We start from the raw sequence: 115,343 nt of genomic DNA on the forward strand, positions 1-115,343 counted from the left end.
CCCCAGGGATCGTAAGTCAGCTGCTGCAGCACCTGTTTGGCTTGCGAGGTTACCGCCACGGTGGAGCCTAAGCCATCGCCATGCAGGTAGTGCACGGTTTCAGTGTTGTTGCTGCGCCGGATCACCTGGGCATTGCCGACCCGAAATTTGTGCTCGATGACGCCGCCTGGCAGTTGCACCCGCTCGTACAGGCCAGCTAGCAGCAGGCTGTCGGTCACTTCCCCGCCGCGTACATCGCGCTGGCGATACAGCTCGCGGTTTGGCCCATACCAGAACTCGGTCTGGTCGCTGCCCTGGGTGATACGGCTTGGCTTATTAAAAGCAGTGTAGATAAAGCTGTGTTTGCCATCCGAAGTCACATTGCCATTGTTGTCGTAGCTGAAGTTGTAATAGCGGGTACCGGTATGGTTGCTATGTTGCCAAATGCCGGTCAGGCGGTGATGAATGCTGCTGTGGTATTGATAAAAACCGGTACCCTCTTTGTGGATAAAGCCGCCGCGATGATTGTACGTATACTGCTGCGACATCCGCATGCTGGCCGGCAGGCTGTTGTACTGGCTGCTGTTGCCCAGGTTACTGATGGTGCGCTGCTTTAACCGGTGGTAGGCGTCGTACTCAAATACTTCTTTAAAGTTCGACTGATGGGCAATGCCAAATTTTTGCGTGCGTTCTTTGGTATTGCCAACCCGATCGTACTGGTAATCGGCACTGTACAGTAAGTTGTTATCCAGCTGTACGGCGCTATGTTCCAGCCAACCACTGGCATCGTTCCACAGACGGTTTTCACGCGCACCGTTAGCATACTGGGTGGTACTCACCTGGCCACGACTCGTAAAGTGGGTGTGGTGCTGATACACCCGGCCGCTTTGTTTATCTACCCATTTAACCGGGCTGCCATGAGCGTACTCGGTGCGCACGGTCAGTGCTGGCGTGCTGCCACTGATGGCCGGGTAATCCAGCTCTTCCAGCCGGTTACTGCTATCGTAACGGTAGCCAAAGCGATGCGTTTGCCCCAAGGTTTGAATCGTTTTATCTTGCAGTCGCGCCCGGCTGTTGTAACTGTATTCCTCTTGATACACCGGAGTGCTGGTGGTACTGCAAGCCACCGAGCTGCTAAAGCTGCGTACCCGGGTTAACTGACCGCGGTTAAAGTTGGCAGCCGAGGTGCCATAAACCCAACAGGTGGTGCCGGATGGATCCTGCCGCCGCACTTGCCGCCCGGCAGTGTCGTACTCCCATAAGCTAACCTGCCCTTTGGCATCGGTTTGCGACAGCAATTCACCAAAAGCATTGCTGCTGTAGGTCCAGGTCCCGGTATCCTGATCGATGGTTCTGGTTTTACGGCCATAGGGATCATAGCTGATGGTTTGACGATCGGATCTGGCACCACCGGTCGGGTTCAAGGTACTGGTGGTGAGCACCTGACCATAGGCATTGTAACTGAACTGCACATAGTTATTTTCAGCATCCCTGCTTTGCACGGTCTGGCCCAGGTAATTCTGCACCACCCGACGCTGCTTTCCCTCGGGATCAGTATAGTGGGTCTGATAACCCTGATAATTGATCTGCTCAGTGCCACCACTGGCCAGAATGGTTTGCTGCAAGCGGCCAAAATTATCGTAACTGTGCTCATTAAAATACAGCGAAAGCTGACCCTTAGCGGGTACATACTCACGTGCTAATTGTCCACGATTGTTGTAGATCAAGCGCACCAACGACCAACTGCCATCCGGTAGTTGTGTCTGCTGCTCAACCTGGCGACCAAACCTATCCAGCCACTGTCGCTGCTCAGGCAGGCCAGCACCATGACTACGGATGCGCATATAAGCATTTGGTACCGCTGAGCAATCAATGGCGCTACAAAAATGCTGCTCTGTGTTGCGTGCTACCCAACTATCATTTGTACCATGCCCTTTGCTTTCGCGTCTGGTTTCTTGCCCCAGCGCATTGAAATGCACGATGCTGATTTGGTTATTGGCATCCAGACTGCGTAACGACACAACTCGTCCTGTCACTGAGCCTGGAGCCAGTTCATTGTAGCGGTAGGTGGTTCGAAGCCCAGCAACATCGGTCTGTGCCGCAACAAAACGCATACGCCCATCGTACTCAGTGGTTTGGCTGCGGGTTTGCTGCTGGCTGCCACTGGCATCAATGCCAGCAGTTACATCCACTTTGGTAATAAGCCCGGCTGCATTGTAGTGATACTGAGTACTGTGTTTGTACTTGTTGTCATTTGGCGATAACACCTCGGTTTCCAGCATCAAATCCGTATTGTAGGTAAAAGCACTACGCCGGCTGATATCGCTGGTCACGCTGCCGGCCTCATACAAACGTTTACGCACCACACTCAGCGTTAAGCGACCATAGCGTTCATACAAAGTGCTGTGATTAAAGGTATTGGTGGTATCGGTACGCAGGTAGTTCTGGTTATTAGCAGGATCATACTGCCACACTACAGAGCTGGTCAGATTACCATGTGCATCGTGATTAAAGGTGCTCACCACACGGCTTAGCGCATGCAGGGTACCGCCTGTACCAATTTGATTGGCAAGCTCTTCGCTTTGCGACACATATATATGTCGCCCACCCGATGCAGCGCTGCGATTCTGTACCTGGTTGCTGGCCTGGCTGAGCAACTGGCTGCCATGCAATTGAGTCGTTACTTTGGGGATACCGGTAAAGGGCCATAGCTGATGGTACTGGGTTTCAGTGACGACACCGCTTTGTTCATCGGTACTACGCAGTACTTCAAACCCCAGCATGCCACGGCCTTTTTTATGCAGCAACAAACCGCCGTACTGATAACGCACAGCCAACCAATGACTCGGCTGCACCTGGGTACGAACCCGCGACACCAGCGCCATACCCGCTCGCGGTGACACATAATCACTGTGCGGTTCATTATTACCACCTCGCTGCGAGGAATCCTGACGGAAATACACCTGCGTGTTGGTCATCGGCTGATAAGTCACTTCGGTTTGCACCCCAAAGCTGTCGTGAAAAGTGCGGATCACGTGCTCCTCAATACCCGGCCGACTGGCACGAAATATTTTCCAGCCACTGTCGTTGGTGGCGGTGAGCACATCCAGTTTGCCATCGCCATCGACATCAGCGAACTGGACGGTAGCACCCGCATCGAAACTGTATTCACCACGCTTTTCAAAAATCACTTGTTCATGCGTCAGGCTAGGACGGGATAAATAAATTGCCCAGCGGTTGTCAGCAATCGGGAGTAAAATGTCAGTGCGACCATCTTGATTCAAATCCAGAAAGTAAGCCAGATGCACCCGGTTATTTGCTGTGTTAAAGCCTGTACTTCTGGCGGTCATAAATTGTGAGCCATTCGATAACCGGTAATACCAGAGGGTGCCAATGCGATACAATAAGTCTGTATAACCATCCCCGTTTAAATCGACCGCGCGTAAATCCCGCATATTATCGGCATTACCAAGATTCTGCGTTTCCGCAAACTGGCTGCCATTGAAGGTGAAAAGCTTCCACTCTCTGGTTTCTAACCACTGATGGCCCTCATACAAGCATTCGCCTTGTTCAAAGCCAAACACAGAACATTGGCCTCGGGTCACTTGCACAATCAAATCGGTTTTACCATCGCCATTGACATCCAGCATGGCTCCGGAGCGTAGATCCGCAGAATGACTGACAAAGCCTTGGCCCGGGATAAAAGAGTCGCCACCAACATTACCTAAATTCGTGTTATGAAGAAAACCAAGATGCTGACCATGACTATTCACTCCCCGATTCTGGTACATCTCGAAACGGCCATTGCGAATAAATACAATGTCTTCCAGGCCATCGCCATCCACATCGGCGACATAGACCTGTCCTTCCAGGCCATGGGCGGTCAGCCCGGTATTGATAAGCTTGTATTGATGGGTGATGGTCACAGGCTCGCAGTGCCGATGTCCACCACCATTCGGTTCACACACCAGATGAGTAGACGTGGATGGCTCCAGTGCCATAAGGTGCCACGGCTGGCTGGCGCCATTGGCCACCAAGAGTGCCCGCTGGCCGTTGCCATAATAATCAATGGTCTGCATAAACTGCCGTTTATCGACACCAACTGTAGCCAAGGATTGTTCATTGCTGTAGCTGTAACTGCTGTTGCCACGCCGAAGCCGCCAACTGCCACTACGCACATACACCATATCGGCAAAACCATCACCATCCATATCGAGCAGTTGCTGATAAGTCCGATCGACCGAGCTACCTCGCAGCACTGAGCTGGTTAAAAAGGGCTGAAAGTTCTCGGTTACCGGCTCCTGCCAGCAGTAGGTGGGAACGCCCGGCTCAGACACACAACGCTCAACGCTACTGGTCAACTTCGCCGGAGGGCGTTGCCAATCAAATTGCAGCGGAGCAAAACAGGCGGTACTGCCGCTGTCGGCGCACTCTTGCAGCGACAGCAGGTAATTTTTCTCTTCCAGCACATTGGAAGCAAAGTAATTCAAACGATACTGGCGGAACCAGCTGCCATCTACCTTCACATCAATTCGTGTCAATAACTTGCTTAACAGCACCTTTTGACCGGCATACCAGCCACTGCTGATTTTTGGATTGTTTTCATACTGAAAGGACACTTCGGCAAAAGGAGCCTGACCCGGCCGACCGGTATATTGAATGGCAGTCAGGTATTGCTCGCCGCGCGCTACGTCTTTGTGGTAACGGTACAGAATATAATTGCCTTTGACATCGCGGATGGCTTTCAGTGCCCAGTGCCTGACCACAGCACTGTTGCTGGCAGATTCCAGCACCGCATCTATCGATGTTTCTGTGCTACCGCCATAGCGCTGCAGCGATAAGGCCAAAGAGCGCCCCATACTGTCCTGGCCACTGATTGCAGCGACATCACCATAATAATGAATTTCACCGGATTTGGTTTCTACAGTAAACGCTCTGGGGCTTTGGCTGCTGCCGCCATGCGCCCGGGTAATGGAGAACTGATCAATTTCAGTGTGGTAGCTGGCCGCACTCCAGTACTGGTTGTCACTGCGACCGGCATCACTGGCACGGCCATCGGTAACAAGACGCTGACCATTTAAACACAGTCGGTCAGCCTGGCTTAAACTGATAGCATGTTGCTGGTTATCTTGCGCCAGATTCTTGGGGCAACGGCTAATGACGGACGGCCCGCTCAACTGCCAGCCACGACCAAGATATCCATCCCCCCCTTGACTGCTGTAATGCAGGGCAAGCTCAGGTTGCACACCTGCAATACCCTCAGGCAACGCCAAAGGAATGTGGTAAGTTGCCGCACCAGACTCATCGACCCGGAATTGCCCTGCCGTATGACCGACCAACAGGTTGGCCGTGCTACTACTCATCAGCTCCATGCCATCAGATGTCCAGCCATTGAGTTTATCTGAACCCAGTTTCTGAGTGTCATCAACCCATGCCGCGTCTTCCAAATCTGTCTGCAACAACTGGATGTGCGCCTCCGCCTGATGACCATCGGCAAACAGCAGTAGCCAGGGTATGTCTTGCGAAGGGCCAGGCACAATCTGCTCTAATCCAAGTGCACTGAATTGATCAAGCAGCAATTCACTGCTGTCAAACCCAGTCAGCATCTCGGCGCGCCAGAACTCTCCATCCCAAAAGAAACGCCACCAAACTCCTTCCTGTGCCGAAGGCATCAGCCCCATAGATGCTTGCCCGGTTGGAAACCAAACGGGCGGTTCCTGCCAGTAGATAGCCCCTGAAGCATCAACGTAGAAGTGGTTTGACTGCGCACTAGCAGCCCCCCCTGCAGACAGCCACAAGCAGCCCAGCAAAAAAACTACGCCCAAATAGCTAACAAGACTCCGATGACCTACTTTCATCACAGCACTCCTTTGCCCCTCACGTGTTAACGTCTTGGCAGCAACTCAATCGCACTAATGGTGCACTCAGGGTTTTGCGGGTCAAATTCCAGACGGATCTGTTGTTGATTCATCAAAGCGGTCAATAACAACGCATGTGCCTGCGGCAGCATGGCTGAGTCCTGCAATTGAGCAAACTTCTGCTCAACCAGCAAACAATTGAGCTGACGGCTGTCTTGAACCGGCAGAGCCACAAGTAGTTGTTTCGATTCAAGACGAAGACTATGGATGATATCACTGGCCTGTCCGGAACAGCTCAACCCCTGACACTGCGCCTGAGCACTGAAACCAATGAAAAATAATAACGCAACAATTAATTTACGCATACACACCTCCATTTGATATTTCACCAGATGCTATCAGAAGGTAAATAAAAATAAACTGAAATAATTTAATCGTCAGGATGAATTATTTTACTGATCGCAATAGAATCGCTTGGTTTCAGACTTTAGCTTCATGCCAGAAGAACAAACCTGCGTAAAAATAAATCAATGTAAAGAAAAGACATGCCAATCGACAAGGCTCGAAAGGCATAACGACGAATAGAAACAGATGGTGTCAGGTAAAAACAACGCAGTGAACAAAACGAACGTTACGGTGAGAAGTGTTTTAATATTCAAAGCGCAACAACTTGCCGCAAGCCAATTGCTGGCCTGCGGTTGTCGGCAGTTTACTCCGCCATTAAGGCATCAGTCTTAGCAGCACAGATAAAGTCATTTTTATGCAAACCTTTGATGGAGTGCGACCACCAGGTCACAGTCAGTTTGCCCCACTCCAGCAATAAGGCTGGATGATGGCCTTCTTCTTCCGCCATTTCTGCCACTTTGCTATGAAAAGCCCAGGCGGCTTTGAAGTTTTTGAACTTGTATTGACGCTCCAGTTGCAAAATACCGTCACGAACGACTGGGGTCCAATCCGGGATTTGTCGCATCAATACCGGCAATTCGTCATCGGATACTCGGGGTGCATCGGCGCGGCATGCCTCGCACTTCATGGTGGTTAACTCTGACATCGATTCCTCTCTAACTTGCTTGTTTTTGTTTAGGCGGAAATTTAGGCGCATGCAAACCCAGCTGCTTGGCCTGCTGCACCAGCGACATCATGTCCAGGTGCGCAATATCAAACAGATCGTTGATTTGGCTGATGGTAAAGTAAATCGGCTGCATGATATCAATGCGGTAGGGTGTTCTTAATACATCCACCGCATCAAAAGGTTTGCGCTCTGGTTTTTCCGATTCCAACGCATAAATGGTTTCGCCCGGCGAGGATAAAATACCGCCACCGTAGATGCGCAAGCCATCTTTGGTTTGCAGCAAACCAAACTCAATGGTGAACCAGTACAGGCGAGCCAGGTAGACCCGATCTTCTTTGCTGGCAGCCAGGCCAATTTTGCCATAGGCATGGGTAAATTCGGCAAAAGCTGGGTTGGTCAGCATGGCACAATGACCAAAGATTTCGTGGAAAATATCCGGCTCTTGCAGATAATCGAACTCTTCACGCGAGCGAATAAAGGTCGCGACCGGAAAACGCTTGTTCGCCAGCAGCTCAAAAAAACGATCAAAGCTGATCAGCGCTGGCACTTCGGCACATTCCCAGCCGGTGCTTTCACGCAGTACTTTGCTCACTTCTTCCAGTTGCGGAATGCGATCCGTCGGCAGTTGCAGCCGTTCCAATCCAGCCATAAACTCATCGCAGGCTTTACCTTCTATGCAGCTAAGCTGACGTGTGATCAGTTCATGCCAGATTTGATTTTCTTCGTCCGACCAGGCAATAACACCATGCTCGTCGGACTGCCTCGATACATAGTTGCTTGACTTACTCATAGATACCCTGTTGCTTGTATTCTGATTTGGGACCAGCCCTTGTAGCTGTGACCGATACTAGTCGAAATGGGTTCGGCTGTTAATCAGGCCTGCACAACTTTGCCTGCAGCAAGCCGTAAAGAATACATTACAACAGGTGGCTGCTCTGCGGCCTGATATCAGGCCGAACGAGCTTGCTGCGACTGCATAGCAGCCAGCGCCTGCGCCAGATCAGCGACAATATCTTCCACCTGCTCCAGCCCTACCGATACCCGGATCAGACCATCGCTGATACCGGCCATAGCTCGCTCTTCCGCGGTGTATGGGCTATGCGTCATCGAAGCCGGATGCTGAATGAGTGACTCGGCATCGCCAAGGCTGACGGCCAGGCTGAGCAGCTGGCATTGGTTGATAAAATAGCGACCATCTTCCAGGCTGCCATGCAGCTCAAACGCCAGCACACCACCTGCGGCTTTCATCTGTGTGCCAAGAAAACGATGGCCCGGATGCTCAGGCAAGCCTGGGTAATAGACGGTCGCAATCGCCGGATGCTGCTGTAAAAACTCCGCCACCCGCTGCGCATTCTGACAATGGCGCTCCATCCGCACCGCCAGGGTTTTCATGCCACGAATGATCAGCCAGGCATCGTGCGGACTGATGGTGCCGCCAATGTCTTTTAAAGTGGTCATTTTGATTTGATGGATCAAGGCGCTGCTGCCCACCACCAAGCCGGCCACCACATCGCCATGGCCATTGAGGTACTTGGTCGCACTGTGGATCACAATATCGATGCCAAACTCGGCCGGGCGCTGCAGTAAGGGCGTTAAAAACGTATTGTCTATCACCGATAGCAAACCATGCTTGCGGGCAAAATCACCCAAAAAAGCCAGATCCAACACCACCAAATTGGGGTTAATTGGAGTTTCAGCAAACAACAGCTTGGTATTGGGCCGAAGTGCCGCCTGCACCGCAGCATGATCGGTCATATCGACAAAACTGACCTCGATGCCATAACGGGCAAACTGATGGCTAAACAAGGCGAAACTACAGCCATAGACCGCCTTGCTACAGATCATATGATCGCCTTGTTGCAAAAAAGTCAGGGTAGCGGCAGACACCGCAGCCATGCCAGTAGCAGTAGCGGCACCATCCTCCATACCTTCCAGCGCGGCAATTTTCAGTTCAAGCTCGCGGGTGGTAGGATTACCCAGTCGGGTGTAGATATAGCCGGCTTCTTCGCCAGCAAAGCGGGCAGCGCCCTGCTCGGCACTGTCAAAAATAAAGGTAGAGCTTTGATACAGTGGGGTAGCTAAGCTGCCATGTTCATTGCGTGTTTTGCCTGCATGAATGCATAAAGTGGCAGGGGATTTAAAAGCGCTGTGCATACAATCCGTTCGTTATTCTGCTAAGGGATGAATGCACTACAGATAGCAGAATTTTAAACGATTGGAAGCAAGCCAGACGGCTTGCTGTCCGGATGACCAGGCAAGCCTATGGCGAAGTGTCAACCAAAGTTCACAAGTTGTTGAACTCTCGGTTTAGTTGAAAGGTGCTCGAGGTCACATGACGTTCAATGTCGCGCAGCCGCAGCTCCAGACTGGTAAATTTATGGTTCAGATGCTGCAAGGCTTGCTTTGGAGGTTCACCCTTTTGCCAAACCTGGGTTTTTACCTCGACACTGTCTTCATCTCTGCCCTGCTCAATGCTGCCATGGCTGGCCTCGTACTTGGATTTCTTTTCCAGCACCACCCAAGCAGCAAAATAAAGCACCAGCACAAAGCTACCCATACCAAGAAATAAAGCAGCCAGGGTAATGATTCGTACCAGCCAGTTTTCAATGCCAAAGTAATCGGCGACACCGGCACAGACCCCTGCGATTTTGCCATTGCGATCATCGCGCAGCAGCGGTTTACGTGACTTAGTCATGACGTTGTCTCCAGCGTGGACTTTCGGCATCTAAAATCGCCTCCAGCGTTTTAATACGCTCAGCCATCTTATCGGCTTTACGTGCCAGCTCATTGAGCTGGCCAAGCTCCTGATCGGTCAGTCCCTGACCAATCTTGTTTTTGCTACGGTAGTGCATAATCACCCATAGCGGTGCCACAAAGATCATAAATAAGATCATAGGCACAAAAATCATTTCTTGGATTCCCATAGCTGGCTCCTGGTCTGCTTGGTCCGCTTAATCTGCTTTGCTGTCTTTTTTGCTGACAACTTTCGCTTTTAATGCTGCCAGCTCATTGTCAATTTTATCCTGCGCGGCTAACTCAGCAAACTCATCTTTCAGGGTTTTCTTACCCAGATCGTACGATTCGACCTGTGCCTCCATCGAATCAATTTTCTGCTCATAGCGCTCAAACTTATGCATCGCATCGTTCAACTTTTCGCTATGGAGTGTCTTTTTCACATCCAAGCGACTGGCCACGGTTTTTTGCCGCATCAGCATCGACTTCTGCCGCGCTTTGGCATCCGCCAGCTTTTCCTGCAATTGCGCAACTTCATGCTGCAGTTTGTTGATGTGCTCATCCAGATGTGCAATATCAGTTTCCACCGCATTGACTTGCTCAGCGGCTTTTTCCCGCTCGACCAGAGCGGCGCGGGCTAAATCTTCCCGCTCTTTTGATAATGCCAGCTCGGCTTTACTCTGCCAGTCCGTGACTTCATCGTTCAGGCGATTCAGCGCACGTTGCAGATCTTTTTTCTCGGCAATGGTCTTGGCAGAGGAAGAGCGCACCTCTACCAGGGTGTCTTCCATCTCCTGAATAATTAGCCGTACCATTTTTTCCGGATCTTCGGCTTTATCCAGCAGTGAATTCAAATTTGAGTTGATAATGTCTGTAAAGCGACTGAAAATACCCATCTTAGTTACCTCTTCAATTGGTCGGGATACAACAGAGTACATTCACATTCCTTGCCAACTTTTCCAGAGCTATTAGCCATTGAATTTATTACATAAATAAATAAAGCAGAAAGAACTATGGCTAGGCACTATAATGAAATACACTACTATTTGGTCATTTTCACTAAAGTTACCCGATGAGCAGAACACAACAACAAGATAATCTGATCGGCCAGTCCAATAGCTTTCTGACCGTGCTGGAGCAAGTCTCGCAAGCCGCACCGCTGAACAAGCCGGTGCTTATTATTGGCGAACGGGGTACCGGCAAAGAACTGATAGCTGCCCGCTTGCACTTTTTATCACAACGCTGGGATCAAAACTACCTGACACTGAACTGTGCTGCCCTGAACGAAAACCTGCTGGAAAGTGAGTTGTTCGGTCATGAAGCAGGGGCATTTACTGGCGCCAGCAAGCGACATGAAGGCCGCTTTGAGCGAGCCAACGGTGGGACTTTATTTTTGGATGAACTAGCCAACACCCCAAGTCTGGTGCAGGAAAAACTTCTGCGGGTGATTGAATACGGCGAATTTGAGCGGGTCGGTGGTAGCCGCTCGGTGAAAGTGGATGTGCGGCTGATTTGCGCCACCAACGAAGACTTACCAGCCCTGGCTGAACAAGGCGAATTTCGCGCCGATTTGTTAGATCGGCTGGCTTTTGATGTCATTACCTTGCCGCCGATGCGCGAGCGGCGTGAAGATATTCTGCTGCTGGCTGAACACTTTGCCATCAATATGGCACGCGAACTGGAATTCGAACTGTTCAGTGGCTTCAGTGACAAAGCCAAAAGAACCTTGCTGGATTACCACTGGCCGGGCAATGTGCGGGAACTGAAAAATGTGGTGGAACGCAGTGTCTATCGCACCAACAACCCTTATGTACCGGTGCATGACATCCTACTTGATCCCTTTGAATCACCATTTCGACCAAAACAACGGGTAAAAACACGGGATCGGCAGAGCAGTGCTGCAACTGAGCCAGCAGAGAAGCCGGTGACCAGTGAATCCTCCGCGAAAATTAACAGCCCTGGCCAGATAGCGCACGAACTTCCTCAGATCCACCCAGAACAGCCGCTGGACTTTAAAACGGTCTCACAACAGTTTGAAATTAATCTGCTAAAGCAGGCGCTTACAGCCTGCCAGTTCAACCAGAAAAAAACTGCCGAATGCCTGGGGTTAACCTACCATCAGTTACGTGGCTATATGAAAAAATACCAGTTACTGGACAGCCAACAGGACTCACATGTTGAAGCCATTGATTAGCCGTAGCTTACCACCGGCCCTGCTGGCTTTGTTGCTGGCAGCTTGCCAGCCAGATATGCCAGCCGAAGTCCGCTCAGGGTTGGTGTATTGCAGCGAAGGCTCACCAGAGAGTTTTAATCCGCAGTTGGTGACCTCCGGCACCACCATTGATGCTACCAGCCGGCAGCTATTCGATCGTTTGCTGGATATCAATCCGGACACTGGTGAATTCAGACCAGCGCTGGCAACCCACTGGGAAATCCGCGAAGATGGCCTGAGCTACACCTTTTATCTGCGACCAGGTGTGCAATTTCATCAAACCGACTATTTTAGCCCAAGCCGGCCACTGACCTCTGCCGATGTACGTTTTAGCTTCGAACGAATCATGCTGACAGAGCATCCCTTTCATGCTGTTAGCGGAGGCGATTACCCTTATTTTCAGACCGTAGACTGGGCCAATCGTGTTGTTCGTATCGCCACTCCGACAGACGAGCAGGTGGTCTTTTACCTGCGTCAGCGCGATAGCTCTTTCTTATCCAACCTGGCTACCGATTTTGCCGTGATCCATTCTGCCGAATACGCGCAACAGTTGGTAGAGCAAAACCAACGTCAGCGGCTGGATACGCACCCCATTGGTACTGGTCCTTTTAAGTTTCGCGAATACCGTAAAGATGTATTTATTCGCTACTACCGTCACGGCAGCTATTGGGGAGAGCCAAGCCAGCTGGAACAGTTGGTCATCGATATAGAGCCCAATAACGCCAAGCGCATGGCTCGCCTGCTAACCCATGAGTGTGACATCATTGCTTACCCTCGGATGGCGGAGCTTGAACTTATCAGCAAGCGCGACGATGTGCGAGTACAGCAGCAAACCAGTATGAATGTTGGCTTCTGGGCTTTTAACACCAGCAAGGAGCCATTCAATAACAGCAAAGTTCGCCGGGCATTGTCCATGGCCATTAATCGTGACGCTATCCTGCAAGCGGTGTACTTTAATCAAGCAGAAGCAGCAACCTCTTTATTGCCCCCAACCTCCTGGGGCCACAACCCTACCCTTCTGCCCGTACCATACAATCCCGAAGCAGCCAGATCCTTGCTGGCAGAGGCAGGCTATCCTTATGGTTTTAATATGACCATCTGGGCCATGCCTATCCAGCGATTATACAACCCAAATGCCACCCGGATGGCTGAAATGATGCAGGCCGATCTGGCGCGGATTGGAGTGCGTGCCAGTATTGTTACTCTGGAATGGAATGCCTTTCGCCGCCAACTCAGGCAAGGAGAACATGACTCTGTATTGCTGGGCTGGAATGCTGACAACACCGATCCAGATAACTTCTTTCGGCCACTAGTTAGCTGCAACGGCGTAGACAGTGGCACCAATCGAGCACTCTGGTGCGATCCAGCCTTTGATGCATTGATAGCGCAAGCACTGCTCACTGACAATCAAACCATTCGTCGTAGCTATTATTGGGCAGCTCAACAGTATCTGGCTGAACATCTGCCCCTACTGCCTCTGGCCCATGCTAAACGTTTTCAAGCTGTGAATCACCGGGTTGAAGGCGTTGGCATTAACCCTTATGGCGGCATTGATCTTTCGACGGCTTTTAAGCGGCCGGATAAGGACACGCCATGATCTGGCATTATCTGGTCCGACGATTATTCCTGCTGTCTTTCGTATTCTTTGCTCTGACCTGCTTTGCTTTTAGTTTAGGGCATTTGTTTCCTGGCGATCCGCTGGTGAACTTCAGTGGTATCAGCCAGCCGGATGATGAACTGCTGCCGATTCTGGTGCAACAGTATCAGCTGGATAATGGTTATTTGCAGCAATACATCGCTTTTTTACAGCGCATTTTGCAAGGAGATTGGGGCCTGTCACTGGCCAGCCAGCAGCCGGTACTGTACGAACTTTCGCAGGTATTCCCTGCCACACTGGAATTGGTTGCTTATGCCTTGCTGATCTCATTTGTTCTAGGCGTACCACTTGGATTATTGGCAGCGATTAAAGCCAGTCACTGGTCTGGTCGGGTCATTTCAACCATCGCCCTGCTCGGCTACTCTTTGCCTATTTTTTGGTGGGCCCTGTTGATGATCATGCTGTTCAGTATTGGTCTGGGTTGGTTTCCGACTTCAGGCCGTATCAGTGTGCTGTATGAAATCCCTTCTGTAACCGGTTTTATGCTGCCGGACATTTTGCTATCAGGCCAAACATACTGGCAAGCTGCATTACAGGATGCCATCCGTCACTTGTGGCTGCCGGCTTTTGTGTTAGCGACCTACCCGACTACGGTAATGATCCGCTTTACCCGCGATGCCATGCTGAATGTATGGCAACAAAGCTACATCAAAACCGCACGAGCCAAAGGATTAAGCCGTAGCCAGGTACTTTATCGTCACGGTTTACGCAACGCCATGTTGCCAGTAATGCGTCAACTTGGCCTGCAGTTTAGTACCCTGGTGACACTGGCAATGATTTCTGAATTGATTTTTTCCTGGCCAGGCATTGGTCTCTGGTTGCTCGATAGCATCAGTCAACGCAACTACCCGGCCATCCAGGGAGGACTGCTGGTGATTTCCAGCCTGGTGATCCTGGTCAATATCCTGATGGACGTGTTGCATACCCTGTTTAATCCACTGGCAAGGAAACAAGCCAATGGCTAAATTTCAATGGCTTTATCATAAAACAGAGCATGGACCACTTAGTCAGCTTTGGGTCAGTTTCCGTCAACAGCACTCGGCAGTCATTGGCTTGATGCTATTTGGCTTCTTTACCCTGATTGCCCTGTTTGGCCCAGTGCTCACACCTTATGATCCTTACTTGCAAAATCCGGATGCCTTGCTTTTACCGCCGTCTTGGGATGATATGGGGGATGTACGCTACTTACTGGGTACCGATGACTTAGGCCGGGATCAGCTCTCACGCCTGATCAAAGGAGCCAGTTACACCTTCGGTATTGCATTGATCACAGCACTGGGCGCCATGCTCCTTGGCCTTTTGCTTGGTGTGCTTGCCGGTATGAGCAAAGGCTTTCGTGCCAGCGCTTTCAACCATGTGTTGGACTTGGCTCTGACCATCCCTTCGTTGTTATTAGCCATCATTATTGTGGCTATTCTTGGACCGGGTCTTATCAACACGATCTGGGCCATTATGCTGGCTTTGCTGCCACAGTTTGTGCACGGTGTACGCAACACCATTTTACAACAGCTGGAGCAGGAGTATGTCATTGCTTACCGTCTGGATGGCGCCAACAACTGGCAGATTTTACGTTACGTTATTTTTCCCAATACCTGGGAACAACTGACGGTCTTGTTCAGTATGGCGTTATCCACCGCTATACTGGATATAGCAGCACTGGGATTTTTAGGTCTGGGAGCACAGGCACCTGCTGCAGAATGGGGCCTGATGGTGGCTGATGCGCTGGATCTGATTTACCTATCCCCCTGGAGTATTGCCTTGCCTGGTTTACTGATTTTTATTGCGGTGCTCAGCGTCAATCTGGTATCTGATGGTTTGAGAACCGCAGTACGCAAACGGCAGGAAAACTGATGTTACTACTCGATATCCGCAATCTGACACTTGAGCTGGAAACCAGCCAAGGCTTGATACGAGCCGTGGACAGAGTGAGCCTGAGTTTGCGCGAAGGAGAAATCCGTGGCTTGGTCGGTGAATCTGGTTCGGGTAAAAGCCTGATTGCCAAGGCCATCGTCGGTGTGCTTAATCAACGCTGGCGCATCAAAGCTGATCGATTCCACTGGTGTGGAGTCGACTTGCTGCAGCTCCCGTACGATCAACAGCGAAAAATCATCGGCCGTGACATTGCCATGATCTATCAGGAGCCGAGCAAATGCCTTGATCCAACGGCTCTCATTGCTGAGCAACTGCATGAGTCTATCCCCAATCAGCTGTTAAAAGGTGGCTGGTGGAATCGCGCCAGGGAAAAGCGTAAGAAAGCTATTGCCTTACTGCATAAGGTCGGTATCAAAGAGCACCAATCGGTGCTGGAAAGCTATCCCTATCAGTTGTCGGAAGGGGTTTGCCAGAAAGTGATGATTGCCATGGCCATCGCCAAAAACCCGAAGCTGCTCATTGCTGATGAGCCCACCACTGCGCTTGAGGCTTCGACTCAGGCGCAACTATTTCGCCTGATTAGCAGTCTGAATCAACTCAAAGGCATGTCCGTCTTACTAATCAGCAATGAACTGGACAGTATTGCCCGCTATACCCATCATTTATCGGTACTGTACTGTGGCCAGTTGGTCGAATCCGGTGAAACCGCCAAGTTGTTGGCGCAACCTTTCCATCCGTACACCAATGCACTGATTAAAAGTGTACCAGAATTTCAACCTGAACTAGCGCCGAAAAGTCAGCTCTATGCACTGCCCGGCAGCATCCCGACCTTGCAACATTTGCCAGTTGGGTGTCGGCTTGGACCTCGCTGCCCCAATGCAAGAAAGGAGTGTGTGCATACGCCAGCACTGGAGCGAAAGCAGCACCACTTTTTCAGCTGTCACTTCCCATTGCAGTACAAGGAGCCACAATGAGTCAGCTACTGGAGGTGGTGAACCTGTGCAAACACTATCGAAAACAACTTGGTCTTTTCCGCCAAACCACAATTCAGGCTCTGGATCAGGTTAGCTTTTCGTTAGATGCAGCACAAACCCTGGCCGTGGTCGGCGAAACAGGCTCTGGCAAAAGCACCCTTGCCAAAGTGCTGGTTGGCATTGAGCAACCGGATGAGGGAGAAATCCGACTGGCAGGTAAAGCCGTGACTTTAACCCACTACCGCAAGTACAACCATGTGATCCGTTATATGTTTCAGGATGCTGAGCGGGCTCTGAACCCTTCTCAAAAGGTGGGTAGTATGCTGGACGATGTACTTCGTTTCAGCACCGTGCTGGATGAGACTCAGCGCCAACAGAAAATTCTGCAAAGTCTGCAGCAAGTCGGGCTGATGGATGAACACATCAACTTTTATCCGCACATGTTTTCCGCCGGACAGCAACAACGGGTAGCATTAGCCAGAGCTTTAATCCTTGATCCCAAAATTTTGATTCTGGATGAAGCCCTGACGGTTCTGGACCCAACCCTGCGGGCGCAAATCGTTAACCTGTTGCTGGAGCTGCAGCAACAAAAGGGTTTGTCGTATTTATTAATCAGTAAAAATCTGCGGTTGGTGCGACATATCAGCGATCATTGTTTGGTGATGCAACACGGGCAAGTAGTGGAAGCCGGGGCCACAGAGCAATTATTAGAGCAGCCTCATCACCCCCATACTCGTAAGCTGATGGGGCTGAGTTAACCATCGATAGTAAGCAAAACACCCATCCAACCAATAAAAAACCCCGCATCTTAGTACGGGGTTTGTTTTGATAACAGTACGCTTAGAATGCCTCTTCCGGCATCTCCAGGCGAGGCCGCTTAATTTTGGCTTCAGCCTTTAATGCCGCCAACATAGCCTCATAGGCTTGCTGGGCATGCTGGTTGGCAAAACGCTCCAAATCTTCAGCATCTGGCTGTTCAGTCACTTCGATATCTCGAACAGCAGTGATTGCAACTAAGGCCATATCGCCACTCATTAGCTCGGCCAGATCAGCGCTCACGGGCTGTGCATCGCTTGGCCGAGGCAAGGCAAAGGCTTTGGCACGAATTTCTGCATCCAGGCTACCACCAAAACGCGCAGTATTGCTAGCCAGCTGAGGCTCTAGACCAGCTGCCGCTGCCGCCGCTGCAAAATCACCATCTCGCTTAAACTGCGCCAAGATCTGATCCGCTTGCTGACGTGCCAGCTCAGAGCTTTGCTGACGGCGCAAAGAGGCGGTTACCTGCTCACGAACTTCTTCCAGCGACTGAGTGCGTGCCGGCTGGTGTTCAGTAACACGAGCCACCACTAAATGTTGAGCTCCGACTTCGAGTGGTTCGCTGTTTAAACCTTCGCCAATAAAGCGTAAGTTAAACAAACGCTGTAGTACCTGAGGGTGATTTAAAGGCGCAGCGGCTTGCTGACGAGAGAACAGTGCTTGACTACGAAGCGGCAACTGAGTCACGTCAGCAGCTTCCTGCAAGTTATCTGGCACATCAAAGCTGACATCTGCCAACAACTGCTGAACTTCAAAGAAACGATCGTAGGCACGTTCCTGCTGCAAAGCCTGAGTAATCTCCGACTTTACTTCCGCAAAGTCACGCAGCGTTGACGGCTCAAAGCGATGCAATTGCAGAATGTGGTAACCAAAGCTGGTCTGCACCACAGCACTTAGCTCACCCGCTTCAGTCAGCGCAAAAGCGGCTTCTTCAAAAGCAGCTTCCATATCACCACGGTTTAACCAGGGCAGTACGCCACCTTCGGCGGCAGAAAAAGTATCGTCCGACTCACGGGCTGCCACTTCGGCAAAGTCTGCTCCGGCTTTTAGCTCCGCCAACACTTGTTCAGCTTTCACTTTAATATCAGCATTGCTGCTCATGCTTTCAAACAAAATATGAGCGACCTGACGACGTTCCTCGGTGCTATATAATGCCTGATTGGCATTGTAAAAAGCACGAGCATCGGCCTCAGTCACCATGATATCTTTGGCAATCTGCTCAATCGAAAGCTCGATGTACTCCACCGCAATTTTTTCTTCGGTTTCATAGCGCGCCAGATTGTCGTAGTAATATTGTTCAAGCATCGCTTCGGTCAGTTCTACCCGATCAGCGAAATTTTCCGCCGCAAACTTAATATATTGGATATCGCGACTTTGCTGTTGCAACGTCATCAAGCGCTGCAACTCGTTTGGAGTGGCAAATTCCGACAGGATCAAACCACGAATCAGCTGCTGCCGTACCATTTGGTCGCGCAACATATCACGGAACTCAGCGGTCTGTAGTCCAGCCTGGCGCAATAACGCCAGATAACGATCATTGTTAAAGACACCACCAACCTGAAACTCTGGCATAGAGCGGATTAAATCGCGTACAGCATCGTCGCTGACACGCAACCCCAGCTGCCTGGCATATTGTTTCTGCAAGGTTTCGTCAATTAGCCGCTCCAGTACATCAGCTCGAAAACCAGCCATATATGCAGGATCCGATGCCAGCATTTCAAACATGTCACCAAACTGCTGCTCCATACGGGCACGCTCGTTTTGATAGGCCTGCTCCAGGGCTGCACGGGTGACCCCTTCACCATTTACTTCAGCTGCTGGCGTCTCCTTGGTCGAACCAAGATAACCACCAACCCCGGCCAGGGCAAACGTCAGGATCACCAAACCAAGAATGATCTTGGCGGTTAGTCCTTGTGAACCTTCTCTGATTTTCTCTAACATCGTGCCTTTATCTCTGTTTGCAACGCATGAACTATGCCATGTAGCTATGTCATGATCATGAAGCTACGTCATAAAAAAAGCGCATCTTAACAGATGCGCCTTTCTGATTGAAGCCTTGGCGAAGCAGTTACCGACTGAACCTGGGTTCTTCGCGACCATCTCATTGGCAATGATAGCGAACAGTCTGCTGCCTGGCTGAGTTACCCGGCGCGCCGGGCAACGCTCATTCTTAGTTGACAGCGTCTTTTAACGCTTTGCCAGGCTTGAATGAAGGAATTTTTGCTGAAGCGATCTGGATGGTAGCACCGGTTTGTGGGTTACGGCCGGTACGGGCAGCACGCTCACGAACAGAGTAAGTACCAAAACCAACCAGAGCAACAGAATCGCCTTCTTTCAGTGCATCAGTCACTGCACCGATAAATGCATCCAGAGCACGGCCAGCATCCGCTTTAGACAATTCAGCACCAGCAGCAATTTTGTCGATAAGTTGAGACTTGTTCACAATATCATCCCCTTCAATTGTTATTTTTTTCAACAACTACACGTATTGATGTTGTAATTACGCGCTCTTGTTATAACAAGCATTCAGAGCGCTTGCAAGCAGAAGAGAGCTTCATACAACTTTTTTTCCACTTTGAGCCCAGCCCTTATCTGATAAGGGCTGGAGAACTTTCCCTAAGTTAGCACAGCCATAGAGAATGAAAAGCCTTTAATGGGCATTTTTTTCTATTTTTGCACTTTTTGCTGCTTTTTTTGGCAAGATCTCAGGCTGGAAGCGGCTAAGAGGCTCTTGCAATGCCAGTTCCAGCACCTCATCAATCCATTTTACCGCTTTAATTTCCAGGTCTGCTTTGACGTTTTCAGGGATTTCTTTTAAGTCACGTAAGTTATCGTGCGGGATCAACACCCGTTTAATGCCTCCACGATGCGCAGCCAGTAACTTTTCTTTTAAGCCACCAATCGGCAGCACTTCACCACGCAGTGTAATTTCACCAGTCATGGCCACATCCGCCCGAACCGGGTTACCGGTTAAACTGGAAACCAGTGCCGTTACCATGCCAATACCAGCGCTAGGACCATCTTTTGGTGTTGCCCCTTCTGGCACATGCACATGAATATCGCGGGTTTCGTAGAAGTCATCGTTGATACGCAGTAATTCTGCCCGGCTACGCACCACCGTCATTGCTGCCTGAATCGATTCCTTCATCACATCCCCCAGTGAGCCGGTAAAGGTCAGCTTGCCTTTACCTACCACTGCCGCCGCCTCGATGGTCAATAAGTCACCACCCACTTCGGTCCAGGCCAGGCCGGTGACCTGACCAATGCGGTTGTTGTCTTCCGCTTTACCGTAATCAAAACGTTGCACGCCCAGATAGCTTTCCAGGTTCGCCTGCTCAATGACCACGGTTTTCGTATCTTTATTCAGTAGAATTTCTTTTACCGCTTTACGACACAATTTGGAAATTTCACGTTCCAGGCTACGCACACCGGCTTCGCGGGTGTAATACCGAATAATGCCAATGATGGCATCATCTTTGATGACAATTTCATCCGGCTTTAAGCCATTGCGTCCAATTTGCTTACTAATCAAATGCTGCTTGGCGATGTTCAGCTTTTCATCTTCGGTGTAACCCGATAAGCGAATCACTTCCATCCGATCCAGCAAAGGCGCTGGAATATTCAGACTGTTCGAAGTAGCGACAAACATCACATCCGACAAATCGTAATCGACTTCCAGGTAATGATCGCTAAAACTGGTATTTTGCTCCGGGTCTAGCACCTCCAGTAAAGCAGCAGCCGGATCACCACGAAAATCCGATGCCATCTTGTCGATTTCGTCCAGCAAGAACAACGGATTCCGCACGCCAACTTTGGCCATTTTCTGAATAATTTTGCCTGGCATCGAGCCAATATAAGTTCGGCGATGGCCACGAATTTCGGCTTCATCACGAACCCCACCTAATGCCATCCGCACGTATTTACGCCCAGTTGCTTTAGCAATCGACTGCCCTAACGAGGTTTTACCAACTCCAGGCGGGCCTACCAGGCAAAGAATTGGGCCTTTTAGTTTATTGACGCGCTGCTGCACCGCTAAATACTCGATGATGCGCTCTTTCACTTTCTCCAGACCATAATGATCCGAGTTAAGGATTTTTTCAGCACCGGCCAGATCTTTTTTCACCTTACTGCGGGTTTTCCATGGCACATTACTCAGCCAATCGATGTAACTGCGCACCACCGTGGCTTCAGCCGACATGGGCGACATCATCTTCAACTTTTGCAGCTCGGCTTTGGCTTTATCAGCCGCTTCGGCCGGCATTTTGGCCTGTGCAATCTTATTGCTCAGTGCTTCGAACTCATCTGGCGCATCTTCCAGCTCACCCAGTTCTTTCTGGATAGCTTTCATTTGCTCATTCAGATAGTACTCGCGCTGGCTTTTCTCCATCTGTTTTTTTACACGGCTACGAATACGACGTTCGACCTGCAAGATGTCAATCTCGCTTTCCATCATCGCCATTAAAAATTCAAGCCGCTCAGTGACATCGCTGATTTCCAGCACCTTTTGTTTGTCTTCGACTTTGAGCGGCATATGCGCGGCCATGGTATCGGCAAGCCGTGCGGCATCTTCGATGCCGCTCAGGGCCGTCAGAACTTCCGGTGGGATCTTTTTATTCAGTTTGATGTAGCCTTCAAACTGGTTGATGGCAGAGCGCAGAAAGACTTCCTGCTCTCGGCTATCAACTTCCAGCGAAGCAATCATTTCGATGTCTGCTGCGAAGCTGTGCTCTGTTTCCGTAAACTCGAGCAAACGGGCACGCTGACTGCCCTCCACCAGGACTTTGACGGTGCCATCCGGTAATTTAAGCAGCTGCAAAATAGTCGCGACTGTGCCGATTTCGTAAAGATCTTCAGCTTTAGGATCATCCTGGCTGGCATCTTTTTGTGCCACCAAAAAGATTTGCTTGTCGTTGTCCATGGCGGCATCCAGGCACTTGATGGATTTCGCCCGACCGACAAACAAGGGGATCACCATATGCGGGTACACCACCACATCGCGCAGAGCCAACACCGGCATATGACGACGTTCAATCTGTTGTTCAGTCATTTTTCACTCTCGAGTAAGTTGCATGCAGCTGCAAAAGGATATGGTATCTATATGAGGCCGGTTTTCAGAACTTCAATTGCTTGCTGCCGATTTCCTGCATCTGCATGGGTCAAGCCAGAAAAACTCGGGCAGCTGCCAGCTGCCCGATGAGGATCTAATGCGATTCTGCGACCGCAGGATCTTTACGTTGGTAAATCAGTATAGGATCGGACTCACCGCGAATAACGGTATCGTCAATGACCACCTTGCTGACATCTTCCATCGATGGCAATTCGTACATGGTATCGAGCAGTACCCCTTCCACAATGGAACGTAAGCCACGAGCACCGGTTTTCCGCTCCATCGCTTTTTGCGCAATGGCTTTTAGAGCGTCCTCACGAAACTCCAACTCTACCCCTTCCATATCGAACAAGGAGGCAAACTGCTTGACCAAAGCATTCTTAGGAAGGCTAAGAATCTGTACCAAGGCTTCTGCATCCAGCTCAGTCAGAGTAGCAACCACTGGCAAGCGACCGATGAACTCAGGAATAAGGCCGTACTTCACCAGATCTTCCGGCTCAACATCTTTAAATGACTCGGTCAGACTGCGGCTACTTTCTTTGCTTTTCACTTCAGCGCCAAAACCAATGCCTGCCCCTTTGGCAGAGCGCTGCTCAATCACTTTATCAAGACCGGCAAAAGCACCGCCACAGATAAACAGAATTTTTGAGGTGTCCACCTGCAAAAACTCCTGCTGAGGATGCTTACGGCCACCCTGAGGTGGTACCGAAGCAACGGTACCTTCAATCAGCTTCAACAGGGCTTGCTGCACCCCTTCCCCCGATACATCACGAGTAATGGATGGGTTGTCGGACTTACGTGAAATCTTGTCGATTTCATCAATGTAAACAATACCGCGCTGAGCTTTTTCGACGTCGTAATCGCACTTTTGCAACAGCTTCTGGATGATGTTCTCGACATCCTCACCGACATAACCGGCTTCGGTTAAAGTGGTGGCATCAGCCATGGTAAAAGGTACATCCAACAAACGGGCCAGGGTTTCTGCCAACAGCGTTTTGCCGCTACCTGTTGGACCAATCAGCAAAATATTGCTTTTACCCAGTTCAACATCCGGCTTATTGCCAGCATTACGCAGCCGCTTATAATGGTTGTATACCGCTACAGCCAGTACTTTTTTGGCATGTTCCTGCCCAATCACGTAATCATCGAGGTGATGGCGGATTTCATGCGGGGTTGGTAGCTTATCGGCTTCACGCTTTGGCGAGATATCCTTGATTTCTTCACGGATAATGTCGTTGCATAAATCAACACACTCGTCGCAGATATAGACCTGCGGCCCAGCGATCAGCTTGCGCACCTCATGCTGTGACTTGCCACAAAAGGAGCAGTACAACAATTTACCGCCTTTGTCACCGTCAGTGCGGTTATCAGCCATGTAACTTCCTCTTCCACTTCGCCCCCAATAACACATTGAGTGCTTTGTATCTTAATACCATAGCAAAAATTTGCCGTTATTTCGCGTCCCGCTGTGTCAAAATTGCATCCACCAGGCCATATTCTTTTGCCATATCGGCGGTTAAGAAGTTATCGCGCTCAGTGTCATGGCAAATTTTTTCATAACTCTGGCCGGTATGCTCTGCCAGTAAACGGTTCAATCGTTCCTTTATACTTAAGATCTCACGGGCATGGATCTCAATATCGGTAGCCTGGCCCTGAAAACCGCCCAACGGCTGATGGATCATCACTCGGGCATTCGGTAGGCAGTAACGTTTGCCTTTGGCACCACCGGATAGAAGGAAAGCGCCCATGCTAGCAGCCTGCCCCATACAAACGGTGGCTACATCCGGCTTGATAAACTGCATAGTATCATAAATCGACATGCCGGCAGTAACGACACCACCCGGCGAGTTGATATAAATGTAGATGTCTTTTTCCGGATTCTCGGACTCTAAAAACAGTAATTGAGCACAAATCAGGTTGGCCATGTGATCTTCCACCGGCCCGGTCAGAAAAATGACACGCTCTTTCAGTAAGCGGGAATAGATATCGAAAGAACGCTCGCCTTTGGCGGTTTGTTCAATCACGATAGGAACTAAGGCGTTGATTAAATCCTGATGTGAAGTGCTGTGTAACGACATAGATGATTTCCTGATGACTGGCGCTGAGACGCCTGAAAATAAAATGGCCCGAACAAAACTGTCCGAGCCATTAAAACTGCGTTACCAACAGAAGTCAATCTTAGTTGACCTTGCCGGCTTAGTTGGCAGCCTGTTGTGGATTCATGATCTCATCAAACTTCGCAGAAGCTTCTGTGACAGTCGCTTTGCTTAGCACCAACTCGATGGCCTGATCTTCCAGTGCAACATTGCGCATGCTTTGCAGCAGCTCCTGATTGCTGTTGTAGTACTGAACTACTTCCTGCGGATCTTCGTAGGCAGAAGCCACATCGGCAATCAGTTCCTGAACGCGGCTGTCGTCCACTTTCAGCTCGTTGGTTTTAATGATTTCACCCAGCAACAAACCTACTTTAACCCGATCTTTCGCCTGCTCTTCGAACAGAGACGCTGGCAGCTCAGGCAGTTGCTTTGGATCCATATTCTGACCAAAACGCTGCATCGCTTGCTTGCGCAATACGTCTACTTCGCCAGCAACCAGTGACTTAGGAACTTCCACTTCGTTGTTGGCCAGTAAGCCTTTGATCACCTGATCTTTTACTTTGCCACGGACCGTTTGCTTCAGCTCACGCTCCATGTTCTTGCGCACTTCAGCTTTTAGCGCATCCACAGTGGCTTCAGCTAGGCCGAACAGGGCGGCAAACTCATCATTCAGTTCAGGCAGTACCTGCTTCTCAACTTTCTTTACAGTCACTGCGAAGCTGGCTGCTTTGCCTTTCAGGTTTTCAGCGTGATAATCTTCAGGGAAAGTTACTTCCAGCGTGGTTTCTTCAGCGGCTTTCTTGCCAATCAGGCCTTCTTCAAAACCTGGAATCATGCGACCCTGGCCCAGCTCCAATGTGAAGTCGCTGGCTTTGCCGCCTTCAAATTCTTCGCCATCAATGCTGCCAACAAAATCCATGACAATACGATCGTTCTTGGCTGCTTTGCCTTTTTTCTCGGCCCAGGTAGCGTGTTGCTTACGCAGGGTTTCCAGCATTTTATCCAGATCTTTATCTGTAATTTCCACCACTGGCTTGCTGACTTCAATTTTGTCCAGCGCCTGAACTTCTACCTCTGGGTAGACTTCGAAAGTGGCAGCAAACTGCAAATCTTTACCTTCTTCCAGTGCCTGAGGGGCAAAGGTTGGTGAGCCTGCAGGAGTGATTTTCTGCTCAATAATAGCTTCGTAGAAGCTGCGCTGCATTTGCTCGGAAGCAACTTCCTGCAATACTGCCTGGCCATAACGCTTTTGGATGATAGATACAGGCGCTTTACCTGGACGGAAGCCGTCGATGCGCTGGCGCTTAGCCAGATCACGCAAACGGTTTTTAACTTCAGACTGAATCGCATCAGCCGGCACAGTAATAGTTAAACGGCGCTCTAAACCCTGAGTGGTTTCCACAGAAACTTGCATCTTGTTACCTCAAAATCAAATTCAGGCGCTTGATGTCACGCCGAAAAAAATCGAGTCTGATTCTCGCCTGAGCCGCAGCTCAACAGACTTGTAGTTGAATAGGACGCGGCATTATAGCGAGCGAAAAACAGCAAGTCGAGCCCCCTGCCCCAGTTTCGTCATTTGCCGCTATTTTCATCGCGCTCAGACAGCAGTAAGCCGCCCACAGGCGGCTTACTTGTCCCAGGAAATCTAACCGTTTTTAACGCGTCTGGCCCTGGCCGGTGACCACAAAGCGTTCTGTGGTCAGGGCTTCTAAGCCCATAGGGCCGTAGGCATGCAGCTTACTGGTCGAGATGCCGATTTCAGCACCAAGGCCAAGTTCACCGCCATCGGAGAAACGTGATGAGGCATTGTGCATCACCACAGCTGCATCCACCTGATTGATAAAGGTATCGGCACTGGCCTGATCCTGGGTGCAGATTACCTCGGTATGGTAACTGCCAAACTGATCGATGTGTGCCATGGCAGCATCCAGGTCATCCACCAGCCGGATGGCGATTTCCGGTGCCAGGTATTCCTGACCAAAATCGCCTGCAGCAATAGGCTCGGCACTGTCAAAGTAACTGATGCTGCGCTCACAGGCATGCACTTTTACCTGATGGGCGCGCAAAGCATCAGCCACCATGGGCAGAAAATCGGCCGCCTGATGTTTATTGACCAACAAGCATTCTAAGGCATTGCACACACCAGGACGCTGCACTTTACCGTTTAACAACAACTCCAGCGCCATATTCAGATCAGCGCTTTGATCCACGTAAAGATGGCATACGCCTTTAAAGTGCTGGATCACCGGTACCCGACTGTTGTCAGTGACAAAACGAATCAAGCCTTCACCACCGCGCGGGATCACCAAGTCGATGAACTGATCCTGCTGAATCAAATCCAGCATCAACTGGCGATCCGGGTCTGGCACTATAGTAATCACATCTTCCGGCAACTTATGCTCAGCAAGAGCCTGGTGCATGGCCTTAGCAATGGCCAGGCTGGTCTGAATGGCTTCACGACCACAGCGCAGAATCACGGCATTGCCGGATTTAAAACACAAAGCACCGGCATCGGCAGTGACATTGGGCCTTGCTTCGTAAATCATGCAAATCACACCCAGTGGAATACGGCGTTTTTCAATGCGTATGCCATTGGGGCGCTCTTCAATAAAGCGTTTGCTACCCACCGGATCAGGCAAATGAATAATCTGTTCGATGGCGGCTGCCATCGCATCAATGCGCTCTGGGGTTAAGGTCAGGCGATCCAGCATGGCAGCGCTGGTTTGGTTGGTTCTGGCCGTTTCCAGCTCAGCTGCATTGGCCGCTAAAATAGCCGGAGTAGCCGATCGAATGGCGTTAGCCATGCTTTGCAACACGTAATTCTTTTGCTCCGTTGATAAATGCGCAACGGCTTTGGCTGCTTTGGCAGCCTGAGCGGCAAGAGTCGCCGCCCTAGTTCCCAAACTAAGGGTACTCATAATCTCTCCAATAATGTCATTTCATCACGGTGAATCACTTCGTAGGTGCTGCCTGGCAGGATATCCCCCAGGTGCTCTGCGATTTCACTCGTCTGTTGACCTTTGATGCTAAATAGTTCACGGGCGCTGTAGCGGCTGACGCCTTTGGCAATGGATACTTTACCACTGCCACAACGAACAATCACCGCATCACCAGGTTCAAATTCACCCTGCACATGCACAATGCCACTGCACAGCAAGGAAGCCCCCTGATGGCGCAGCGCTTTCATGCAGCCATCATCCACCCAGATCTCACCTTTGGCCCGCAGAGTATGACGTACCCAGTGCTTTTTACCGGACATCGGATCTTTATGACCATGAAAAATGGTGCCCGGATTAAAGCCATCCAGCAAACGGGTAAAAGTATCCTGCTGGTGACCATCAACGATCAGGGTATCAACGCCGTGGGTGGTGGCTTTTTCAGCCGCCTGCACCTTGGTCCGCATGCCGCCAGTGCCTACGCTCGAGCTGGCACCGCCGGCCAGGCTGTAAATGCGCTCATCAATGGTCCGTACTTCCGGGATCAGCTGTGCTGATGGATCCTTATTAGGATCGGCGGTAAAAAGCCCGGTAATGTCCGAACAAATGATCAGCGCATCCGCATTTGCAACGGTGGCGACCATAGCAGCCAGATTATCGTTGTCACCCACTTTGATTTCTTCGGTGGCAATGGTGTCGTTTTCGTTGACGATCGGCAACACCTGATGATCCAGCAAACGTCGTAAGGTATTGCGTACATTGACATGACGAACCCGATCACTGAGATCACCGTGCGTCAACAGTACCTGAGCACAAGGAAAATCAAAACAATTGGACCAGAAATTCATCATCTGGTTTTGGCCAACCGCAGCCATGGCTCGTTTTAGAGCAATGGGAACCCGATGGTGATTGAAATTAAAATGATGCCTGCCTGCAGCAACACTGCCTGATGAAACCAGGATCACCTCGATATCGCGATCACGACATTGACGGATGAAATCAGCGATGGGGCCTAGATATTTTTCACTGCAACCGGCCTGGGGATCGGGGGCAATTAATGCACTGCCGACTTTAAGCACTATCCTGCGCCAGGATGGGTTCAACATAGCTCCTCCGTTTTTAAAACCGCGGCTATGATAGCAAATTTTGTAACTCGGCACCACCGGCTTTCAGAAAGCCCTTAGCGAATAAGCATTATAAACTAAAGAAATATCCATATTAAACAGATATTTATTCAGAGACACCCATTAAGCGCTTGTTTTTTAGCCAAGAACACAGCATTTTCCGCTTAATTATTCTGTAATAAAATTACAAAAAACCGCAGCATCCTGGCTGCGGTTTTTTGGGTAATGGCAGCGCTCAAACGCGGCTGAAAGACGTGTGAAGAGAGCAAAGCAGTTCAGAGTACCAGGCTGCGCTGCTCCGACAGCCCCATCGACAACAACAGTGGGCTTTGTTGCTGGCGCGCACTGAAATCGGCTTTGCTGCCAAGCCCCTGCCAGTTCAGCCGGATTAAGCTTTGCGCTACAGCGCCTCCTAAGCTGCTGCCTGGACCAAGCAGGATCAACACATCAGGTGCAAACTCTTTGACCGCCACTTCAATCGCCAGACTAAAGTCATAACAGCCCTGCACCTGACGATCCAGCGTGTAGTGCTTTAGCGCCGCCGCCTCGGTAGCAAAAGGCTGCCAAATTCGGCCACAGCCATCAATCAGTGGCAGCTCTGGGCGCGCGAAAGCACTGGCAGGAATTGCTGCCATGGCTTTACTGGCTGCATCAGCCATCAATGGAGAGTGAAAGGCGGCGTGGCCAGGTAACAGCAGCGGAAAACGTTCATCCACCCTGGGTAAACGACGAAGCACGGCTTGCATCGCCGCCTCGCTGCCAGCCAGCACCGCATAGCCACCAAAACGAATGGACTCAAACAGCTCACCGGCATAATCGGCCAACAGCACATCCACCAGAGCTATTTTGTCTGCATCGGGTTGCCAGTCGCTGTTGACCAGTGGATAGATGCACTGACCTCCAGCTGCCCCTGCTGTGAGTTTTGCCATCTGGCAGACATACTGCATCGCAGCAGCCGGATGCCAGACACCGGCACAGCCAAGGGCCGTATACCACCCCATCGAATTGCCGGTGATAGCCACCACGTCAAACTCAGCCTGATTGATGCTCTGATAATCCAGCAGGCCGGCACTGAAAATAAGACCAGCAGCGTTTTCTGCTTGTTGATGCACGCGACTGGCATAGTGGCCGGCGCCATCCAGCTCTCGAATGCCGGCCAGGCCAAGTTCAGCGCGTACTTTATCCAGTTCGGTTAGTAAAGCGGTTTTATCGCCATGCAAGCGACCAATGCTGCCAAGCTCCGGCTTGTTGTAACTGCCCCGCCCCGGGCAGACCACCACAGCGGTTTTTTTCATGCTCTGCGCTCCTGTGGTTGTGCTTCGGTGCTTCTGTTTGCATCCGCCATGCTTCGTACCCGGGCGATGATCTGCTCTTTCGATGGCAACACCTGATAGGCAGCGGCGCCAAGCGGAATAAAGCTGTCTTCGGCCGTGATGCGCTCAAGCTGAAACTGTCCGGGCCGGGCTTCATGCAACAAGGTGACCAGCTCTTCACTGACCGAGCCACGGCGACGGCATTCATCGACAATCAGTAACGTGCGACAAGGCCCGATGGCACTCAAGATAGCATCCAGCTGCAGGGGGATGAGGCAGCGTAAATCCAGCAAACGCAGCCTATAGCCCTGGTCGCGTAACTCCAGTTCTGCCTGACGCGACAGATAGTAGCCATTGCCGTAGCTAAGAATGCATAGCTCCTGGCCATCACCAAATACCGCAGGCTCGCCCAAAGCGGGCAACGGCGTCTCAGGACTGGGGTAATTACGCACCCAAAGACCATCGCCGGCCTGCAGCAAATCCCGCGTCATATAAAGCGCTATAGGCTCCAAAAACACCACCAGTCGTTTTTGCTCATGCGCCAGCCGCGCAGCCTGGCGTAGCAATAAGGCCGCATCTTCACCATTGGACGGGCAAAGTAAGATTAAGCCTGGTATATCGCGAAACACCGCAAAAGAGTTGTCGTTATGAAAATGACCACCAAAGCCCTTCTGATAAGCCAGGCCAGCAATCCGGATCACCATGCCGTTGTGGTACTGGCCATTGGAGAAAAACGGCAGGGTAGCCGCTTCGCCACGAATTTGATCCTCGGCATTGTGCACATAGGCCAGAAACTGGATTTCCGGCATGGCTACGAAGCCCTGTTGCGCCAGCCCTATGGCCAGTCCAAGGATGCTTTGCTCATCCAATAGGGTGTTGATCACACGGTTGTAGCCAAAGGCATGCACCAGATGCTGGGTGACATTATAGACCCCGCCTTTTTTGGCGATGTCTTCACCGCACAGCACTAGCTCGGGGTACTGCGCCATCAGATCGTGCAGACACCAGTTCAGCAGCTTGGCCAAATGTTGTGGCTTGCCCTGGTTGTGTTTATCAAACGCAAACAACTCCGCACGGGCAGCCGCATCCGGCAGCGTGGGCAATGGCTTTTCAGGCCGCTGTGGCGCGATGGAAGCCATCACTCCGGCAGCTGACGTCAGTTTAGGCCGGCTGCTGGCCTGTTCGGCAATGCGCTCAATACGCTGATCCAGCGCCTGCACCCAGCGGCCCAGTTCAGTCGGGCTCATCCAACCCTGCTCAAGAATTTGAGCGGTGCTAAACAGCAAAGGGTCCAGCTCCAGCTCGTCGGCAATACGCTCTTTCTTGCGATAGGCCACTTCGGCATCAGAGCCGGCATGGCCAAACAACCGCACTGTGGCCAAATGCAGCACCGCTGGTTTGCGGTAACGTCGAACATAATCGGCAGCCTGACGCGCCACCTGATAGGTACCGGCCAGATCGCGGCCATCGGCATGAAAATACGTCAGACCTGGTCGGTTGTTCAGGTTTTGCTGCACCCAACCGGTTGGGGTTGGCGTGGAAATACCCAGCCCATTGTCTTCGCAGACAAAGAGCACAGGTACAGGTACCTGCTGAAAAGCAGCCCAACAAGCGGCATTCAGTGCCCCCTGCGTGGTAGAGTGATTAAGTGAAGCATCGCCAAAGCTGCAGTAAGCAATGCTGTCATCCGGCCAGCTGCCGTTATGCTGCAAACGCCTGGACAGCGCTATGGCAAAAGCCGTCCCAACCGCCTTGGGTAAATGCGACGCTATGGTACTGGTTTGCGGCGGTATATTCAGTGCCAGGCTGCCCAGCACTTTATGCCGGCCGCCGGAGATGGGATCCTCGGCCGACGCGGCGAACGACAACAACATATCGTACAACGGGGTTTGCCCTTCAACCTGCTTGCTGCGCTGGATAAAAAAAGCGCCACTGCGGTAGTGCAAAAAAGCCGGATCAGTCGGCCGGAGGGCTGCAGCAACCGCCGCATTGGCTTCGTGACCACTGCTACCAATGGTGTAAAAGCTCTGCCCACTGGCTTGCATCAGCCGCGAGCGTAAATCCAGCAAGCGGCTTTGCAACTGACTTTCGAACAATTGAAACAGCAGGGCCGGGGCAAGCTCGCCCTGGCTTACGGCGACTTCGGGTAATTGATGGTGCAAAATACGCTGCAGATAGGCCTGCAGCCAGGGATGTTGTGAACTGGCCATCGGAACTCCTGTTTGGGTCTTACCGGGGTCGCAGCCCCGAAGCGCTGTTAGCCAAAGGCCTGCAAACCGGTCTGAGCACGGCCCAGGATCAGCGCATGCACATCGTGGGTGCCTTCGTAGGTATTGACCGCTTCCAGGTTCATGACATGGCGGATCACATGGTATTCATCGGCAATGCCGTTACCACCGTGCATATCACGGGCCTGGCGGGCTATCTCCAGCGCCTTGCCACAAGAATTGCGCTTTATAAGCGAAATGGTCTCAGGTGCCAGGCTGCCGGCATCCATTAGACGGCCGGCCTGCAGGCAGCCCAGCAACCCCAGGCTAATATCAGTTTGCATATCGGCCAGTTTTTTCTGCACCAGTTGGGTGGCTGCCAGCGGCCGGTTGAACTGGGTGCGATCCAGGGTGTACTGCCTGGCGGCGTGCCAGCAGAACTCGGCTGCGCCGAGCGCACCCCAGGCGATGCCGTAGCGGGCTTTATTCAGACAACCAAAGGGGCCTTTTAGGCCACTGACATTGGGCAGTAGCGCTTCTTCGGTTACTTCCACCTGATCCATCACGATTTCGCCGGTGATGGAGGCACGCAAGGAGAACTTGCCTTCAATTTTGGGCGCGCTCAGGCCCTTTAAGCCTTTCTCCAGCACAAAGCCTCGAATTTCACCATCCAGCTTGGCCCAGACCACAAACACATCGGCAATCGGCGAGTTGGTGATCCACATCTTGCTGCCATTGAGCAGATAACCGCCGTCAATTCTCTTGGCCGTAGTGCGCATGCTGGCCGGATCCGAGCCGGCATCCGGTTCGGTCAGGCCAAAACAGCCCACCCATTCGCCGGTAGCAAGTTTGGGCAGGTATTTTGTACGCTGAGCTTCGGTGCCATAAGCATGAATGGGGTGCATCACCAACGAAGATTGCACACTCATGGCACTGCGGTAACCGCTATCAATCCGCTCCACTTCGCGGGCAACCAGGCCATAGCACACATGATTCACACCAGCACAACCGTATTCTTCCGGCAAGGTAGCACCCAGCAAGCCAAGCTCACCCAATTCCGTCATAATGGCGCGATCAAACTGCTCGTTGCGGTTGGCCAGCAAAATGCGCGGCATCAGCCGCTCCTGGCAATACTGATGCGCGCTGTCGCGGATCATCCGCTCTTCTTCGGTTAGCATGTCAGATAAATGAAACGGGTCTTGCCAGTTGAATGGGGCTCTGCTCATGGTGTGTTTTCCTTAAAAAACAGATCGGTTACTGGCCAGATTAGCCAGCCTTGATGTAAAGTTAAAATATATTAATTCTGTATCCGGTATAGATTTAAACTATGGATATACGCCATCTGAAGTATTTTGTCGCTGTGTACGAGCAAGGCAGCGTCAGCGCGGCTTCACGCCAATGCTTTGTTGCCCAGCCGTCGCTGTCATCCGCTATTCGCCAGTTAGAGCAGCAACTGAATGTCACTTTGTTTCTGCGCCAGCCCAAAGGGGTTACCCCAACCGAGGATGGGGAGCGGCTCTATGGCCACGCCTGTCGGCTACTCGGTCAGTTCCAGGCGCTACAACGCTCTTTTACCGAACCTGTCGATAAAATTCGTTTTCGGCTTGGGTTGATACGGGCGCTAGGCGTAGAGCGGATGAGTGATTTGCTACGCCAGTTCAGCCTGCAATTACCCGGCCTGGAGTTGCAGCTGGTGGAGCCGGATGAGCCTTGCGATGCCCGTATTATCAGCCCGGAGCTGTTAAAAAGTGGCGAGCAATTTCAGCCGATGTACCATGATCACTTTCAGCTGGCGTTGCCGGCAGGACAGCCGTTGGCGTTAAAGCAGCGTATCAGTTTGCAGGATTTTGCCGGACTGGCCCTGATTAAACGCACCCCGTGTGAAGCCTGGCAAAAACTGTATCCGGAGTTGGTACGCCAAGGCATCAAACCCGATATCCGGGCCGATATTCATACCATTGAGTATGCGCTGGGTTTGGTGTCGGCAGGTGTTGCCTGTGCTTTGGTGCCGGATTTTGAGCAATTGCGCCAGCGCCAGGACCTGGTGCTGCGCCCCATTGCCATGGCCGGGCTGGAGCGGCGGATTGGGCTGGCCTACAGCCCGGTGCAGGCCAGTGGTTTGGCGCTGGAGACGTTATTACGACTCTGCCAAAAGCTCGCAGTTCCCTAACTCTGAGCTCGGATCAGGCTAGGCTGGACGGACTTTCTCCGGAAACCTGACACGCCCGGACGGCGTGTCAAGAGCGCCCAGGGATGGGTTCACAGCGTGTTCCGGAAAAAGATCCGCCAGCCTGGCCGTGCTACGAAGCACATAGCAAGCAAGAATAACTAATAATTTGAATGATAGAAAAAGAGAGGGAAATGGTCGGTGATGCAGGATTTGAACCTGCGACCCGTTAGGATGAACAGTACCCAAACCAAGTGAATAAACGTTGAGGGGAAATGGTCGGTGATGCAGGATTTGAACCTGCGACCCCTTGGACCCAAACCAAGTGCGCTACCAAGCTGCGCCAATCACCGACATTTCAGAACGAGTTGGGGTGGATGATGGGGCTCGAACCCACGACAACCGGAATCACAATCCGGGGCTCTACCAACTGAGCTACAACCACCACAATGTAAAACTTGTTTTGCACCCAAATGGCGCGCCCGATAGGATTCGAACCTATGACCCACGGCTTAGAAGGCCGTTGCTCTATCCAACTGAGCTACGGGCGCACATGTCAAACGCCTACGCGGGAGAATATAGTGGTCCGGTGATGCAGGATTTGAACCTGTGACCCTTAGGATCAAGAGTACCCAAACCAAGTGCACTACCACCACGTTAAAATTGGTCGGTGATGCAGGATTTGAACCTGCGACCCCTTGGACCCAAACCAAGTGCGCTACCAAGCTGCGCCAATCACCGACTTTGCTGCATCGCTGCAACGGGGCGGAATATTAACGCCCGGACAAGGTATCGTCAAACCTTTTTTTAGTCCGCCCCCCCCGATTGCTGCTTATTTATACCAAGCGGCGGATAAAAGCCAAATCAGCAGTTTGGCCTTTACGTGTATAGCTATCTGCTGGATCAGCGGCAAGTATCTGGTCATCCGCCGGTGGGTATGAGAAAATAACAGCATTCACTTATGCTGAGAGAAGTTATGACCGCCCAGTTGATCGATGGTAAAGCCGTCGCCCAGTCGATAAAAACCAAAGTTGCCGCTAAAGTCCAAAAACGTCTGCAGCAAGGAAAACGAGCCCCTGGCCTGGCCGTTGTTCTGGTAGGCCAGGATCCGGCATCGCAAGTTTATGTGGGTAGCAAACGCAAAAGCTGTGACGAAGTTGGTTTTCGTTCCTTTTCCTACGACTTACCAGCTGACAGTTCCGAGCAACAACTGCTGGATTTGATTGATCAACTGAACCTGGACCCGGACGTGGATGGCATCCTGGTGCAGTTGCCGCTGCCAGCTGGTCTGGATGCGTCGGTGATTTTAGAGCGCATTCATCCACATAAAGACGTGGATGGTTTTCACCCTTACAATATCGGCCGACTAGCCCAGCGCATGCCAGCACTGCGTCCCTGCACGCCCAAAGGCATCATTGCCCTGCTGGAAAGCACCGGTCAGAACATTAAAGGTTTGCATGCAGTAGTGGTCGGCGCTTCCAATATTGTCGGGCGGCCAATGGGGCTGGAGCTGCTGTTGGCTGGCTGTACCACCACCATCTGTCATCGCTTTACCCGTGACTTGGAATACCATGTACGCCAGGCCGAACTGCTGGTTGTTGCCGTGGGTAAGCCCGATTTTATTCCTGGTAACTGGATCAAGCCAGGTGCCCTGGTGATTGATGTCGGCATCAACCGGCTGCCGTCCGGTAAACTGGTAGGGGATGTTGGCTTTGCCGCAGCTGCAGAGCGTGCTGCTTATATCACCCCGGTACCAGGTGGTGTTGGCCCTATGACGGTCGCTTGTCTGATTGAAAACACGCTGGAAGCCTGCGAGCGCTATCACGACCAGTCTTAAGGCTTAGAAAAAACCGCAGTAGTTGCTGCGGTTTTTTTTGCTAAGCGACTGTTGGTGTTAACTCAGCCGGCTAAAGCGCTGTACCAAATCTTTCAAATCATGGGCGGTATCCTGCAAGCGGAACACACTGTCTGCCGCTTGCTGCCCCTTACCAGTACTGTCTTGAGCCAACTCGGAGATACTGACCACCTGACGATTAATATCATCGGCCACATGCGCCTGCTGCTCCACGGCAGTGGCCATTTGCATCGCCATAGCCGCAATGCTGTTAATGGCCTGACTGATACCATCCAGCATTTTTTCAGCATCGCCAACCATAGCGACCCCTTTATCCGCATCACCTTTCCCCGCCTCTGCTACCTGTACAGCGGCCTCCGCCTTGCGGGTCAGCTCGGTGATAATGCCATGAATGTCCTTGGTCGACTCGGTAGTACGTGCTGCCAGTTGCCGCACTTCATCCGCTACCACGGCAAAACCACGACCTTGCTCACCAGCCCGCGCTGCCTCAATAGCCGCATTGAGTGCCAGCAAGTTGGTCTGATCAGCAATTTGCTCAATGATCTGAGCCGCTTTGGCGATGCTGCTGGTTTGTGCCGCCAATTCCTGCACAGAACTGCTGATTTGATTAACCGACTGCTGCAAATGCACAATGGCACCGCGGGTATCGCCGGCAATTTGCAAACCGGATTGCGCCAACTTATCGGCATCATCCGCCTGGGAAGCGGTTTCCTGCACATGCACGGACACTTCAGCAATGGTGGTGGTCATTTCATTCATCGCCGTCGCCACCTGTTCGGTTTCCTGCTGCTGACGCCCAATCTGTTCAATCGCTTGCTCTGAGGTGGTTTTGGCATCGCTGGAAAAGTTAAAGACCCGCTCAGCAGCATCTTCAATCCGGGTCAGTACGGTATTTAAGTGCGCCTGCTCAGCCAGGATCGCCACTTCAAAAGATGCTTCTACGCCCTGACTATCACTGTAGGACTGCATGGCCAGAGGATCACGAAAGGCCGACGGTAACAACGCATCCAGCCGGCTAAGTCGCGCTTGGCATTGCCACTGCGCAATGGCGTAAACCAGCACGGTAGTCAGTGCCAGAGAGAGCGCCGCAGCACCAACGCCAAACAGCTGCCAACTGCCAAGCGCCAGCGCCAAAGCCGCAGCAGGTGCCCAACTAAGCTCTGCCCAACGCTTGGCACGCGATAACAAAGGATTGGTGGCCTTGCCTTCCCGAATACGCTGATACAAGGCTTCGGCCCTTGCTACATCCTCGCGGCTTGGGCATACCCGCACCGACTCGTAACCAATGACTTTGCCGCCCTGATGCACTGGTGTGACATAGGCATTTACCCAATAGTAATCGCCATTCTTACAACGGTTTTTCACCAGTCCCATCCAGGGTTTGCCACGTTTTAGATAAGACCACATGCTCTCATAGGCGGCAGGTGGCATATCCGGGTGGCGCACAATGTTATGTGGCTGACCAATCAGCTCTTCACGGCTAAAGCCACTGACGGCGACAAACGCATCGTTACAGAATGTGATCATGCCTTTGGTATCGGTGGCAGAAATAAGCTTCTGCTCTTTAGGATAGATCTTTTCCCGTTGGGTTACCGGCTGGTTATTACGCATGCCACTCCCTTAATCTAAGCTTGAATTTATTGTTCGAGATCAAAAGTATACCACTTATTGGGTATTTTGCTGCTACACACACAACTTTAGTTTAGCTAAAACGAAACAAGCCACCAGTGGCACTGGTGGCTTGTATAAGAAATGACAGACAAAAAGGGGAAAAGCCTGGCCGTAAATTCGCTTAACTGCGTCGCCAACTGGTAACGCCGTTTTTATCCTCCAGCACGATACCCATGGCGTTAAGTTTATCGCGAGCCGCATCGGCAGCCGCCCAGTTTTTCTCTGCCCGGGCCTGATTGCGCTCGGCAATCAAAGCTTCGATCTCTGCCACATCATCTTGCGACTGGCCTGCGGTACCGCCACGTAAGAATGCTTCAGCATCCCCCTGCAAAATACCCAAAACACCACCTAACATATGCAGCAGACTGGCCAGTTGGCGCGCTTTGTCCACATCGCTGTCTTTACAACGATTGGCTTCACGCGCCAGTTCAAACAGTACCGGCAAGGCTTCTGGGGTATTAAAGTCATCGTCCATGGCGTGCTGAAAACGCTCTACATACTGAAAACTCAGTTCATCACTCAGCTCGACTTCTTCCGCCGGCGGCAGCTCGCGCAGCACCGTGTATAAACGGCTCAGTGCCGCATGCGCCTGCTCAAGGTTCTCGGTGCTGTAATTCAGCTGGCTGCGGTAATGACTGGACAGCAGGAAATAACGCACCGACTCTGCATTGTAGTTGGCCAGCACTTCACGCACGGTAAAGAAGTTGCCCAAAGACTTGGACATTTTCTCTTTATCTACCTGCACCATACCAGTATGGATCCAGGTGTTGGCGTAGGCGCTGTCATGGGCACAGGTGGACTGGGCAATCTCGTTCTCATGGTGTGGGAACTGTAAATCCGAGCCACCGCCATGAATATCGAAATGCGCACCAAGGTGGCAGGCACTCATGGCCGAACATTCAATGTGCCAGCCTGGCCGGCCCTTGCCCCAGGGCGACTCCCAGCTGGGTTCGCCCGGCTTGGCCGATTTCCATAACACAAAGTCTAGTGGGTCATCTTTGCTGTCGTTGACATCAACCCTGGCTCCGGCTTGCAGCATATCCAGATTCTGTTGGCTCAGCTTGCCATAAGCATCGTACTTGCTAACATCAAACAACACATCCCCATCCTTGCTGACATAAGCATAACCTTTGTCTTGCAGCGTCTGAATGAGTTCAATGATCGGCTGCATATGGCCGGTAACGGTTGGCTCAATATCGGCTGGCAGCAAGCCAAGTGCTTCGAAATCTTCGTGCATGGCCCTGGTAAAACGCGCTGTGAGTGCATCGCAACTTTCGTTGTTCTCGGCCGCCCGTTTGATGATTTTGTCATCCACATCGGTGATATTGCGTACATAAGTCACATCGTAACCGGAAAAACGTAAATAGCGGTTGATCACATCAAAGGCGACATAAGTACGGGCATGACCGATATGACAGTAGTCGTAGATCGTGATACCACAAACATAAAGACCCACTTTGCCTTCGACCAGTGGCTGAAACGTCTCTTTGGTTCGGGTAAGGGTATTGAAGATCTGCACTTAGCACTCCTGCCTGCTCTGTAAACGAAAGCGCTAGTTTAGCATCGGCAGTGCCTGTAGCGCTATGTCACAGCAGGCAAAAAAAAGTTACAATGGATTTTTTCTTTGCAGGAGCAAACCATGGTTCAGTTACATACCAATTATGGCGTGATTACGCTGGAACTCTTCGCCGACAAAGCACCAGCCACCGTAGAAAACTTTTTAAGTTATGTGAAAGACGGTTTTTTTGATGGCACCATTTTTCACCGGGTGATCCCTGGCTTTATGGTTCAGGGCGGCGGCTTTACCAGCGATATGCAGCAAAAGCCAACCAAAGCAGCCATTAAAAACGAAGCCAACAACCAGGTAGCCAATACCATCGGCACCATTGCCATGGCCCGGACTTCGGATCCACATTCAGCCACCTGCCAGTTTTTTATCAATGTAGCAGATAACGACTTCCTGAACTTCCGGGCTGAAAACAGCCAGGGTTGGGGCTACTGTGTCTTTGGTAAAGTCAGTGCCGGCATGGATGTGGTGGATAAAATTACCGCTGTGCAAACGGGTCGCCATGGTCCTCATGCCGATGTGCCGACCGAACCGGTGGTGATTGAGCGCGCCGAGCTGAATGACTAAGCCACACACGCTGTTTATTGCAGACTTGCATTTAAGCGCTGAGCGAGCCGATATCACCAGCGCTTTTCTGCAGTTTCTCAAACAGGATGCCGTTAAAGCTGATGCGCTCTATATTTTGGGCGATTTGTTTGAAGTCTGGATTGGCGATGACAATCCAGAGCCGTTGCTGATCGGGGTAGCCCAGCAGCTGAAACAGTTAAGCCAGCAGGTGCCGGTGTACTTTATTCATGGCAACCGGGATTTCCTGCTGCGTCAGCGCTATGCGAAAAGTGCCGGCATGCAGTTATTACCAGCGCAACAAGTGATTGAACTGTACGGCACCCCTACCCTGATTATGCATGGCGATAGCCTCTGCACTGCAGATATCAAGTACCAGCAGTTTCGTCGCTGGTGGGATCAGCGCTGGTGGCAAAATCTGATGTTGTCGTTACCGCTGTGGTATCGCCAGCGTCTGGCCAAAAAGGCCCGGCGTAAAAGTGCGGCTTATAAAGCCACGCTATCTGGTGATGCTAATCAAATTATGGATGTCACACCAGATGAGGTGGTGCGGGTGATGAATGAGGCGGGTGTTCTCCATCTGATCCACGGCCATACTCACCGGCCTAAGGTGCATCAGGTGCCATTAGCGCAAGGCGCAGGCAAGCGCTATGTGCTGGGTGACTGGTACCAGCAAGCCAGCTATCTGAAAGTCAGTGCCGACGATTGGCAGCTGTATTTTCAGGATCTTTAGGGCATGTCCGTGTAACCACGCTCTTTAAGAGCCTGAACGCCAACTGGCCAACCGTCGGAACTGGCGTCAAGCTTAGTTATAACCAAGAATAGCGGTTGGCTCTAACTCTGGCCGCTCAGTAAAAGGTTTATTACCGGCCAGCAAGGACGGTGCCTTACCAAAGTGGCCACTCGTTGGCTGATACTGATCATTGCTTTGATTAACGTTGCGGGTAGCGTCTTGCGGTTGTTGCAGTGCATTCATGGTGTGTCTCCTTCACCTCTGGCGTATACAAGCATCATAATCCATCGATGCTGAAGCTAAGCTTAATCGACAACTGGTTACTTTTCAAGCGATGAGGTAGTCAGGTACCCCGCTGTGGAAACGAAACTCGGCATCGGGTTGCAGAATGAGTTCTGCTTCAATGGCAGCCAATTGCTGCACCCGCTCATCAATCGGCTCCGGGCTAATGTCGGCTGCCAGCTGCAGATAATCCTGGTAATGACGTGCTTCTGAGCGCAGCAAAGAGATGTAGAAACGCTGTAACTCCCCATCAAGCCGGGGTGCTAAAGCGGCAAAGCGTTCGCAGGAGCGGGCTTCAATCAAGGCACCGATGATTAACTTATCGACCAGCAAGCCAGGATCACGACTACGGACATGGCGCAATAAACCCGAGGCATAACCAGCGGCGCTCAGGGGTTGCATCTCGATGCCTCGCTGGCGGATAAAAGCCAGCACCTGCTCAAAATGGTGCAGCTCTTCTTTGATCAGCCGCACCATCTTCTCCAATACCTGCTGCTGCCAGGGCGCAGTGCCCTTGGCTGTGAGCTGGCCTATCAACGCATTTTTACTCTGGCTGAAGTTACCATCCCCAACTTTGCGATAAACAAAGTCCTCGTAGGGCTTGAGCCAGCTTAGTAAGGCCCGGGCTGACCCATCATCGGTGGCATAACGGCGAATGAGCAAGGCCGCACTCTGTGCGGCTTTTAATTCACAGTGCATATGGTCAATCAGCAATGCCGGTAACTGATCCGGTAAAGCCGCTTGCTCAAGCCAAGCTTGTGGGGTGCGGCAATGCAGAAACTGGTGGATAGGTGCCAGCAAGCCGGCAAGTTCAGCAGTATTCATGGTTACAAAGAAGCTTGGGAAAAGAAGTATTATAGCGATTTTGACCTGGCGCAACCAGCGTTCTGGCCTGCAGACCTGATCCGGATCAAATTTTGTGCAACATGACTTGACGGCCGGACTAAATTTGGCCATAACTGAACTATACCTAAGAGATACTCTGGTATAACCCAATTGGTACAACAGTGCTGATTGTAAAAGACGTAGGCAGTGTGAAGGATAATAATTATGATATTGAACCACCTATGGGGACTGTATGCCCACCCGAAAGAAGAGTGGCATACCATCGACCAGCGCCATGAAAGTTTTCGTTACAGCCTGGCGCATATATTGATTATTGCGCTTATTCCATCCATCTGTGCTTATTACTCAGCCGTGCATATTGGCTGGAGTATTGGCGTGGGTGATACCATTAAACTTACAGCTGATAGCGCTCTGATGCTGTCGGTTGCCATGTATTTTGCTTTAATTGGTGGTGTTTTTGCATTGGCGTTTCTGGCGCACTGGATGGCGCATACCTTTGGCTCTGAACCAACCTACACCCAAACGCTGGAGCTGGCAGCTTACACCTCAACGCCGCTGTTTATGGTTGGTTTTGCCGCCCTGTACCCAGAGTTGTGGTTTGTGATGCTGGTAGGCCTGGCTGGCCTGGCATACTCAGTCTACCTGCTTTATGTGGGCGTGCCTATTCTGATGCATATCCCGGAAGAGCGTGGTTTTATTTACGCCAGCTCGGTAGTAACCTGTGGACTCATTTTACTGGTCTGTGTGCTGACCGGCACCGCCATTTTGTGGAGCTCCGGCTTTGGGCCCGCCTTTACGCACTAGCGAAGCCTCACTGATAAAACAAAAGCCGCAATTGCGGCTTTTGTTTTATTGCGGTGGGTATTAATCCGCCTCGTTGTAGGTTTCTAAATTGGTTGCCATCGCCATGGCGGCATTGCGGTTTTTGGCGCCATCGCTGCGCTGTTGATCCAGCCTGTTCAGGTAATCCTGATCGATGTCATTGGTGACATAAACACCGTCGAATACCGAGGTTTCAAAGCGCTTAATCTCCGGATTCACGGTACGAACAGCAGCAATCAAATCTTCCAGTGATTGGAAGATCAAACCATCAGCGCCAATGTTCTGACAAATGCTGTCGACATCATGACCATGGGCAATCAGCTCATTGGCTGATGGCATATCGATGCCATACACATTGGGGAAACGCACTTCCGGTGCAGCGGAAGCAAAATACACTTTCTTGGCACCGGCATCCCGTGCCATCTCAATAATTTGCTGTGAAGTAGTTCCGCGTACGATGGAATCATCCACCAACAATACATTCTTGCCTTTGAACTCCTGCTGGATGGCATTTAATTTACGGCGCACCGATTTTCTGCGCTCTACCTGGCCAGGCATAATAAAAGTACGGCCGATGTAACGGTTCTTCACAAAACCCTGCCGGTAAGGCAAACCCAGCTCGTGGGCAATTTGCAGTGCAGCGTCATTGCTGGTTTCCGGGATTGGGATCACCACATCAATGTCCAGCTGGCTCCACTCCCGTTTAATTTTTTCGCCCAACTTGGTGCCCATGGCCACCCGTGAGGCATAGACTGAAATATTGTCGATGGTCGAGTCTGGCCGGGCAAAGTAGACATACTCGAAAATACAAGGGCTGTAACCCGGGTTTTCGGCACACTGCTGGGTGAACAGCTCACCATCCTCGGTAATGTAGACGGCTTCGCCTGGATAGACATCACGCATCACCGTAAAGCCATCCGCGTCCAAAGCCACACTTTCAGACGCCACCATATATTCAGTGCCGGCTTCCGTCTCACGCTTACCTATCACTAAAGGACGAATGCCATTAGGATCGCGAAAAGCAACCAGGCCATGACCGATGATCAGTGACACCACGGCATAGCCGCCCCGCACTTTTCGGTGCACGGCGGTAACCGCCTGAAACACATCTTCCGCGGTCAATGACAGCGTATTGTTCTGTTGCAGCTCATGGGCAAAGACATTCAGCAGAATTTCGGAGTCCGAGGTGGTATTGATATGACGCCGCGCCCGTCGGAAAATTTCTTCGGTCAGTTGCTCCGAGTTGGTCAGGTTGCCATTATGCGCCATTGCAATGCCAAAAGGACTGTTGACATAAAACGGCTGAGCTTCGGCGGTACTGGACGAGCCAGCCGTCGGGTAACGGACATGACCAATGCCGATATTGCCTGACAAGCGCAGCATATGGCGGGTATGAAACACATCTTTCACCAGGCCATTCGCTTTACGCAAACGCAGGGTGTTGTTATCCACCGTCACGATGCCAGCGGCATCCTGGCCCCGGTGTTGCAACACCGTCAGGCCATCGTACAGCGCCTGGTTGACCGGATACTTACCAACAATACCAACAATACCACACATGGAATTTTCCTCGCCTCAAACTAATAACCCACGACAAACAGGTATTAGGGCTGTTGCATAAAACTCGAGTGATTCTGCAAATAATCGAAGAACCACTCAATGATAAATCGGAACTCGGGGATCAACATCGAGCTCTGCCACCAATCGGTTTTGCCGGCACCGGTGAAAGCATCTACAAAAAACAACACAGCGCTAACTAACAATACGCCGCGCAAAGCACCAAAAATTAGACCCAGCACCCGATCGGTTCCACTTAAACCAGTGGATTGGACCAATTTGCTGATAAGAAAGTTGACTAAAGCTCCCAGGATCAGGGAGCAGACAAATAGAATGGCGATAGCCAGAGCATTGCGCAGGATTTCATCATCCAGGCTGGTAAAATAAGCGGCCAGATGAGGGTAATAATAACTGGCAATAAAAAAGGCAAGGATCCAGACGATCAAAGAAACCGCTTCTTTGACAAAACCGCGCACCAGACTGATCACTGTTGAAAGCGCGATGATAGCCAGAATGACAAAATCAATCCAAACCATGAAATACCAAAGGATGTCTGATCACGGCGCGCATTCTATCAAAGTCACCGCCCCTTGCCTAATTATTTTCCAGCGGCTGATAGTTGCTGATCACCAGACGATCATCCCGGGCAATAGTCCTGAGCTCTGCTAAACGTTGCTCCAGTGCTTCGCGGCGTAGATCCGGCCCAACGAAAACACTGGTCAACTGCACACCTTGGTTGTTGGTAACCTGACGGGTATAGGTACGAAAGCCAGCATCATTCAAGCGCTTTACCAGCTCTTCGGCATTTTGAACCCGCCCAAAGCTGCCAACCCGCACCGTCCAGGCTCGCTCAGTCAGGAGTTGCGAAGCACTGTCCGCGGTTTCAGGCGAAGAGGTCGCCGGACGTTCAGTGCCAGATTGACTGGCTTGTGTTTCCCCCACCGTGACCTGAGCATACGCTTGCGAAGGCAGTTCCTCATTACCAGTGCTGGCTTCCTCGGCTTTTGCAGCCACTTTGTCCGCATCCGAAGCTTCAATATCGACCCGTGGCTCCGCCAGGGCTTGTTCACGCCGGGCTATCACTGCAGCGCTGTCCAGCAACTGCTGCTCTTGCACCCCCTGAAACTCAGGCCGGGCTGGAATTTGCTCGAAATCATCTTTCAGCACCTGTTTTTCACCATCCAGTAAGTCTGGCAAAAACACCACGGCTGCAATCATCAAAATGCAGGCGCCCAGTAAGCGTTGTTTAAAAGCTCTTGTCATTTCGCCTCCGGTAAATCGGTAGTCAGGCCAAGTACCGCAGACACAGTAACAAATGAGCCGAACACCAGCAATAAATCATCCTGCTGCAACTGCTGCATGATCTGCTCAAAACCGCTGCGAACATCGCCAAACCGACTGATAGAACTGCTGGCAGGTAAAATGTCCTGCAACAGATCCGCAGCGGCGCCACGAGGCCCCGGCAAGCTAACCAAAGCCCAGTGGTCGATCAGGTCAATCAATGCATCCAGCGCGCCGGGCTTTACTTTATCACGCATCATACCGCAAAGCGCCACTAGTCGGCGGTTGCCCGTTTGCAATGATCGCAGTTGCTGTGCCAAGTACTGAATAGATTGAGGGTTGTGAGCCACATCCACCAACACGGACGGATGCTGCTGCAACCATTGCATGCGACCAGCCAGGGTTACGCCTGCCAGCGCCTTTCGAATGCGGGCGGGCTCTTCAGGCAACAAACCGAGTTGCTGCACAGCCATCAGGGCTGTCGCTGCATTTTGCACTGGGATTGACAGTAACGGCAACTCTGTCAGAGTGATAGTATCACTTTGCCAGTTCCAGCCAGTTTGCCCGGCTTGCCAGTGATAATGCTGATCAGCTCTTAGCAGTTGAGTGCCAAGACTGGCAGCGACTTCAAGCACACTGGCAGGCAATTGTTGCTCGGCCACCACCGCCATCCGATTTGTTCGAAATACCCCAGCTTTCTCACGGCCAATGGCTTCCCGGTCTGGACCAAGCCAGTCCTGATGATCCAAATCGATGGTGGTTAAAATACTCAGCTCTGGCTCGACAATATTGGTCGCATCGAGACGCCCACCCAAACCAACTTCAATCAGCGCTACATCCGGCTGGTAGTCTTTGATCAAATAAAAAGCAGCCAAGGTGGTGAACTCAAAATAGGTCAGTTCGATGTCCTGACGCAGCTGCTCGATAAATGCCAAGGCTCTCACCCAATCGGCATCGGTGGCATCCTGCAGGTTAAAACGCAAACGTTCGTTAAACCGAAGTAAATGTGGGGAACTGTAAACAGCAACCGTCAAACCCTGCGCCAGCAGCAATTGCTCCATGCAACGTGCTGTGGTGCCTTTGCCATTGGTGCCGGCAATCAGTACCACCCGGCCAGGTAACTGCTGCAAACCCGCCCGCTCAGCCACCTGACGAACACGCTCCAGGCCAAGTTCAATTTTATGTTGAGGGTGTTGCTGCTCAATAAAGCAAAGCCAATCGTCCAGTGTCTGGCACGATTGGCTGGTAAGGGAGGTTAAGGTGCTCATAGGTCCCTGAGCAGTTGGGTTACTCCTGTTCTGGAGCTGGCAACTGCATAAATTTAGCCACAAGTCGGGCAATTGTATCGCGCATTTCGCGGCGGTCAACAATCATATCAATGGCACCATGATCCAACAGGAACTCACTGCGCTGAAAGCCTTCAGGTAGCTTTTCCCGAACCGTTTGTTCAATGACCCGCGGGCCAGCAAAACCAATTAGCGCCTTTGGTTCGCCAATGTTGATATCTCCCAGCATGGCAAGGCTGGCCGATACTCCACCCATGGTAGGATCCGTCAAGACTGATACATAGGGCAAGCCCTGCTCGCTTAACTTGGCCAAAGCTGCACTGGTTTTGGCCATTTGCATTAAAGACAGCAAAGCTTCCTGCATCCGGGCACCGCCGCTGGCAGAGAAACAGATGTAAGGTACTTTGTGTTCAATCGCATACTCCACGCCTTTAACAAACTTAGCGCCAACCACCGATGCCATTGAGCCGCCCATAAAATTGAATTCAAAGGCTGAGGCAACCACAGGCATGCCTTTGAGCTGACCATGCATCACCAACATGGCATCTTTTTCACCGGTTTCTTTTTGCGCTGCGGTGATACGATCCTTGTAGCGTTTGCTGTCTTTAAACTTCAGCAGATCCTGTGGCTCGAGATCAGCCGCCAGTTCAGTGGCTGTGTTGGTATCGAGAAACATGGTAAGACGATCACGCGCACTGACACGCATATGATGATCACACTTCGGGCAAACGCCAAGCTGCCTGTCCAGATCAGCTTTGTACAAAACGGCATCACAGGCCGTGCATTTGGTCCAGACGCCTTCAGGAATGTTGCGGCGTGCAGAAGTCGAAGTTCGGGGAAGGATCTTTTCTAACCAACTCATATCGATTCCTAATCGGCTTGCGGTGAGCACACCATAAAGCCTTGCTTATTTGGGCTGAAATGCACCGAAATTCTGAAAAACGGTGGCTATTAAAGCATAAAAACGGCGCATGTTAATATAAAAAACTGGTCTTAGTAGTCAGTCCAGTTGCGCTGGCTAAATCCAGTTGTGCTGGTAAAAACAATGGGCCCGGCTCAGTTGCTGGTAACTGAAACTCTGAAGGATAGTCTACCGCGACCAGATACAGACCACCAGCTTTGGCTGTAGCCGCTGCTTTGGTTCTATCTTTGCCGGCCAGCAAGTCTGCCAGCCAATGGACTGACTGACGCCCCATACCAACCTCTAACAAAGAGCCGGTGATGTTGCGCACCATATGATGAACAAAGGCATTGGCTTTGATATCCAACACCACATAAGGCCCAAAACGCTGCACATTTAAATGATGGACAAAACGGTTTGGGCTTTTCGACTGGCACTGAATGGCTCGAAAAGCACTAAAATCGTGCTCACCCAGCAAGCACTGGCCGGCCTGATGCATTTTATCTGCGTCCAGTGGCTGGTGGTAATGGCTTAAGCCAGCCTGCAAAATGGCAGGCCGGTATTGCTGGTTCAAAATGATGTAGCGATACCGCCTGGCGGTAGCGGAAAAACGAGCATGGAAGCCATCCGGTACCTGCTTAGCCCAGCGCACAGTGATGCCTGCAGGTAAGTGGCTATTGGTCCCCATGATCCAGCCTTTATCCGATCGTGCTGCGCTGCTATCAAAATGCACAACCTGCCCAGTGGCATGCACGCCTGCATCCGTCCGGCCAGCACACTGGGTCAGAATGCTTTCGTTGGCTACCTTGGACAGGGCTTGTTCCAAGTGCTGCTGCACACTGGCGACTTCCTGCTGGCGTTGCCAGCCATAAAAAGCCGAGCCATCGTATTCAATACCAAGCGCAATCCGCATGCATACCTCATTAAGCCACATAAAAAACCAGGCGCAGCGTTCAACTAGCCTGGTTTTGTATAAAGAGGTATTATACCAACCCGAGTAGCCGCTGCCCAGTAAACGGAGCGACTGATTGCTGAGCGTTGGTTTAATCGGACGCTTTGCCCTGCTGTAACTGCCTGACTTCTTCTTTGATGACGGCCGGTGCGTCTGAGTTCAGCAGTTCTTTAATCACTTGCCCAGCGCTGTCTTGATCATCGATTTCGAGGTAGGCCCGAATCAGATCCAACTGGGCAGCAAATTCACCGTGCTCATCGTTCAAGTCCGCTTGATCAAGCACCTGCTGATAATCATCCAAATCCAGATCTACATTCAAGTCTGTTGCCTTCGCAGAGTCTACTCGCTCATTGGCTTCTGCCAGCAATTGATCAATGTCCTGAAAATCGTCATCGGATACATGACCAGTTTCGCTATCCTGTGAGAGCTCTAGCGACTCACTGCCCTCATCGCCTTGTTCAGACACACGCTCAGCCATGTGTTCCAATTCAGATAACAAGGCATCAAAGTCACTGCCATCATCCTCATCCAACTCCATATCACCACTAAACTGCTCCGCTAGCTCTGTTTCATCCTGCTCCTGCAATAAAGCGTCATCAAAATCGGAGTCCGCGAGTTCGGCTTCGCTGCTCTTTGCTAACACATCCGACTCCGCCATCTCATCCAGATCAAACTCATCGGTCGGTTCAGTCGCATGCACGTCTGCTTCGCTGCCTGTTTCCTTGTCAGCTTCTGACTCAGCATCCAACTCGACTTCGGTGCCAGTTTCCGTGTCAGCTTCAGACTCTACTTCCGGCTCTGCTTCTTTAGCCAGCTCAACATCTTCATCGGTCAGCTCCAGTTCCGGGTAGTCATCAAGCACTGCACTTGGATTCTCGACCGAGCGTGCAGCAGCGGAAGGGGAAATAACAGAATCATCATCCAGATCCGTCAAATTTGGTGTTTCGAGCTCACTGTCATCAATTGCTTCTGCCGGAAAGTCATCTTCCAAATCTGCAAAATCCGTCAGGTACTCTGCCTCAGTTTCAGCCTCGCGCTGCAATTCAACTTCATCTGATTGAATCAGGCCATCATCGGCGTTTGCCAAGGCATCTTCGGACATAGCCAAATCGTTCTCATCGTCACTGAGTGAGTATGACCGTTCATCCTGCTCCGTTTCATCTGCGTGAGTTTCATCACGCAGATCATTCTGTTTGGTATCATCCAATTGTACCGTAGCTATATCTTCAGACGGATTATCGGCTTGCAGCTCTTGTTCTTCGAGCAGTTCATCGAGTTCATCAACGATGGTATTTTCATCATCTTCAGTCAGGCTCTGCGACTCCTCCTCAGCCAAACTTTCCTGCACCAGGCTTTCGGCAAATGCATCCAACTCGGAGCTATCAAAGGATGATTCCGATTCTATCCCATCGTCCGTCAAAGCTTCATCTGCCAGCATCTCATCAGCTTCATCGTCAATCAAAGATGATGGCGTCTGCTCCAGACTCTCCTCAAGAAGATCTGACTCAGACAGCTCAGGCATTGTGACACTGGGTGCTACTTGCTCTGCTGGCTCATCCTCAGGAATATCCAGCTCAATTTCTTCCAGGAGTTCATCATCAAGATCGTCGGTACTGGCTGTTGATGGCTCCATATCATCATCGGCCTCGGCGAAAAGTGAATCCAGATCGGTACCGGACAAGATATTATCGGGATCAAATTCCGCGGCATCGTCTTCGATTTTGTCTGTATCAGGATCAGGTAACGCATCATCATCCAACAAAGCGTCATCATCCAACAAGGTGTCCGCAGGCAGTTCATCATCAAGCAATGCATCATCGCTATCCAGTAAATCATCCGCTGAGCCAATGCTGCTATCATCCAACAATACTTGGTCGTCCAACAAGTCATCACTTAAATCGACCGGACTGTCGTCAACATCTTCATTAAAGGCGTCATCCAGCAAAGAATCATCCAAGCTGAACAATGAATCATCCATATCCATGCTGTCATCAACCGCAGGCAGTGGCGACTGATAGTTGCTGGCTGCTTTAGGCTCGGCAGTAGCCGCTTCTATGGTTTCCTGTGCCCGCTTGCTGCGTCGTTTAATCCAGACAAGTAAACCGAGTAAAATTCCGAGTGCCGGCACCGAGGCTGCCAGCACCCAAACGGCAGGATTGGCGAGTAACTGTTGCCAACCACTATGAGCCTGCTCCTGCTGAATGGCCTGCTGCTCTGCCATCCACTGAGCTTGCAGACGAACCATTTGCTCCAACTCGCGCTGCAGTTCAGCATCCTGAGCCATCTGTGATTTTAGTGCATCCAGCTGCTGCTGTACCGAATCCAGGGTGTTTTTTAATCCCTGGTTTTCCTGCATGATACCTTCCACCAACAACATCGACTCACCAAAGCGATAACGAAGTTGCTGCAATTGTTGTTGCTGCTCCTGCTCCAACCGGGCAACCGTTTCTTGCAATTGCTGACTGACGGCTGGTTGAGCAGCTGCTGGTTGGGCGGTTTCGGTTGTCGCTGGCTGGCTGGCTCTGGCACGTCTGGCCCAGCTCTCGTCATCAGCGGTTGATTTTTGCCGTGCCTGGACCGGATCGACCGCACGGATTTCACGCAATGAAGGAACATCCAGCATAGCGCCGGTACGCAGATGATTGAAGTTGTTGTCTAAAAAAGCCTGCGGGTTTTTCAGGTAAATCGCATACATCACCTGATACATATCAGCCCCATCCGGCCGCACTTGCTGTGCCAAACGCCAGAGCGTATCCGCCGGGGTAATTGGGCCAAGCTGCTGCACCCGGCTTTGCTGATCCAAAGCTCTCGGGCCACGAATAGGGGTACTACCGTCGCTGGCAATGGCCAGCGTCGATAAATTGACAAGACAAATCAGAAAAAAAATTCGCCAGAGCTGCATGTATGTATCCTAATCCAACCGGCTCCTGCCGGGCTTTCGTGGCTGTCTGATGCGTTAAAATCGGCCACTAAGGCATCGATGCCCTTAATCACTGAAAATTCAGACAGAATCTACACGGGGTCTATCTATAATCTATGCAAACAACATTCCATCTCTTCTATAACGGCACTATAAAGCAGAACTTAAATGGCTGCCAGCCAACTGGGAGGTACTGACGAAAAAAAAGCCAACTCGAGGTTGGCTTTTTCATGCAAATGGCTTACAGGTAATCGCGGATAAGGTGCTCCGCAATTTGAATGCTGTTGGTGGCAGCCCCTTTGCGAATATTGTCTGCCACCACCCACAGGTTTAAGCCCAGCTCATGCGAGATATCTTTGCGAACCCGTCCAACAAAAACTTCATCATGGCCAGCTGCATGGCTGACCTGGGTCGGAAAATCTTCATTTTGCTCGAGCAGCACTACCCCCGGAGCATTGGCCAACAGTGCCTTGGCCTGATCGGCATCAATCGGCTGGCGGGTTTCAATATGCACCGCTTCAGCATGACCATAAAAAGCGGGAACCCGAACCGCGGTAGCATTGACAGCAATGCTGTCATCACCAAAGATTTTTTGGGTTTCCCAGTGCATCTTCATTTCTTCTTTGGTGTAGTCGTTATCCAGAAACACATCAATTTGCGGGATCACATTAAACGCGATCTGACGACTGAACTGACCTTTTTCTTCCACCGGACGACCATTCATCAATTGCGCTGTTTCATGCGCCAGAGCTTCCACTGCCTCCTGGCCAGCACCACTGACCGACTGATAGGTTGCCACATTGATACGGCTGATGCCAACAGCATCGTAAATCGGCTTTAAGGCAACGAGCATCTGGATGGTAGAGCAATTCGGATTGGCAATGATGTTACGGTTGCGAAAATCAGCCAGAGCTGCAGCATTCACTTCAGGCACTACCAAGGGAATATCGGCTTCATAACGATAATGTGAGGTATTGTCGATCACCACACAACCGGCATCAGCGGCTTTGGGGGCATAAATAGCTGACACACTGCCGCCTGCGGAAAACAAGCCAATTTGTGCCTGAGTCCAATCAAATTGCTCAACGTCCAGTACGGTGATTTTCTTGCCGCGAAAGTTGACCTTGCTGCCAGCAGAGCGGCTGCTGGCTAATGGGAATAACTGATTGACCGGAAAGTCACGCTGTTCCAGTAGTTCGATTAGGTGCTGACCAACCAGGCCGGTAGCACCCAGCACGGCAACATTGTACTGCTGAGCCATAATATCTGTTCCTCTTCTTGCTATTGCCTAAAGCCAATTTGACACAACCAGTCAGGCACCTGAGTGCCATGCACTGCTATGCTGTTGCATTCTCGCCGGGCCGGATAATGTTTTCTGAGCCAGTCAAACCCTTGCTGATGAATGTGATGACGAAATAATGCATCATCGCGCCGCACATCATATACCAATCTGAATAAACTTTGGACATCTGGAAGCCCAAAATTTTCAGTTATTTGTACCGAGCTGATAGGCGGGAAGGGACAAAAGTCATTCAAGCTATACAAAACAGGGGCTTGCAGCTGCTTACACAGCTGTTGATACAAGTATTCGGTGCCTCTGGCTTTGCCCTCAATACTATGACCGGCGATGTGGGCAGTGGCGATATCCAAATAAGGAAGGAGTGGCAACAAAATAGCCGGCTCCTGCTCCCAGACATCCAGTACCAGCGGACGCTGCCGACCGTTTCTCGCCTCGGCCAGCAATGCCTGATTATCAAAGACTGGCCCACGGCAAGCATTGAGCAAGGCACAACCTGGCTTGAGCTGCTGCAAAGTAGTGGCATTGACCAGGTGATGAGTTGAATAAAGCCCCTGCCTGGTATGCGGCACATGAAAACTAAGCACATCGGCCATAGAAAGAAGTACTTCCAACGGCTGGTGTGGAAAATCCGGTTCACTCTGAGCACGTATCGGATCACACAGCAACACCTTACAGCCAAGCAGCTGCAGCACCTCAGCCAGCGGCTGTCCAATATTACCGACGCCAACAATACCTATCAGCTGATCTGTCAAGGACCACTGGTAGCGCTCAGCCAGACAAAATAAACTGCTCAGGATGTATTCCACCACGGCCCGGGCGTTGCAACCGGGCGCACTGCTAAAGGCAATACCACGCTCCGCCAGATACGCCTGATCCACATGATCTGTGCCTATGGTGGCAGTACCTACAAAGCGTAACTTTCTGGCCTGGGCCAGCAAGTCAGGGGTGACCTTGGTGATAGAGCGGACTAGAAGTACATCGGCATCGGTGAGTTGCTCTGGCTGCAGTTGACGGCCGGCAAATGGCCGGACCTCACCAAAACCGGCAAAGAATTGCCTGGCATAGGGCATATAGTCATCAGCATAAATAATCATCCGAGCTAGCTCCTGCAGTCGCATAAAAAAACCACCGGCCCGCGGTGGTTTTTTCCAAGGTTCACCAGTGGCTATTCTACCCTTGGTAGCGTTTCATCACCAGTGTCGCATTGGTGCCGCCGAAGCCGAAACTATTAGACATAACGCTATTAAGTTCGCGTTTGGTCATTTCAGTGACGATATTTAAACCAGCCGCAGCTTCATCCAGTTGTTCAATATTAATAGAAGGCGCAACAAACTGATGCTTAAGCATCAACAAAGAATAGATAGCCTCATGCACACCAGCCGCCCCCAGCGAATGGCCGGTCATGGCTTTGGTAGCACTGATAGCCGGCGACTGGCCTGCAAAGACTTCCTGTATCGCTGCCAGCTCTTTCACATCACCAACCGGTGTACTGGTACCGTGGGTATTGACATAATCGACAGGGCCATCCAAGTGCTCCATCGCCATCTGCATGCAGCGCACAGCGCCTTCTCCGCTTGGTGCCACCATATCAAAACCGTCTGAGGTAGCACCATAGCCGATAACTTCGGCAATAATAGTGGCACCACGGGCTAACGCATGCTCCAACTCTTCTACCACCACCATACCGCCGCCACCGCTGATGACAAAGCCATCACGATTGGCATCGTAGGTGCGGGATGCTTTTTCCGGCGTCTCGTTGTATTTGGTCGACAAGGCACCCATGGCATCGAATTCCATCGCTAGGGTCCAGTGCAATTCTTCGCCACCACCGGCAAAGACCACATCCTGCTTGCCCAGCTGGATCAACTCGACCGCATGGCCAATGCAGTGTGCACTGGTGGCACAGGCAGAACTGATGGAGTAATTCACGCCTTTGATTTTAAAGGGCGTAGCCAAACAAGCCGAACACGTACTGGACATGGTTTTTGGAACCGCATATGGACCAACCCGCTTCACCCCTTTTTCGCGCAGAATATCAGCCGCTTCTACCTGAGTTTTCGAGGAGGCGCCACCGGAGCCAGCCACCAGGCCGATACGGGGATGTGAAATCTGCTCGGCAGTGAGTCCGGCATCCGCCATGGCTTCTTGCATCGCAATGTAGGCATAAGCGGAGGCATCGGCCATAAAGCGCATGGCTTTGCGATCAATCAGGCTGGATGGATCTATTTTCAGGTTGCCCCAGACTTGTGAACGTAAGCCCAGATCAGCAAACTCCTGCGAAAAAGTAATACCCGAACGCCCTGCCTGCAGCGATTCCAGCACTTCCTGCTGATTGTTGCCTATGCTGGACACAATGCCCATGCCGGTGATAACGGCTCTTTTCATGATTTACTCCTGTTTCGGCACTCGCAGTACCGACCCTGATTGCACTATAATTGCCGGCTATTTTACGAATTTTTGCCGGCCAAGTGGTCCGCTTTCAGCGAACACTTGTACACTGACAGCTATTTTGTCGTCTTGTTGGCAAAACTACAAGTCCATTTTGCCAGGGGTCTGATGAAAGTTGTCCAACACGCCAAAATCCACTTTAATGAACAGGGTACCCCGGTCGCGGATCACTTTGATGATGTCTATTTCTCCAACGATGGGGGTTTGGCAGAAACCGACTATGTGTTTTTAAAGCACAACGGCCTGCCGGAGCGTTGGCCTCATCACCCGGCTGCATTTTTCCATATTGCCGAGACCGGTTTTGGGACTGGTAGCAATTTCCTGTTGGTCTGGTTGCGTTTCCGCCAGTATCGCCAACAGCATCCAACCGCTCGTTGCCAGCGCCTTTATTTCACCAGCTTTGAAAAGTTCCCGCTCAGCCGGGCCGATTTAGTTCAAGCTCTGGCTGCTGTCACTGAGCTTGAGCCACTTGCGCAGGAGCTGCTTGCACAGTACCCGGCTGCCACACCCGGCTGTCATCGGCTGGTGTTTGATCAGGGCGCTGTGATACTGGATCTCTGGTTGGGTGATGTGCTGAACAGCTTGCCGGACCGGGATCCCTCAGTCACAGTCGATGCCTGGTTTTTGGATGGTTTTGCCCCGGGTAAAAACCCGGATATGTGGCAGTCGTCTTTGTTTGAGCAACTGGCCCGGCACAGCCAGGCGGGTACCACAGTCGCCACCTTCACGGCTGCAGGCATGGTCAAACGTGGCTTACTGGAAGCGGGCTTTGAGGTCAAAAAGGTCAAAGGCTTTGGCCGTAAAAGAGAGATGCTAACCGCAACCTGTACTCAAGTGAATACCCGCAGACCTGCCAAGCAAACGGCAAAAGAAGTCACCATTGTTGGGGGAGGCATTGCTGCCATCTGCCTGAGCCTGGCCTTGCTGAGTAAAGGCGCTAAAGTTCGCTTACTATGTGCAGACACGAGTCTGGGGCAAGGTGCTTCCAAAAACCGCCAGGGAGCACTTTATCCAAACCTGCATGCGGAATTGACCGACGTCAGCCTTATCCAGGCCAGTTGCTTTGGCTTTGCCCGCCGGTTCTTCTCGCTTAGCCAGCAACACTTTGAGTTCCCAATGGACTGGTGTGGTGTCTTGCACCAAGCCTGCACTTCACAGTTGCAAAAACGATTGAATAAATTAACGGACTGCTGGCCGGGCGATTTAGTGCAGAGCCTTACAGCCTCAAACGCCAGTAACATAGCAGGCTTGGAACTGCCTTATGCTGCTATTTGGTATCCCAGCGCCGGCTGGTTAAGCCCGCAACAGTTTTGTCTTGCAGCAGCCAGTTACCTGGCGGAGCAACCAGACATGACCATTCATTATCAATGGCCTGTAAAGCAATTGGAGGCTATGCCCGACGGCTGGCGATTGCATGGCTGCACACGACCGCCGCTGGATACGAACACACTGGTGTTGGCACTTGGCCATCAGACCAATGCTTTACTAAACGAAAGCCCACTACCAATTCGCGGCATCCGCGGCCAGGTCAGTTATGTACAGGCAGAGTCACTGCAACCTTTAAAAACGGTGCTTTGTCACAAAGGCTATATCACACCTGCCTGGCAAGGGCTGCAAGCCATTGGTGCAACCTTTGACCGCAACCGCAGTGATGATGAGCTGCTATCAGCTGATGATGACGCCAATTTGGCTCTGGTACAGGATAGCCTGCAGCACCCCTCATGGATGACCTCCGTTACGGTCATCGAATCCAGAGCAGGTGTTCGAGCCACCGTCCCCGATCATCTGCCACTTTATGGCAACTGGCCAATGACTGGTGCGCAGTGTCAGATACTGAGCGGTTTTGGCGCCCGAGGCTTACTATTTGCGCCTTTATTGGCAGAAGCTCTGGCTGCCAGTCTGATGCAGGAGCCAAGTCCCCTGCCATTGAGTTGGCAAAAGCAATTAAAAGCTTGTCGCTATCAGGAGTAAGCCTTTGGTTACCAAAACTTGTGTCTACAGAATATTTGCCGCAAGATAATAGTTACCCACCCGGCAGCAGCGTTGTAGGATGGGCAGTTAATCTTTGCTAGCCTGGTTGGAGGGTCCCTCATGACAGACACCATTCGTCTAATCCTGGCCGAGGATGATGATTTTTTACGGCAGCTACTGCAAATGCAGTGCGAAGCCCATGGCGCTGAGGTCGCGGCTGTTACAAACGGTGAGGAAGCCGTTAGCCTGGCACTTAGTTACGAATACGATGTGCTGTTAATGGATATTCAGATGCCGGTTTGTGATGGTATTCAGGCCATGACCTTGTTGCGGCAACTGGGCTATGATCGCCCTATTTACGCCATGTCTGCCGATAACATCACTGCTGATGGCTTTACCGGAGTGCTACAGAAACCCTTACAAGAAGCCGATTTGCAACAGTTGTTTCAACAACACAGCCCTAAGCCATCGGTTGCATTGGTGATAGCTCCGGAGCTAATGCAGCAATTTCTGCAAAGTCTGCCTCAGTTACAGCAACAATTAGACCACTGCTGCCAGCAACAAAACTGGCCTGAGTTGCAACGACTGAGTCATAAGCTAGCAGGCTCTGCCGGCAGCTTTGGCTATCCAGCAGCCAGTGAAAGAGCCAAACAACTGCAACTAGCCCTTATGCAGCAAGCACCTTCAACAGTCATAGAGCACCACCTAACACAGTTAAATAAACTGCTGCAGGAGGCAATGCATGACTGAGCGTAAAATTTTATTGGTGGATGATGTTGATTACACCCGTCAGTTGCTGCGAAACAACATTATGGCTATTTGCCAAAGCGGTAAGATCCGCAATAAAAATTTCACCTTTTATAATGCTGGCAAGGCCTCGGCGGCGATGGACTTGTTTAGCATGCAGTTGCCGGGCATGGTGTTTCTGGATATTGAACTGCCGGATGCTTCTGGATTAGAGCTGTTAAAGAAATTCAAAAAATTGAAGCCGGACTGCTTCATCGTGATGGTCAGTGGTGTCAGTACCCTGAATAACGTCAAGCAAAGTATAGCGGATGGTGCTGCCAGTTTTATTGCGAAGCCTTTTACCGGCGATAAGATATTAGCAGCCCTTCGTTTGTATGAGCGTTACCTGGCACAATAATGCACACACGAGAAACTAGCGGCTGCAGTGGTCGGGTGGTAAGCTAAAACGAATGTAGCCTGACTTTATTGCCTAAAGCTGTCAGTAAGACCAAAGGCACTGATTAAAAAGGAAAATCCAATGCAAATGTCCGCACCAAAGTTGGCGTTGTCTTGTTTGTTGTTACTCGTTACCGCCGGCGTCCAGGCAGCAGTGAATTTTGAACAATGGCAAACACCGCAGGATGCCAGAGAGTTTGCCAGGCTGGACAACAAACTGCCCGCCGTGCTCAGTTACTTCAGCCAGCAAAGTCAGCAGCAGCTGCAACAGTTTTATCAGCAGCAATTGGGTGAGCCAACCGAGCAACGGCAGCGTTATGGTCAGTTGGAGCTGCACTACGCTCAAACACAACAACGCATTCGGATTATTATCTCCGAGCAACAGCAATGGCGTCAGGTGGATATAATGGTGCTCGCTAACACCCCTTAAGGTCTGTTCATCTGCACCACCACCCGGCGGTTGATGGCCCTGTCTTGTACACGTTGGTTTGGTGCTACATTACGGCGTTGGCCAAAGCCTTCCACTTCGATGCGGTGCTCAGGCAAACCAGCCTCAACAAAAAAACGTTTCACCTTTTCTGCCCGGCGAATGGATAATTGCTCATTCATCCAGCGTCCGCCATAGGTATCAGTATGCCCCTGAATTTGCACCACTTCGATGGCATCATCGTGCTTCAGGTATTCAGCAATCGCTGCCAGGCGGCGCCTGGACTCGCGGGTTAGCTGATCGCCTCCTACTTCGTAACTCAATACAGTAAAAGCAATATCATCGAAACGATACGGCAGTAGCATGGACATACATTGGCTAAACTCGCGGTACACGGTTGGGAATTGCACTGGGTTTAAACTGGCAACGACTTTATTATCTGGTCGATACCAGTCAGAGAAATAAAAGGTGGGCTGATAACCACGTTCCAGTTCATGCAACATGGTCCAGGCAGACTCTTTGGGTAAATCCCCATCAAACTGCTTGAGCAGGCGCATGTTGGTTATAGCTCTGGGCTGCTCTCCAGGCCGCCAACGCGGCGGCAATGACAGCACTTCAGCCAAAGCATAGGCATCCGGTTGTTGCAGCATTTTGAGCTCAAACCAAAGATTCAGCTCTTTGCCGGCCTCACTGTGAAATACTGCCTCACCAAAGCCAGGGATAGGATGACTGATCTCACAGCGTAACGGTGTATTGTGCCTCAGCTGCCACTCGGATTGCTCCAAAGCGGCAGAATATTGCCGGATATAGCTTTGCCCGGCAAAAGCCAGCTGTGTGCATAGCAAAAAAAGCGGGATTGGCAACAAAAACCGCATAAGAGATATCCTAGATGAACATTCTGGGTAAAAACCTAGCAAACACCGTGCCGGGACGAGATCTAAGCCGGATCTTTTGGCATAATAGCACTTTCAGCATAGCAGGCGGGTTCATGGCGCAAACAACTTCTTTACTGGCACAACGTTTTCGGGGCTATTACCCGGTGGTCATTGATATTGAAACCGCCGGCTTCAATGCTTCAACTGATGCACTGCTGGAAATAGCCGCCACCCTGCTTACCATGGATGAGCAAGGCCAGCTAAAGCCATTGGAAACCCTGCACTTTCATGTCGAGCCCTTTGCCGGCGCTAATCTTGAGCCGAGTGCGCTGGCCTTTAATGGCATCGATCCTTATCAGCCACTGCGGGGTGCGGTACCAGAGCGTGAAGCCATTACCGAAATTTGCAAGGCCGTGCGTAAAGCGCAAAAAGCCGCTGGCTGTCAGCGCTCGGTGATCGTTGCGCACAACGCAGCTTTTGATCAGGGTTTTTTTAATGCCGCCTGCGAGCGCATTCACTTAAAACGCAACCCCTTCCACCCTTTTGTTTCCTTTGATACCACCAGTCTTTCAGCACTGGCACTGGGGCAAACTGTGCTGTCAAAAGCCTGCAAACAGGCAGGTATTGATTTTAACAACAAAGAAGCGCACAGCGCTCTGTACGATACCGAGCGTACGGCCGAGCTGTTTTGCCATATCGTCAATCAATGGCAGCAACTAGGCGGCTGGCCTTTGACCAGCGAGATGGTGCAGTCTGAAACAGAGAACTGCGATTAACCGACGTAAAAAAACCGCCGCAGCGGTTTTTTTTTCGTCAAGCCACAGCCTTATTCGCCAGCGGCTTCATCCTGACTGTGCTTGGCAGCAGCTTCCTTGATCAGTGGCTGCAACTCACCACGCTGAAACATTTCCAGAATGATGTCGCAACCGCCAATCAACTCACCTTCCACCCACAGCTGCGGGAAAGTAGGCCAATTAGCATAAGCAGGCAGCTCGGCACGAATATCCGGGTTTTGAAGAATATCCACAAAGGCAAACTGCTCACCACAGCTAATTAATGCTTGGGCAGCCTGAGCAGAAAAGCCACAACTTGGCAGTTTTGGCGAGCCCTTCATGTACAACAGTATTGGGTTTTCAGTTATTTGCTGTTTAATTCTATCCAGAGTTTCCATAGCATATCCTCGTATCTATTCGGAAGTGCGGGCATTGTACCTTGTTCCAGGTGGAAATTCATGGCCTGCCCCTTGTTTTTCGGCGGACTGACCCAATCATGGTAGGCAGTCGTAACAAAACATCTAAGTGCCCTCAATAAGCGACGCGTTAGCGCTTGGCAGGGCCGGTTAAAACTTGAGTATTTTACTCAGGTATTGTAGTCTAAACCGTGCAGACACTATTAACAACGTTGAATGGAGAATAAAATGGCTTTCGAATTACCCGCCTTGCCGTATGCAAAAAATGCACTTGCTCCGCATATTTCAGAAGAAACTCTGGAATACCACTATGGCAAGCATCACAACACCTATGTGGTTAAGCTCAATGGCCTGATTGAAGGTACCGATTTCGCAGGTAAGTCACTTGAAGAGATTGTTCGTACCTCTGAAGGTGGGGTGTTCAATAACGCCGCTCAGGTGTGGAATCATACCTTCTACTGGCACTGCCTAAGCCCGAATGGCGGTGGCGAGCCTACTGGCGCACTGGCTGATGCGATTAATGCCAAATGGGGTTCATTTGCCGACTTTAAAGCTGCGTTTAACGACAAAGCCGTCAACAACTTCGGCTCCAGCTGGACCTGGTTGGTGAAGAAAGCCGATGGCAGCCTGGACATCGTGAACACCAGCAATGCCGATACGCCATTGGCCCATACCGGCCTGACACCAGTTTTAACGGTTGACTTGTGGGAACATGCTTACTACATCGATTACCGCAATGCCCGGCCAACTTACCTGGATGCTTTCTGGGCACTGGTAAACTGGGACTTCGCCAGCAAAAATCTGGCAGCATAAAACTCGCCTGATGAAAAAAACCCGGCACCGATGCCGGGTTTTTTGATCCTTGAACCCGGACGAACGTACAGAAAAGAACACCATCGCTGCTTTTTCAAGTTGAATAAATCCATATTTTTGCGATGAATTCTGAGCGAATTTATTTTTTACTGTCTAACCTTAAAGTAACTGGTACCTATTTTCGTCAGCTGATCGGAGGTGCATATGAGCATTGTTGAGCACTATAAGTCCAGATACGAAGCAACCAAGGAAGAGGAATACAGCATTCAGGAGTTTCTGCAGCTGTGCAAAACCGATAAAAGTTGTTTTGCCAGTGCCGCCGAACGTTTGCTGCTGGCTATTGGTGAACCGGAACTGATTGATACCTCGAATGATCCCAAACTTAGCCGTTTGTTTTCCAATCGGGTGATCAGCCGCTACCCCGCGTTTGCCGACTTTTATGGCATGGAAGATGCCATCGAACAGATTGTCTCCTACTTAAAACATTCGGCTCAGGGACTGGAAGAAAAGAAACAAATTCTGTACCTGCTTGGCCCGGTCGGTGGTGGTAAGTCCTCACTGGCGGAAAAACTAAAATATTTGATGCAACAAGTGCCTATCTACTACCTGAAAGGCTCACCCGTGTACGACCATCCACTGTGCCTGTTCGACGCCGATGAAGACGGCCAGTTGCTGGCAGAAGAATTTGGTATACCACGGCGCTATCTATCCACCATTATGTCGCCCTGGGCCAGTAAACGGCTGCATGAGTTCAATGGCGATATCAGCCAGTTCCGTGTCGTTAAACGCCACCCATCCATTTTGAACCAAATTGCGATAGCCAAAACCGAGCCCGGTGATGAAAACAATCAGGACATTTCCGCTTTGGTCGGTAAAGTCGACATTCGTAAACTCGAGCACTTCGCTCAACACGACCCGGATGCTTACAGCTATTCAGGAGCCTTGTGCCGTGCTAATCAAGGCCTGATGGAATTTGTCGAGATGTTCAAAGCGCCAATCAAGGTGCTGCACCCATTACTTACTGCCACTCAGGAAGGCAACTACAACGGGACAGAAGGCCTGGCCGCCCTGCCGTTTGACGGCATGATTCTGGCCCACAGCAATGAGTCGGAATGGCAGACTTTTAAAAACAACAAAAACAACGAGGCTTTCCTCGATCGGGTCTACATTGTGAAAGTGCCTTATTGCCTGCGGGTATCGGAAGAGCAAAACATTTACCACAAGCTGATCGATAATTCAGAACTGCGTGAAGCTCCGTGCGCCCCAGGGACTTTATCCTCTCTGGCTCAGTTTGTGGTGTTATCACGGTTGAAAGAGCCTGAAAACTCCAGTATCTATTCCAAAATGCGGGTCTATGATGGCGAAAGCCTTAAAGATACCGATCCAAAAGCCAAATCGTATCAGGAGTATCGTGATTATGCCGGTGTCGATGAAGGCATGACCGGCTTGTCGACCCGTTTTGCGTTTAAAATTCTCTCACGGGTGTTCAACTTCGACTCGACCGAAGTAGCTGCAAACCCGGTGCATTTGTTTTATGTACTGGAGCAGCAAATTGAGCGCGAACAGTTTCCGGCTGAAATGTCAGAACGATTGCTGGAACATTTAAAGGGTTATCTAACACCCAAGTATGTTGAGTTCATTGGTAAAGAGATTCAAACCGCTTATCTCGAGTCTTACTCCGAATATGGGCAGAACATCTTTGACCGCTATGTGATCTATGCCGACTTCTGGATCCAGGATCAGGAATACCGCGATCCGGAAACCGGACAATTGTTCGACCGGGCAGCGCTGAATGCCGAGCTGGAAAAAATTGAGAAGCCGGCTGGCATTAGCAACCCCAAAGACTTCCGCAACGAAATCGTCAACTTTGTGCTAAGAGCCAAAGCAAAGAATAATGGCAAAAATCCGGTTTGGACCAGCTACGAAAAACTCCGTACTGTGATTGAGAAGAAAATGTTCTCCAGCACCGAAGAGTTGCTGCCTGTGATTTCGTTCAACGCCAAAACTTCAACCGAAGATCAGAAGAAACATGACGATTTTGTCAATCGCATGATGGAGAAAGGCTATACCCGCAAGCAAGTCCGGTTGTTGTCGGAATGGTATTTGCGGGTGCGTAAATCGCAGTAAAAACGCAACCGGAGGCAGTATGGTGCATTTTATTGATCGACGACTCAATGGCAAGAACAAGAGTGCTGTCAACCGACAGCGCTTCTTGCGGCGCTACAAGCAACAGATCAAAAAGGCCGTTTCCGATGCGATCAGTAAGCGTAGCGTGACCGATATCGACAGTGGGGAAAGCATTAGCATTCCAGGAAAGGACATTACCGAACCGATGTTTCACCATGGCAAAGGGGGCCATCGTGAAATTGTGCATCCGGGCAATGATCAGTTCAGCCCTGGCGATCGCATCAAACGGCCGGATGGAGGGGGCGGCCAGGGCAGTGGCCGCGGTGATGCCAGTGCGGACGGTGAAGGTGAAGATGACTTTGTTTTTTCTATTTCCAAAGATGAGTACCTGGATCTGCTGTTTGAAGATCTGGAATTACCCAATCTGAAAAAAAATCAGCTGGATAAACTGACGCAATACAAACAGGTGCGAGCCGGCTACCGGGCTGAAGGGGTGCCAACCAATATCGATATTGTCCGCTCGCTGCGGGGCTCGCTAGCCCGGCGAATTGCCATGTCGGCTGATAAAAAGCGTGCCTTGAATGAACTGGAAGCGCAGCTAGCGGCTTTGCAGCAAGAGGCCGTTCCCAATCAACGACAACTGATGCAGCTGGAAGAACAGATTACGCATTTAAAGCAACGCATTGCAGCAGTGCCGTACATCGATAGTTTTGACTTACGTTATCGAAACTATCAGAAACGGCCAGAGCCGACCAGTAAGGCCGTGATGTTCTGCTTGATGGATGTATCTGGTTCGATGGATCAGGCCACCAAAGATATGGCAAAGCGCTTTTACATTCTGCTTTATCTGTTCCTTAGCCGCAGTTACAAAAATGTCGAGGTGGTCTACATTCGTCACCACACGCAGGCCAAGGAGGTTGATGAACAAGAGTTCTTCTACTCCCAGGAGACTGGTGGCACCATCGTTTCCAGTGCGCTTAAAATGATGCACGACATTGTACGTGAGCGGTACAACCCGGAAGAGTGGAATATTTACGCCGCTCAAGCCTCGGATGGCGATAACTGGACTGATGATAGCCCGATGTGCCAACAAATTATGCGCAATCACATCCTGCCACTGGTGCGTTATTATGCCTACATTGAAATCAGCACCCGTGCGCATCAAAGCTTGTGGCAACAGTACGAAAGTCTGCTACCGCAATTTGACAATTTTGCCATTCAGTCCATTCGGGAACAGGCCGATATTTACCCGGTATTCCGAGAGCTCTTTAAAAAACAAGCAGCTTAGTTTTTCAGCGGAGGTATATGATGACCAAAGCACAGCGTAAACCAACCCCCTTATCAGATGGGCCGGACTGGACCTTTGAACTGCTGGACGACTATCATCAGCAAATTGCCAGGGTGGCAGCTCATTATGGGCTGGAGACCTACCCCAACCAAATCGAGGTAATAACTGCCGAGCAAATGATGGATGCCTATTCCAGCATAGGTATGCCTCTGGGTTATAATCATTGGTCGTACGGCAAAAAATTTATTCAGACCGAGCAGAATTACAAGCGCGGCTACATGGGGCTGGCCTATGAAATCGTGATCAACTCCAACCCTTGCATTGCTTATCTGATGGAAGAAAACACCATCACCATGCAAGCCCTGGTGATGGCCCATGCCAGCTACGGCCACAACTCCTTCTTCAAAAATAACTATTTATTCAAGACGTGGACCGATGCCTCGTCCATTATAGATTACCTGTTATTTGCCAAAGACTATGTCAATCGCTGTGAAGAAAAGTATGGGATTGCGGAGGTTGAGGAAATCCTGGATTCCTGCCATGCCCTGATGAATTACGGAGTCGATCGCTACAAACGACCACAAAAAATTTCGATGGAAGAAGAGCAAAAACGCCAGGACGAACGTGAAGCTTACCTGCAATCACAGGTGAATGACTTATGGCGGACTATTCCAACCAAACCAGTCACAGAAACCGAGCATAACAAACGCTTTCCTGCCGAGCCGCAAGAGAACATTTTGTATTTTATTGAAAAAAATGCGCCTTTATTAAAGCCATGGCAACGTGAACTGGTGCGGATTGTGCGCAAAATCTCGCAATACTTTTATCCGCAAAAACAGACCCAGGTCATGAACGAAGGCTGGGCCACCTTTTGGCACTACACCATTTTGCAACATCTGTACGATGAAGGTGTGGTAAGCGAGCGCTTTATGATAGAGTTCCTGCATACCCATACCAACGTGGTTGCACAGCCGCCTTACAACAGCCCATATTATTCGGGTATCAATCCTTACGCACTTGGTTTTGCCATGTTTACCGACTTACGTCGTATTTGTGAGCAGCCGACGGCTGAAGATAAAGAATGGTTCCCGGATATCGCTGGTTCAGACTGGCTTGAAACTTTGCACTTTGCCATGCAAAACTTCAAGGACGAGAGCTTTATCAGTCAGTACTTATCACCGAAAGTGATCCGCGACTTTCATCTGTTTGCCATTGTTGATGACAGCAAAGATCCAAGCCTGGAAGTTGCCGCCATTCATAATCAAGAGGGGTATCAGAGTATTCGCCAGATGTTGTCTGCTCAGTACAACTTAAGCCAGCTGGAACCCAATATTCAGGTATACAATGTCGATGTTCGTGGCGATCGGTCGTTAACATTACGCTATATACCGCAGCAAAACATCCCGCTGGAAGAAAAGAGTACAGCAGAAGTCATGAAGCATTTGCACCGATTGTGGGGCTTTCAGGTGAGTCTGGAACAGCAGCAAGACGATGGCGTCATTCGGGAGCTATGCCGCTGCCCTGCTGCGTCATGAGGTTTCAGGCTCTTCAGAGGGCATGCTGCTTGCCAATGTAACACGGTTACGGCCATTCGCTTTCGAAAAATACAAGGCTTTATCGGCTTGCTCTATCCACTGACGATGGTTTTCCATCGATCTGGCTGACTCTGCAATACCGATACTCACCGAGCATTGAATGCTCATCTCATGATGCCGTATCGGTGTTTTTTCCACCGACTTACGCAGCCGCTCAGCAAAATACATGGCCTGCGCTTCGGGCGTATCCACTAAAAGCACAGCAAACTCTTCACCACCATAACGGCCGGCAATGTCGGTTTCACGCAGATTTTTTTTCACCAGCTTGGCAATTTCCCGGATCACTTCATCGCCAGCAGCATGACCATAATCATCGTTAACGCGTTTGAAGTGATCAATGTCGATCATCAATAAGCTACTGACATGTTGATGCCGCTGAATACGCTTGTACTCTTGCACCAAAGTATTTTCCCAACTGCCGCGGTTGTGCAACTGAGTCAAAAAATCAGTTTTCGAAAGCTGATGCAAACGATGATTCATCGACTCCAGCTCCAGCCGGCTGACAGCCACATCGGTGACATCGTAAATAATCAGACACAAGTTCGTCACTTCTCCACGGGTGTTGGTGAGTGGAAAAATAGTACTGTTTTGGTACATGAAATCAGCAGAACCAGTGATAGGACGGTAATTACGAAATTTAAAAATATAAGGGCGCTGCTCCCAGATAGTAAAAGCACGATTTTTTAGTAGTAATACTGGGTCACACTTTCTGCGCAGCCAGTCTTCATCAATTTCCGGAAATAAATCAAATAAGTAACGATCACGCACCTGGCGAGGACTTAAGCCGCTGTGACTTTCCATAAAGCCATTCCAGACCTGGATACGATAATCACAGTTCAGGACCACTAAGCCGACGTCCACGGTTTGAAACATGTCCATCAGCCAGTGGATTTCTGAAACTTCAACCTGTGCATCTGACATAACTAATCTTCCAGTAAGAACGCGACTTTGTGTTTCATTGTTTTCAGGCTGTCCTCGGTAAACAGCAACAACAGATCACACATGATGTTGTAGTTTTCAATGCCGTAACTGATTTCAATCGCTAGAGTTTTGCGCCAGCGACCAGAGTTGGCTTTAATCAGCTCACTGACTGCGGCATGTTGACCAAGCACCACAGGATGCCCCTGGCTAAAACCCATATCCAATTGTTCAGACAACCCTTTTAATACCGAACCTATTAAGATATTAGCAATGTCCATCAGCAGCTCTAACTCGACCTGATGCGTCAATTTGCCGTGGTAATTCATCAGCCGGGCAATGTCTTTAAAACTGGAGTCGGTCAGGATAAGCAGCGCCTCTCCGGATACTCCGCCGCCAATAAAGCCCTGACACACAGCTGAGGTACTGCTTTCATCTTCGACCGACGCCAGTGCCATGTGCAGCTCACTAACTTCGATTAAATTAACATTGGGAATAGGCAGCTTAACAAAAACATTAAGCAAACGAGCCAACAAATCTCCGGCCTGCCCCATCGCCACATTGGTGATTTCCTGAAACACATCTCTTAGTTCAGCATCCACTTCTACCGTCTGCAGTATAGGCTGCGCAGATGCCTTCGCTTCTGGGTTCGACTTGCGCTCTGAAGCCACAGTATCAAGTAAGGCAGCTATCTTGCTGGCATCAACCGGTTTCTTTACAAAATCAACAGCCCCCAATTGCATGACCCGCTCGTAAGCTTCTGGTTGCACATCACCGGAGACCACAATGACCCGAATACTAGATTGTGTTTCTTTTAATGCTGAAAGCACCTGATAGCCATCCAGGATAGGCATATTCAGATCCAAAAAAAGTAGATCAATTGCATTGGTCTTAATTAATTGCAGTGCTTCAGCGCCATGGGCCGCAAAATGGATCGCACTCTGCCAACTCTCTGGCAAACAGCGCGCCATTTGCTTTCTAGCCAGGTTGGAATCATCGCAAATTAGCACCGCAGGGATCATAGGCTGTTCATTTTTATCTGTGTTTGTTTATAGTTTATACGCTCACTCTGTAAATAGCCATCATGAGACAGATGGTTCTGTGTTAGGCTAGCTCTTTACTGCTACGAGGTACCTTGAATGAAAATAACTTTATCTCAATTCTGTACCCTAATTGGTGGCGTCGCACTGAGTAGCGCTGCTTTTAGTATCGATTTAACGGCGCAGCTTCCAACCCGACTCAGTGATATTCGGGCTGGGCAACAGCTGGTAGAACTGCAAGGTCATCCGATTGAGCTTGGTCAGCAAGCACCCGAATTTCGGGTAGTCGACCAACAATTTAAGGCCGTTTCTTTGCAGGACTTTGCCGGAAAACCAGTTTTGATCAGCGTAGTTCCCAGTGTAGATACAGGCACTTGTTCGCTGCAAACCAAGCGTTTTAATGAGGAGGTTTCCAGACTTCCTGCGGACGTGGTGATGCTCACCATCAGCACAGACTTGCCTTTTGCCCAAAGACGCTTTTGTGAACAGGAAGCCGTCGACCAGTTGCAGGTATTATCCGATGCTGTCTGGCGTGATTTTGGCAGCAATTATGGTTTATTGATTAAGGATATGGGTTTGCTCGCTCGAACGGTGCTGTTGATCGATCGTAACGGTGTGATCCGTTATATTCAGCAAGTCAAGTCACTGGCAAACGAACCGGACTATCAAGATGCATTGGATGCCCTGGCAAAAATGCTGGCGGACAGCTAGGCAGTAAAAAGCAACGCCATACAAAAGCAAAAGCGATGCCATAGCATCGCTTTTGCTATCAGACGCTATGGTTTACGCCAGTAAGCTGGTTAACTGTGCAGCGATGGCATCTACCTTCTGAGTTCCATCAAGGTGGTGGTAATTGGTTTTACCAGCATCTGCCGCAGCACGATAGAAATTTACCAAAGGCTTGGTCTGTTCGTGATAAATGGCCAGACGTTTACGAACTGTTTCTTCAGTATCATCAGCACGGATGACCAGCTCTTCACCAGTTTGATCGTCCTTTCCTGCCACTTTAGGCGGATTGTATACCACATGGTAGACTCGACCAGATGCAGGATGAACCCGACGGCCAGCCATCCGTTCAACAATCACATCATCCGGCACATCAAACTCAATCACATGATCAATGGCAATGCCATGTGCATCCATGGCTTCTGCCTGAGGAATCGTCCGTGGGAAGCCGTCCAGCAAAAAACCTTTCGCACAATCCGGTTCTGCAATGCGCTCTTTCACCAGGCCAATAATGATATCATCCGACACCAACTGCCCGGCATCCATCACTTGCTTGGCTGCCAAACCCAGTTCAGTCCCTGCTTTGATAGCTGCACGCAGCATATCCCCCGTTGAAATTTGCGGGATGCCAAACTTGTTCATCAGAAACTGAGCCTGAGTCCCCTTTCCGGCACCTGGGGCACCCAACAAAATAATCCGCATACAACACCCTCATGTGTTCTAAATTTTTCAAATATGGACGGTCCGGATCTTTACACAATGATGGCATTGAAACAAGAATTTTGTCCGCATCAAACAGGTTGCAGCGGTGATCTCAGTCTTTAGTATAAGCGTTTGCCCAACCTGTGGCTGCACCCTATAAAAAAACACCAGCTGCTTAGCTGGTGTTTTTATCAAGGTGCATAGACTTTAGTCGCGCCTTGCAGAAATGCTGCTTTTACTTTGTTAACGACAGCAACAGCTTGTTCAGCCGGCCTACAAAGGTAGCCGGATTCTTCAAGCTGCCCCGCTCTGCCAGCAAAGCCTGTTCAAGCAGGACTTCCGCCCACTCTTTGAAACGACTTTCATCCTGCTCATCAGCGATGTGCTTCACCAGCTCATGCTCTGGGTTTATTTCAAAAATCGGTTTTACTTCCGGCACTTTTTGACCAACCGACTCCATCAGCTTCATCATTTGCGTGCTCATATCGAACTCGTCGGTTACCACGCAAGCCGGGCTGTCGGTTAAACGATGACTGACTTTAACTTCTTTCACCTGCTCACCCAAAGCTGCTTTAAAGCGATCAACCGTGCTGGCAAAGGCTTCTTCCGATTGCTTTTGCGCTGCTTTATCGGCTTCATCATCCAATTTGGATAAATCCAGTCCCCCTTTGGCGACTGAACGGAACTTCTTCTGTTCAAACTCAGTAAGATGCTGCATCAACCACTCATCGATGCGATCCGATAGCAACAAAACTTCGATGCCTTTCTTGCGGAAAACTTCCAGGTGCGGGCTGTGCTTGGCCGCTGCATAGTTATCAGCCACCAGGAAATAGATCTCTTCCTGACCTTCTTTCATTCGTCCCAGGTAGTCGCTGAGGGAAACATTCTGGCTGCTATCGTCATTGTGGGTAGAGGCGAAGCGTAATAGAGCAGCAATTTTCTCTTTGTTGGCAAAGTCTTCCGCCGGGCCTTCTTTCAGCACCTGACCAAACTCAGTCCAAAATTGCTGGTATTGCTCAACATCTTTCGCCAGTTTTTCCAGCATCTTCAGCGCCCGACTGGTACAACCTTTACGCAATGCCTGAGTGGCTTTGGTATCTTGCAGAATTTCGCGCGAGACGTTCAGCGGCAAATCGTTGGAATCGAGCAAGCCTTTGAAAAAACGGAGATAGCTCGGCATAAACTCTTCAGCATCGTCCATGATAAAGACGCGCTGCACATACAACTTTAAACCATGGCGAGCTTCGCGGTTCCATAAATCAAAGGGCGCTTTTTTCGGAATATACAGCAAGCTGGTATAGTTATTAGTACCTTCCACCTTATTGTGACTCCAGCTCATGGGCTCGGTCCAGTCATGAGAGATATGCTTATAGAATTCTTGGTACTCTTCGTCGCTGATGTCCGATTTATCGCGAGTCCAGAGCGCTGTGGCTTTGTTAATCGCTTGCCACTGTCCAGGTACTGCCGGAATAGTCTCTTCGTCGGTTTCACCCTTTTGCTCTGGCTGTTCATCCTGCCACATTTCAACCGGGATGCTGATGTGATCGGAGTACTTGGTAATGACAGACTGCACGCGGTATTTTTCCAGGAACTCTTCTTCACCTTCGCGCAGATGCAAAATAATATCGGTACCACGCCCCTCTTTTTTACATGACGCCAGGCTGTACTCCCCTTCACCAGCCGACTCCCATTCCACCGCTTGATCAGCAGCTGCACCGGCTTTTAAGCTACGAACCGTGACTTTGTCTGCCACGATAAAAGCGGAATAAAAACCGACGCCAAATTGACCAATCAGCGTGGCATCTTTGCTCTGATCGCCGGATAATTGCGAGAAAAACTCTTTGGTACCGGACTTGGCAATGGTGCCCAGGTTGTCTTTTACTTCCTGCTCGGTCATACCGATGCCGTTGTCGCTGATGGTCAGAGTTTTCGCCTCTTTATCCATACTGATACGAACCCGCAACTCGCCATCATCGCCATACAAACCAGGCTCGGATAAAGCCAGAAAACGCAACTTATCCGCAGCATCGGATGCGTTGGATACCAGCTCACGCAGAAAAATTTCTTTATTGGAATACAGCGAGTGGATCATCAGGTGAAGTAACTGCTTTACCTCGGCCTGAAAGCCATGCGTTTGCTTATTTGCGGTCTCAGCCATAGCAACAAAATCCTCTTTAATGATGTAATGAATAGATACTGCTTGCCGCAGCCAGCGCCATGCCAGCAAGCGTTAAGCAATGCCGGACCAGCCGGCGTTAGGATGTTGTTTATATGGGGAGGAAAGCTGAGAATTTCAAGCGTTAGAAACGTTTTCGGCCACTAAAGGCATGAGACAAAGTCGAGCCATCCAGATATTCCAGCTCACCACCAACTGGCACACCCTGCGCCAAACGGGACACACTGATCTGCTGCCGATGACACAATTCAGCAATATAGTAAGCCGTTGCCTCCCCCTCCATGGTAGGGTTGGTCGCGAGAATAACTTCTTCGACGTCCCCTTTCGCCAACTGCTGCTCCAGACGATCCAGCCCCAGCTCGGCCGGGCCAATGCCATCCAGTGGCGACAGTTGGCCCATCAATACGAAGTAGCGGCCATCAAACTGACCGGTTTGCTCTATTGCCTGCAAGTCTGCCGAAGAGCCAACCACACAAAGCAAAGACGACTGACTGCGGGATGGATCACTACAGATAGCACAGAGTTCCTGCTCGGAAAAAGTACGGCAACTCTGGCATTGGCCAATATGCTCCATCGCATGCAGCAAGGCTGTACCCAGTTTTCGGCCACCTTCCCGGTTGCGCTCCAACAGTTGGAATGCCATGCGCTGGGCTGTTTTAGGCCCAACCCCAGGCAGCGCTTTTAACGCATCAATCAGTTGCTGCAGCAAAGGCGTATTGGCAGTCATAGGAGTTGCTTAGCTTAAAAAGGCATCTTAAAACCAGGAGGCAATTGCATGCCACCAGCTACCTGCGCCATCATTTCACGGTTGGTATCTTCCACTCTACGTACCGCATCGTTGATAGCTGCCGCCACCAAATCTTCCAGCATTTCTTTGTCGTCTTCCATCAAACTGTCATCCAGATGCACACGCTTGACCTGATGTGAGCCTGTCATGGTGACTTTCACCATGCCAGCACCGGATTCGCCAGTGACTTCCATATTGGCAATTTCCTGCTGCACTTTCTGCATTTTTTCCTGCATGGCTTGCGCCTGCTTCATCATGTTACCCATACCACCTTTAAACATGGCTTATCTCCTTAATCATGGCTGTTCGCCCATTGGCAATGGGCGCCAGCATACACAAAATGAATTTAATTAACCACCAGACTGTCGTCGATAAACTCAGCCGTTAGATTTTGTCGTATCGTTAAAAGGACAGGATCTTCGGCCATAATGCGTTGCACATAGCTCCGCCGTGCCTGGTCCAGCTGTTGCTGGATATCGCGTGGGCAGCCTGTCACTTCGGGCTGATAGACGATTTGCACTTCGGTCGCAGCCGGAAATGCAGTCAATACCAATTGCTCAATGCGATGACGAAACTCATCCGTTTCCAGGTGCTGTTCTGAATGAGCGACGATTAGCTGAACGCAACTGCCCACGACACTAGGGACTGAGTGCAGCAGAAACAGTCGATACAAGCCAGTTGCATTCACCTGTTCGATCAGAGCAGCCCAATCATCAATCTCATGTGCCGCTCGATAATGAAAACCGGCAGCATCCAGCGGCTGACCTAGCAATTGCTGCGCCCTTGGGCGCTCAGACTTTTTTGCTGCGCTTTCCTTTGTTACCAGCTCAGATGCAGGCGGTGTCGAAGCAGCCATCTGCTGGTTTTGCGAAGCAGCTGCAGGCACAGAGAGCTTATCGGCCACATCTGGCTCAGTACGTGCTGCAGGCACAGCTGGACGCGCAGCTTTACTTTGAGCCACAGTGGCAGCAGCACTGTGGCCTGCCGCCAAAGGTTGCACCCCACGCCTGGCTATAATGCTGGCGGTAATTGGATCCATCTGCGGCGACTCAGGCTGAGTCTGCAACTCTGGGAGTTCTGGCTGCTCTGACTCCTTGGTCAGCTCAGGTTGTGCTTCGGGCATGGATTCTACCGCCGGCGCTGTTTCCAAAGTCTGCTGAAATTCCATTTCAGGCTGAGTTGCAGCTAAGGAGGGAGACACAGTGTGGGCAAGCGGACTGCTTGCTGCCTCGGCTGCTGGTTGCGCCAATAGCGGTGGCTTTAACGCTTGTGCTCTTGGCCGTTTTTGCCCACTTGAACCCGATGGTGCAGAGGAAGACGCATCAGCAGACTGAGGTACAAACAACAAAGCCCGTAATAATGCCATTTCAAGGCCACTGCGGATATCCGGCGCATAAGGCAGCTCACGTTTCCCGCTGATCAATAGCTGGTAGTATAGCTGCAACGATTCGGCCTCTTGACTGGCTGCCAGCTCAGCAACAAAAACAGCCTGCTCGCCTGCAAGCTCTGCAGCATCCGGTTGAAACTGACAAATAGCAGCAAAATGCAATAACGCCAGCATATCATCAATCAATTGACTGGGCTGACTGGTTTGCAGCATCAGTGCATCCAACTGTTGCCGCATCTCCGCTACATCCTGTTGCAACACGGCTTGCAGCAAACGCTGTCCCCAGTGCTGTGGTAACAGACCCAACATGTCGCGCACCGCAGTGGCGGTAATGTGGCCATTGGTTTGGGCAATGGCCTGATCGGTTAAGCTAAGCGCATCACGCACACTGCCACGGGCCGCTTTGGCCAGCAAGACCAGTGCTTCCTGCTCTGCAGCTACCTGCTCTTGCTGCAGTACCCTACTCAGTTGTTGTAGCAGCTCAGCTTCCGTTAAAGCCTTTAGACTAAATTGCAGACAGCGTGATAAGACGGTAACCGGAAGTTTTTGCGGATCGGTAGTCGCCAGCAAAAACTTTACATGCGGTGGTGGTTCTTCCAGCGTTTTGAGCAGTGCATTGAAGCTATGCCGGGACAGCATGTGCACTTCGTCTATCAAATACACTTTGAAACGACCACGCGTTGGCGCGTATTGGACGTTATCCAGCAGATCGCGAGTATCTTCTACTTTAGTTCGGGAAGCAGCATCGATTTCCAACAAATCGACAAAGCGACCTGCTTCGATTTCAAGGCAACTACTGCACTGGCCGCAAGGCGTTGCTGTCACCCCCAGCTCGCAGTTGAGGCTTTTGGCAAAAATACGCGCTATGGTAGTTTTACCTACTCCTCGTGTACCGGTAAACAAATAGGCATGGTGCAAACGATCGGAGCTAAGCGCATTGCTTAAGGCTGACTTGACATGCTGCTGTCCCAACAGTTGACTGAACTGCTGAGGCCGCCATTTTCGTGCCAGCACCTGGTAGCTCATGCATACTCCTCGTTCATGGTCATCTTTGGCTTACGGAACCTAAGCTGCCTTCGTAAAAATACGGCCAGCTATGCAACCCAACGGGGTTAATGACCATCATAATCAACTAAAGACAGCACTTCGAGGCCTAATTTTTCGAGCCGCTGTATACCGCCAAGCTCAGGCAAAGCAATCACAAAAGCCGCATGCGTCACCTCACCACCGAGACGACGAATAAGCTGTGTTGTTGCTTCAATGGTACCGCCGGTTGCCAGTAAATCATCAACCATCAGGACTTTGTCGCCCTGATGAATGGCATCCATATGAAGTTCCAGGATATCCTCGCCATATTCCAGCTGATAACTTTGCGATATGCGCTCGCGTGGTAACTTGCCTTTTTTACGAACCGGTACAAAAGCCACACCCAGAGCATAGGCCAAAGGGGCACCAAAAATGAAACCGCGTGACTCTGTACCAACTACCTTATTGATGCCATGGTCTGCATAATGCTGCTTCAGCGCATCGATAACCTTTGCAAAAGCAGGACCATCCTGCATCAGGCTGGTGACATCACGAAAGAGAATGCCTGGCTTGGGGTAATCAGGGACTGTCTTAATGACTTGCTTTAGTTGCTCACTAAGGACGGGATTGGTCATGAGTAAATGGTATCCTGTATCAGTTTAGCTTTATCAAGAAACTGGCGTTAGCCAAAAATTTGTAGCCAGCGCACAATAGGGCCCTGCAGCAGCAAGACCACAAATACCACCAGAAAAGCCAAAAACTGTTTCAAATTAAAACTCTCTTTAAAATTCTCGTCAGCCACTGGAATACCTCATCGAATGCGTTGGGACAGAACCCATTATTCTAGCGGAAGAGCTGCGCTTGCACTATCCCTTTTACAGCAAAGAAAAGGCTAATCGTCTGCTCGCAGGCTAAGAGCAGGCTTTTGTGCCCTCTAAGACCCCTCTCCTAACGGAAACGTGCATGCGGTTTGATGTACATCACATCATGCCGCTATGGACTAAGCCATACTGCAGCATATGACCATAGCTAGGGTGTTGTATGTCCATCCGCCTGAATCAATTACGCACTCGATTGCTGGAAGAACAGCAACAGTTGCAGCAGCACATTGCACATGTCCTGGCTGGCCAGCCTAGCCTGGACTATCAACAATTGCACCTGAAGTTACAGCAATTGCCATTACCTCGCTGGCCGGAGCTGCTGCTGCATTGGCACACACCAGAGTTACGCGGCCCAAGCAAGCGGCTGGAAGCCGTGCAAGCAGCATTAAGCCAGATGGAGATTGGGCTTTACGGTATTTGCTGTGACTGTGAGAACAGAATAGAAGCAAAGCGGCTGGAGAGAGATCCAGCCGAACAACGATGTGCACAATGTCGTTTCAGCGGTTAACCGCATTAAGCCTTTGGTACCAGATCAAAAGCAATCGTCATGCGGGAATCACTGCCACTAAAAGGCACAGTGCCATGCCAGAAGTACGAAGGAAACAACACCAGTTGACCAACTTCAGGCTTCACATAACGCTCTACAGCCAGTTTGGGTTGGGTAGCCAAGCCTGGCTCACCAAACTTCAACCAGCCATCGACACTGCCTTGCTTTACTGTTTTGGGCAACTCCAGATAACAGGCGGATGATATCCAGCCTTTGGAGTGCACATGATTGCTATGAAAACCCTGCGACTTCAACAAGACCGACCAAATGCCATTAAATTGCCAATCTTGCTGGTTGCGTCTGGATAGTGGATGCTGCTTATCGGCACCAATATGCTGCAAATACTGCTCAATAGCTGGTGCTATTGCTTGAGGAAAGGCCTGGATTGCCGGGTCTTTAAAGCGCAATAAGCTGGGCTGCTGACTACCATGCCGGACCGACTGACCAAACGGATGTGTCTGGAAATGATGATGTTGACGCACCGCTTGCTTTAACTCCGCAAGATAATCCGACATTGAAGACCAGCCCTGGGGCGTTTGCAATGCATAGGATTGAACCATGGATTTGTAATTGCATAAATCCTGATAGCGCTCATCTGCGGATAACCTGAGTGCTGTAGCCTGGACGGCCAATGCCAATTGGTCATCTGGCTGCTGCTGTACATAGCCATCAATCATCGGCAAGGCCTGAGCCGCCTGCTCATTTGCCATCAAGGCGTAACAATACGCCATTAAGGCCGGTGCGTACTGTGGAGCCATTGCATAGGCCCGTTTAGCGTGCACTAACGCCTGTTCATGGTCGCCATGATCCAAGGCAAGATGCGTAGCAGTACTTAACAGCACTTCATCCTCCATGAACAATAAAGTATCCGCCAACACCTTATAGCCAACGGCAATATCTCCCGCACCTTCAAACACACGAGCCAGAGTAAGTCTGAGTACAGGGTTATCCGGGTGCTGTTTTATCGCTGCAATTAAAGTAGCGACAGTCTGCTGAATATTGGCAGATTGCATCCATAAAAGCTGGGCTAGCTCCAAATGCGCCTCTGCAAGCACAGGATCAATAGCCAGCGCCTGGCGGTAAGCTTGCTCAGCCTCAGCCAAATGATGCAACCCCTGCTCAGCTCGGGCCAACACTAGCCAGGTTGCTGCATGTTTAGAACCAAGCTGCAAGGCCATGCGGGCATGATAGCGAGCATCATGCAGCAAATCCGCATCCGCGTATGCAGTCGCCAGGTTGTGCTCAGGAATAGGATCCTGGGGTGATAACAAACAGGCTTGCTTGTACAAAGCAATTGCTTCTTCATAGCGTTGTTGTTGCTTAAGTTGTTTCGCCTGTTGTGTTAACGCTGATAACTCGCTCATGATGCCAATGGTCTTAATGGTGCGTGCCGTTATATGTACCACAACTGAGCTAAGTGACCAAGCAAAACGCCCACCCAGGCATCACTGTTGACAGTCTGCCGGATGGCAAGTAAGTTACCGACACAAGAATAGCTAACAAGGAATCAAGCCCAGATGTTTAACAATCCAGTACCGGTGAGCCCGGAGCAACACAGCGCAATCAAAATTCGTCAGCAGGGAACCATTGAGCATTTAATCGACCGGCAATTTGTCCCGGTTTTTTTTGGTGAGTTCAACAAGGTTTCAGCTCACTACCCGATCTTTTTTGTCTACGAAGAGCAAAGTAAGCAATACCGTCCCATCGCCGTTTTTGGCTTGCTGGAGAAACAAAACCTGTTCCTGCAACAAGGTCGCTGGGATGCAGCCTATGTGCCGGCAACATTGCGCAGCTATCCATTTAGCATAGCCCGGGCTGAAAACACCGACGATCAGTGGATGGTCTGTATCCACCCTGAATCTGAATTGGTCAGTACCACTGAGGGACAAGCCATCTTTGATGAGAATAAGCAACCGACCGAGTTTTACCAGAACCTGACCAATTTCCTGCAGGACTTGCTGGCACACGAAATGGTCAGTGTGGAAATAACCACTCTGCTGCAACAACTGGACCTGTTTAAAGAAGAAGCGCTCAAGTTTACCGACAGCAGCGGCAAGCAAGGCGCTCTGAATGGCTTCCATGTGATTGATCAGGAAAAGCTGGCAGCATTAAGTGATAGCGACTTCTTAAAATTACGTCAACACAATGCCCTGGATGCCATTTACCATCATTTAAGCTCTTTAGATCGGGTGAGCGATTTAGTGCGTCGCCTGGGCTAAGCCAAAGAGTTTGTCCTGTTTCAAAGCCCGCTAAGCGGGCTTTTTGTTACCCTTAACAAACCACCCTAAGGTTTTACCTGCTAACTCAAATGGCTCAATATGGTACTGCAATTGCCAGGGGTGCCACTGTGCTCGGCACAGTGCATCCAACTGCTGGTAATCCATAGCAACCTGCTGCATGGCTTCACCGCGTTGTTGACTGTCCACTAACTCGGTTTGCATTCGCTCAAGCCAATCAAGTAGCTCCGATAATTGATAAGAGCGCACCTTAGCAGCCAACTCGGCACAATCCTGATAAAACTGTCGGATCTGCCTACTGACCGGCCCGATTTGTTGTAACAGCCGCTGTGCGTGCTGCAAAGCCTGCATTAAAGCATTTCGGGCTGCTGCCATCTCGCTCTCCGTTGCTGCAGAATCGTGTTGCGCCACACGAAACCAGTGGCTGACCTTAGTAAAGAATTGCTCATCCTGCATGAAACGAATCATGCGGTTATTGCGGGCACATTGCCGGAAGATTTCACTGTCGCTGTGATGCACCAGCAACAATAGGACACCATCAACCGCAACCATACGGCCTGCTTCACGAAAGCCAGCTTCGCCCCCATATTCAATGCCAAACTGGCTGACCACCAATTGCTGGCTGTGATCGGCTAGCGTCACCGCCGCCAAATCGCATTGCAAAGGTTGTATACGCTCGAAACGCGCTTGCAACTGGTGCAATGCCTGAGCTGAGCTATCCACTGCATGCAACACGGGTTCAGGCCGATACAGCCCAAAAAACGACATGAGCTGCGCAGTCAGATCACCAGCACCGGCCGCCAGTTCAACGGCGGATGTCATGGCTTTTGGCGTATTTTGTAGCAGTTGTGCTTGCCAGAACTGACCAAGCTGCCTTTGCTCGTTATCACTTAAGGGCAAAGCCGCTGCACTGCCCTTGGCCCAGTACCTGTCCCAGCTTGATTTGCTGTCCGTCATATCACTGCCTGTTTAAACTCGCTGTTAAGCAGAAATAAAAAGCCCTCACAAGGAGGGCTTTACATCGCTATACCGACTATCAGAAGCGCTGTTGGATTCCGAAGAATACATAACGACCAGTTGAATCCCAGAAACCTGGGTCAGTGTTCGCAGACAGAGCCGCTGAATAGTATGGCGGATCATTATCCAGCACGTTGTTCACACCGACACTCAGACGGGTACCTTCACCAACCATCCACTGAACAGTCAGATCCAGGTAGTTCTCAGCAGAGTGGTTTTCCTGGTTCGCAACACGGCTTGGGTGGTTATCCACTTTGCCAAGATGACGCCAGTTGGCAGAAATGGTCACATCCCATGGCGTCATCCAGGTAGCACGCAAGTTGTGCTGCCACTTAGGCACCGGCTCAGTACATACGCCACCCCATTTGCCAGCACACTCGTTCAGGGTGCCACCAGCAATCGGCTGATTATCGTACTTCTGGAAGTAAGTACCGGTTAAAGAGAAGCGCAACCGGCCCATATCATTCAGATTCATGGTGTACATGGAGTTGACGTCGATACCAGTCCGTTGCAGGAAGCCGATATTCACGTTAGTAGCAATAACCTGACCACCGTCTAACCACAAGGCTTGGTTAACTGGGGCACGTTGTACCAAGCTACAGAACCTTTCGTCACCCGTATCCAAACAGTTATTTACCGCAGTAATTGGTGGAATATTGGAGATAGCTTTTTCCACTTTAATGTCGAAGTAATCGACAGAGAAGTCAAACCCATCAATAAAGCTTGGACGGAACACAAAACCAACCGATTTGGTTTTGGACTCTTCCGGATCCAGATCCGGGTTACCTCCAGTCAACTGGTTGTATTGGTTGGCCGGGCTGTTCGGGATGGAGCCGTAACGATCAGCAGTTACCCCAGTGCGCTGACAATCTGCCAGGGAACGTTGCGGGGTTTCACCACCACATGGATCGGCGTTCCACTGGAACAAGCCGGCGCCTTGTGATGCAAACAATTCACGGATGTTGGCAGCACGGGCAGCTATCTGGTAGCTGGCACGCAGTTTAAAGTCCTGGGTAATATCCCAACCCAACGCATACTTCTGAGTAGTCGTGGTTTTACCAGTATCGTACTCGGAGTAACGGAAACCTAAATCCAATACCAGGCTTTCGGCAAATGGAGCATCCTCAACCAGGTAGATTTTAGCTTCAGAGAAAACTTCATCCACGCTGACTGAACCAGCAACAGGCAGAGATGGACCGCCCTGACCAGCCCCCTCGAAGTCGATGTAACCACGGTCTGGAGCAAAGGTCAGGGTATCGCGGCGGGTTGACACACCTAATAACAGCTCAACGCCATACTCAGCAAAGGGTGATTTGATGCCATAGTCGGTTAGGTCACCCAATACATAACCCGTGAACTCAGTTAAACCTGTGGTACCACGCGAGAACAATGGCAAGGTCAGGTAATCAATCTGCGCCTGGTTAATAGCACCTTCGGTAAACAGGTTGTAAGGCACACAGGTAGGATCAGAGCCATCCGCCACTGAACGACAAATGGCATTGCCATCTGCATCGCTGACAACATCCAAGGCACGGGCAATACGTGATTTACTGAAGTCATTGAAGTAAGTTTGCGAGTAATTGACCTGGGCAAAGTTGACGTAAGCGTCATAGGTCCACTGGTCGTTGATTTCACCACGAATACCTAAGACTGCACGGTGTGAGTTGTGCTCGCGATCATCGATACGTGGGCCACCTTCAATGTTACGTTTCGCAACAAAGGCTGACACAGAATCATCACGGGTTAAACCACGGTTACCACAAAGCGCATTAAACTGCTGATCCGACATCAGTGGGTTAGAACAAGTCAATGTAACCGGCACAAAGAAAGCACCTGACTCGGCAATTTGCGAACGGCTGCTGTTGTGGGTATAACCCAACTCGGCATACAATTCAACGTTGTTGTTAAAGGCATATTTACCAAAGGCACCTAAGGCAACACGCTCATCCGGACGCTGGAAGTAGTTGACCGGGCCATAGTTGTACAAACGACCATCGTATTGAGCAAACTCGCTGCCCTGAGTAATAAAGTCGAAAGTAGAAAAGTCAGAAAAGCGTGGATCTGGTGCAGCACCCGAGCCACCACAACCAAAACCATTGACCGAGCCACCGGTCAGCGCACAGGCACTGAAATCACGATCGGATTGGAATACCGGTTTAATACGACGGTAGCTACCGAACATGGTAACATTGCCTTTACCATCGTCCGAGTTAAAGCCCATGATCAGGTTGTACATGTTGGAGTGGCCATCACGTACATTGCCATCCGGCAGTTCAAAGCCAGCATTGCGAACAGCTTGAGCTGCCGGGCTGCTGTTGCTGTTGTTGTGTTGATAGAAACTATGCTGGTAATCGAACTGAATACCTTCAAAGTCATCTTTCATCATGAAGTTAACAACACCAGCGATAGCATCAGAACCGTAAGTTGCTGAAGCACCGCCAGTTAACAGCTCAACGTTTTTGATCAGTTGCGCAGGAATCTGATTCAAATCAGGTACACCACCTCCAGCTGATGGCGAACCACCAACCATGCGGCGACCGTTGATCAGTGTCAAAGTACGCTTGGACTCTAGACCACGCAAAGAAATGGTAGCGGTACCATTGGCACCATTGTTGGTGGTAGCGGCTTGGCCAGCAAACACTTGTGGCAAGTCGCTTACTAGGTCTTCAGTACGAATGGTTCCGGCAAACTCAAACTCTTCTGAGGTAACCTGGGTGATAGGGCTGGAGGTAACCACGTTGGCAGATTGAGGAATACGGGAACCCGTAACCTGAATACGCTCAACTCGCTCAGCTTCTTGCTCGTCAGCGGCGGCAACTTGTGCTGTCAGAGCAGTCGCCGAAGCGGCTCCAAAAGCAATCGCCAAGCGCACAGCTTTGCTTAATTTATTATTCGTATACATGTATTTCTCCCTGGACCACTATGAGTTAGTGATTCTATTTTTCACCTAAGCCAGAACTTTACGGCATCTGGCATTCCGCTTAAACCGGGGAAACCCCGATCCGTCACTCTTTGATGATAAACGTAATTTTTCGCCAGGGTCAACTAGTTTGATGAATGTTTTTCAGAGTTCAGCGGCGTTGCTTTTAAAGGATTTCTGATGTAGCGCATACTGAAGTATCGCGGGCTGCAACTTGAAAGGGTGTAAAACAAGCGGATTCTCTTTAAAAGTTCCGAATAATCTAAATTTAGCGAGCAATTGCCATATTCTTTTTGTACACATTTCGTGACAGTATTGCCGGACTTACAGACAAATAATTGCATTCCAACAAGTTTTAGGCTGACATCACATACGAAGCGCAATCAGCCGCAGTGTTTAAAACTCAACAATAAAAAAACACCAGCCGAAGCTGGTGTTTTCATGCAGATAAAATGGTTGCTTAACCTAAGCTGCTTTACTTAGAAAGTGTAGTTCACACCTAAAGTGAAGCGCTGTCCCATCATATCGTAGTAGTTACCATTGTTGTACATACCCGGAAGACGCGGTGGCGTCCGATCGAACATGTTCAAAATACCAGCACGAACTTGCAGATTATCATTCACGTTGTAGCGTGAGGTCAGATCCCAGGTGATGTACGAAGGTACATCGTTGTAGTTGTTCTGGTTAGGTGTCCACTCGTTATTCAAAACAGAGCTATGACGGTGTGTCATGGTCAGAACCGCTGAGAAATCCTGATAGTTGTAGCTAGTGATTAAACGGTTACGCCAGCGTGGACGCGCTTGTTCACCAGTGTTGACAACTTCATCTTCAGCAAAACCCGTCTGGTTAAAGGTACGCTCTTCCAGATAGGTGCCGATCCAACGCACACCAAAGTCACCAAAGTCGGTGCTGAAACGGTAGTTCGCTTCAATATCCACACCTGAAGTAGTACTTAATGCTGAGTTAATTGGCTTCTGGAAGAAGTTTACAATTTCAAACGTATTCGGATCACGCTCAATCAGCGGGCAGAATACGTTATCAATTGAATTCGACTGATAGCAGTAACGAACCAGGTTGTTCGCGGTGAAAGATTGAATCATGTTGGACATGTCAAACTTCCAGTAATCCACTGTCAGGCTGAAATCATCCAGGAAGCTTGGGTTGTAAACAAAACCAATGGTAATGTCTTTGGCAATTTCATTGGTCAAATCGGTGTTACCAATGATAAAGCCTGGACGGGTTGAACCAAACCACTCTTGCGATGGCTCAAAGTTAGCCGGAATGCCCTGAGCAGCACAGTTGTTCAGGATGTTTTCACGGTAGTTTGGGTTCAGTGCATCACGCTGGCTGGTAGCACAAAGGTCAGTGATGCTAGCAAACGTCTGCCCTGGTGGGTTGAACAACTCACCAATATTCGGTGCACGTACAGACTTAGAGCGATTAAGACGCACACGCAGCTCGTCATTGATTTCCCAGTTCAGGCCAATTTTCCAAGCCGTATCCGAACCAGAGGTCGAATAACGCATCGCACGACCGGCGGTTTCGAAGGTAAGGTTTTCAACGAAAGCCATGCCTTCAATCAATGGGATTGAAAACTCCGCCGAGATTTCTTTTACATCAAAATCACCGGATAATGGCTGAGACTGGTTGTTAAACAACAAGCCTGCACGCATTGCCGGATCTGGCAGCGTCTTAGCTTTTTCTTTACGGTATTCAACAGCAAAAGCAGCGGCTAACCAGCCGGCAGGCAGTTCCATGATATCGCCACTGACTGCAGCGCCAATCACGTGCTGTTGGATGGACGAACGACGAATCGCATCGGTGCTCACCCAATCGTAAGCCTCATCGCTGTACAGACCACGGCCAAAGATGTTTAGTGGTAAACAGCCCTGTGCACGGGCGATTTCATCGCGACAAACCACCTGGCCGTTCAGTTCAATGGCATCAATCGCATCGTAGAAACGATCTTCATACATCTCACCGTACCACTCGGTATCGGCTTGAACATGGCCAGATGTCATATAAACATCATACATCCAGTTGTCGTTAATGGCGCCATCAAAACCAAGAGAAATCCGCGCTAAAGTACGGTCTTGTGAATACTGACGATTACCGAAATCAGAAGCCAGATAGCCCATGGAAACTGCACCACGTGGATCAAAGCCAAGGTTTTGCTGGCTGATCAGATCACGGGCAGCCTGCGGTAATAAGGCATTGTCACCATAGGCAATAAAGTTCAGGAAAGCTGGCGAGCTCTCACCGTACGCGTCTGTTTTGGATAAATTCAGCTCCATTTGCATACGATGATCATCGTTAAACTCGTAATTCATGTTGGTTACAAAGTTAATCCGATCAAGCGGAGTACGCATAAAGCTGTTTTCAGCAAAGTTGTAGCCTTCACCACCCAGGTAATCGACCCGGCCAGAAGTCAGTGGTGGCAGCGGCTCACCCAACTGCTGCGGGCGCATGGTACCATCTTCGCTGAAGGTATAACGGGTGCCACCTGCTGCGAAGGTACCAGTTTTGGTGTAAGATGCCAGTACCTGCTGACCATAACCCCAGACAACCGCGGCAGGGCTGTTCGGGTCATTAGGATCACGATTTGGGTTACGAATTACGATCGGCGCTTCACGCAAAAAGTCGCGATCCATGAAACTGATTTGCTTTTGACGCGCCCAGCTCAGGTTAGAAATAAAGCTGGCGCGGCCTAAATCAGCACCAAAGGTCAAAGAAGCATACTCTTCCTCACCGCCGCTTTGACGAGTTTGCGTGGTAGAGACATCGATGGTGACACCATCGTAAGACGTTTTGGTAATGATGTTTACAACACCCGCCACAGCATCAGAACCGTAAACCGCAGATGAACCACCGGTAGTGATTTCGATACGGTCAATCATTGCAGTTGGAATGTTGTTTAAGTCAACTGCTGAGCTGCCCGGAGCACCAGAGATAAAGCGACGGCCGTTGACCAGCACCAGAGTACGGTTCGAGCCCAGACCACGTAGATCGGTGTTGTTCAAGCCACTGGCAAAAATGGTATTGTTGCTCGTCTCAGGTGATAAACCAATCAAGGTGTTCGGCATCCGGTGCAGTAAATCTGCCACATTGGTAACACCAGCATCAACAAGACCTTCACCGGTAATAACCGTTACTGGAGTTGGGGCAATTTCACCGATACGACGAATACGTGAACCTGTTACTTCAATACGCTCGATAGTTGTTGCTTCCTGCTCATTCACATCAGCAACAACGAATCCTGGAACAGCGGCCGCGGTTAAAGCGCCCACTGTCATTGCCAAGCGCACTGCTTTGGACAATTTGTTGTTTTTATACATTAGAAAGTCTCCCTGGTTGTCGTACATAGCGACAATCAAATTTTGTGAGGTGTTTTGTGCTTTTTGAAAAAAGCTTTGCCGAAATACCATGCAATAAAAAAGGCATTTCATACCCGATGCTATACATTTCACCCCTACCAGGTCAACCTTCTTGCTAAAATTTGCGATGAATGCAAATTTAAAGAGATGATTGGCAACTTGTACGATCTGCCTTGCTTTTAGGCAGTAATTGCTATCTGTAGCGTTAGTTTTTAGAATAGAGCGCTTGGACGTTCAGAAAAAATTACATGCTGCAAACTGAAACTCAACAAAGTATCCGCGCGATTCAGCAACAGATCCGTAACGCCTTGCCAAACTACCGCGTTCGACAAGGACAAAACCAACTGATTGCAGAAATCGCCCATACCATTGCCGGCAGTTACCACCGGCATCATCGCATTGCACTGGTTGAAGCCGGTACGGGAACCGGTAAGTCATTGGCCTATTTACTAGCCTGTATTCCTTATGTGCTCACACACAACAAAACGCTGGTGATTGCCACTGCTACCGTGGCTTTGCAAGAGCAATTAGTTCGTAAAGACTTACCCTTTTTTCAGCAACACGCCGGGCTCGATTTTGAGTTTTGTCTGGTTAAAGGCCGTCAGCGTTATGCTTGCATTGAACGCTTGCAAGAGATGCTGCAGCAGCCTGAGCTCTTCCCGGATGGCAGCGCTAAGCATCAGGCGCTAGCTACCAAGCTGCTGAAAGCCTGGCAACAGCGGCATTGGCTTGGCGATAGCGACAGCCTGCCATTTGCCGTGCCGGATGCACTCTGGCAACAGATCCAGGCCGATCCCTACCATTGCCATCGCGGCAGCCGCCGTCACCAACACTGTCCATTCCACTTGGCTCGGGCTGAAATTGCCGGCAGCCAGGTGCTGGTGACCAACCAGGCTTTTTTGCTGGCCGATTTGGAAGCAGGCTCTGCGCAGTTACCACCGCCGGAAGACTGTGTCTATGTGATTGATGAAGGCCACCACCTGGTGGATAGTGCCCGCAGTTTTTTATCGGCCAGTGCGCCCTTGCTGCAACAAGAGCTGTGGCTGGAGAAAGCGCTGAAATTCAGTCAGCGCATGCAGGCGAATCTGCCGGAGTCAGCACTTAAAACCGCCATCAAACTGCAGGAGCTGATCGATGATTACCGCCGCGATTATCAGCCCATTCAACAGCAACTAGCTGCTTTTATCCCTGCCTGGTTTAGTAACAAGCCGCAGTTTCGTTTTGCCGATGCAGCTTTACCGCTGCTACTGAGCCAGCAGGCCGAGTCGCTGGCAAAATCCAGCCGCCAGGTGCTCAATCAACTGGAGCAGCTGCACCAAAAAATTCGTGAGGCGATTTTAGAGCAACAATTTCCTACCCGAGCTATCAGCAGCACCTTGCAGGAGCTGTCGTCTTTTGATCAGAAATTTAGCCAGCAACAGGCATTGTGGCAGCTTTGGGCCGAGCCTCAGCATGCGCATGTTTATCAGGCCCGTTGGGTCGAGCAACCAGAGCAACAACCCCACCAAATTACCGGCTGTGCCAGCCCACTCCGGGTACAGGCGCAACTGGAGCGTCTGTTGTTTCGGCCGGCTTTTGCCTGTGTGCTCTGCTCTGCGACCCTGACCGCCCTCAACTGCTTCAGCTATCCGCTGCGTGAGCTAGGGCTGGATCAGTGGGAAGGGGTGCGCACGCTAAAAGTCGACTCGCCTTTCGCCTATGCCGAGCAAGGTCATATTCTGCTGCCAAAAATGCAGCATGAACCGACTGCGGATGGTTTTACGGATGAACTCTGTCAGTTGTTGCCCGATTATTTGCCCAGGCAACAAGCCAGTCTGGTGCTGTTTGCTTCTTACTGGCAAATGAATCAGGTCGCTGAGGTCTTGCGCACCAAAGGATTTGAGTTATTGGTGCAAGGTGAAGCGGCCCGGCAAAAGCTGCTGGAGCAGCATCGGCAGAATGTGGCAGAGCACAAAACCAGTATTTTATTTGGCACCCAAAGCTTTGCCGAAGGGCTGGATTTACCGGGCAATTTGCTGACCAATCTGGTGATCACCAAGTTGCCTTTTGCGGTGCCAACCTCACCGCTGGAGGAGGCCATGAGTGAAGCGGTGACTAAACAAGGTGGCAACCCTTTTTTACAACTAACGGTACCTGCAACAGCGAAGAAACTGGTACAGGCTTGTGGTAGACTACTGCGGCAAGAGCAGGACAGCGGTCAAATTGTGATTTTGGACCGACGCCTGGTCAGCAAAACCTATGGTAAAGCGATGCTCGATGCGCTACCGCCATTTAAACGCAGCATTCACTATTAAGGCCTGTCGAATTGTTCGCTGAATTTGCCATCGAACCCAGTGTTCTGCTTATACTTTGCGCCGTTGCTTTTACCGCTGGCTATATTGATGCCATTGCCGGTGGCGGTGGCCTGTTGACTATCCCGGCCCTGCTTACCGCAGGCCTGCCACCGCACCTGGCGCTTGGTACCAACAAGCTGGCCGCTACTTTCGGCTCCTTAACCGCCTCGGTGACTTATTACCGCAAACGTTTGTTTGACCCTGTGTACTGGCGCCGTAGTCTGCTCTATACCGGTATCGGTGCTGCTTTAGGCACCCTGCTGGTTGATCAGCTCAGCAGCGCTGCACTGGAAAAGTATCTACCGGTGGTCATTTTACTGGCTGCTGTCTATACGCTGTTTAACCGCATTGTGCCTGACGATCAACTCGAACTGCCGAAACAAAACCGCCGGCTGTTCTGGCAACAACGAAGTCAGGGGTTGGCGCTGGGCTTTTACGATGGAGTTGCAGGCCCGGGTACCGGCGCCTTCTGGATGGTGTCTACCATGGCACTGTACCGCATCAATTTGTTGCTGACCTGCGGTGTGGCCCGCACTATGAATTTTATCAGTAATGGCGTCTCTCTGGCGGTATTTTTGTTGCTGGGTCATGTCTTTATTCTGCTTGGCCTGGCAATGGGGCTTTGCTTGATGGCAGGTGCCTGGCTGGGTGCCCACTCCGCCATTCGCTTTGGCAGCCGCTTTATCCGCCCCGTCTTTATCAGCGTAGTGGTGGCCATAGCGCTGCGCCTGGCCTGGCAGGCCTGGAGTTAGTATGTCGGCGCTCAGCGAGCTAAAACAACGTTTAGAGCAATTGCGTGAACAGGCCAGAACCCTGGATCAGGCACCGATGCCCGGCAAGCCACTGGATTGGTTTCAGACCGATCTGTTTAGTTGTCACTCACCTTACCTGACCGATTATGTGGATGAAGCCTTGCAGCAATTAAGGCGACTGGATCAGTATAGCTCGGGGCGGCAAGCTGTGAGCTCTGAGCACCAGCAGCGACTGGCTGAGCGCATCGCAGCCCAGTGCAATGCACTGACCCGGGCTTTTGCCAACAGCCAAACCCGGAAAAACTTTAAAGTGAGCAAACGTAAAGCCCAACAAGTGGTGCAGCGCATTACACAGTCCAGCCGTGATCTATATCAGCAACTGAGTCAGTACAAAGAATTCGAACAACGTTTGGAAGACATGCTCCGTCTTGCCCAGCAACAAAACCAGGAGGTGCAGCAGCAACTGGCGTTGCAGGCACGGTTAGGACGCTGTCGTCGCGCCATCAGCGAGGTGGAGCAGCAAATTCAATTTCAGGAGCAGCACAAGCGCTGATATGTCATTTCCCCTGGTTTATCATCCCTGCTACAGCGCCTTAGAGCTGCCAGAACGGCATCGTTATCCCATTGGTAAATACCATGCTCTGCAGCAACAGCTGCAGGCATTTGGCGTACCAACCGAACAGTTTCATCAACCAGCCCCACTTTCAGAGCACGAGCTTACACTGGTGCATTGCCCGGACTACATCCAAGCACTTTGCTCCGGCCAGCTGGATGCCAAAGCCATGCGCCGTATTGGCTTTCCCTGGTCAAAGCAGCTGATCCAGCGCTCACTGACCTCCATCGCGGGCACCCGACTTTGCGCCGAACTCGCATTACAACATGGCTTAGCGCTGCACTTAAGTGGTGGCTATCATCATGCCTTTTACAATCAGGGTTCCGGTTTTTGTCTGTTCAATGATCTGGCTTTTGCTGCTAAATCCATGCAGCAACAAGGCGTCAAGCGCCTGCTGATTTTTGATCTGGATGTGCATCAGGGAGATGGCACAGCTCTGCTGCTGGCGAATGAGCCGGATATCATCACCTGTTCGGTGCACTGCGACAAAAACTTTCCCTACCACAAACAACAGTCGGACTGGGATCTGGCACTGCCAGCAACCATCAGCGAACAGGACTATCTGCTACAAGTAGAGCAGGCGCTTAGCTGCCTGCTAAACTGGTATCAGCCCGATCTGGTGCTGTACGATGCTGGTGTGGATTGTCATCAGCAGGATGAGTTGGGTCACCTGCAACTAAGCACAGCAGCTTTATTGCAGCGTGACCGCCTGGTGCTACAAAGCTGCCGTAAGCGTGAAATACCAGTTGCCGCCGTCATTGGTGGCGGCTATCAACGCGATCTGGCGGCACTAACCCAGCTGCACCTGCAACTGTTTAAAGCCGCCTTTGAACTTGAAGGCAGCTCAATCGCCAGCAAAATAGAAACCTAAACGTTTTTTCAGACCCGCCGGTAAAGCTGGTAACTCAGACTTTGGCAATAAAAAGGTCGCCATATGAAACAGGTCGGTGAAAATGCGATTTTTCTCGGTAGTTCGTTTCAGGTAATCATGGCCGGAAGAACCACCGGTGCCAATTTTGGTGCCTAACATCCGCTGCACCATCATGGCATGCTTGTAGCGCCATATCGTCAGGTTTTCATCAATCTCGGTCAGGCAGGTCAGTAACTGGAATGGCAGATTAAAAACCGGCTCTTCCTGATACAAGCTGATAAAAAGTGCGGATAACATAGCACGCTGACTTAACCGGAAAGCTCCTTGCTGCTGCAGCTTGTGGTATTCCTCACTATCGAGCAGGGCCGCAAACTTCTGTCGGGTTTTGGCGATTTCACCAAGCTGTAGCTCACGCTCGGACTCCGCCAGTTGTTCAATGCCCTGCACGATGGCTTCATCCCGATTGAGCATGCTTTGGGTGGCCTGCTGGTACAATTGCCAGAAGCTAAAGTCACCAAACTCCAGGAATGGCATGCGCTCCAGCCACTTCTCAATCAGCTCAAATAAACTGGGCTGATGCTCCAACGCCTGCAAGAAGTTGCGATCTTTGTCATTCAGCCGGGTATAAAAAGAGTTTTTATCAAAGTCGATACGGTAATCGCTTTTAAGCCCCAGGCCAATTTCCAGCATTTTAAACTGCACACTCTGAAAGCCAGAAGCCGGTACCAGGTAATCGCGAAACGACATAAAATCCTGCGGCGTCATGGTTTCCATCACCGCAATCTGTTGGTTCAACAGCTGCTGAATGCTGATCACCCGCTTCAGTTTATGCACGATGCCGGTGAGCTGTTCATCTTTAACTTCCTCTTCAGCAAAGACAGCCAGTACCGCTTTTAATTCATGCAGGATTTGCTTAAACCACAACTCATACACCTGATGCACAATGATAAACAGGGTCTCATCATGCGCCTCTGCGCCATAGTTCGCACTTTCCGGTGCCTGGGCATTAAGAAGCTGGTCCAGCTGAAGGTAGTCACCGTAATAGCAAGGTTTTTGATTTTTCTGCATCTTTTTTGATTCCACCACGTCAGTAGCTGGCATTGTAGCAAGCCACCCCGGCATAACCAATGCGGTGGTTTTTTTTGTAAAAGCCGATTATGCTTGAAGGCAGTAGCGTCTGCTTTACAACCAAGAAGAGTAATCATGATTCTGAACGATGATATTCACAACTACTATGAAAAGCTGGTGATCGATTATTTGGCGGAGCAAGGCTTGGATCAGAATAAAGATCCGGATTATCTGGCGGATTTAAGCTGTATTATCCTGAATCAGCTGCCACCGCGTTATATTCGCTATGAAGTGGATATGGCGTTCTACCTGCCGCAAAGTGAGCGCTTCGAAATGCAAATGAAGGTGCAAGAGGCGGTACGCAAAGCCGTGGAGTTTTTGGATAATCAAGGCTAAGGATGGGAAGTGGGTGGCAACCCCACCAGCCACATCTCGGCACATGCGTCATAAGCTGCGGCTGCTTCCTTCCGGACCTGACCGGGTTCACCTACTAGCATTGCGAGAGGACCCATGGGGTTACCATTGTGTGCCATCACGATGGCAGGCGCGCATTATGCGCAAATCCTGCCTGGGTTGCAACCATCCGCAAGCCAGCTGCTCAAGAAAAAAGCAGCCGTGACCCGAGATCAAACTTTAAAAGCCGCTGCTTTTTGCTGTAAATCCGAGGATAAGCGCGCCAGCATATCACTGGCTTCTGCACTTTGTTTGGCGCTATGCGTCACTTCACCAATACTGACCGTAAACTCGCTGATGTTTTTGCTGATTTCTTCAGCTACTATGGTTTGTTGTTCAGTAGCGGTTGATACCTGGGCATTCATCTCAACAATATGACTGACTGAGCTTTTCATCTGATTGATCACATCTCCGGTTTCATTAACTTGAGTCACACTTACCTTGGCAAATTGACCAGAGTTCTCCATCGCCTGCACAGCCTCTTTGGAAGATAATTGCAGGTTATCAATCATACCGCGAATTGACTCGGTGGCTTTTTGGGTATTGGTTGCCAACTGACGCACTTCATCAGCCACCACGGCAAAACCACGACCCGCTTCCCCAGCCCGAGCCGCCTCAATCGCAGCATTCAGTGCCAACAAATTGGTTTGCTCGGCAATGCTGGTGATCACTGCCAACACCTGACTAATTTTGCCTGACTCATCATTCAGCTGGGCGATGACCTTAGTAGCTTCATCCATGGCGGCAGACAACTTTCCAATCGATTGGATACTTTGCTCCACCCGGCTCACCCCTTGTTCAGACAAGTGATCTGCTTCACCGGCTTGTTCCGAGGTACGCAAAGCACTGCCCGCAACTTCCTGAATAGCTGAAGACATCTGGGTAATGGCAGTAGCGATCATGCTGACATGCTGTTCTTGCTCACCCGAAGTGGTACTGACTTGCTCACTGATATTACTCATTTCCTCTGCTGCAGTCGCGAGCTGCTGGATAGCGCCATCCAGTTCTTTAAAGAATAACTGCAAGCGATCCATGGTGCCATTAAAAGCGATGGCAGCCTCAGCCAGTTCGTCATTGCCTGCCACTGCGGCCCGCACTGTCAAATCCAGGCTTTTCCCAACGGCTTGAATAGCACTTTGCAACTGACGCAACGGAGTTTGAATGGAGCGGTAAATCCAGAGACCAAGGACTGCCAGAGTAATAAATACAGTCACTAACAGCAGCATAAACACCAGGCGACTCTGTACAAAGCTCTGTTCAGCAGCCTGCCTGAAACGCTCAGACTCATCCAGCTGCAACATGATGAGTGCATCCAGGGCAGCACTGAGCGGATCGGCAACCGCGTACAAGCGCTGATTAAATTCATTGTTGCCGATGGCTGTCATAAAGGTGTTTTGCTCGATGGCGGACGTAAAACGATCGGCTTCGGTAAAAAAAGGTTGGCGCAAACGCTCGACATCCGATACCAGCCGACGCTCGTTTGCGGTGAGCTCAGTCGCCAGATACTGTCGCCAATAGCGTTCTGCTTCAGCTCTGGCTTGTTGCAACTCCTGCAGCGCTTGCCTGGCATTGAGCTGTTCGCTTCGGTATTTATGGAAGGTATCTACCATGGTCACGGCATAAGCATCCGATACCACTTTGATCTGACGAAGGGGAACTACCCTATCATGGTAGAGACTATCAATTCCCTGATTGAGTTGCTGCATTTCACGCAATGATAAAATGGCCAGCACAAGGATCACAACCAGAGGCACGACTATGATGGCTGTTAGCCGTAACTTTACACTCAATTGATTCAGCATGATGAACCCCTATACCTACTGCCAGTTCTTGGTTAAGCATAGACATAAGTTGGTAAAGGGGTAGTCATAAACGGCTGAATTAATTATAGTTTAATAAATATTAAACAAGGAAAGCCCTAAGAAATCATTCTTGTAACGCCAGTCGTAATTTTGTCAAGTGTTGATTCAAGCGCCTTTGGTTATCCGGCCCGATGCGGATCAACTGCTTTTGCACATCGCTCATGGCTTCAAGATGTGGCTCGGCAAAATGATACATCACGCTGGGCAGCTCCAGCTCAAAAACTCCGTCCATCACAGGCTGTGCCAGCAGGTAATCGATGGCTTGCAGCAAACGATACTCAAAGGGCTTATCCGGGTAGCCCAGCTCGGCAAAAGCTTCATCCAGTAATGGCTGATAGTGCCGCAACAATGCTACCTGAGTCGGGACTGGTACACTCTCTAACAGGGTAAGATAGGGCTCATACCGACGAAAACCAGCCGGGTCCAAGCTCAGTTGCTCACCTTGCTGTCTTACCGCAAAGGGTTGATCCGGTGTAGTGAGCACCAGATGGTCACTGCTGATTTGGCCCCGGCTGACGTTATCAGTCAGCACCACCAGACGACGCAGCATGTCTTCACGTACAAACAATCCGGCCAGGCCAGGTTGCCAGGGGAGTTGCAGCAACGACTGCCTTACTTCGGCATCCGAATCATTCAATGCAGGCAATGCAGGCTCTGGTTCTGGTTCTGGCTCTGGTTCCCGAAGCTCGGGCACAACCTCAACCGGCAAGTCACCGGTAAGCGGCTCCGCCGGCAATTCAGGCACAGCCTCAGTCACAGGCTCTAAGGCAATGGGGTCTGGTACAAAAGGTTCAGCGTCGGGTAATTCCGTAAGCTCCGCTTGCGGCAACAGCTGCACAGGTTCAGGCTCCGGACTGTCAGAGCGATACAACAGCCAGCCAGCTATCAATAAGACCATGACCACAGCAGCCAGTCCCAGGTAATAAAGCTGCTGACCAGGTGCAGATGCTTCCGATGATTCACGCTCTGTCATAATGGCCTCTTTGCGTTGGAAAGTTGCATTCAATTCGTTATCCGACCAGACTAAAGTCAGGTCGTAATCACAGTCTGCTCAGCATACAATGGCTGGAAATTTTTCAATAACTCTTTTTAGCCAGCAGCTTAACTCAACAGAGCAGCAGAGCGAGTAAAAGTTCAGCCGAATGAAACAAACAGATTCCGACAAGCGACGAAAAACAGCTTTGCTGTTGACCGGTGGTGGTGCCAGGGCGGCCTATCAGGTGGGTGTCCTTAAAGCCATTGCCACCCGTTACCCACGCAATAGCAAAATTCCGTTTGACATTATATGCGGCACTTCCGCTGGAGCCATCAATGGCACCGGTATTGCCTGTTACGCCTCTTGTTTTCATTTGGGCGTGAAAAAAATTGAATGGGTATGGCGGCATTTCCATACCAATCAGGTGTATTATTCAGACTACCCCAGAGTATTTCGTCATCTGCTGCGCGGTTTATTCAGCGCTTTTCAGGCCGATTATGCCAACAAGCGTGCAGTCAGTATGTTGGATAACACCCCTTTAAAGCAGCTGCTTGGTAAGATCCTCGACTTGCAACGTATCGATCGCAACATCATGGGTGGCTACCTGTCCAGCGTCTCAGTGACCGCATCCAGTTATAACGATGGCGATTCCATTACATTTTTTCAATCCGACAGCGCCGGTGACTGGCGCCGGGCTAAGCGCTGCGGTCAGCGGACCCTGCTTGGTTTGCATCATCTGCTGGCTTCCGCAGCTATCCCGCTGTTATTTCCATCGGTACAAATCCACCAGCAGTACTTTGGCGATGGCTCAGTGAATCAATTATCTCCGCTCAGTGCTCCCATTCATCTGGGCGCAGAAAAAATCCTGATTATTGGTCTGGAACAACCTCGCAGCCATGACCGCAGTCAGCGTTTACCGCATCATCCCGGCCTTGCCACCATCGCCGGTCATTTGCTGGATACTATATTTGCCGACACTCTGAACTCTGATTTAGAGCGTATGCAACGCATTAACAGCACCATAGCAACCATGCAGCAGCATGGGATTGAGACCAGCCTCAAGCCAATTGATAGTTTGCTGGTAAACCCAAGCCAGAATTTTAACCAAATCGCCAGCGAGCATTTCTTATCCTTGCCACTGGCGGTACGCACCATGTTCCGGCTGATGGGAATTGGCCAGCATTCGGATTCCAGCCTGGCCAGCTATTTGCTGTTTGAACAGGATTATACGCGTCGGCTGATTGATATTGGCTTCGAGGATGGCATGCATCAACTGGATGCCATTATTGAATTCCTGCAAGCGGATTAATCTGCTCTCTGGCGACTTCTTTGTCAAAAAAGTGCCGGTTCTCACTATAGCTCGTCAAGCAATCGCGTTGCACAGTTAATAAGCTATTGATAAATTTCATTATTAACATTTAGGCACAATTATTGCTTTTACGACTGTATCACCTTAACCAGGAAGCAGTTATGAGCTTATGTTTACTTAGCGAAATCAGTCTGCCAGACGCACCCAGCTACGCTGCCGTCGCGACCGATGAGTACTGGCGCGCTCCTACCGTGCAGCAGCATCAATCCTTGCTGGCACAGTTGCAAACCACGCTCGATCTGCGTGAGCAACTACAGCTTTTTTCGATGGCAGCTGGCAATATTCTGCCGCTCACCGGCCTGGAGTTGCAGACCGCTATTGGTCACTATGGTGCAGCAGGCTCTGCCAGTGCTGAATTCCAACATCGTAGCTTGTTAATGCTCAAAGAACAGTGCCTGGCCAAATTGCATTATTGCAGTGAACACCCCTTCACGCCACTTGTTTGCAGTAAGCTGCAAGCGCTTGAAGTAGAGTGGCTGTACTCGCTTCGAAATGCTCTGGTGGTTACCCGGCTACAGCAAATGGCACTCAAAGATACACTGACCGGCCTTGGCAATCGCCGATTCTTTGATGACAGTCTGGATAAAGCCATTCAACTGGCGATGCGCAGTCAAAGCTGCTGCGCGGTGTTGCTGCTTGATTTGGATAACTTTAAGCAGGTCAATGATCTCTATGGTCACACCGCAGGCGACGATATTTTGATCGCCGTTGCAAAGGCCATGCACAGCACCTTAAGGGCAACCGACTCACTGTTTCGTTTTGGCGGCGATGAGTTTGCAGTGTTACTGAGTGATGAGGATGTTGCCAGCAGTGAGTTGATTGCCAGGCGGCTGGTTAAAGCTATTTCGCGCCAGCACGATTGCCAGCAACACCATGTGACTGCCAGCATTGGTATCGCACACTGGCAGCCAGGACAAACCCAGGCAGAGCTTTTCTCAGCAGCCGATAAAGCTCTTTATCTGGCCAAAGAGGCTGGCAAAAACCGCGTTCGTCAAGCCTGACGCTTAGCGAAAAGATTCAGCCTGCAGCAGACACCACAACGTTGCTTTAGCCGGTGATACACAGCTGGCATAGCCAGCAACCAGTTGTACTTCTCCATGGCACAGCAGTAAGGGTAAATAAGGGCGTTGCCAGGGCGGGATCTGCCATAGTTTACACCATTGTTTCAAAGGCTTGTGGTGCTGAGCACCAGCAGGCTTAAATGGCAGGCTGAGCTGACCAAAACAAAGCTCCAGTGTAGTTGTCTCCGCCAGTGGTAACCAGTTTTCACCGGGCGCTGTTTCCGAGTGAATGAAATGCAACCACCCCAGCCCGGCCGGTAACTCAAGTTGTGCCTGTCCCTGCCATACTAAACCAATATGAGGCTTAGCGGCTAAAGGCTCACACAGATACAAAGCTCCCTGAAAACGTCTAAGGTGGTAATGTTGCAACTGCAGCTCTGGCATAGCATCCGCTTTTGCTGCAATGACTTGTTGATGCAAGGTAGTTAACCAGGCTAGCTCCGGGTTTAACTGATGCAGTTTCAGCCAAGAGCGCAGCAAGGCATTTTGCTCTGTTTGGTTTTTTCCCTGCAAAGCAGCTAACTGCAACACCCGCTTATTTTCGCTTAGATAAGGCTGTAATTGCTGTTGCCAAATCTGTTCCAGCTGCTTATCTGCTGCAGCGCAATGCGCCATGCTACGGGCAGCACTATGTGAAAAGCCAGGCCAGCGCTCCGCCAACAGCGGCAGCACCTGTTGACGTAAAAAGTTACGATCAAACCGCGGGTCCTGATTGCTTGGATCTTCTACCCAATGCAACTGATGAAAATCCGCAAACTGCTCCAGCTCTACGCGACTATGGGTCAGCAGTGGGCGTACTAGCAAACCGGCTGCAAAAGGCCGGCTTGAGGCCATGCCTGACAGTCCAGTAAGACCACTGCCGCGCTTCAAAGCAAGCAACAACGTTTCCAATTGATCATCGGCGTGATGGGCGGTCAGCAACACACTGCCCGGCTCAGCGCAATGCTGCGCCAACTGCTGATAGCGCGCATCCCTGGCACGTGCCTCCAGATTATGCCGACCATCCAGTGCCAGGTGATGATACGCAAAGAGCACCGATTTTTTGGCACAGGCTCGCTGGCAAAATTGCAGCCACTCATCCGCCTGTGGTTGCAACCCATGATGAACATGCACGGCCGACAGCTGCCAGGGAGCCCTGGCTGATAAACGATGCAGCAACTCCAGCAGCACCATAGAATCCAGACCACCACTGAGTGCCAGCACCACTTTTTTTGGCTGGTGTAAATGCAAACAAGCAGCCAGAGTCTCCTCCAGCTGCTTGTCGATTGAACGAGCGTAGCCTGCGGCCATGACCGCTTAACTTACCATGAGCCTAGCAATAACCAAACGACATCAACCGCTGATAGCGCTTATCCAGCAGCTCTTGCACCGATAAGGTATCGAGTTGCTGCAAATCACTCAGAATAACTTCTTTTAAAGACAATGCCATTTGCTCTGGATTGCGATGGGCACCGCCCAATGGCTCCGGCACTACCCGGTTAATCAGGTCCAGCTCTTTCAGACGCTCAGCGGTAATGCCCATGGCATCGGCGGCAACAGCTGCTTTTTCCGCGCTTTTCCATAAAATAGAGGCGCAACCTTCCGGCGAAATGACCGAGTAGGTACTGTACTGCAGCATATTCACTCGATCACCAACACCAATGGCAAGAGCACCGCCTGAACCACCTTCACCGACAACGGTACAGACCACAGGCACCTTTAAACCAGCCATGACTTTCAGGTTCCGGGCAATGGCTTCACTTTGCCCCCGTTCTTCGGCACCAATACCCGGGTAAGCACCCGGGGTGTCAATAAAAGTAATGATGGGCATCTTAAAGCGCTCAGCCATTTCCATCAGGCGCAGCGCTTTGCGGTAACCTTCCGGCCGCGGCATGCCAAAGTTACGGCGTACCTTTTCTTTGGTATCACGACCTTTTTGATGACCAATGATCATCACCGGTCGGCCATCCAGTCTGGCCGTACCACCAACGATGGCCACATCGTTGGCAAAGGTACGATCACCAGCCAACTCGTCAAAGTCGGTAAATACATGCTCAATGTAATCGAGTGTATAAGGCCGGTTTGGATGACGCGCCAACTGGGCAACCTGCCAGGCACCAAGGTCCGCAAAGATCTTTTTCGTCAATGCCAGACTCTTTTCTTTCAGTCGGTTGACTTCCTCTTCCAGCCCAAGATCGAAATCGCCGTTGCGGCTGACATTGCGCAGCTCATCAATTTTTGCTTCTAATTCGGCAATGGGTTGCTCAAATTCCAGATAATTTAACATCATGAGTCGTCAAACCTTCTTATGATTCGGTTCAATTATGAAAATCTAATTCTATCACGGCCAGCTGTCGTAACTGATGCAACAGCAAATCAGTTGGTGTCACCCACCACTCAGTACCTAACCGCAGACTAACTTTTCCTTCCGGCCGCTGATAATGCAGCAATACCGGTACAGTACCCGACTTATGTTCAGCCAATGTCTGCTGCAACTTGTCGAGGTACTTATCATCACATTGCGCTGATTTTAGCGTAATTTGCAGCGATTTAAGATATTTTTCTCGTACTGACGTAATTTCAGACAGATCACGGCCGGTCATTGTAAGGCCACCACTGAAATCATCAAATCGTACCTGTCCGGTCACTACCAGCACTTTATCTTTTTGCAGCAGGGTTTCAAAGCTGTCAAATTGCTCAGGAAACAAACGCACATCGACCCGGGCCGACTTATCATCCAGCGTCAGTAAAGCCCAGCGCCGACCTCGCTTATTCACCAGGACCCGCACGGCAACGACCAGGCCTGCAACGGTAATGGTTTGCTCACCCCGGGTTGGCTGCAAGTCCACTAATCGGCAGCCAACATAATGCTTTAACTCGTCAAGATAACGATTGATGGGATGCCCGGTAAGGTACAGGCCCAGAGTTTCGCGCTCACCTTCCAACCAGACTTCATCCGGCCATGGCGCCACCTGGCGAAAAGATTGCATCGCCTGCTCCGGCTCTGGCGTTAATGCGCCAAAGAGATCATTCTGACCAATAGCTTCAGCATGAGCCTGCTGCTCGGCGGCGCGCACAGCGTCTTCCAGACTGGCAGAAATCGCGGCTCGATGAGGGCCTAAACGATCCAGGGCTCCAGCCATAATGAGCTTCTCAATCACCCGCTTGCCAAGTTTTTTCAGATCGACCTTGTAGCAAAAATCAAATAAGTCGGTGAAAGCACCAAAGCGCTCACGAGCTTCGATGATAGCCGCAACCGGACCTTCACCCACCCCTTTTATCGCACCAATGCCATAGATAATCCGTCCCTGCTCATCCACGGTAAACTTGTACTGACCAGCATTGACATCCGGTGGCAGTAGTTTTAGTTTCATCCGCTCGCATTCATCTACGAGCGTGACGATTTTATCGGTATTGTCCATATCCGCCGACATTACCGCTGCCATAAACTCAGCCGGAAAGTGGGTTTTCATCCACAGCGTTTGATACGATACCAGGGCGTAGGCAGCAGAGTGTGACTTGTTAAAGCCATAGCCAGCAAATTTCTCCACCAAATCGAAAATCTTTATCGCCAGTTCGCCATCAATACCGTTATTACGGGCACCTTCTTCGAATACCGCTCGCTGCTTGGCCATTTCCTCTGGTTTTTTCTTTCCCATGGCCCGGCGCAGTAAGTCAGCGCCACCGAGCGTATAACCGGCCAGCACCTGGGCAATCTGCATCACCTGCTCCTGATACAGAATGATGCCGTAAGTCGGCTCTAAAATGGGTTTAAGCGATTCATGCTGATAATTGGCATCCGGGTAGGAAATTTCTTCCCGCCCCTGCTTGCGATCAATAAAATTATCCACCATGCCAGATTGCAGCGGGCCCGGACGGAACAAAGCCACCAAGGCAATCATGTCTTCAAAACAGTCGGGTTTAAGGCGGCGGATCAGGTCTTTCATACCCCGGGATTCCAACTGGAATACTGCCGTGGTATCCGCCCGCAGCAAAGTTTGAATACTTTTTGGGTCGTTTAACGGGATAGTATTAATATCAACCTGAGGTTGATTGTGTTGCTGCCGACGCACATTGACCATATCCACAGCCCACTGCAGTATGGTCAGGGTGCGCAGCCCAAGAAAGTCGAACTTAACCAGCCCGGCAGTCTCTACATCATTTTTATCAAACTGTGTTACCGGGTTATTGCCAGCATCATCGCAGTAGAGCGGCGAGAAGTCGGTAATTTTGGTGGGAGCTATCACCACACCACCGGCATGTTTACCGGCGTTGCGGGTTACCCCTTCCAACCGGCGCGCCATATCAATCAGATCGCGGACTTCTTCATCCTGCTCGTACAACTCTGGCAGCCGAGGTTCTTCTTTGAAAGCCTGCTCCAGTGTCATGCCGGGTGTTGGCGGGATTAACTTGGAAATACGATCAACAAAGCCATAAGGATGCCCAAGCACCCGGCCAACATCCCGAATAACCGCTTTGGCTGCCATGGTGCCAAAGGTGATAATTTGCGACACGGCTTCCCGGCCATACATGTCGGCCACGTGTTCTATCACTTCATCCCGTCGATCCATGCAGAAATCAACGTCGAAATCCGGCATCGACACCCGCTCCGGATTCAAAAAGCGCTCAAACAGCAGATCAAACTCCAGCGGATCCAGATCGGTGATTTTCAACGCATAGGCTACCAGCGAGCCGGCACCCGACCCACGGCCCGGCCCTACCGGTATACCGTGATCTTTACTCCACTGAATAAACTCCATCACCACAAGGAAGTAGCCTGGAAAGCCCATCTGGTTGATCACATCCAGCTCTATTTGCAGACGCTCGTCGTACTCAACACGCTTGACTGCCCGATCGGCAGGCTCCGGAAATAATTGCTCCAGCCGCTGTTCAAGACCCTCACGGGATTTTAGCACTAAGAAATCTGCATCCGACATACCGCCGGTTGGAAAGGCCGGTAAAAAATATTCATACAGCCGAATGGTGACGTTGCAACGTTTAGCAATTTCGACCGAGTTGGCCAGTGCTTCCGGAATATCGTGGAACAGCGCCACCATTTCCTGCTCAGAGCGCAGGTATTGCTGCTCGGAATAGTTTTTCGGCCGGCGCTTATCGTCCAGTGTGTAACCATCATGAATGGCAACCCGAATTTCATGAGCAGAAAAATCATCCGCGGTTAAAAATACCACTTCGTTGGTGGCCACCAGAGGTAGATCGTTCTGTTGTGCCCAATCAACGGCGAGCTGAATGTATTGCTCTTCATCTGGCCGTCCGGTGCGAATCAGCTCCAGATAAAAACGATCGTTAAAATGCCGCTGATAAAAGGCTGTCAGCTGTTGGGCGACGAGCGGGTTCTGTTTAAGCAGCGCTTTCCCTAGCAAGCCATCTTTACCACCGGACAGCAAGATTAGACCGGCACTGTGCTCTGCCAACCAATGATGATCAATTTGCGGCTTACCATTCAGGTGACCGCGCAGGTACGCCTTAGAAATTAATAGGGTGAGGTTCTTGTAGCCGGTATTGTCCGCAGCCAGAATCAGTAAGCGACCACTGTCCTGGCTAAGCTCGCTGTCATGCACCCAAAAGTCGGCCCCGATGATGGGCTTGATACCGGCATCGATGGCGCCACCATAAAAGCGTACCAAGCCACAAAGATTCATTTGGTCGGTCAAAGCCAGTGCCGGCATTTGCAGCTGCACAGCCGCTTTTAAAATGGGTTTTACCTTGGCCAGACCATCCACCATGGAAAAATCGCTGTGCAGACGCAAGTGAATAAAAGCCGGGGCGCTCATGCCGATGCCTCTAACTGCTGTTGTACCGGCTTAAAACTCCGACGATGCTCTGGCAATACACCAAACTGCTGAATGGCTGTCAGGTGATCCGCCGTCGGATAGCCTTTGTGACGATCAAAGCCAAACTCCGGATAACGCTGGTGCAGTAGATGCATTTCTTCATCACGAGCGACTTTGGCAAGTATCGAGGCAGCGCTGATTTCAGCGACCTTACTGTCACCTTTGACCACCGCCGAAGCAGGGACTGGCAGTTGTGGGCAGCGGTTGCCATCGATCAATACCCACTCGGGCAGCACCGCTAAGCCGGCCACCGCCCGCTGCATGGCCAGCATGGTGGCATGCAAAATATTTAACTGGTCTATTTCAGCTGGTTCGGCCCTACCAAGACTCCAGCACAGTGCTTTCTGCTGGATTTCAGTGGCCAGTAATCGGCGCTTTTTCTCTGACAGTTTTTTTGAATCGGTTAAGCCAGCTATTGGCTTGCTTGGATCCAGGATGACAGCGGCTGTTACCACGGCACCAATCAAAGGGCCTCGCCCTACTTCATCAACACCGCATAACAAGCGAACATCTGGACGGACAAAGTCAGTCATGCGGCCCCCGCTTTGCAATCAACTCCAGAATGGCAGTTGCGGCTTGCTCACTGGCATCACAAGCAAGTTGCTGATGCAACTCAGTGAAACGCTGACGTAACTGACTGCCAGAATCCCCCAACAAGGGCTGCATGGCCGCGACCAATGCTTCTGGCGTTACCTGATCTTGCAGCAACTCGGCAACCAATGGCTCATTCGCCAGCAAATTCGGCAGGCTAAAGTAGTCGATCTTCACCAGCCATTTTGCCAGTTGATAAGTGACAGCATTCAGTTTGTAAGCCACTACCATAGGGCATTTAGCCAGCATAGCTTCCAGCGTGGCAGTGCCAGAAGCAATAAAGACTGCATCTGCAGCGGTAAGCAGTTCACGCGATTGACCAACCAGCACCTGCAAAGGCAAGTCCGGTGCAAGCTGCTGTTTGATAGCAGCAAATACTGCCGCCTTTTGTTCTGTCACCATAGCACAAATCAACTGCAGTTCTGGCTGCAAGGCTTTAAGCTGTGCAGCTGCTTGCAAAAAAACCGGGCTAAGTAACTTGATTTCATTGCTGCGACTGCCGGGCATTAAGGCAAGTACCGGCTGTTCGTCCAAGCCAAGAGCGACTTTGGCGGCAGCTTTATCAGGTTGCAGTGGCATCTGATCGGCTAAGGTATGACCGACAAAACGGCACGGCACCCGGTGCTTGTCGTAAAAAGCTTTCTCAAAAGGTAATAATGCCAACACCAAATCGGTAGCTGCAGCAATTTTAAAAATACGTTTTTGTCGCCAGGCCCATACCGAAGGGCTGACATAATGAACGGTGGTAAAACCTGCCTGCTTCAGCTTATGCTCGACCGGCAGATTAAAATCCGGCGCATCTACCCCCAACACCAAGTCTGGAGGGCTTGCCAGCAAGCGAGCAATCAATTGCTTGCGAATAGACAGCAAGCGTGGCAAGCGACCCAAGACCTCGACTAGCCCCATCACCGCCAACTCTTCCATCTCGAACCAGGCATCAAAACCCAGCGCCTGCATACGCGGACCGCCAATACCGAAAAACTCGGTATCTGGTCGTTGCTTTAAAATGGCAGCCATAGCCCCGGCAGCAAGAATATCACCGGAGTGCTCACCAACTATAATAGCAATACGAAGCGGCTTGTTTGTCGGTAACTCTGAGGGCATAAGCAGGATTCCATACATCGGCGCTGGCCGCAGCAACTGCGGCCGGGATGCAATTAACGAATAATACCGCGCTTAGACTGCTCGATAAACTGCGTTAAGCGTCGCACTTCAGCATTGGCCTGGCTCTGACTGGCAAGCGCAGCAACTGCTTCAGCCACGGTATGGCCTTTGCGGTAGATTTCTTTGTACGCACGGCGAATTTCCAGCAGAGTATCTGCCGTAAAACCACGACGCTTCAAGCCTTCCGTGTTAATACCTGCAGGTGTAGCTGGGCTACCATTGGCCATTACAAACGGCGGGACATCTTTTAGCACAATAGAGCCACCCCCAATGAAGCTGTGAGCACCGATATGGCAGAATTGATGCACACCACTCATGCCGCCCAAAATAACCCAATCACCAACATGCACATGACCCGCAGTCGAAGCATTGTTGGCATAAATGACATTGCTGCCAATCACACAATCATGAGCGACATGGGTGTAATTCATAAAGAGGTTGTGACTACCAATCACGGTTTTGCCTTCGTCCTGGATAGTACCGCGATGCACAGTACAGCCTTCACGAAAGATATTAAAATCACCAACAATCAGCTCGGTTGGTTCATTTTTATACTTTTTATCCTGACAGGCTTCACCAATGCTGGCAAACTGAAAAAAATGATTGCCACGGCCTATAATACTCGGGCCTTTGATCACCACATTGGACTCGACAATGCAGTCATCGCCCAAAATAACATCTGGCCCGATGTAACTAAAAGGACCAACCCGGACATTGTTGCCTAACTGAGCTGTAGGCTCTATCACTGCAGATGGATGGATCACGTCAGAATTCTCTCCTGGCACACATCAGCTCGGCACAACAGACCAGCTGACCGTCAACTTTGGCCTCACCGTAGAACTTCCACATATTACGGCGCTCTTTTAAAAACTTGACTTCAAGCACCATGGTATCACCCGGTACCACAGGTTTTTTAAAGCGAGCTTCATCGATGCCTGCAAACAGATACAACTCGTTTTCAGAGCGCTCTGCCGCTGTCTTGAATCCTAAAATGCCCGTTGCCTGCGCCATGGCTTCCAGAATCAGAACCCCGGGGAAAATAGGCCTGCCGGGGAAATGCCCGGTAAAAATTGGTTCATTAATGGTGACATTTTTAATCGCAGTCAGGCTGTCCCCAGGGGTGTAATCAATCACCCGATCAATCAATAAAAAAGGGTAGCGATGCGGCAACAAAGCCATAATGTCCTGAACTTCAAGACTTGAAATGGGATTAGCCAAAGTTGATCCTCTGTTTGTCTTTATGCTTGCTTATCAGTTGTCTTGCTGTCTGACAGCTGTTGCTCAAGATCTTTGACGCGTTGATACAACTGATCGATTTTGCGCAAACGTGCTGTATTTTTCCGCCATTCTGCGTTGGTGGTAGCTGGTATGCCTGAAGTATAGACGCCTTTTTCCGTTACTGGCTTCATTAACATGGCCATACCACTGATTTGCGCGCCATCACAGATTTCGATATGGCCGTTAATAACCGCTGCACCACCGATGATGCAATAACGGCCAATAGTGGCACTACCGGCAATGGTGGTACATCCGGCAATAGCGGTATGATCGCCTATCCGCACGTTGTGTGCTATCTGGCACAGGTTGTCAATAATGACATTATTGCCAATCACTGTATTTTCAATTGCACCACGGTCAATGCAGGTCTGGGCGCCGATTTCACAATCATCACCAATCAGCACGGTACCAACCTGTGGTATTTTCAACCAACGCCCGCGCTCATTGGCAAAACCAAAGCCATCCGCTCCCAAGACAGCTCCACTGTGCACAATGCAGTTGCTACCGAGCTCAACGCGATGGTAAATGCTGACATTGGGCCAAATCCGGCAACCAGTACCTAAGTGAGCAGCTTCACCAATAAAAGTGTGAGCACCAATTTCAACATCATCGCCAATCACTGCCCCAGCTGAAATAACAGCATAAGGTCCAACCGACACGCCTTTACCAAGGGTAGCACCCGCATCAATTTGTGCTGTTGGGTGAATCCCCAAAGCTGCAGGAGGTGTTGAATCCAGTAGCTGAGCCAGCTTGGCAAACGCAACATAAGGATCGGCAACCAGCAAAGCTGCGCCTGGCCATAACGCTTTATCTTCCGTTCGCAGCAACAAAAGCCCAGCCTGACAATCCGTCAGTAAATGCTTGAGTTTTGGGTTGGACAGGAAGCTCACCTGATCAGGCCGCGCGCGCTCTAAAGTACCAACACTGCTGATTTCCAGTGTTTCAGATCCAATTAGCTCAGCATCGAGGTGCTGAGCTAATTGCAGGGCGGTCCAACTGTTCATTTAGTTGCCGCTTTGAATTTGACGAACAACAGCAGCTGAAATATCGTAACTATCTTTCGCATAGACAGCTGCACCAGAGTTCAGCACGATGTCGTAGTTGCCTTGCTCGGCTACTTTATCGATGGCATTTTTAATAACAGCCAGCAACTTGTTGCGCTCTTCAGCCTGACGCTGGCGCATTTGCTCATCCAATGGACGTGCCATTTGCTCGTACTGGATTTGTTGCTGTTGGATGGTTTCTGCCAGGCGCTGCTGCTCAGCTTCGCTCATGGTTGGACCATCACGGCGAATTTTTTCCACGTTAAAGTTGATGTCGCGCTCCAACTGGCCAATGGCCTCAATGCGCTCACCAAACTCAGCCATAATGGTTTCCTGGATTTGCTGTGCCTGTGGCAATTGGCTGGCAATCGCCTGCACATCTACAAACGCAATTTTGGCAGCATGAGCAGCCGTTGCGCCTAATAAAAAAGCACCAAACACCAAAGTTGCAGCGGTTTTAACAAATAAATTTTTCAAGGTCATCATCCTTTGTTCTCAATGTTCAGAAAGTAGCACCAATATTAAAACTAAAGTTTTCCTGCAAGTCACCATCGTATTTATTGATGATCTTGGCCAGGCTGAAGGTCAGGGGACCCATCGGTGAAATCCATTGCAAGGATACACCGGTACTGACCCGGATCATAGACGGATCTGAGTAATCTGCCAACAGTGGCTCACGGTCAAATTGACGCTGCTGGGTCAGGCTGGCATAGCGATTGAAATCAAACTCCGTATCCCAGACGTTACCGGCATCAATGAAAACACTGGTGCGCACCGAGTTGCGGTTGTCCTCACCAACAAAAGGCGTGGGTGTAATCAGTTCCAGCGTCGCAACCGCCATAGCGTTACCACCAATGGAGCGTTGCGATACACTGTAGCGATCGCTGGATGGATCACCAGGCAGATTACCACTGCCACCACCGATCGGATCTGGCAAGCCAGGGATCGTTGTAGGGATCCGGAAGACAGCACGCGGACCAATGATGCGGTGCTCAAATCCCCGGATATTATGGCCTCCAGCTGTGAAGTTCTCATTAAATGGCAGAGTATAATCATAGCCGTTGCGGCTACCATAACCATTGCCGTAACCAAGCTCCAGCTTACTCATGAAAGTCCAGGTATGATCACGACTAAGCGGGATATATTTGCGTGCTTCAAACGTGGTTTTGAAGAACTGTAAATCCGAATTTGGCGTTGAAACCCGACCATTTAAGCCAAAATAATGGCCAGCGGTCGGGAACAAGCCCCGGTTCAGCGTGCTTTGTACCCAGCCAGCCGTCAGCTCATAGTTGATATACTTCAACCGCCCGTCCGGGTCATTGCCATCCAGTATCACATTTTTAAAGTGCCGCAGTTGATCGTAATCCTGCAGCAAGCTCAAGTCATTGACACTGATAGATGCACCAAAATTCAGCCGATTGAACTCATTAATGGGGATCCCCATCGAGGCTCCAACCCCATACCGTGTTTGGCGGTAAGCTTCCAGGTTCGAGCTTAAGCTGCTGTAATCCGTTTTGGTGTAAAACAGCTGGCCACCTAAGCTTACACCATCCAAGGTGAAGTAAGGATTGTTGTAATTCAGTGATACTGTTTTCTGGTACTTATTGGTATTTAAATTGATACCGGCACTGTTACCAGAACCCATAAAGTTGCTTTGCTCTACACCAATCTGGAAAGCAAGTCCCTGGAAGTCGCCATACGAAATACCTGCATTAAAGCTACCGGATGGCTGCTCACGCACATTGAAGGTAATATCCACTTGATCTTCAATACCCGGTACATCGCGGGTTTCAAACTCAATACGCTCGACATAAGGCAATCGCTGAATACGCTGCTTGGACAGTTCCAACGCATCGTTGGACAACCAGCCACCTTCTAGCTGACGCAACTCCCGCCGAAATACTTCATCTTTGGTATTAGAGTTACCAGCAATATCAATCCGGCGCACATAGATGCGTTTCCCTGGGTCCACATTGATGGTCAACTCAACTTCTTTGGTTTCATCATTGATATCAGGGATGGTGGTTACCCGCGAGTTAGCGTAACCAAAACGGGCTAAGATCCGGCTAATGGTTTCTTCGGTAAAAGTCACCAGAGCGCCATTGTAGAGCTCACCCGGACGAATAGGAACGATGCGTTCAATCAGTGCATCCTGGCCGATCAAGTCACCGGCAAATCGTACCCCAGTCACCGTATACTGCTCGCCTTCCGTCACATTCAATGTAACATAGACAGACGATTTATCCGGACTGACCGATACTTGCGATGAGTCGATGCTAAAGCGCAGATAGCCCCGGTCCAGGTAGTAACTTTGCACCCGTTCAAAGTCGCCTTGCAGCGTCTGCTTCTGGTAACGGTCCGATGACAAAAAGCGCCACCAGGGTTTATCCTGGCCGGATTCAAACACGCTAAGCAAGGTGTCATTATCAAACACTTCGTTGCCAACGATATTGATCTGCCGGACGGAGGCTGCATCGCCTTCATCAAACTTAATTATAACATTGACGCGGTTGCGGGGCAGATACACCAGCTCCACTTCAACACTGGCCTGGTACTTACCCACACCATGGTAAAATTCGGTCAGGCCATTTTCTATACTGCGCAAAATGGTGCGGTCTAAAGGCTCGCCAACCTGAATACGCTGCGCCGATAAACTTTCATTCAGCTGATCATCCTTGATGTCTTTATTGCCATCAAACTCAATGCTGTTAATGGTTGGACGTTCTTTCAGGCGATAGATCACCGCATTGCCATCACGCAACACGCGAATGTCGTCAAAATGGCCCGCAGAAAACAACGTCTTAATGCTTCGGGACAAGGTGTACTCAGTCACCGAGTCACCAACACTGAAAGGAATGTTATTCAGAGCTGCACCTAAAGCAACCCGCTGCAAACCTTCAACCTGAATATCCTGCACCACAAAGGGTTCATCGGCATGGATGGTGTTACTGATTCCAGCAAGCAGCATGGCAGCTGCCAATCGTTTCATTATCATTCTGTGAACAACTTTTGATTAGTGATTACAAACGAGAAATATCGTTGAGTAGCGCAATTCCCATCAACAGCAGAAGAACCATGGCCCCTATCCGAAAACCTATCTCCTGCGCCTTTTCAGAGACCGGTTTGCCACGTATTAGTTCAACAACCATGTACATTAAGTGCCCGCCATCCAAAATTGGCAAAGGCAATAAATTGATGACCCCAAGGTTGACGCTAATCAAGGCCAGAAAGGTCAAAAATGCAATCAGCCCAATACTGGCGGTAGTCCCTGCCCCCTGGGCAATGGAAATAGGTCCACTCAAATGCCGCACTGAGACATCGCCAAAGATAAACTTGCCAATCATGCTAAAGCTAAGCCGGGTTAACTGCCAGGTTTGCTCCACCCCAACTTGCAATGCTGTCAGTGGGTTGTGCCGCTTGGTATAGCGTATTCCTTCAGGCCAGCCACTGCTTGCCGGTACTATCCCAAGATAGCCCTGCGTAAAGCCATCGGCAGTTTGCCGTTCTCCGGGTACTACTGTCAAGGCCAGTGATTGACCTTGCCGCAGAATGCGCATGTCAAGGGGGGTGGCCGGATTATTTTGTATCCATTCAGTTAACTGATACCAGTTTTGCAACGATGAATTATCAACATGGGTAATTTCGTCACCTACTTCCAACCCTGCCTGCTCAGCCGGAGAACCTGGCTCAATATGGGCCAAAGTCGTCAATGGTGTTGGCATCATTAAATCAATACCCAGACTATCAAAGATCGTTTGCCGATCCGGGTCAAACTGCCATTGGCGGGTATCGAGCAGGCGTTCGGAACGCTGGCCACTTTGCCGGTGTTCCAGCTGCAGCGTCATTTGGTTTCGCCCAAGTTGTTCGACCAGCAACAAGTTCAGTGTGCGAACATCTGCTGCCGTGCGGCCGTTAACAGCAGTAATCTGATACTCTGGCTTTAATTCAGCATTGGCCGCAATGGAGCCAGTTCGAACATCGGCAATGACTGGCTTAGCTTCCGGCACGCCTATCATGTACATCAACCAAAGTACCAAGATGGCAAAAATAAAGTTGGCCATAGGGCCTGCAACGATGATAGCCATGCGCTGCTGCACGGTTTTCTGATTAAAAGCCAGATCTTTGAATTGAGGCAGCACAGGGTCAAAACGATCATCCAGCATGCGAACATAGCCGCCAAGCGGGATCATCGCCACCACAAACTCGGTGCCTTGTCGATCGCGCCAACGAAATAAAGCCTTACCAAAACCAATGGAAAACCGTTTGACCAAGACACCGTTTCTGCGTGCCACCCAAAAGTGGCCAAACTCGTGCACGGTAATCAGAATGCCGAGGGCAATGACAAAACTGGCAATATTCCAGATAAGCGCGCTCATGCTAGTTGCCTTATGATTAATTGCTCGGTGGCCTTTCTGGCCTGTTGATCCAGCTCCAGAATAGCCTCTAGCTCCGTTGCTTGCGCTGTTGCGAATTGCTCCAATACATCAGCATTGACCAGTGCGATTTGATCAAAACGCAGCCGTCCGGCAAGAAATGCCGCTACCGCCACTTCGTTAGCAGCATTCAATGCTGTGGTGGCTGCCTGACCATAGCGGCAGGCATCAATCGCCAAATAGAGATTTGGAAAGCGTGCCTGCTCTGCTTTGGAAAATGTCAGTGCGGACAGTGTGCTAAAGTCCAATGGCGGCACCTGAGTACTGATTCGTTCAGGGTAGGCCATCGCATAGGCGATGGGCGTGCACATATCAGGCTGACCAAGCTGCGCAATCACCGATCCATCCTGATACTGCACCATGGAATGAATCACACTCTGCGGGTGAATGACCACCTCAATCTGTTCAACCGGACACTGAAACAACCAATGAGCTTCAATCAGTTCCAGTCCTTTGTTCATCATAGTGGCACTGTCGACTGAGATTTTCTGACCCATGTCCCAGTTCGGATGGGCCACTGCCTGAGCGGGTGTAATCTGAGTAAACTCGTCGAGCGGTTTCTGTAAAAAAGGCCCGCCACTGGCTGTCAGGATGATTTTACTGATGCTCTGTTGTTGCAGGCTATCAGCCTGCAATTGGTGCTCACATACGGCCTGCTGTAATGTCGCAGGCAAACATTGGAAAATAGCATTGTGCTCACTATCAATCGGCAATAATCGGGCACCACTTTGCCGCACTTGCTGCATAAAGAATGCGCCAGCCATTACCAACGCTTCTTTATTGGCAAGCAGCACTGTTTTAGCGGCTTTAACGGCGGCAAGGGTAGGCAATAATCCAGCGGCACCGACGATGGCCGCCATGACCATGTCCGCATCCGGATGCGCGGCGATATCAGATAACGCTTGCTCGCCCGCCAGCACGTCTGTTGTGCATTGTGCAGCCCGTAATTGCTGCTGCAACTCTAAGGCCGCTGCATGATCCGACATCACGGCAAAGCGCGGTTGAAAACGCAGGCAAAGTTGCAGCATGGCATTGACCGAGCGATGCGCCGTCAATGCCAGTACAGCAAAACGCTCTGGATGCGCTGCCGCCACTTTCAAAGTACTTTGTCCGATGGAGCCGGTGGCTCCCAAGATCACCAGTTGCTGCATCTAGTAAAAACCACCCAATAAGGCGACCAGCAAGGCGTAAAGCGGTGCTGTTGCCGTCAGGCTGTCAATCCGATCCAAAATACCACCATGCCCAGGTAACATACGACCACTGTCTTTCACACCGGCCACGCGCTTTAACATGCTTTCGGTCAAATCACCAAAGACGGATAAAGTAGTGAGGACAAAAGCAGCGACAAAAAGCACCGGGCTTTGCTCTGGCCAACCTAAATACCAGCAAAAAGCCGCCAGCAGCAAAAAGACCATGCTAAGACCACCCAACATGCCTTCGATGGTTTTACCCGGGCTGACTTTGGGCATCAACTTGGTGCGACCAAAGGGCTTACCCACCAGATAGCCGCCGATATCCGCGGCCCACACCAGCGCCAGTAAGCCGCAAATAAGCCAGGCACCAGCATAGGGGTTGACCTCGATGCCAACACTGCGCACCAGCACAATGGCCAGCCAGGCCGGTACCAAAGTAAGAAGCCCCATCAAGGCACGCAACCAAAGTTGCTTTGACCAAAACGGCTGGCTGGCTGGAAAGCTCACCACCAGCACCACAGCCAATCCCCACCACAAAATACCAGCCGCCAGCACAGAAAAAATCAATGCAGAACCAGTATAAGGCCAGTTCAGGCCAGCAGGCAGCAGCCAATAGGTAGTCAACATCAGGGCCGCCGTGAAGGCGACAAAGCCCCAACGCTTCCGGCTACCTGTTAGGCCACAAAAGCTGCCCCACTCCCAGGCCCCTAACAAAAAGGCTCCGGCAACAAAAGCGGCGAAGGCAGGTAAAGGTAAAAAGAATACGGCGGCCAGCGCCAGTGGTGCCAGGATAACTGCTGTTATTATGCGTTGTTTTAGCAAATTATGTTCCTTTCGATTGGCGGCTAGCCAAAGCACAAACCTGTTCCGAGGTACAACCAAAACGGCGTTCACGGCTAATAAAAGCAGCGACAGCTTCCGCAAAAACCTGCTGATCAAAGTCTGGCCATAAAGTATCAGTGAACCAAAGCTCAGCATAGGCGGCTTGCCACAATAAAAAATTACTGATGCGAACATCCCCACCGGTACGGATCAGCAAGTCCAATTCAGGTAAATCCGCCAACTGAATATATTGAGCCATCCGCTGTTCGTCAATCGCATCGACAGCTAGACGGCCAGCACTGACTTCTTGTGCCAATTGGCGGGCGGCGTGAGCAATATCCCAACGGCCACCATAATTGGCTGCTATGGTCAGCGTAAGTGCGCGGTTATCCGCAGTTAAGGCTTCTGCCGCCTTAATTTGTTTTCGCAGCGCTTCATCAAAAGCACTAAGATCGCCACAAACACGTAAACGCACCTGATTTTTATGCAGGTTATTGACTTCACTTTTTAGCATTAGCATAAACAACTGCATCAGGCTGCTGACTTCATCAGCCGGTCGTTGCCAGTTCTCACTGCTAAAAGCAAACAAAGTTAAGGCTGAAATACCCAGCTCACGACAAAACCGTACACTACGTCGAACCGCGTCCGCTCCTTTCTTATGCCCCCAGACCCGGGGTTTGCCTTGTTGCTTGGCCCAGCGTCCATTACCATCCATAATAATGGCGACATGCTGAGGTAACTCATTTTGGTTCAGATGTGACGATGTGGACATGCGACCCCTGCATCAATAAAAAACGCCGTGAAATAACCAGACACGGCGTTCCATCAGTCTAAGACCTGCTTAAACTTCCATTAGTTCTTTTTCTTTGTCGGCCAGTACTTCATCCACCCGCTTGACATAAAGATCAGTTAGTTTCTGAATTTCATCGGTTGCCCGGCGTTCATCATCTTCGGTAATGTCCTTGTCTTTTAACAAGGCTTTCAAATCATTGTTGGCATCGCGGCGGATATTACGAATGGCCACCCGGCCTTGCTCTGCTTCTGCTTTCACCACTTTGACCAGGTCACGGCGACGCTCTTCGGTCAATGGCGGTAAAGGAATACGGATGTTGGTGCCAGCGCTCATTGGGTTTAAGCCCAGATCGGAGTTGATGATGGCTTTTTCCACCGCGGCCGTAATGCTCTTATCAAACACCGTCAGCGTTAAAGTACGCGCATCTTCCACCGTGACATTCGCCATCTGGCGCAATGGAGTGTCGGCGCCATAATAAGGCACCATGATGTTATCGAGCAGGCTGGGATGTGCCCGGCCAGTAC

95 protein-coding genes, 4 tRNA genes and 1 other RNA gene (1 of these 100 running past the window's edge) are annotated in these 115,343 nt (G+C 50.6%); 30 read left to right on the forward strand and 70 right to left on the reverse strand.

Annotation, left to right across the window (positions count from 1 at the left end):
* The 8 genes from BLW37_RS15285 to pspA form a co-directional block, all read right to left on the reverse strand.
* Positions 1 to 5,651, reverse strand: a 5,651-nt coding sequence (locus tag BLW37_RS15285; RefSeq protein ID WP_171907648.1) for a toxin TcdB middle/N-terminal domain-containing protein, incomplete at its 3' end; no start/stop codon positions are given.
* 212 nt (positions 5,652 to 5,863) lie between these two features.
* Positions 5,864 to 6,202: a hypothetical protein gene (locus BLW37_RS15290; RefSeq protein ID WP_091344500.1), complete on the reverse strand. Its 339-nt coding sequence runs from the start codon at positions 6,200 to 6,202 to the stop codon at positions 5,864 to 5,866.
* A 344-nt stretch (positions 6,203 to 6,546) separates the two neighbouring features.
* Complete coding sequence (locus tag BLW37_RS15295) at positions 6,547 to 6,888, reverse strand: 4a-hydroxytetrahydrobiopterin dehydratase (RefSeq protein WP_091344503.1); 342 nt, start codon at positions 6,886 to 6,888, stop codon at positions 6,547 to 6,549.
* A 10-nt stretch (positions 6,889 to 6,898) separates the two neighbouring features.
* Positions 6,899 to 7,699 carry a phenylalanine 4-monooxygenase gene (gene phhA / locus BLW37_RS15300; RefSeq protein ID WP_091344506.1) on the reverse strand — a complete coding sequence of 267 codons (801 nt, stop codon included), beginning with the start codon at positions 7,697 to 7,699 and terminating at the stop codon, positions 6,899 to 6,901.
* A 158-nt stretch (positions 7,700 to 7,857) separates the two neighbouring features.
* Positions 7,858 to 9,063 (reverse strand): methionine gamma-lyase, encoded by a 1,206-nt coding sequence (gene megL, locus BLW37_RS15305; protein WP_091344508.1) that lies wholly within the window; start codon positions 9,061 to 9,063, stop codon positions 7,858 to 7,860.
* A gap of 130 nt (positions 9,064 to 9,193) precedes the next feature.
* Positions 9,194 to 9,604: an envelope stress response membrane protein PspC gene (gene pspC / locus BLW37_RS15310; RefSeq protein ID WP_091344510.1), complete on the reverse strand. Its 411-nt coding sequence runs from the start codon at positions 9,602 to 9,604 to the stop codon at positions 9,194 to 9,196.
* The gene (gene pspB, locus BLW37_RS15315) at positions 9,597 to 9,833 is read right to left on the reverse strand and encodes an envelope stress response membrane protein PspB (RefSeq protein ID WP_091344512.1); all 237 of its coding nucleotides are present in this window, start codon (positions 9,831 to 9,833) and stop codon (positions 9,597 to 9,599) included. Before pspB ends, pspC begins: the two co-directional genes overlap by 8 nt.
* A 27-nt stretch (positions 9,834 to 9,860) precedes the next feature.
* Positions 9,861 to 10,538 carry a phage shock protein PspA gene (pspA, locus tag BLW37_RS15320; protein ID WP_091344514.1) on the reverse strand — a complete coding sequence of 226 codons (678 nt, stop codon included), beginning with the start codon at positions 10,536 to 10,538 and terminating at the stop codon, positions 9,861 to 9,863.
* 176 nt (positions 10,539 to 10,714) lie between these two features.
* Here pspA and pspF point away from each other — a divergent pair, with 176 nt between their 5' ends.
* From pspF to BLW37_RS15350, 6 genes are read left to right on the forward strand one after another with little or no spacing between them, the layout of a single operon-like run.
* Positions 10,715 to 11,836 (forward strand): phage shock protein operon transcriptional activator, encoded by a 1,122-nt coding sequence (gene pspF, locus BLW37_RS15325; RefSeq protein WP_091344692.1) that lies wholly within the window; start codon positions 10,715 to 10,717, stop codon positions 11,834 to 11,836.
* Positions 11,817 to 13,451, forward strand: coding sequence for an ABC transporter substrate-binding protein (locus tag BLW37_RS15330; protein WP_091344516.1), 1,635 nt, complete (start codon positions 11,817 to 11,819; stop codon positions 13,449 to 13,451). The genes pspF and BLW37_RS15330 overlap by 20 nt, the downstream gene beginning before the upstream one ends.
* A complete protein-coding gene (locus BLW37_RS15335) occupies positions 13,448 to 14,476 on the forward strand; it encodes an ABC transporter permease (protein ID WP_171907649.1) in 1,029 nt (342 codons plus the stop codon). The genes BLW37_RS15330 and BLW37_RS15335 overlap by 4 nt, the downstream gene beginning before the upstream one ends.
* Positions 14,469 to 15,362, forward strand: coding sequence for an ABC transporter permease subunit (locus BLW37_RS15340; RefSeq protein WP_091344517.1), 894 nt, complete (start codon positions 14,469 to 14,471; stop codon positions 15,360 to 15,362). Before BLW37_RS15335 ends, BLW37_RS15340 begins: the two co-directional genes overlap by 8 nt.
* Positions 15,362 to 16,357 carry a peptide ABC transporter ATP-binding protein gene (locus BLW37_RS15345; protein ID WP_091344519.1) on the forward strand — a complete coding sequence of 332 codons (996 nt, stop codon included), beginning with the start codon at positions 15,362 to 15,364 and terminating at the stop codon, positions 16,355 to 16,357. Before BLW37_RS15340 ends, BLW37_RS15345 begins: the two co-directional genes overlap by 1 nt.
* A complete protein-coding gene (locus tag BLW37_RS15350) occupies positions 16,354 to 17,115 on the forward strand; it encodes an ATP-binding cassette domain-containing protein (RefSeq protein WP_091344521.1) in 762 nt (253 codons plus the stop codon). Before BLW37_RS15345 ends, BLW37_RS15350 begins: the two co-directional genes overlap by 4 nt.
* An 82-nt stretch (positions 17,116 to 17,197) precedes the next feature.
* Here BLW37_RS15350 and BLW37_RS15355 read toward each other — a convergent pair whose 3' ends face one another.
* The 11 genes from BLW37_RS15355 to BLW37_RS15405 all read right to left on the reverse strand — a co-directional run bounded on the left by BLW37_RS15355 (position 17,198) and on the right by BLW37_RS15405 (position 33,182).
* Complete coding sequence (locus BLW37_RS15355; RefSeq protein WP_091344522.1) at positions 17,198 to 19,114, reverse strand: SurA N-terminal domain-containing protein; 1,917 nt, start codon at positions 19,112 to 19,114, stop codon at positions 17,198 to 17,200.
* Between the two features lie 229 nt (positions 19,115 to 19,343).
* Positions 19,344 to 19,616, reverse strand: a complete 273-nt coding sequence (hupB, locus tag BLW37_RS15360) for a nucleoid-associated protein HU-beta (protein WP_091344524.1) — start codon at positions 19,614 to 19,616, stop codon at positions 19,344 to 19,346.
* Positions 19,617 to 19,823: 207 nt separating this feature from the next.
* A complete protein-coding gene (gene lon / locus BLW37_RS15365) occupies positions 19,824 to 22,220 on the reverse strand; it encodes an endopeptidase La (RefSeq protein WP_245785756.1) in 2,397 nt (798 codons plus the stop codon).
* A 154-nt stretch (positions 22,221 to 22,374) separates the two neighbouring features.
* The gene (gene clpX, locus BLW37_RS15370; RefSeq protein ID WP_091344526.1) at positions 22,375 to 23,655 is read right to left on the reverse strand and encodes an ATP-dependent protease ATP-binding subunit ClpX; all 1,281 of its coding nucleotides are present in this window, start codon (positions 23,653 to 23,655) and stop codon (positions 22,375 to 22,377) included.
* Positions 23,656 to 23,731: 76 nt separating this feature from the next.
* Positions 23,732 to 24,358: an ATP-dependent Clp endopeptidase proteolytic subunit ClpP gene (gene clpP, locus BLW37_RS15375; RefSeq protein WP_091344528.1), complete on the reverse strand. Its 627-nt coding sequence runs from the start codon at positions 24,356 to 24,358 to the stop codon at positions 23,732 to 23,734.
* Positions 24,359 to 24,476: 118 nt separating this feature from the next.
* Positions 24,477 to 25,790, reverse strand: a complete 1,314-nt coding sequence (gene tig / locus BLW37_RS15380; RefSeq protein ID WP_091344530.1) for a trigger factor — start codon at positions 25,788 to 25,790, stop codon at positions 24,477 to 24,479.
* A 241-nt stretch (positions 25,791 to 26,031) separates the two neighbouring features.
* On the reverse strand, positions 26,032 to 27,294 hold the full coding sequence (locus BLW37_RS15385) for a glutamate-5-semialdehyde dehydrogenase (RefSeq protein WP_091344532.1): 1,263 nt from the start codon (positions 27,292 to 27,294) through the stop codon (positions 26,032 to 26,034).
* The gene (gene proB, locus BLW37_RS15390; protein WP_091344534.1) at positions 27,291 to 28,418 is read right to left on the reverse strand and encodes a glutamate 5-kinase; all 1,128 of its coding nucleotides are present in this window, start codon (positions 28,416 to 28,418) and stop codon (positions 27,291 to 27,293) included. Before proB ends, BLW37_RS15385 begins: the two co-directional genes overlap by 4 nt.
* Before the next feature lie 293 nt (positions 28,419 to 28,711).
* The gene (locus BLW37_RS15395) at positions 28,712 to 29,731 is read right to left on the reverse strand and encodes a malonyl CoA-ACP transacylase (RefSeq protein WP_091344536.1); all 1,020 of its coding nucleotides are present in this window, start codon (positions 29,729 to 29,731) and stop codon (positions 28,712 to 28,714) included.
* Complete coding sequence (locus tag BLW37_RS15400) at positions 29,728 to 31,959, reverse strand: thiamine pyrophosphate-dependent enzyme (protein ID WP_091344538.1); 2,232 nt, start codon at positions 31,957 to 31,959, stop codon at positions 29,728 to 29,730. Before BLW37_RS15400 ends, BLW37_RS15395 begins: the two co-directional genes overlap by 4 nt.
* A gap of 47 nt (positions 31,960 to 32,006) precedes the next feature.
* Positions 32,007 to 33,182 carry an acyl-CoA dehydrogenase gene (locus tag BLW37_RS15405; RefSeq protein ID WP_091344540.1) on the reverse strand — a complete coding sequence of 392 codons (1,176 nt, stop codon included), beginning with the start codon at positions 33,180 to 33,182 and terminating at the stop codon, positions 32,007 to 32,009.
* Positions 33,183 to 33,283: 101 nt separating this feature from the next.
* On the opposite strand from BLW37_RS15405, the gene BLW37_RS15410 reads away from it, so the two are divergent.
* Positions 33,284 to 34,126, forward strand: a complete 843-nt coding sequence (locus BLW37_RS15410) for a LysR family transcriptional regulator (RefSeq protein WP_091344541.1) — start codon at positions 33,284 to 33,286, stop codon at positions 34,124 to 34,126.
* Between the two features lie 273 nt (positions 34,127 to 34,399).
* Here BLW37_RS15410 and BLW37_RS15415 read toward each other — a convergent pair.
* The 4 genes from BLW37_RS15415 to BLW37_RS15430 form a co-directional block, all read right to left on the reverse strand.
* Positions 34,400 to 34,476, reverse strand: a tRNA-Pro gene (locus tag BLW37_RS15415).
* A 16-nt stretch (positions 34,477 to 34,492) separates the two neighbouring features.
* A tRNA-His gene (locus BLW37_RS15420) sits at positions 34,493 to 34,568 on the reverse strand.
* A 29-nt stretch (positions 34,569 to 34,597) separates the two neighbouring features.
* A tRNA-Arg gene (locus BLW37_RS15425) sits at positions 34,598 to 34,674 on the reverse strand.
* Positions 34,675 to 34,787: 113 nt separating this feature from the next.
* A tRNA-Pro gene (locus tag BLW37_RS15430) sits at positions 34,788 to 34,864 on the reverse strand.
* A 235-nt stretch (positions 34,865 to 35,099) separates the two neighbouring features.
* On the opposite strand from BLW37_RS15430, the gene folD reads away from it, so the two are divergent.
* On the forward strand, positions 35,100 to 35,960 hold the full coding sequence (folD, locus tag BLW37_RS15440) for a bifunctional methylenetetrahydrofolate dehydrogenase/methenyltetrahydrofolate cyclohydrolase FolD (protein WP_091344696.1): 861 nt from the start codon (positions 35,100 to 35,102) through the stop codon (positions 35,958 to 35,960).
* A gap of 57 nt (positions 35,961 to 36,017) precedes the next feature.
* Here folD and BLW37_RS15445 read toward each other — a convergent pair whose 3' ends face one another.
* Together BLW37_RS15445 and cysS are read right to left on the reverse strand one after the other, a co-directional pair.
* Entirely contained in the window at positions 36,018 to 37,589 is a 1,572-nt protein-coding gene (locus tag BLW37_RS15445; RefSeq protein WP_091344545.1) for a methyl-accepting chemotaxis protein, read from the reverse strand.
* Positions 37,590 to 37,770: 181 nt separating this feature from the next.
* On the reverse strand, positions 37,771 to 39,168 hold the full coding sequence (cysS, locus tag BLW37_RS15450) for a cysteine--tRNA ligase (RefSeq protein ID WP_091344547.1): 1,398 nt from the start codon (positions 39,166 to 39,168) through the stop codon (positions 37,771 to 37,773).
* A 120-nt stretch (positions 39,169 to 39,288) separates the two neighbouring features.
* Here cysS and BLW37_RS15455 point away from each other — a divergent pair, with 120 nt between their 5' ends.
* Entirely contained in the window at positions 39,289 to 39,783 is a 495-nt protein-coding gene (locus BLW37_RS15455) for a peptidylprolyl isomerase (RefSeq protein ID WP_091344549.1), read from the forward strand.
* Positions 39,776 to 40,513, forward strand: a complete 738-nt coding sequence (locus tag BLW37_RS15460; protein ID WP_091344550.1) for a UDP-2,3-diacylglucosamine diphosphatase — start codon at positions 39,776 to 39,778, stop codon at positions 40,511 to 40,513. The genes BLW37_RS15455 and BLW37_RS15460 overlap by 8 nt, the downstream gene beginning before the upstream one ends.
* Before the next feature lie 72 nt (positions 40,514 to 40,585).
* Here the strand turns inward: BLW37_RS15460 and BLW37_RS18750 are convergent, their stop codons facing one another.
* Both BLW37_RS18750 and miaE read right to left on the reverse strand, forming a co-directional pair.
* Positions 40,586 to 40,756 carry a hypothetical protein gene (locus BLW37_RS18750; RefSeq protein ID WP_171907650.1) on the reverse strand — a complete coding sequence of 57 codons (171 nt, stop codon included), beginning with the start codon at positions 40,754 to 40,756 and terminating at the stop codon, positions 40,586 to 40,588.
* Between the two features lie 84 nt (positions 40,757 to 40,840).
* Entirely contained in the window at positions 40,841 to 41,620 is a 780-nt protein-coding gene (miaE, locus tag BLW37_RS15465; RefSeq protein ID WP_091344552.1) for a tRNA isopentenyl-2-thiomethyl-A-37 hydroxylase MiaE, read from the reverse strand.
* Between the two features lie 225 nt (positions 41,621 to 41,845).
* Between miaE and BLW37_RS15470 the strand changes: the two genes are divergently transcribed.
* Complete coding sequence (locus BLW37_RS15470; RefSeq protein WP_091344554.1) at positions 41,846 to 42,445, forward strand: Yip1 family protein; 600 nt, start codon at positions 41,846 to 41,848, stop codon at positions 42,443 to 42,445.
* A gap of 60 nt (positions 42,446 to 42,505) precedes the next feature.
* Here BLW37_RS15470 and purF read toward each other — a convergent pair whose 3' ends face one another.
* From purF to fabB, 10 genes are all read right to left on the reverse strand, one after another.
* Positions 42,506 to 44,023 (reverse strand): amidophosphoribosyltransferase, encoded by a 1,518-nt coding sequence (gene purF, locus BLW37_RS15475; RefSeq protein ID WP_091344555.1) that lies wholly within the window; start codon positions 44,021 to 44,023, stop codon positions 42,506 to 42,508.
* Between the two features lie 44 nt (positions 44,024 to 44,067).
* Complete coding sequence (locus BLW37_RS15480) at positions 44,068 to 44,556, reverse strand: CvpA family protein (RefSeq protein ID WP_091344557.1); 489 nt, start codon at positions 44,554 to 44,556, stop codon at positions 44,068 to 44,070.
* Between the two features lie 58 nt (positions 44,557 to 44,614).
* Complete coding sequence (locus BLW37_RS15485; RefSeq protein ID WP_091344559.1) at positions 44,615 to 45,283, reverse strand: SPOR domain-containing protein; 669 nt, start codon at positions 45,281 to 45,283, stop codon at positions 44,615 to 44,617.
* Positions 45,280 to 46,569 (reverse strand): bifunctional tetrahydrofolate synthase/dihydrofolate synthase, encoded by a 1,290-nt coding sequence (gene folC, locus BLW37_RS15490; protein WP_091344560.1) that lies wholly within the window; start codon positions 46,567 to 46,569, stop codon positions 45,280 to 45,282. The genes BLW37_RS15485 and folC overlap by 4 nt, the downstream gene beginning before the upstream one ends.
* A 19-nt stretch (positions 46,570 to 46,588) precedes the next feature.
* The gene (gene accD / locus BLW37_RS15495; RefSeq protein WP_091344562.1) at positions 46,589 to 47,449 is read right to left on the reverse strand and encodes an acetyl-CoA carboxylase, carboxyltransferase subunit beta; all 861 of its coding nucleotides are present in this window, start codon (positions 47,447 to 47,449) and stop codon (positions 46,589 to 46,591) included.
* Between the two features lie 112 nt (positions 47,450 to 47,561).
* Positions 47,562 to 48,401, reverse strand: a complete 840-nt coding sequence (truA, locus tag BLW37_RS15500) for a tRNA pseudouridine(38-40) synthase TruA (RefSeq protein ID WP_091344698.1) — start codon at positions 48,399 to 48,401, stop codon at positions 47,562 to 47,564.
* A gap of 130 nt (positions 48,402 to 48,531) precedes the next feature.
* Positions 48,532 to 51,342: a FimV/HubP family polar landmark protein gene (locus tag BLW37_RS15505; RefSeq protein ID WP_091344563.1), complete on the reverse strand. Its 2,811-nt coding sequence runs from the start codon at positions 51,340 to 51,342 to the stop codon at positions 48,532 to 48,534.
* 259 nt (positions 51,343 to 51,601) lie between these two features.
* On the reverse strand, positions 51,602 to 52,621 hold the full coding sequence (locus BLW37_RS15510) for an aspartate-semialdehyde dehydrogenase (protein ID WP_091344565.1): 1,020 nt from the start codon (positions 52,619 to 52,621) through the stop codon (positions 51,602 to 51,604).
* Positions 52,622 to 52,641: 20 nt separating this feature from the next.
* Positions 52,642 to 53,754, reverse strand: coding sequence for a 4-phosphoerythronate dehydrogenase (locus tag BLW37_RS15515; RefSeq protein ID WP_091344567.1), 1,113 nt, complete (start codon positions 53,752 to 53,754; stop codon positions 52,642 to 52,644).
* Between the two features lie 76 nt (positions 53,755 to 53,830).
* A complete protein-coding gene (gene fabB, locus BLW37_RS15520; RefSeq protein WP_091344568.1) occupies positions 53,831 to 55,045 on the reverse strand; it encodes a beta-ketoacyl-ACP synthase I in 1,215 nt (404 codons plus the stop codon).
* A 171-nt stretch (positions 55,046 to 55,216) separates the two neighbouring features.
* Between fabB and mnmC the strand changes: the two genes are divergently transcribed.
* The 4 genes from mnmC to BLW37_RS15540 all read left to right on the forward strand — a co-directional run bounded on the left by mnmC (position 55,217) and on the right by BLW37_RS15540 (position 58,691).
* A complete protein-coding gene (gene mnmC / locus BLW37_RS15525; protein WP_091344570.1) occupies positions 55,217 to 57,079 on the forward strand; it encodes a bifunctional tRNA (5-methylaminomethyl-2-thiouridine)(34)-methyltransferase MnmC2/FAD-dependent 5-carboxymethylaminomethyl-2-thiouridine(34) oxidoreductase MnmC1 in 1,863 nt (620 codons plus the stop codon).
* 120 nt (positions 57,080 to 57,199) lie between these two features.
* On the forward strand, positions 57,200 to 57,829 hold the full coding sequence (locus tag BLW37_RS15530; RefSeq protein WP_091344572.1) for a response regulator: 630 nt from the start codon (positions 57,200 to 57,202) through the stop codon (positions 57,827 to 57,829).
* A complete protein-coding gene (locus BLW37_RS15535) occupies positions 57,822 to 58,223 on the forward strand; it encodes a response regulator (protein WP_091344574.1) in 402 nt (133 codons plus the stop codon). The genes BLW37_RS15530 and BLW37_RS15535 overlap by 8 nt, the downstream gene beginning before the upstream one ends.
* Positions 58,224 to 58,349: 126 nt before the next feature.
* Entirely contained in the window at positions 58,350 to 58,691 is a 342-nt protein-coding gene (locus BLW37_RS15540; RefSeq protein ID WP_091344700.1) for a hypothetical protein, read from the forward strand.
* Here the strand turns inward: BLW37_RS15540 and BLW37_RS15545 are convergent.
* Positions 58,688 to 59,563 (reverse strand): flagellar protein MotY, encoded by an 876-nt coding sequence (locus BLW37_RS15545; RefSeq protein WP_091344576.1) that lies wholly within the window; start codon positions 59,561 to 59,563, stop codon positions 58,688 to 58,690. The genes BLW37_RS15540 and BLW37_RS15545 overlap by 4 nt on opposite strands.
* Before the next feature lie 113 nt (positions 59,564 to 59,676).
* Here BLW37_RS15545 and rnt point away from each other — a divergent pair, with 113 nt between their 5' ends.
* Complete coding sequence (gene rnt / locus BLW37_RS15550) at positions 59,677 to 60,339, forward strand: ribonuclease T (protein WP_091344578.1); 663 nt, start codon at positions 59,677 to 59,679, stop codon at positions 60,337 to 60,339.
* 50 nt (positions 60,340 to 60,389) lie between these two features.
* Here rnt and BLW37_RS15555 read toward each other — a convergent pair whose 3' ends face one another.
* Positions 60,390 to 60,734, reverse strand: a complete 345-nt coding sequence (locus BLW37_RS15555) for a Grx4 family monothiol glutaredoxin (RefSeq protein ID WP_091344579.1) — start codon at positions 60,732 to 60,734, stop codon at positions 60,390 to 60,392.
* 246 nt (positions 60,735 to 60,980) lie between these two features.
* Here BLW37_RS15555 and sodB point away from each other — a divergent pair, with 246 nt between their 5' ends.
* The 4 genes from sodB to BLW37_RS15575 all read left to right on the forward strand — a co-directional run bounded on the left by sodB (position 60,981) and on the right by BLW37_RS15575 (position 66,515).
* The gene (gene sodB, locus BLW37_RS15560; RefSeq protein WP_091344581.1) at positions 60,981 to 61,565 is read left to right on the forward strand and encodes a superoxide dismutase [Fe]; all 585 of its coding nucleotides are present in this window, start codon (positions 60,981 to 60,983) and stop codon (positions 61,563 to 61,565) included.
* 204 nt (positions 61,566 to 61,769) lie between these two features.
* Complete coding sequence (locus tag BLW37_RS15565; protein WP_091344583.1) at positions 61,770 to 63,692, forward strand: PrkA family serine protein kinase; 1,923 nt, start codon at positions 61,770 to 61,772, stop codon at positions 63,690 to 63,692.
* A 19-nt stretch (positions 63,693 to 63,711) separates the two neighbouring features.
* Positions 63,712 to 64,980: a YeaH/YhbH family protein gene (locus BLW37_RS15570; RefSeq protein ID WP_091344585.1), complete on the forward strand. Its 1,269-nt coding sequence runs from the start codon at positions 63,712 to 63,714 to the stop codon at positions 64,978 to 64,980.
* Positions 64,981 to 65,000: 20 nt separating this feature from the next.
* Positions 65,001 to 66,515 carry a SpoVR family protein gene (locus tag BLW37_RS15575; RefSeq protein ID WP_091344701.1) on the forward strand — a complete coding sequence of 505 codons (1,515 nt, stop codon included), beginning with the start codon at positions 65,001 to 65,003 and terminating at the stop codon, positions 66,513 to 66,515.
* Here the strand turns inward: BLW37_RS15575 and BLW37_RS15580 are convergent.
* Positions 66,510 to 67,496, reverse strand: a complete 987-nt coding sequence (locus BLW37_RS15580; RefSeq protein ID WP_091344587.1) for a sensor domain-containing diguanylate cyclase — start codon at positions 67,494 to 67,496, stop codon at positions 66,510 to 66,512. The two genes, BLW37_RS15575 and BLW37_RS15580, sit on opposite strands and share 6 nt — an antisense overlap.
* Before the next feature lie 2 nt (positions 67,497 to 67,498).
* A complete protein-coding gene (locus tag BLW37_RS15585) occupies positions 67,499 to 68,515 on the reverse strand; it encodes a response regulator (RefSeq protein WP_091344589.1) in 1,017 nt (338 codons plus the stop codon).
* A 117-nt stretch (positions 68,516 to 68,632) separates the two neighbouring features.
* On the opposite strand from BLW37_RS15585, the gene tpx reads away from it, so the two are divergent.
* Entirely contained in the window at positions 68,633 to 69,244 is a 612-nt protein-coding gene (tpx, locus tag BLW37_RS15590) for a thiol peroxidase (protein WP_091344590.1), read from the forward strand.
* A 72-nt stretch (positions 69,245 to 69,316) separates the two neighbouring features.
* On the opposite strand, the gene adk is transcribed toward tpx, so the two are convergent.
* The 6 genes from adk to apt form a co-directional block, all read right to left on the reverse strand.
* Entirely contained in the window at positions 69,317 to 69,961 is a 645-nt protein-coding gene (adk, locus tag BLW37_RS15595; RefSeq protein ID WP_091344592.1) for an adenylate kinase, read from the reverse strand.
* A 235-nt stretch (positions 69,962 to 70,196) separates the two neighbouring features.
* The gene (htpG, locus tag BLW37_RS15600) at positions 70,197 to 72,119 is read right to left on the reverse strand and encodes a molecular chaperone HtpG (protein WP_091344703.1); all 1,923 of its coding nucleotides are present in this window, start codon (positions 72,117 to 72,119) and stop codon (positions 70,197 to 70,199) included.
* Between the two features lie 142 nt (positions 72,120 to 72,261).
* Complete coding sequence (recR, locus tag BLW37_RS15605) at positions 72,262 to 72,864, reverse strand: recombination mediator RecR (protein ID WP_091344594.1); 603 nt, start codon at positions 72,862 to 72,864, stop codon at positions 72,262 to 72,264.
* A 14-nt stretch (positions 72,865 to 72,878) separates the two neighbouring features.
* The gene (locus BLW37_RS15610; protein ID WP_091344595.1) at positions 72,879 to 73,205 is read right to left on the reverse strand and encodes a YbaB/EbfC family nucleoid-associated protein; all 327 of its coding nucleotides are present in this window, start codon (positions 73,203 to 73,205) and stop codon (positions 72,879 to 72,881) included.
* A 65-nt stretch (positions 73,206 to 73,270) separates the two neighbouring features.
* A complete protein-coding gene (gene dnaX, locus BLW37_RS15615; protein ID WP_091344597.1) occupies positions 73,271 to 75,337 on the reverse strand; it encodes a DNA polymerase III subunit gamma/tau in 2,067 nt (688 codons plus the stop codon).
* 86 nt (positions 75,338 to 75,423) lie between these two features.
* A complete protein-coding gene (gene apt / locus BLW37_RS15620; protein WP_091344598.1) occupies positions 75,424 to 75,972 on the reverse strand; it encodes an adenine phosphoribosyltransferase in 549 nt (182 codons plus the stop codon).
* 406 nt (positions 75,973 to 76,378) lie between these two features.
* On the opposite strand from apt, the gene BLW37_RS15625 reads away from it, so the two are divergent.
* A complete protein-coding gene (locus tag BLW37_RS15625) occupies positions 76,379 to 76,726 on the forward strand; it encodes a TraR/DksA C4-type zinc finger protein (protein WP_091344600.1) in 348 nt (115 codons plus the stop codon).
* Positions 76,727 to 76,731: 5 nt separating this feature from the next.
* On the opposite strand, the gene BLW37_RS15630 is transcribed toward BLW37_RS15625, so the two are convergent.
* Positions 76,732 to 78,129: a putative 2OG-Fe(II) oxygenase gene (locus BLW37_RS15630; protein ID WP_091344602.1), complete on the reverse strand. Its 1,398-nt coding sequence runs from the start codon at positions 78,127 to 78,129 to the stop codon at positions 76,732 to 76,734.
* Between the two features lie 153 nt (positions 78,130 to 78,282).
* Between BLW37_RS15630 and BLW37_RS15635 the strand changes: the two genes are divergently transcribed.
* Positions 78,283 to 78,984 carry a SapC family protein gene (locus BLW37_RS15635; protein WP_091344603.1) on the forward strand — a complete coding sequence of 234 codons (702 nt, stop codon included), beginning with the start codon at positions 78,283 to 78,285 and terminating at the stop codon, positions 78,982 to 78,984.
* A gap of 30 nt (positions 78,985 to 79,014) precedes the next feature.
* On the opposite strand, the gene BLW37_RS15640 is transcribed toward BLW37_RS15635, so the two are convergent.
* The 3 genes from BLW37_RS15640 to BLW37_RS15650 form a co-directional block, all read right to left on the reverse strand.
* Positions 79,015 to 79,959 (reverse strand): class I SAM-dependent methyltransferase, encoded by a 945-nt coding sequence (locus BLW37_RS15640; RefSeq protein WP_091344605.1) that lies wholly within the window; start codon positions 79,957 to 79,959, stop codon positions 79,015 to 79,017.
* Positions 79,960 to 80,038: 79 nt separating this feature from the next.
* Positions 80,039 to 82,921 carry a TonB-dependent receptor plug domain-containing protein gene (locus tag BLW37_RS15645; RefSeq protein WP_091344606.1) on the reverse strand — a complete coding sequence of 961 codons (2,883 nt, stop codon included), beginning with the start codon at positions 82,919 to 82,921 and terminating at the stop codon, positions 80,039 to 80,041.
* 497 nt (positions 82,922 to 83,418) lie between these two features.
* Entirely contained in the window at positions 83,419 to 86,274 is a 2,856-nt protein-coding gene (locus BLW37_RS15650; protein WP_245785757.1) for a TonB-dependent receptor plug domain-containing protein, read from the reverse strand.
* A gap of 287 nt (positions 86,275 to 86,561) precedes the next feature.
* Here BLW37_RS15650 and dinG point away from each other — a divergent pair, with 287 nt between their 5' ends.
* From dinG to BLW37_RS15670, 4 genes are read left to right on the forward strand one after another with little or no spacing between them, the layout of a single operon-like run.
* Complete coding sequence (dinG, locus tag BLW37_RS15655) at positions 86,562 to 88,607, forward strand: ATP-dependent DNA helicase DinG (RefSeq protein WP_091344608.1); 2,046 nt, start codon at positions 86,562 to 86,564, stop codon at positions 88,605 to 88,607.
* 11 nt (positions 88,608 to 88,618) lie between these two features.
* The gene (locus BLW37_RS15660) at positions 88,619 to 89,398 is read left to right on the forward strand and encodes a sulfite exporter TauE/SafE family protein (protein WP_091344609.1); all 780 of its coding nucleotides are present in this window, start codon (positions 88,619 to 88,621) and stop codon (positions 89,396 to 89,398) included.
* A 1-nt stretch (position 89,399) separates the two neighbouring features.
* Positions 89,400 to 89,951, forward strand: coding sequence for a primosomal replication protein PriC (gene priC, locus BLW37_RS15665; RefSeq protein WP_091344611.1), 552 nt, complete (start codon positions 89,400 to 89,402; stop codon positions 89,949 to 89,951).
* Between the two features lies 1 nt (position 89,952).
* Positions 89,953 to 90,882, forward strand: coding sequence for a histone deacetylase family protein (locus BLW37_RS15670; protein WP_091344613.1), 930 nt, complete (start codon positions 89,953 to 89,955; stop codon positions 90,880 to 90,882).
* On the opposite strand, the gene BLW37_RS15675 is transcribed toward BLW37_RS15670, so the two are convergent.
* The gene (locus BLW37_RS15675; RefSeq protein ID WP_091344615.1) at positions 90,856 to 91,950 is read right to left on the reverse strand and encodes a tryptophan 2,3-dioxygenase family protein; all 1,095 of its coding nucleotides are present in this window, start codon (positions 91,948 to 91,950) and stop codon (positions 90,856 to 90,858) included. The two genes, BLW37_RS15670 and BLW37_RS15675, sit on opposite strands and share 27 nt — an antisense overlap.
* 135 nt (positions 91,951 to 92,085) lie before the next feature.
* On the opposite strand from BLW37_RS15675, the gene BLW37_RS15680 reads away from it, so the two are divergent.
* Positions 92,086 to 92,346 (forward strand): late competence development ComFB family protein, encoded by a 261-nt coding sequence (locus tag BLW37_RS15680; protein ID WP_091344617.1) that lies wholly within the window; start codon positions 92,086 to 92,088, stop codon positions 92,344 to 92,346.
* Positions 92,347 to 92,366: 20 nt separating this feature from the next.
* Here the strand turns inward: BLW37_RS15680 and ffs are convergent.
* From ffs to BLW37_RS15695, 3 genes are all read right to left on the reverse strand, one after another.
* Positions 92,367 to 92,463, reverse strand: an RNA gene (gene ffs / locus BLW37_RS15685) — signal recognition particle sRNA small type.
* 113 nt (positions 92,464 to 92,576) lie between these two features.
* Positions 92,577 to 94,205: a methyl-accepting chemotaxis protein gene (locus BLW37_RS15690; protein ID WP_091344619.1), complete on the reverse strand. Its 1,629-nt coding sequence runs from the start codon at positions 94,203 to 94,205 to the stop codon at positions 92,577 to 92,579.
* A gap of 124 nt (positions 94,206 to 94,329) precedes the next feature.
* Positions 94,330 to 95,238 carry a DUF3014 domain-containing protein gene (locus BLW37_RS15695; RefSeq protein WP_091344621.1) on the reverse strand — a complete coding sequence of 303 codons (909 nt, stop codon included), beginning with the start codon at positions 95,236 to 95,238 and terminating at the stop codon, positions 94,330 to 94,332.
* 169 nt (positions 95,239 to 95,407) lie between these two features.
* On the opposite strand from BLW37_RS15695, the gene BLW37_RS15700 reads away from it, so the two are divergent.
* The gene (locus tag BLW37_RS15700; protein ID WP_091344623.1) at positions 95,408 to 96,550 is read left to right on the forward strand and encodes a patatin-like phospholipase family protein; all 1,143 of its coding nucleotides are present in this window, start codon (positions 95,408 to 95,410) and stop codon (positions 96,548 to 96,550) included.
* A gap of 161 nt (positions 96,551 to 96,711) precedes the next feature.
* Positions 96,712 to 97,611, forward strand: a complete 900-nt coding sequence (locus BLW37_RS15705; protein WP_091344624.1) for a GGDEF domain-containing protein — start codon at positions 96,712 to 96,714, stop codon at positions 97,609 to 97,611.
* Positions 97,612 to 97,614: 3 nt separating this feature from the next.
* Here the strand turns inward: BLW37_RS15705 and tilS are convergent, their stop codons facing one another.
* The 15 genes from tilS to frr all read right to left on the reverse strand — a co-directional run.
* Positions 97,615 to 98,961, reverse strand: coding sequence for a tRNA lysidine(34) synthetase TilS (gene tilS, locus BLW37_RS15710; RefSeq protein WP_091344626.1), 1,347 nt, complete (start codon positions 98,959 to 98,961; stop codon positions 97,615 to 97,617).
* 22 nt (positions 98,962 to 98,983) lie between these two features.
* Positions 98,984 to 99,940 (reverse strand): acetyl-CoA carboxylase carboxyl transferase subunit alpha, encoded by a 957-nt coding sequence (gene accA, locus BLW37_RS15715; RefSeq protein WP_091344628.1) that lies wholly within the window; start codon positions 99,938 to 99,940, stop codon positions 98,984 to 98,986.
* 28 nt (positions 99,941 to 99,968) lie between these two features.
* On the reverse strand, positions 99,969 to 103,442 hold the full coding sequence (dnaE, locus tag BLW37_RS15720) for a DNA polymerase III subunit alpha (protein WP_091344630.1): 3,474 nt from the start codon (positions 103,440 to 103,442) through the stop codon (positions 99,969 to 99,971).
* Complete coding sequence (rnhB, locus tag BLW37_RS15725; RefSeq protein ID WP_091344632.1) at positions 103,439 to 104,035, reverse strand: ribonuclease HII; 597 nt, start codon at positions 104,033 to 104,035, stop codon at positions 103,439 to 103,441. Before rnhB ends, dnaE begins: the two co-directional genes overlap by 4 nt.
* Entirely contained in the window at positions 104,028 to 105,197 is a 1,170-nt protein-coding gene (gene lpxB, locus BLW37_RS15730; protein WP_091344633.1) for a lipid-A-disaccharide synthase, read from the reverse strand. The genes rnhB and lpxB overlap by 8 nt, the downstream gene beginning before the upstream one ends.
* A 53-nt stretch (positions 105,198 to 105,250) precedes the next feature.
* Positions 105,251 to 106,021 (reverse strand): acyl-ACP--UDP-N-acetylglucosamine O-acyltransferase, encoded by a 771-nt coding sequence (gene lpxA / locus BLW37_RS15735; RefSeq protein ID WP_091344635.1) that lies wholly within the window; start codon positions 106,019 to 106,021, stop codon positions 105,251 to 105,253.
* A gap of 1 nt (position 106,022) precedes the next feature.
* On the reverse strand, positions 106,023 to 106,436 hold the full coding sequence (gene fabZ, locus BLW37_RS15740) for a 3-hydroxyacyl-ACP dehydratase FabZ (protein WP_425426635.1): 414 nt from the start codon (positions 106,434 to 106,436) through the stop codon (positions 106,023 to 106,025).
* A gap of 59 nt (positions 106,437 to 106,495) precedes the next feature.
* Entirely contained in the window at positions 106,496 to 107,539 is a 1,044-nt protein-coding gene (lpxD, locus tag BLW37_RS15745; protein ID WP_091344639.1) for a UDP-3-O-(3-hydroxymyristoyl)glucosamine N-acyltransferase, read from the reverse strand.
* Entirely contained in the window at positions 107,540 to 108,061 is a 522-nt protein-coding gene (locus BLW37_RS15750) for an OmpH/Skp family outer membrane protein (protein WP_091344641.1), read from the reverse strand.
* A gap of 19 nt (positions 108,062 to 108,080) precedes the next feature.
* Complete coding sequence (gene bamA / locus BLW37_RS15755) at positions 108,081 to 110,573, reverse strand: outer membrane protein assembly factor BamA (protein WP_091344642.1); 2,493 nt, start codon at positions 110,571 to 110,573, stop codon at positions 108,081 to 108,083.
* A gap of 25 nt (positions 110,574 to 110,598) precedes the next feature.
* Positions 110,599 to 111,954: a sigma E protease regulator RseP gene (gene rseP, locus BLW37_RS15760; RefSeq protein WP_091344644.1), complete on the reverse strand. Its 1,356-nt coding sequence runs from the start codon at positions 111,952 to 111,954 to the stop codon at positions 110,599 to 110,601.
* A complete protein-coding gene (gene ispC / locus BLW37_RS15765) occupies positions 111,951 to 113,162 on the reverse strand; it encodes a 1-deoxy-D-xylulose-5-phosphate reductoisomerase (RefSeq protein ID WP_091344645.1) in 1,212 nt (403 codons plus the stop codon). Before ispC ends, rseP begins: the two co-directional genes overlap by 4 nt.
* A complete protein-coding gene (locus BLW37_RS15770; protein ID WP_091344647.1) occupies positions 113,163 to 114,026 on the reverse strand; it encodes a phosphatidate cytidylyltransferase in 864 nt (287 codons plus the stop codon). It abuts the gene before it with no gap.
* 1 nt (position 114,027) lies between these two features.
* Positions 114,028 to 114,798, reverse strand: coding sequence for a polyprenyl diphosphate synthase (uppS, locus tag BLW37_RS15775; RefSeq protein WP_091344648.1), 771 nt, complete (start codon positions 114,796 to 114,798; stop codon positions 114,028 to 114,030).
* Between the two features lie 69 nt (positions 114,799 to 114,867).
* Positions 114,868 to 115,343: the 3' portion of a ribosome recycling factor gene (gene frr / locus BLW37_RS15780; RefSeq protein ID WP_300976131.1), read on the reverse strand. The gene runs 46 nt beyond the window's last position; only the last 476 of its 522 coding nucleotides appear in the window; its start codon lies beyond the right edge, outside the window; its stop codon occupies positions 114,868 to 114,870.

The sequence above is a fragment of the Alkalimonas amylolytica genome (assembly GCF_900107845.1).
Classification (GTDB): domain Bacteria; phylum Pseudomonadota; class Gammaproteobacteria; order Enterobacterales; family Alteromonadaceae; genus Alkalimonas; species Alkalimonas amylolytica.

Coding starts and splice junctions, on each gene's coding strand:
- rnhB (WP_091344632.1), bottom strand. CDS start 104,035: ATGACTGACTTTGTCCGTCCAGATGTTCGCTTGTTATGCGGTGTTGAT.
- BLW37_RS15410 (WP_091344541.1), top strand. CDS start 33,284: ATGGATATACGCCATCTGAAGTATTTTGTCGCTGTGTACGAGCAAGGC.
- accA (WP_091344628.1), bottom strand. CDS start 99,940: ATGATGTTAAATTATCTGGAATTTGAGCAACCCATTGCCGAATTAGAA.
- rseP (WP_091344644.1), bottom strand. CDS start 111,954: ATGAGCGCGCTTATCTGGAATATTGCCAGTTTTGTCATTGCCCTCGGC.
- BLW37_RS15570 (WP_091344585.1), top strand. CDS start 63,712: ATGGTGCATTTTATTGATCGACGACTCAATGGCAAGAACAAGAGTGCT.
- BLW37_RS15335 (WP_171907649.1), top strand. CDS start 13,448: ATGATCTGGCATTATCTGGTCCGACGATTATTCCTGCTGTCTTTCGTA.
- BLW37_RS15680 (WP_091344617.1), top strand. CDS start 92,086: ATGATTCTGAACGATGATATTCACAACTACTATGAAAAGCTGGTGATC.
- BLW37_RS15695 (WP_091344621.1), bottom strand. CDS start 95,238: ATGACAGAGCGTGAATCATCGGAAGCATCTGCACCTGGTCAGCAGCTT.
- BLW37_RS15350 (WP_091344521.1), top strand. CDS start 16,354: ATGAGTCAGCTACTGGAGGTGGTGAACCTGTGCAAACACTATCGAAAA.
- BLW37_RS15630 (WP_091344602.1), bottom strand. CDS start 78,129: ATGAGCGAGTTATCAGCGTTAACACAACAGGCGAAACAACTTAAGCAA.
- BLW37_RS15565 (WP_091344583.1), top strand. CDS start 61,770: ATGAGCATTGTTGAGCACTATAAGTCCAGATACGAAGCAACCAAGGAA.
- BLW37_RS15345 (WP_091344519.1), top strand. CDS start 15,362: ATGTTACTACTCGATATCCGCAATCTGACACTTGAGCTGGAAACCAGC.
- lon (WP_245785756.1), bottom strand. CDS start 22,220: ATGACTGAACAACAGATTGAACGTCGTCATATGCCGGTGTTGGCTCTG.
- pspF (WP_091344692.1), top strand. CDS start 10,715: ATGAGCAGAACACAACAACAAGATAATCTGATCGGCCAGTCCAATAGC.
- BLW37_RS15540 (WP_091344700.1), top strand. CDS start 58,350: ATGTCCGCACCAAAGTTGGCGTTGTCTTGTTTGTTGTTACTCGTTACC.
- BLW37_RS15295 (WP_091344503.1), bottom strand. CDS start 6,888: ATGTCAGAGTTAACCACCATGAAGTGCGAGGCATGCCGCGCCGATGCA.
- BLW37_RS15640 (WP_091344605.1), bottom strand. CDS start 79,959: ATGACGGACAGCAAATCAAGCTGGGACAGGTACTGGGCCAAGGGCAGT.
- BLW37_RS15575 (WP_091344701.1), top strand. CDS start 65,001: ATGACCAAAGCACAGCGTAAACCAACCCCCTTATCAGATGGGCCGGAC.
- BLW37_RS15675 (WP_091344615.1), bottom strand. CDS start 91,950: ATGCAGAAAAATCAAAAACCTTGCTATTACGGTGACTACCTTCAGCTG.
- apt (WP_091344598.1), bottom strand. CDS start 75,972: ATGACCAATCCCGTCCTTAGTGAGCAACTAAAGCAAGTCATTAAGACA.
- tilS (WP_091344626.1), bottom strand. CDS start 98,961: ATGGCCGCAGGCTACGCTCGTTCAATCGACAAGCAGCTGGAGGAGACT.
- sodB (WP_091344581.1), top strand. CDS start 60,981: ATGGCTTTCGAATTACCCGCCTTGCCGTATGCAAAAAATGCACTTGCT.
- BLW37_RS15460 (WP_091344550.1), top strand. CDS start 39,776: ATGACTAAGCCACACACGCTGTTTATTGCAGACTTGCATTTAAGCGCT.
- pspC (WP_091344510.1), bottom strand. CDS start 9,604: ATGACTAAGTCACGTAAACCGCTGCTGCGCGATGATCGCAATGGCAAA.
- BLW37_RS15385 (WP_091344532.1), bottom strand. CDS start 27,294: ATGAGTACCCTTAGTTTGGGAACTAGGGCGGCGACTCTTGCCGCTCAG.
- BLW37_RS15545 (WP_091344576.1), bottom strand. CDS start 59,563: ATGCGGTTTTTGTTGCCAATCCCGCTTTTTTTGCTATGCACACAGCTG.
- BLW37_RS15480 (WP_091344557.1), bottom strand. CDS start 44,556: ATGGTTTGGATTGATTTTGTCATTCTGGCTATCATCGCGCTTTCAACA.
- ispC (WP_091344645.1), bottom strand. CDS start 113,162: ATGCAGCAACTGGTGATCTTGGGAGCCACCGGCTCCATCGGACAAAGT.
- BLW37_RS15530 (WP_091344572.1), top strand. CDS start 57,200: ATGACAGACACCATTCGTCTAATCCTGGCCGAGGATGATGATTTTTTA.
- accD (WP_091344562.1), bottom strand. CDS start 47,449: ATGAGTTGGTTAGAAAAGATCCTTCCCCGAACTTCGACTTCTGCACGC.
- purF (WP_091344555.1), bottom strand. CDS start 44,023: ATGTGTGGTATTGTTGGTATTGTTGGTAAGTATCCGGTCAACCAGGCG.
- folD (WP_091344696.1), top strand. CDS start 35,100: ATGACCGCCCAGTTGATCGATGGTAAAGCCGTCGCCCAGTCGATAAAA.
- dinG (WP_091344608.1), top strand. CDS start 86,562: ATGCTGCAAACTGAAACTCAACAAAGTATCCGCGCGATTCAGCAACAG.
- clpX (WP_091344526.1), bottom strand. CDS start 23,655: ATGGCTGATAACCGCACTGACGGTGACAAAGGCGGTAAATTGTTGTAC.
- BLW37_RS15470 (WP_091344554.1), top strand. CDS start 41,846: ATGATATTGAACCACCTATGGGGACTGTATGCCCACCCGAAAGAAGAG.
- pspA (WP_091344514.1), bottom strand. CDS start 10,538: ATGGGTATTTTCAGTCGCTTTACAGACATTATCAACTCAAATTTGAAT.
- BLW37_RS15535 (WP_091344574.1), top strand. CDS start 57,822: ATGACTGAGCGTAAAATTTTATTGGTGGATGATGTTGATTACACCCGT.
- BLW37_RS15355 (WP_091344522.1), bottom strand. CDS start 19,114: ATGTTAGAGAAAATCAGAGAAGGTTCACAAGGACTAACCGCCAAGATC.
- lpxB (WP_091344633.1), bottom strand. CDS start 105,197: ATGCCCTCAGAGTTACCGACAAACAAGCCGCTTCGTATTGCTATTATA.
- BLW37_RS15610 (WP_091344595.1), bottom strand. CDS start 73,205: ATGTTTAAAGGTGGTATGGGTAACATGATGAAGCAGGCGCAAGCCATG.
- phhA (WP_091344506.1), bottom strand. CDS start 7,699: ATGAGTAAGTCAAGCAACTATGTATCGAGGCAGTCCGACGAGCATGGT.
- BLW37_RS15700 (WP_091344623.1), top strand. CDS start 95,408: ATGAAACAAACAGATTCCGACAAGCGACGAAAAACAGCTTTGCTGTTG.
- BLW37_RS15515 (WP_091344567.1), bottom strand. CDS start 53,754: ATGATTATTTATGCTGATGACTATATGCCCTATGCCAGGCAATTCTTT.
- pspB (WP_091344512.1), bottom strand. CDS start 9,833: ATGGGAATCCAAGAAATGATTTTTGTGCCTATGATCTTATTTATGATC.
- fabB (WP_091344568.1), bottom strand. CDS start 55,045: ATGAAAAGAGCCGTTATCACCGGCATGGGCATTGTGTCCAGCATAGGC.
- uppS (WP_091344648.1), bottom strand. CDS start 114,798: ATGTCCACATCGTCACATCTGAACCAAAATGAGTTACCTCAGCATGTC.
- megL (WP_091344508.1), bottom strand. CDS start 9,063: ATGCACAGCGCTTTTAAATCCCCTGCCACTTTATGCATTCATGCAGGC.
- clpP (WP_091344528.1), bottom strand. CDS start 24,358: ATGTCGTTACACAGCACTTCACATCAGGATTTAATCAACGCCTTAGTT.
- BLW37_RS15510 (WP_091344565.1), bottom strand. CDS start 52,621: ATGGCTCAGCAGTACAATGTTGCCGTGCTGGGTGCTACCGGCCTGGTT.
- BLW37_RS15290 (WP_091344500.1), bottom strand. CDS start 6,202: ATGCGTAAATTAATTGTTGCGTTATTATTTTTCATTGGTTTCAGTGCT.
- truA (WP_091344698.1), bottom strand. CDS start 48,401: ATGCGGATTGCGCTTGGTATTGAATACGATGGCTCGGCTTTTTATGGC.
- BLW37_RS15505 (WP_091344563.1), bottom strand. CDS start 51,342: ATGCAGCTCTGGCGAATTTTTTTTCTGATTTGTCTTGTCAATTTATCG.
- BLW37_RS15400 (WP_091344538.1), bottom strand. CDS start 31,959: ATGGCCAGTTCACAACATCCCTGGCTGCAGGCCTATCTGCAGCGTATT.
- proB (WP_091344534.1), bottom strand. CDS start 28,418: ATGTTGAACCCATCCTGGCGCAGGATAGTGCTTAAAGTCGGCAGTGCA.
- mnmC (WP_091344570.1), top strand. CDS start 55,217: ATGAAAGTTGTCCAACACGCCAAAATCCACTTTAATGAACAGGGTACC.
- tig (WP_091344530.1), bottom strand. CDS start 25,790: ATGCAAGTTTCTGTGGAAACCACTCAGGGTTTAGAGCGCCGTTTAACT.
- fabZ (WP_425426635.1), bottom strand. CDS start 106,436: ATGGCTTTGTTGCCGCATCGCTACCCTTTTTTATTGATTGATCGGGTG.
- BLW37_RS15705 (WP_091344624.1), top strand. CDS start 96,712: ATGAGCTTATGTTTACTTAGCGAAATCAGTCTGCCAGACGCACCCAGC.
- adk (WP_091344592.1), bottom strand. CDS start 69,961: ATGCGGATTATTTTGTTGGGTGCCCCAGGTGCCGGAAAGGGGACTCAG.
- BLW37_RS15690 (WP_091344619.1), bottom strand. CDS start 94,205: ATGCTGAATCAATTGAGTGTAAAGTTACGGCTAACAGCCATCATAGTC.
- folC (WP_091344560.1), bottom strand. CDS start 46,569: ATGAGCACCTTAACCTCCCTTACCAGCCAATCGTGCCAGACACTGGAC.
- lpxD (WP_091344639.1), bottom strand. CDS start 107,539: ATGAACAGTTGGACCGCCCTGCAATTAGCTCAGCACCTCGATGCTGAG.
- miaE (WP_091344552.1), bottom strand. CDS start 41,620: ATGAATACTGCTGAACTTGCCGGCTTGCTGGCACCTATCCACCAGTTT.
- BLW37_RS15585 (WP_091344589.1), bottom strand. CDS start 68,515: ATGATCCCTGCGGTGCTAATTTGCGATGATTCCAACCTGGCTAGAAAG.
- BLW37_RS15555 (WP_091344579.1), bottom strand. CDS start 60,734: ATGGAAACTCTGGATAGAATTAAACAGCAAATAACTGAAAACCCAATA.
- rnt (WP_091344578.1), top strand. CDS start 59,677: ATGGCGCAAACAACTTCTTTACTGGCACAACGTTTTCGGGGCTATTAC.
- BLW37_RS15405 (WP_091344540.1), bottom strand. CDS start 33,182: ATGAGCAGAGCCCCATTCAACTGGCAAGACCCGTTTCATTTATCTGAC.
- htpG (WP_091344703.1), bottom strand. CDS start 72,119: ATGGCTGAGACCGCAAATAAGCAAACGCATGGCTTTCAGGCCGAGGTA.
- recR (WP_091344594.1), bottom strand. CDS start 72,864: ATGACTGCCAATACGCCTTTGCTGCAGCAACTGATTGATGCGTTAAAA.
- BLW37_RS15670 (WP_091344613.1), top strand. CDS start 89,953: ATGTCATTTCCCCTGGTTTATCATCCCTGCTACAGCGCCTTAGAGCTG.
- BLW37_RS15445 (WP_091344545.1), bottom strand. CDS start 37,589: ATGCGTAATAACCAGCCGGTAACCCAACGGGAAAAGATCTATCCTAAA.
- BLW37_RS18750 (WP_171907650.1), bottom strand. CDS start 40,756: ATGAATGCACTGCAACAACCGCAAGACGCTACCCGCAACGTTAATCAA.
- BLW37_RS15395 (WP_091344536.1), bottom strand. CDS start 29,731: ATGAAAAAAACCGCTGTGGTGGTCTGCCCGGGGCGGGGCAGTTACAAC.
- priC (WP_091344611.1), top strand. CDS start 89,400: ATGTCGGCGCTCAGCGAGCTAAAACAACGTTTAGAGCAATTGCGTGAA.
- BLW37_RS15635 (WP_091344603.1), top strand. CDS start 78,283: ATGTTTAACAATCCAGTACCGGTGAGCCCGGAGCAACACAGCGCAATC.
- BLW37_RS15625 (WP_091344600.1), top strand. CDS start 76,379: ATGTCCATCCGCCTGAATCAATTACGCACTCGATTGCTGGAAGAACAG.
- BLW37_RS15580 (WP_091344587.1), bottom strand. CDS start 67,496: ATGTCAGATGCACAGGTTGAAGTTTCAGAAATCCACTGGCTGATGGAC.
- BLW37_RS15340 (WP_091344517.1), top strand. CDS start 14,469: ATGGCTAAATTTCAATGGCTTTATCATAAAACAGAGCATGGACCACTT.
- dnaE (WP_091344630.1), bottom strand. CDS start 103,442: ATGAGCGCCCCGGCTTTTATTCACTTGCGTCTGCACAGCGATTTTTCC.
- BLW37_RS15750 (WP_091344641.1), bottom strand. CDS start 108,061: ATGACCTTGAAAAATTTATTTGTTAAAACCGCTGCAACTTTGGTGTTT.
- BLW37_RS15645 (WP_091344606.1), bottom strand. CDS start 82,921: ATGTATACGAATAATAAATTAAGCAAAGCTGTGCGCTTGGCGATTGCT.
- bamA (WP_091344642.1), bottom strand. CDS start 110,573: ATGATAATGAAACGATTGGCAGCTGCCATGCTGCTTGCTGGAATCAGT.
- tpx (WP_091344590.1), top strand. CDS start 68,633: ATGAAAATAACTTTATCTCAATTCTGTACCCTAATTGGTGGCGTCGCA.
- BLW37_RS15485 (WP_091344559.1), bottom strand. CDS start 45,283: ATGACAAGAGCTTTTAAACAACGCTTACTGGGCGCCTGCATTTTGATG.
- dnaX (WP_091344597.1), bottom strand. CDS start 75,337: ATGAGCTACCAGGTGCTGGCACGAAAATGGCGGCCTCAGCAGTTCAGT.
- BLW37_RS15455 (WP_091344549.1), top strand. CDS start 39,289: ATGGTTCAGTTACATACCAATTATGGCGTGATTACGCTGGAACTCTTC.
- BLW37_RS15650 (WP_245785757.1), bottom strand. CDS start 86,274: ATGTATAAAAACAACAAATTGTCCAAAGCAGTGCGCTTGGCAATGACA.
- BLW37_RS15330 (WP_091344516.1), top strand. CDS start 11,817: ATGTTGAAGCCATTGATTAGCCGTAGCTTACCACCGGCCCTGCTGGCT.